This window comes from Luteolibacter yonseiensis (assembly GCF_016595465.1).
In the GTDB taxonomy this organism is placed as follows: domain Bacteria; phylum Verrucomicrobiota; class Verrucomicrobiia; order Verrucomicrobiales; family Akkermansiaceae; genus Luteolibacter; species Luteolibacter yonseiensis.
This window is the reverse complement of sequence record NZ_JAENIK010000011.1, coordinates 1,324,750-1,440,092: the sequence shown is the minus strand read 5'-3', so window position 1 is coordinate 1,440,092 and position 115,343 is coordinate 1,324,750. Positions and strand designations below refer to the sequence as shown.

Below are 115,343 nucleotides of genomic sequence, written 5' to 3'. Positions count from 1 at the left end.
CCCTCTTCACCGTTCACAATCTCCATGACGAGCGGGACTCTCTCGGCCACATCGAGGACCGTGGCATCGACGCCGCCCGCTTCTGGGAAAACCTCTATTTCCACCAGTATCCGGGAAGCTATGAAAACGCGAGAAACAACAACTCCGTGAGCATGCTCGCCTCCGGCATCCTGGCCGCCGACCACATGAACACCGTCAGCCGCAGCTTCCTTGGCGAGCTGGCCGGCGGCGACCACCCCACCTCGTGGGCGATCACCGATGCCGTCCGAGGAAAACTCGGAGCAGGTCGCGCGCACGGTATCGTGAATTCACTGCCGTCATCCATCTCACCCAAGCAGGATCCGCATCTTTCCCATCGCTACGACGCGTCCAATCATGTTTCGGGAAAGCTGGCCAACAAGCTCGCGCTCCAGCGCGCGCTGGGACTCGAAGAAGACGAGGAGGCTCCGATCCTCTTCTGGCCTTCCAGGCTTGATCCGGTCCAGAAGGGATGCCACCTCCTCGCGGACATGCTCTACCGGCTGGTCAGCGACTACTGGGGCCTCGGGCTCCAGGTCGTCTTCGTGGCGGACGGCCCCTATCGCGAGACCTTCGAGGGAATTGCGAAATTCCACAATCTCAAGCACCGCATCGCGGTCGCAGGGTTCAGTGAAAGCCTGTCGCGCCTCGGCTACGCGGGATCCGACTTCATGCTCATGCCCTCCGCCTACGAACCCTGCGGACTTTCGCAGATGATCGGCCTGCGCTATGGAAGCCTGCCGATCGTCCACTCCACAGGCGGCCTGCGGGATACGGTCACCCATTTTGATCCACAGCAGAACACCGGCAACGGATTCGTTTTCGAGCACTACAACCCCCAGGGCCTGCGCTGGGCCATTGATGAGGCCATGCGCTTCCACATGCGTCCCCAGGCGGAGCGGAAGGCACAGGTTTCCCGCATCATGACACAGGCGGCACATGACCACTCCCCAGCTTCGATGGTGGATCAATACATGGAGATCTATCGGAAATTGCTGCAACCGCAATCAGCGTGAAGCAGGTGGCGGGCACAGATGCCCGATCACCATTTTTCATTTCCACCGAACCCTGGCCGACAAGCCGCGGATCGGTGTTCTTTATCATCATCCTTGCAGCAGCGACTGCGCGCCATCCACATAAATTTCCGTTCCGCTCACGTGGCCGGATTGCGCGGAGGCCAGGAACAGGATCACGTCCGCCACATCATCCGCCACACCGGGTTTGCCCTGGGTGAGAGGCACGTCGCCAGCGGGAAACTCCACCGGCAGGTGCAGCGCTTCCATGTCCCGCCTTTCCGTCGAATCGTCGATGTTGGTGGTGATCGCGCCGGGGCAGATGACGTTCACCCGGATGTGGTCCTTGGCGAGTTCGAGCGCGGTCATCTTGGTGAACGCCACCTGCGCGGCCTTGGAACATGAGTATGCGGTCGCACCCGAATTGCTGAAGATACGGTTTCCGTTCACCGAGGAAACCACGATGACGGAGCCACCGTTCTTCTTCAGCAGGGGCAGGGCCAGCTTGACGGTCAGAAACGTGCCGCGCAGGTTGACGGCCAGCGTCTGATCCCACTCGTCCACCTCCAGTTGGTCGAGCGGCGCCCACACGCCGTTGATGCCGGCGTTCGCCACAACCGCATCCAGCGAGTCCCATTGTCCCGCGATGCTTGCATATGCGGCGATCATTTCCTTCTCGTCCGAGACATCCGCCACGGCGCAACGGTGCCCGTTTGCCTCACCGCCGATCTCCGCCAGCACCTCCTCCAATTCTTCCGCCGTGCGCCCTAGCAAGACGACGGAGGCTCCCGCGCCGGCGAGGGCGTGGGCGGCGGCCCGGCCGATTCCCGATCCCGCGCCGGTGACCAGCGCGCGTTTTCCTGACATGGATTTCATTGTGGATTTGGTCATAAATCATTCCTCCCACTGGTCCCGCCACTTGGCGGTCGCTTCCGGCGTCACCAGACGCAGCCTCACCATCCGGGACTCCCGGTGCGGCGGCTTGTCCGGTTCATGCGAAAAGATGACGAACTTGTATCCGATCGCCTTGCCGGAATTTTCGTTGAAAGGAAGTTCTCCGAACCATGTGTTCGCATTCACGCATTCCAGATCGAGCGCGCGGGACAGGTCCCATTCGCCCAATTCCGCGCAATCGCCGATGACCGCGAGCCGGTCGCCGGGCTGGGTGGGCGCGCCATTGACCTGCACACGGATCAACGTTTTCGCGACCACCCGCTTTCCCCGCGCGGACAGGACAATGGCTTCGTTCTCTTCCAGCAGGACGGTCGCACGGGCATCGTTGATTTCGATCGTCCGGCCGCTCAGCAGACACCTGTGACCTCCATCGGGAAATTCGAGATTCTCCACGGACAACTCGCGGCGCGGCCCCTTGTTGAGAAAGACGAGGCAGCGGGAATCGCGGTAGCGGCGCAGGAAGACATAGGATTGCTCGTCCACCCATTTCGGCCATTGCCCGCCCCACTGGACCGCGAAGTTGCGCTTCCGCTCGCGTGCCAGGATGCCGATGAGGCGCGTGGCCCCGGTGGGCTCCCAAGCCTCCATCATCGGCCGGTTGTATGGATCGTTTCCGCCATCCGTATCATCGTGCAGATACTGCTCGCACCCATAATATAAACAAGGAACGCCGCGGCTGCAGAGCAACAGGACAAGGGCGAGATCCATCGCCGCGTCCGAAACCCCCAGTGACTGGAGCCGGGGCATGTCATGATTCTCGAAGAATGTCACCAGTTCGGTGGCTCCATGGTAGTTTCCATCGAGGTCGAACAGATCCTGCAGCGCGTGGAATCCCGCCGGATCCGCACCGCTGAAGCAATTCCGCACGGCGATGCACCATCCGAAGTCCAGCAGGCTCATCCCCGCCTTGTTCGCGAAGTTCACCGATGCCTCGATCGCCGGGTGGTTGTAGATCCATTCGCCGAATCGGAAGAGGTTGGGATTCGCCACCCCGAGATCGAAATTGAACTCCTGCCAGAACCACAGCGGCATGTGCTTCACCGTATCGATGCGGATCGCATCCACCCCCTTGCCGATCCACAGCTTGATGGCCTCCTTGATATAGTTCCGGTAGAGGATGTTGTTTTCATTGAAGGTGGCGAGTCCGGCCAGTTCGCAGTTCTGCACCTGCCACTCGTCGCTCCAATCCTGCGTCACTCCATAATGATGATACCAATGCCGCGTGTCGTTGTCGAAGTCCGCGATGAGCGTTCCGTCGTCATAGAGCTTGCCTTTTCCAATGGTGGTTTCCGGCGAGCTGTGGTTGCACACGATATCGAGAACAAACTTCATGCGTTTGGAATGCATCGCCTCCAGGAGCCGGTCGAAGGTGGTGTCGTCACGGGTGAAGAGACGTTTCTCGGACGGATCGTTCACCCAGCGGGGGTTGATGCGTTTGAAATCGCTGGTCCAGTATCCGTGGATGGGAGCCTGCGGCTTGTCTCCCAGGCTCATCGACTCCACCTGCTCGAACAACGGCGTGGTCCAGATCGCGGAGATTCCGAAGGACCGGAGATAGGGCAACCGGTTGATGACGCCCTGCAGATCTCCCCCCCAGTATTTCGACCAGTCCGTGTGGGAAGAATCGAACATCGGGTCCGTTTCCCGGTCCTTGTCGGGATTGCCCACCGAGAACCGGTCCAGGACGAGGAAATAGATTGTTTCGGACCGGAATTCCACATCCGAGCCAGCCATGACACCAAGGTCGATTTCGTCTTCGCCGGTTGTTTCTAACATAGGTAAATATCAAGTGAGGAGGATCTGCATCAATCCACCGGATCCCGTTCCAGCAGACCGGATGCCCTTTTCCCGGATACGCCGGGCGTTGGTTTCAGGCAATTTGCGGTGAACGGGCGCGTCGGGCGGCATGCGATGCGCAAGAAGATCGTGCAGATCGCCATGGTGCGGTCATTTCGACATCGATTTCCCCAGCCATTTCCCGAGGAACGCCAGAAGCATCACCGCGGCGAGTCCGCCGTAGAGCCACAAGGGATTGACGGAGATCGCGGAGCTGCCCGCCCCGACGGGAACCACGCAGAAGATGATATAAACCGGCGCCCCCACCCATAGGTAAACCCGGAAGCTCACTTCCGTGAGGGCCAGCAGGTAGAGTTTGATCGCATAGGGTGGACCGTGCACCGACGCGAAGACAGCGGTGAACCAGACATGGTTTTTCGCGTCCGGGGTGGGGATGGAATAGCTGCTTCTCTCCAGACGTTCGCTCACCCGCCTCCTCAGCCCGCCATGCACCAGATGATAGGCGATGACATGGTGGATGAAAATTCCGGCCGCTGCGACGGCCATTCCCTGCCAAAACCCGAACTTCACTCCCGCCAGCACCAGCAGAGGACTGAGCGGAACCCCCGCCACAGGAAGCAGCGCGTAGGCGACGATGAACCAGAACGCGGGCAGGTTCCTCACCTGTTCGGTGAGCATTTCCCTGGTTTCTTTTCCTCCCTCCGTGAACAGCCAGCCACATGCCGCCGCCAGGACGAGGAATACCAGCAGCTTGCCCCAGTGGCGCCGTATCTCGCTCCAGAGCTTCATGACGGTTCCCGGAGTGAGAGTTCCACGCACAAGGGGAGGTGGTCGGAAGCAACCACCGCTGTCGGCGTCCTCGGGACCTCGATGGATTTCACGTCGAAGTGTTTGCTGACGAACACATGGTCGAGCCTGAGCACCGGATTCACCGAGGAGAAGGTGGGCCGCGGACGGAACCCATGGACCTGCGACTGGGCGTCACGCAGTCCTGTAAGCATCCGGAAGACCTTCGATCTAGGTCCCGAATTGAAGTCACCGCACAAGACAACGGGTTCTTCCTCGGGAATCGAGCCCAGCCATCCGGTGCCGATGAGAGCCCGCAGTTGTTGGAAACGTTCCTGTTTTCCCAAACCGAAATGGGTGTTGATGAGATGGATGTGCCCGCCCCCCTCTTGTTTCAACTTCACCCAGATGGCTCCGCGGGCTTCACGGTAACGGTTGGGGACGGCTTCGGTCAGCAACCCCGCCTTGACGATCTCGACCGGGTATTTCGAAAAAACCGCGATGCCATAGCGTTCCTCATTCTCGCCCAGCATCGTCTGGAACACATGGTTCATCCTCAGGTGATCCGCGATGAGCTGGGCCTGGTCGTGCCCGCCGCTGCGGGGACGATGGCAGTCCACCTCCTGCACCGCCACGATGTCCGGGTCGAAATGATTGATCACCCTGGCGATCCGCTCCGGGCGGATCTTGCTGTCGATGCCCACGCAACTGTGGATGTTGTAGGTCATCACGCGGAGTGTGCCGGTCGGCACCTCCCTCGCCATTTCCGGCACGAACTCCTCCCGCTTCCCGTCCCGGCCGAGGTAATGCATGACGATCTGCCTCAGATCCTCTCCCCTCACCCTCTGGCGGGTATTGGCAAGGTGGGAAACATGCCACCGCCGGATGCGGTCCGGAACCAGGAGGAATCCCCTCGTCTCCTCCGAACCCGGACCGCCATGGGCACCATTCTCCAAGGGAAATGTCAGCGGATCCTCGTGGGGGCTCCAGCCGCTGAACACGATGTCTCCCGCATCCGGTTGGGCGGCCAGGGCGAGCAGGTCATCCGCGGCCTCGTCCAGGAACGGATGATCCTTCCCCAGTATCTCCGCCCGGTCTTCCGGCAACTTCCACTCACCACTGCGGGTGAAAGCCCGGACAACACCACCATCACCCTTGGGCAGGATCACCAACGGAATCCGTGCCTTTTGAACAAGATCCCTGGCATAACCCACCATCGCCCCGTCCTCCGGAATGCGGGGAAAATACAGGTGTCCCACCGGCCCCATCGCCGTCACGACGATCTGGCTCCCCGGATCCGGCGCGGCTTCGGAAACCGGCGGCTTCCGGGAAGCACCGAACCACTGCCGGTAGCGGTCCACCGTGCTGCCAAGGAACTCGGACATCTTGCGGCTCCATATCTCCGTGCCGGCCAGCGGACCCGTCGCGAACACCTCGCGCAGGGCTTCGTCCAGCTCGCGGCCGTGCAGCTTCACATAGGGTGTGGATTTCTCCTGACCGTGGTCCGAGTAAACCATCAGTTCGTAATCCCGGTAGCGCGAGTCGGCGGCCGCCTTGTAGATGTCACGGATCGCGCTGTCGATGGCCTTCAAGGACCAGTGGGCGAAGGCGGAGTCCGGCCCGCGCCGGTGGGCCTGCTCGTCATAACCGAGGAAATTCGCATGAATGACCCTGACGCCCCGCTCGATGTCCAGCAGGACCCTGAAACGGATCGCCTCCCTGAGCACCACGCAAACGGCGATGCGTGCCGGGACGAAGGTGATCTCCTTGAAGACGTCTTCCCTGTCATACAACCCTCTGAGGGCATCCGCGATCGCAAGGCCGAACTCGATCACCGAAAGCACAACCATGCGCAGCAGCTTCGGCAGATAGATGATGCCGAACACCAGCAGCTTCAAGGGATGCAGCCGCCGGAACAGCTCGCTGGTGGCGAAGTCCCTGGAACAATAGCGCGTCTCCGCACCCGCGCGATAGATATTCGAATAGGCGTGCCCCCCGGCAAGCAGAGGGTCGGGGCATTTTTCCAACAACTCCTCCTCGATCGTGTTCGCGGAATCGGCTTCATACATCCGGAAATCCCTCCCCTCCGACCGGCGCAGGAACTGGAAGCTCGGAACCGCCGCGCGCACGCCGAAAAAGATCTCCCCTTGCACCGCCGGTGTCGTGGATGGCACACCCGCGTAAAAGGTCTCCAATGTGAAATGTTTCCGCCGGATCAGTTTACGAAGGAAGGGCAACTGCCCCGCCTCCAGCGCGCGCTCGAACTGCGTGCGGGCCAGACCGTCGATCTGGATCAGGATCAGCCCCGGTTCTCCGGCCTCGCCAGCGGGGGATTTCACGCCAAGAAGACGCGCGGAGAGCAGGTTGCGGCTGACCATGCGCCGCAACCAGCGCCAGCGAAGTGCGATGCGGCTAATCAAGGCGGGCCTCCGTCGCTGGGGTTTCGATCACCGCGGCGGTCGCGGCCGTCACTTTGGAAACAAGCAGATCCCACTCGATCTGGATGCCGCTCACCATGCGGTCCCACTGGGTCCTCTCCTCATCACCGTGGTTCGCGTAGAGGGAGACCAGCCTTTCGTAATTGCGCAGCATCTTGTCCACGCACGGCTCGGTATCGTATTCCATCGCCGTCTCGCGGGCCTTCGCGGCGCAGGATTTCGAGAACTCCTCCTCCCCCACGATCCATAGCAAGGCTTGGGAAAAGTCTTCGGCAGGAGCATCCCCATCCAGCAGGATTCCATTTTCGCCGTCTTTCATGATTTCCCGGACACCCGGCCCGTCGAGCGCGACGACGGGTGTTCCCGCCGCCATCGCCTCGGCGAGCACCATGCCCTGGGTTTCGCTCTGCGAGCTGAATGCGAAGCAGTCGATGGCCGCGTAGGCATCCGCGAGATCGTCGCCGGATTGCTTGCCGGGGTGGAAGATCCGCCCCTGATCCACGAAGGGGGCGAGGGTCTTGAGCATTCCCTCCAACACCTCTCCTTCCCCGACCAAAAGGAAAACCGCTTCCGGAGATTGCTCAAGACAACCGGCCACGGCCTCCGCGAGATAGGCCAGGTTCTTTTCCTCGGCCAGACGGCCCACATGCCCGATGACCACCGCCGACTTTGGAATCCCCACGCGTTTGCGGAAACGTTGGTTGCGGCCCCGGCCGAACGACTCCGTGTCGATCCCCGTGGGAATGATCTCCACCGGTGTGGTCACCTGGCGGTCCTCCAGCAGGTGGGCGATGCTTTCGCTGGGCGCGATCACGAGGTCGCAGAGATTGCAATACGCCGTCGCAAGCTGGATGGCAGCACGCTTGAGGCCATCAGAATCCAAGGGCACGTAATGCGTGTAACGTTCGTAAAGGGTGTGATGGGTGAAGACGATCGGAATGCGGGATTTCCAGGCCTCGCGCAACGCGGCGTCCCCCAGCAGGAACGGATGGTGGCTGTGGATGATGTCGGGCTGGAATTCCTCCATGAAGTCCCGCACGATCATCGGGATCGGCAGTCTCACCGCGAAGTCGCTGCCATTGAAGTTGCGGATCGCCGGCACCCGCAGGACATCCGGCATGGATTCGAGATCGTCCACCTGTGGCGCGATCACCCGCACTTCATGTCCTCGCGCGCGACAGGCTTCTTCCAGGGATTTCACCGAACGGGCGACCCCGCCGACATGCGGCAGGTAGGTGTTCGTAAACATCGCGATTTTCATAATCCTTGAAGTGTGAATTCCCGTTGCGCCGGGTCGGCCTCAATTGTGGCGAAGCCCGGCACCTTGAGAGTCAGCCTCGGTGGTTGGGTCCGCCATGTGGCGTTCAGGCGCAGGAGATCGCCTTGCAGGCTGACGGATACCGCCCCCCATGCCGTGAGTGTCGGACCGTATGAAATCTCTCCGCCCTCGGCCCACCATTCGGGAAGAATGCCCGAGCCGATGACGAGTCCGTCCTTCTCCTCCCTCACGAAGCAGTTCCGGATCATCATGATCCATTCGGCCGCGGCCCAGCCGTGCTGGCCGTCCCCCATGCAGCCGCCAAGCGTGCGGGGATGGATCGCCTCCGGCCATTGGCCGGTCGGCGACGCGAGTTCGGCGACACGGCGGATGAGATCCATGAACCGAGGATCGCCCGCACGCAGCAACGTCTGGGCGAGGTCCAGGGTCAGATAGGCGTTCACTCCCGAGTGGATCATCTGCTGGAGGAAGCCTCCGTTGGAAAAACACTGGTCCATGAGATACTCCGCTGTTTTCAACATCCTGCCGTCCCCCGCCGGATAAAGCTGCAATGGGTAATCGGCGACCATGCAGCCGATCGCACCGGCGTCCATCCGTCGTCCCGGAGCCGCGGGCACGCCGCCCTTTTTCCTACGTTCGGGAATGCCGTCGATGCTACCCGCGATGCTCGCCGCATACTGCCTCGCGAGCTTCGCGGTGCTGACGGAAAACTCGAATGGGCCGTTGTTCTTCCAATACTCCGCGGCGGCCTCCAAGCCTGCCCATGCCCAGTAGTCATCCCAGTAATAGTAATCATTGGGTCCCAGGTGTTCGGCGCTGAAACCGGCGGGCAGCAGGCCCTGCGTCCCTTCCGGACCTTTCGATCCGAGACGTTTCTTGTCCAGCCACCCGACGCCTTTGTACATGGCGTCCTGGATTTCCTCGCTCAACGGTTCCCCCGTCATTTCCGCATAGCGCGCCAGTATCCACAGCACCTGCCCGTTCGAGTCCCACTCGCCCTCCTGCGAGAGGAAGTAGCCGGCCCGGGTCTGACGGCCGGGAAAGCGCCCGATGATCCGCTTGGCCCGTTCTTTCAGACCGATCGCCAGCAGCGGATGAAGCATCAGGCACGCATCCCGGAACCAGAAACGCCGGTAGGTATAGGGGCCGGGCACCAGGTCGTCCGCGGACAGGAGCAGCACCGTCCGCAACGCGGCGTCATGGAGGAACTGCATCTTCTCATCCGCGATCTTCAGCTTGGCGACGGGCTCCAGCGCGTCCTTCCAAGGGGTGATGTGGGGCGTCAGCTTCGGAATATTTTTCAGATCGCGCTCCAACGTCACGGAAATGTCGAGCGCCCTGGCCACCCCCGCATCCAGACGGAACAGCGCCGCGGCGGTGGCCATGCCCACGCCGCAGGTGATCTCCCGTTGGGAGCTTCCCGCGGAGAGATCGAGGAAAACATCTCCATCCGCGTAATGCGCCATCCGCGTGATGTCGGGCGCGGCATCGATTTTAACTGTCGCTTCTCCGTTCACCCGGAATTCCTGGTTGGAGGCAGCCTGCTCGATCTTGTGGATGAACTGGACCCCCTCCGGATTGTAGGGGCGTATCGCGACCGCCAGCCATGCGTCCTCGTCGGACACGGCGCTCACGCGGGTTTTCAATTCAAGCGACCGGTCGAACCATGTGAGCGAATGCAACGCGAGTCCCTCCAGTCCGCAGCGGGTGTCCACCGCCAGATCCGGTTCGAAGAGCAACCGCTGTGTCACCCGTTCTTCTTCAAGCTTGCTCGGCAGCAGGCGTCTGCCGCTGTCGGTGATGATCCAGAAATCCAGCGACCAGCCGTCATACAAGGGCGTCACCAGACCCCGCGGATCAATGATCGGGTAAACCGGCAGGTCCGGCACTCCCACCGCCGTCCAGTTCCGGTGGGTGAGGTTGATATGGCTGAACGAAAACGCCCGGGGGATGAATGAGTTGTCCTGGGGGTTGAACTGGCGCTCGACCCAGTAGGGCCATACCCAGTCGAGGTTGTGCTGGATCGCCTTCGAGTTCACCAGCCCCCTCGCGTGGAAGATGATCCCCGCTCTCAGCAGTTCCAATGGCTCCGCCACTTCGGATGGCTGGGCGAAACCCCGCAGCTTGGCGAGAAACGTCGCGGGGTCCAGCACGCCATAATGACGTGCGGCGTGTTTCACCAGATAGCGCCAGGGTAGGAAGTTCAACATGTCTGAACGGGCGTTTTGCACGCGGCATGCCAGCGGCTTTTCCGCGGGATTGCGCCGATTTCCGGCACATCGCATTTCGCATGATGCACGAACAGCGTGCGGAATGCATCCGGTTCCGTCCAGATGTCCGGCGGGAACTTGTTCAATCCGGCGGTTCTCCCTGTTGGCATGGCACATGCGATCATGGATGGGTTATGAAATTACCGACCATTCTCATCGTGGCCGACTACCGCTATCTGTTCGCCTACATGATCCTGGCGGACGGACTGCCCGAAGTCGTTGAAAAGATCGACTACATCAACGATGGCCAGACGAGTGTCCCGCTTGTCGGGTGGGATGACGGACGTGACGGATACCAGGCCATCGCGGAGAACATCACCTTCATCCTGGAGAGATACCAGCCCGCGACATGGGCCCTCGCCTGCCCTCCCATGCTGGCGAAGAACATCGTGCGCTGGCTCCCCATGGAGCAACAGGCCTCGCTGGGCATCCTCCGCCAGACCAATGTGGAAAACGTGGAGATATCAAATGTCTGCCAGATCTTCGACGCCACGACCAGCGACTACGCCTCGCAAAAGGAACACTGTTAGAATGAAAACAGGCCCATGGCGGAATCGCCATGGGCCTGATGAGATCACCAGCCCGTCACTCGTTGATCTCGTGCATCGCCGAGACCTCGGGCGGTTCGTTATCGTCATCGGCGACGGTGAAATCGATGTCGTCGAGTTCTCCTTCGGGATCGTCGCTGAGCAGGGCGCTGGCTTCGTAGTCATCGGCCACTGCCTCACGGGTTTCATTTTCCGCTTCATTCAAGCCTTGCTCGACAAGGGCGAGATTCGGGTCTTCGTCCACATAGGGCGGAGCCATGGGCGAACGTGGATCCGCGCTGGCGATGGTTACTGGATCGATGGGTGTCATGGTTTTGTCAGGTTTATGGTTCACCCTTGTCTCGCACGTCCCGCGCCAGCGCGCGGGCTTTCCCCCTTCAGGAGCACTCCTTGCGGGATTTCTGAAGAATCCTGACCCGGAACTCTTTTCTTGAAAATCCATTCTGCCCCGGACCAACCGCCGGTCATGACGGATATTGCATCGCAGACTGATCCAGACGATGCATTCCGCAACCGCCTGAAGGACTGATCCGTTTTTTTACCGGCATCACACCAACCATGAGAGATGGCGCGGGAACTGCGAAGATCCCGGATCCTCCTCATGAAGCACGCCACACCACACAACATCAGTCGGGTAATCGCAGCTCTGGCGGTGGCCGGTGGCGTGTCTTCCTGTGCGCCCCATTATCCATCATCACTCATGGGAGAGACCGGGACAGGGTTCACGACCTATGCAACCTATCCCGAAACGATTCCGAGATGGGGTTCTGTAGATCCCCATAAAAATGGATTACCGGACTCCAGGGTCGAAGTTTCCTTCGATTCTTCAGATGACTGGGGACACCGTGTGTTGGCCCGGCCCAGCGAGTGAGCCTCCCTTCAGTTCAGACGGAAGAACGCCGGCGGTGGAAGGCGGACAGTACGAGCCCGCCGAGGAGAATGGCGCACGACGATGGCTCCGGCACGGTGGTAATGTTGAAATCCGCCACCTCAAAAGTGATCCTCTGGCCATTCAACAGCTGGATGTAGCTCTCCGTTCCCGGTGGGTAGGGCGTGAGGTCGTGAGTGCCCATGTAGGAGGAAAAATAATCCTCGATGGTGACGGGATCGGTTCCGTAGACGAAGGGAGAATCTTCCACCCTGCCTTGGGCGAGGATATAGGTCACGGGTTCAGTACCGATCGTGAGTCCGGTTTGCGCGCTTGCTTCGTCAAGGCCTGCGGACCAGAAGATATCGTCAGCAACATTGTCAAATACCCCCAGGCCACTCTCGGGAGCGGACGGACGGGTCCACACTCCGGAAGAACCGGTGAAACTCACATGGCTGAAGATCTCCGGCTCGGAGGTTTCCTCCTCACTCCACTGATAGTCGCCACCTGCCGGCGGCCACGTGTTTTCGATCGAGGAGTTCGCAACGAAAATGATCGAGATCGGATCGCTGGCAGCGTAACCACTTACAGTACTTTCGGTCACGACGCCGTTGATGGTGAATATGATCTGGGCCGCTTGGGCGACGGCACCGGAGACGACAAAACACGCGGCTAAAAGAATTGGACGGATCATTGTGTCGGGGATTTCTAACAGGGTCGAAAATGTTCGAAACCTCAGGCGGGTCAATCCAATTTTCCCTACTGCCTGCCGACATCCGCGTGTCCCGACCATGGTCCGCCGGTATTCCGTCGCGACCGGCTGGGATGATTTTCCGGCCGGAATCATCGTTTTTCCGGGGAAAATTTCCAAATCCCCTCCTTTGTTCCCCCTCCCGTGGCGCGCGGCTGATCTTTGTTTATGATAGCAAGTGACACAATTGTAACGTATGAGAGTCTTTGACAGGCCCAGTCAGCGTGTAATTTCACAGACGTATATGGTTGCTTACGCCGAATCCACCATCGACCTCGAAGAACCGTCATGCCCTCAAGGCGGGGTTGCCGAGGGAATGCCTCCGTTGCTTTACCGGGAGCTGCGGAACCTCGCGGCATCGCACATGTCCCGGGAACACGCGGGGCAGACCATCCAGGCCACGGAGCTCGTGCACGAGGCATGGATCCGCCTGTCCGGGAACGAATCCTGGAAGGACAAGGATCATTTCATCGTGGGTATGGCCCGCATCATGCGGCGCATCCTCATCGACCGGGCAAGGCGGAAGTCCCGCGTCAAACATGGGGGAAATCTCGTCCGCCTCCAGATCAGCGACCAACTGGACTGCGCGGGATGTCCGGAGGACCAGCTTTTGTTGGTCAACGACGCCTTGGACCGGCTTGAAAAAATCGACCCGGTCCGCGCTCGGGTCGTGGTGCTCAAGTTTTTCGGACAAATGTCGAACCAGGAGGTCGCCGCGGAACTCGGTGTGACGGAGCGCAGCGTCGAGCGCTACTGGGCCTTCGCCAAAACCTGGTTGTTCCGCGAGATCCAGCGTCAACAATGACCGGCCGTCTCTCCTCCCGGATGACTGAAACCTCCTACGAACTCGAACAACGCCTCTTCGACGAGGCACTTGATCACCCCGAGGGACCGGAGCGGGATGCTTTCATCAGATCCGCTTGCGAAGGGGACCGGGAGCTGGAGATGTCCCTCCGGCAGCTTCTCTCATCGGACGGCGATGCTTCGGCGTTTTTTGAAAGCGGCGCGGGAACGCTGACGGAATTGGTTTCGTCGGCTCCCATCAGCGCGACATCCGCAACCAATCCGGTCATCGGCACCGACATAGGACCCTACCGGGTGCTCGAACTCATCGGCGAAGGTGGCTGCGGCTCGGTCTTTCTGGCGGAGCAGCAATATCCGCTCCGCAGGCGCGTGGCGCTGAAAATCATCAAGCTCGGCATGGACACGGACGCCGTGATCGGCCGCTTCGAAGCCGAGCGGCAGGCGCTGGCGATGATGGAACATCCGAATATCGCGCACGTGCTGGACGCCGGATCCACCACCGGCGGGCTGCCGTATTTCGTAATGGAGTGGGTATCCGGCTCCTGCATCCTGGAATATTGCAGGGAACACCGGCTCACCACCGCCGCCCGGCTGGGACTTTTCGTCAAGGTCTGCCATGCCATCCAACACGCCCACCAGAAGGGAGTGATCCACCGCGATATCAAGCCGTCCAACATCCTCATCACCCTCAAGGACGGACAACCGGTTCCCAAGGTCATCGACTTCGGCATCGCGAAGGCCACCGACATCCCGCTCACGGATACGGCGCTTCTCACCCACAACCTCCAGATGATCGGGACGCCGGCCTACATGAGCCCGGAGCAGGTGGAGCGCAGTGATATGAAAATCGACACACGCAGCGACATTTACAGCCTGGGCGCGCTGCTTTACGAACTGCTTGTCGGCCAGCCGCCGTTCGATCCCCATCAACTCACCCGCTCGGGCTTGGGTGAAATGCTGCGGATCCTGCGGGAAACAGAGCCCCCCCTCCCTTCCTCCGTTCTCTCCGGCCTGCCTCAAACCGCGCTTGCCACAAGAGCGGCGGAAAGGAAAACGGACGCGACCGGCCTGCTTTCCGAAGTGCGTGGCGACCTCGACTGGATTGCTTCAAAAGCACTGGAGAAACACCGGTCGCGCCGCTACGAGTCCGCCCACGCCTTCGCGGAGGACATCGGCAGGCACCTCTCCTACAAACCTGTCGTCGCCCGTCCGCCAACCCGGCGGTATGTTCTGGAAAAGTGGATCCGCCGGAACCGCACGGTATTCGCCGCCGCCGTTTCCATCGCCACGATCCTGATCGCCGCCACCATCGTCTCCACCCGTCTTCACTGGAACGAACGCAAGGCCCTGAGCAAGCTCCGCTTGTCCGAGAAGATGCAGACCACCCTGCGGCATGAGGCGGATCTCCGGCGCGAGCAAGCGGAGCGGCTCCAATTGCTGTCCGAAGCCCGTGAGAAAATCACCCAGGCCGTCGTGCTGTTGAGGGACGGGGATTTCCCGGCTGCCGACGCCATTGTCGACGGTGTTCCTCTGATCCAACCCTCTCCCGAAGGCGCGGATGTCTTCCGCCGGCTCGCCGACTGGCATGCCTTCAACGGGCGGTGGAACGAGACGGTCGAGCGTTCGACCTATTTGTTCCAGATCAACCAACTGGATGCGAACAACGTTCCGGCCCTTGATTGCTACCGGGTGGTCGCCGCCGCTTTGGAAATGGGTGACAAGGAGGGTTATGACCGTTTCCGGAACGCCATGATCTCGCGCTTCTCCACCTCCACCGATGTGGTCTCGATGGAACGCATCGTGAAAATCGCCCTGCTCCTCCCTGCGGACGCAAACCAGATGCGGCAACTCGATCCGCTGATCGAGCGATGCATCGACTCTTTCCAGGATCCGGCCAGCATGGCGCGGGATTCGGCCAAGAATTTCCTGTGGCGGATGGTGTGCGTGTCCCTCGGCGAATACCGCCGCGGGCATTTCAAGCAGGCGGAGGAATGGGCTAGAAAAAGCCTCGAAGTCCCCACACCGAACCGGGAGCGCGTCGCCACCGCACGCATCTTGCTGGCCTGTTCGCTCTTCCATCAGAACCGCCCGGATGAGGCCAGGACCGAGCTGTCCCTCGCGAACGAGGTCGTGGCCACGAAGTTCAGCGAGGTTCCGAACTTCGTAAAAGGTGATTTCTGGCCGGACTGGATCATTTCGCGCCTGCTTTTGGGCGAGTCCGGGCAGCTTGTCCGTTAGCCGGACAAGGGAGGTTGAGGACGATTTATTCGGTCCGATCACACAGAAAGCGAAGGTCGGTGATTCCTCCCCGTGATTTTGGGGGGGATCGGTGCGCCATACGGAAATTCAGAGGAATTTTCAAAATCCGCTGTCGGGTTCCAGGGCGAAACCTCGCGTTCATGATGAGCCGGCCAAAACGCCCGCCATCCGTGCAAATCCCCACGGATACCATCCCTCACCCACCCCTACCCATCCGATGAAATCCAAGTTCAGGACATCCAGCACCCGTAACTTCGCCCTCACCAGTGCCATCGCCGCACTGCTTGCCGCGCCCCAGCTCCATGCCGCCACCCGCGTATGGGGCAATGCCGCCGGTGGAGACTGGTTCACCGCGGCGAACTGGACAGGCGGCATGCCCGTGGCGGCCGATACCGCGATGTTCAACACGGCCACCGGCAATGTGACCGTCGGCTCGGCCGGGGCGGCGACAGGATACATCACCTACGACTCGCTCAGCAGCGGATTCACCCTCGGAGCGGTTGGCGGCAATCCGATCACATTCAACAACACCGGAAACATCTCCTTTCTCAACACCCTCGTCGGCACGGGCAAGACCTTCACCATCGCCGCACCACTCGTCCTTCTTCCGGCGTCTTCCACCGCCGCTGGGACATTCACCATTCAAAACAATTCCGTCTCCACCAGCAACACGGCCCATTTTTCAGGAGGAATCTCAAGTGCCGCCACCACCGCGGCCCTTCAACTGAACCTCGCGGGAAACAACGGAATCAACCTCATCAGCGGCAACATCAGCAATGGTGGCGCGGCGGCCTTCAACATCATCAAGAGCGGGGCCGGCACCTGGAAACTGACCGGCACGAACACTTACACGGGCGCAACCTCCTCCACCGCCGGCACCCTGATTTTCGCGGGAGCACAAGCTTTGCCCGCCACCGGCTCGCTCGGCCTGGGCGCCGGCACGCTATCGATCCTCAACGATGGAGCGGGCAGCAACGGCACCATCTCCCTGGGTAAAAACATCGCCCTCAGCGCGGGCGGCACCTTGAACGTCGGCACCAACGGTTCCGCCAATTCCGGCAACACCGTTGCCTTCGGCACCATCAGCTCGCCTGTCGCCCCGACGAATACGACGACCACCTTCACCGCCGGTAACGGCTACCGGATGACATTCACCGGACTGGCTCTGCCGGGAGGCACGGGGAACAAGACGTTCCTGAATCCGACCACCACCTCCATCGCCATCAAAGGCGAGGTGACCAACCAGATGGCCGGTTTCGGCACGACCAACTATGACCCGCTGACGCTCACGGGGACCACCGACGGGAATTCCATCAGCGGCCCGATCAAGGATGCTGTCGGCGGTGCGGCGGCGAACGGAGGCACCCCGGCGGTCGGCGGATGGACCCAGATCATCAAGACGGGCACCGGCAGTTGGACACTCTCGGGTGCCAACACCTATACCGGCTCCACGGAAGTCTTCGAAGGGGGGCCGCTTGTTCTGGATTTCAGCGCGCCGGGAGCCCCCGCGGCGAACATCATCAATTCCTCGATCAACAGTTCCGCTCTCTATCTGGGCGGCACGCTGGAAATCAAGGGAGCCTCCGCCGCGACGAACAGCCAGCGTTTCAACGGTACCACGTTGACGGCGAACTCCGCCGCCTCGCTCAATTTCACCCAAAACGGAGCCGCTTCGTTGAGTGGCACGCTGGGTGCCATGGTGAGAAACGCCCAAAGCACCCTTGATGTCACCCTGCCGGTTTCCGGCAGCCTCACGACCACCTCAGCGGCCTTCGCGGCCAATGGCCTGCTGGCAAGCCCCACCGCCGCTTTCGCCACCGCGAACGGAGGACGGAGCTGGCTCGGCAACGTGGATGGAACATTGGCCGCGTACACCGGTTACGCATCCGGCGTTGCCAGCTACCTGCCTGAAAACAATGTGGATGTCACCAACGGCGATACCGTCGCCGATGTCACGGTCAACACCCTTCGTTTCAACTCCCCTTCCACCAAACTGACCTTGAGCGGCAGCAACGTGCTCGCCTCGGGAGGCATTCTTGTCACCCCCACCGCCACCTCCGCCAGCATCACCGGCGGCACGATCACGGGCAAGGGACTCATTGGCAGCGAAGTCATCCTGATCAACAACGGCTCGCTCAACCTCGGTTCTGAAATCACCAACAGCGGAGATGGGTTCGCCACCGCCCTGACCCTGGCAGGCGGCGGAACGACCACGCTGAGCGGAACCAGCAGCCACACCGGGACCACCAACCTTTCCTCAGGAACACTGGCGATCACCGGAACGGTCGCAGGCAGCGCCATCCGGGTGGGAAGCACGGCGGTCCTGACCCAAAGCGCGGCGGGAAGCATCACCGACGGCTCTTCCCTCACCTACGCCAGCAGCCGTTCGAGCGTCCTGGCGGGAACCAACACCTATTACGGCGGCACCAACGTCAACGCCGGCTCCCTGACGTTCGCCGGCCCCGCCGCGCTGCCCTACGGGAACCTCAGCATCGGCGCCGGCACCGCCTCGATTCTCAACGACGGCGAAGTCGGCTCCGACACCATCGAGCTTGGAAAATCGATTTACCTTTCAGCGATGGGCGGGACCTTCCATGTGGGAAACAACGGAGGGCCTTCCAATAACAAAACCGTGGTCCTCGGAGACCTGGTCGCACCGGGTGCCTCCACCCAGACATCCACCACCTTCACGGCGGGCAATGGATACCGTCTGAAATTCACCGGCATGTCCCTCGTCGGGGGTGCCGGACAGACCACCGCGATCAGCCCCATGACCACCTCCATCACGATCGACGGTCCCGTGTTCAATCCGATGACGGTGCTCTCCGGGAACAACAGGGACACCCTGGAGCTCGGAGGCACCAGCAGCGGCAATTCCATCACCGGGCCGATAAGCAATTCCTTCAGCTACAATCCCGCGACTCCGACCACCGGCATCACCGGCATCACCAAGACCGGCACCAGCATCTGGACGCTTTCCGGTGAAAACACCTATACCGGCAACACCAATGTGGCGGACGGCGTGTTGAAAAACGGAGGCGCGACGGTCTTTACCGACAAGGGACCGCTTCAAGTGTCGGGCACCGGCACCTTCGATCTCAACGGTTTCCCCGCCACCTTCACCAATCTCACCGGCAGCGCCGGAAGCGTCATCACCAACAACGGCGGCTCGGATGTGACCCTCCACATCTCCGCCCCTGCCAATGTCGGCGTCGCGAGCCAGATCCACGATGGTCCGACCCACAAGCTCGCCGTCACCATGACCAATAACAACAACAACGGTTCTCTGGTGGTATTCAGCATTCCCAGCACCTTCTCCGGCGGACTCACGCTGCTCGATGGGGCGGCCATCGGAAATGGCACACGACTCAAGATCTGGCAGAACCCCACCACCGTGGGCGCGGCAGGAAACCTCGTCAGCGGCCCTTTCGGCACCGGCCCGATCACCGTCGGCAAGGCCCCCACGGACAAGGCCGGCATCTGGCTCAGCGACGTGAACAACATCACGTTGCTCAACGATCTCGTGATCAACACCGCGCTCGGAACCGACTTCCGGGGTATCCGGGTGGTGGGGACCGGCCACGTCTTCGGAGGAACCATCACCGCCAACCTGGCGGACGCGACATTCATCACCACCAACAACCTGACCGCCTCCATTTCGCTCACCGGGAAAGTCACAGGAGCGTCCGGACTGACCCTCGACACCTTCCACGTCACCGGAGCGTCCAACCTCACCGTGACCCTCCAAAACCCGGCGGGCACGAATGACTACTCCGGCACGACCCGGATCATGAAGGCCGCCAGCAGCAACTTCATCCTCTCGCTGGGCGCCGCCGGGCAAATCCCCAACGGAACCGGCAAAGGTGACGTCGTCAACGACGGAACCATCGCCCTCAACGGCTTCAGCGAGACCATCAACGGACTCAGCGGAACGGGCATCATCGATGGCATGAGCGGAACCCCCACGCTGACCGTGGGCGACAACAATGCGACGGACCAGGTCTTCACCGGCACCATCAGAAACACCGCGGGGACCTTGTCCGTGACCAAGATCGGCAGCGGCACCCAAACCCTCTCCGGGACAAGCACCTACTCCGGCAACACCACCATCTCGGCCGGGAAGCTTGTGATCGCCGGCAACACCTCCGCCACCCTTGCGGACACCTCCACCGTCACCATCGCATCCGGTGCCGTGCTTGATCTGCCGAATCCGGAAACCGACACCGTTGCCAGACTCGTCATCAACGGCACGGCGCTTCCCGAAGGAATCTACGACTCCTCCACTCCCGCGACCAGCGGATACCTCACCGGCTCCGGCAGGATCCAGGTCGGGGGAACACCTGTCTCGGGTTATCAAACCTGGGCGGATGCGAACGCCGGTGGTGCCGCCGCCAACGCCGACACCGATCTGGACGGGGTGCGCAACGGAGTGGAATATTTCCTCAACGCGGCTTCCGGTTTCACCGCGAATCCCGCGGTGGTCACCAACGGAGCGGTCCGGACCATCACGTGGCCGAACGGTGGCAACATCCCCTCCTCCGCCTACGGGTCGGCGTTTGTCATCCAGACATCGTCCGACCTCAGGACCTGGGCGGACGTTCCAAGCAACGATCCCAAGTTGAACAACGCCACCGGATCCGTTTCCTACACCTTCCCGAGCGGTTCATCCAAGACCTTCGTCCGTCTCTCCGTGACACCGGACTGACACCTTCCTGGCCAGGGAAATGAATCGTCGCGGCGTATTGGGTTTCCGCCGCGGCGATTCGCAACCCGCCCTTCCGGCCGGTCTGCGGTCCTCCTTCCAAACCCTTTCCTTCCGGAGTGTCCCATCATCGTCAGCTTCCGGAAACTTTCCTGTCAAAAATCCGAAATCACCAAAAATCCATGAATGTCATATCCCATCTGTTCGGAAGTCTTCAGGACTTCCGCCACCTCAAATGTTCATTCGCCGGCGCACTGCTTCTTGTGATGGCCGGTTCGCAGGTCTCCTACGGCCAGTTGGCCGACGGAACCTATAAGATCATCAACCGGAACAGCGGCCAGGCCCTGTACGCCCTCGGCGGAGGAACCGCCAATGGCACCAAGGTCGTGCAATACCCTTACAACGGCACGACCTCCGCACAGTGGACGCTGACGAGCATCGGCAATGGCCAGTATAAACTGATCGGGGTGGCCAGCGGCCGTTCCATCAACGTGACGAACAACTCGTGGAATTCCGGAGTGGCCGTCCAGCTCTGGTCCTACCAGGACACCGCCAACGACCAGATCACCCTCGTCGATTCGGGCGACGGATATTATACCCCCGTCTTCGTCAAGTCGGGCCTTCCGATGCAGGTTTCGACCAGCACGTCGACATTCCCCAACGGGGCGCTGGCCTGGAACCAGCCGGTTCTCCAAAATTCCGCCACCACGCCTCCCACCAACTCACAGTGGAAGTTCCTGCCTCCCACGGAAGGATCCACCGCCGGTTCCGATTTTTCGATGGTCGTCATGCCGGACACGCAGAAGGAAATAGCCGGCGTGGTGGGCAGCACCCCGCAGATGTTTTATGACCAGATCAACTGGATCAACGCCAACCGCACCTCCTCCAACATCCAATATGTCGCCGGAGTGGGCGACATCGTGGACTATGGTGCCATCGCCTCCCAATGGACCACGGCCACGACCGGATACTACCAGCTCGACAACACCGTTCCTTACGGACTGGTCGCGGGAAACCATGATTTCGATTCGAGCTCCCCGGTCTTCACGCTGAACAACTACAACACCCACTTCGGAGTATCCCATTACATTGACAAGGCCTACTACGGCGGGCACTCCATCACGAGCCTGGGCGACGAGAACAACAACTTCTACCACCTCATCAGTTCCGGCGGACTGGACTTCGTCATCGTCCACATGAGGTATCATGCGCCGGGCGAGCAGAACTCCACCTCCACGATCGCCGAGGACCTCGCCTGGGTGAACAATGTGATGCAGGCGCATCCCAACCGACGGGCGATCTTCGTGACGCACGAGCTTATCGGCAATACAGGTCTGTGGAGCGGCTACGGACAGGCCACCTATGACGCCATCAAGGGCAACCCGAATCTATTCCTGATGCTCTGCGGCCACATCGCGCCCTGCAATGAGGCGATGCGCTCGGACACCTACAACGGCCGCACGATCCATACCCTGCTGGTCAACTATCAGAACGCCCAGGCCCCGAACTTCGGAGGCAATGGCATCCTGAGACTGCTGACCTTCAAACCCAAGGAGAACATCGTCACCACCCAGACCTACAGCCCCACGACCAATGTCTGGATGCACGCAGCCTCCTTCCCCTACCAGATGCATGGAGAGGCCGCCCCGCTGAACACCGCGTCACCCCATTACCTCATCTATAACAAGACATCCGGACTGGCGATGGAGCTCGCCGACGGCAACACCGCCAATGGAGCGACCATCTACCAGGGCGCGACCTCCACCAACAACCCCAACCAGCAATGGACGCTGGTTCCGACGGAGAACCTGAATCATTTCAAGATCATCTCGACCGTCTCCGGAAAGGCCCTCAGCGTGACGGGTGATTCGACGGCGAACAACGCGCTGGTCCAGTCCTGGACCTACTCGTCCAACAACCCCGGCCAGCAGTGGGATCTCACGGATGCGGGGAATGGCTGGTTCCGGATCCGCAACGTGAACAGCGGACTCTATCTCGACAACCAATGGGCCGGCACCACTCCGGGCACGCTGATCTGGCAGCGCAACGGAAACAGTTCGGACGCCCAAAAATGGCGGGTGCAACCGTGGGGGGACTACTACCTGAAGACTTCGTCGGGAGGCTATGTCTCCACATTGTCCGCAGGGACGACCAACGAGACTCCCATCGTTCAAAACACCGCCTCCACCGCGAACTCCTTCCGCTGGCTTTTCAACAGCGCGGGCGAAGGACTGCTGAAACTGGCGAGCCGGGCCAGGACCAGCGCGTCCATCGAAGTGAGCGGCGGCGCCTCCACCGCCGCGGCCGCCCCCTTGCAACTCATGTATCAGAGCCAGCAGTCCGTGAGAATCCTGCCCCAAACCGACGGACGGGTGAAATTTTATTGGACGCATGACGGCATGAGCTGGGAGGTGCCGGGAAACACCACAGCCCCGAACACGACGCTGATCCAGAATCCGAACGTGGCGGAGTCTCCTGAGCAGGAATTCCGGTTGCAACGGGTCCCCTGATACAAAATCCACTCCCATTCCCATGAAACCCTTCTTGCTCGGTTGCGCGGGGATCGCCGTCGTGGCGATCACAATTTCCGCCGTCATCCACCTTCCATCCTCGCAAGAGGATGGCGGGGGCATCGGACGGACTCCGCCCGACGACGGTTCGCCAGCGGTCCATCGTCATCATCGGGCCGGATCGCGTGACGGGAATGAGGAAGTGGCATTTGAAAAAATCCCCGCCGGAGCCAAAAGAGAGTCGGCCTTGCGCCAACTCGCCAACCGGCGGGCGACGGACGATCCTCAGAAGGCCGTCCGTTGGGCGGAATCACTCGTGTCGGAGCCGGAGCGGGAGGTGGCGCTGAACCTGATCGCGGTCGCTTGGGGGAAAAAGAATCCCCTCCTGGCAATCGGATTGGCCGAACGTCACCACCTTTCACAAGGAATCGTGGACGCGATTTCCGGACAATGGGGCAAGACCGACGTCCAGGCTGCCATGGAATGGGCGCTCCGCCTGCCTGCCCAAACGGAGCAGGAGAATGCCCTGCTGCAGATCCTCAGCGCGCGGGCCGAAATCGATCCGGCAACCGCCGCACGGCTCGTGACCGAACAACTTCCGCCAGGCCAAGCGCAGGACGAAGCGATCATGACCGTGCTCCACCACTGGCTGAGATCGGATGAATCCGCCGCCGTCGCATGGGTGGAAAACTTCCCCGACGGAGAATTGAAAACCCGTGCGGAGTCCGAGATCACCGGATTTCTTTCCTATCGTGCCGCAGCCAGCCGGTTGGAATGAGACCAGTTTCCGAAAATAAAGTGCCGATGGGAGCCGACGAAGCATTTCGGAATGCGCGCAGCCCGCTGCCGCTTTCTGTAGCCAGCTTGCTGACACGGCGGAACCACAGCTGATAATTGATTGCTCCGCAGGCTGTCGCACAAGGGGAGGCGCGCCCTATGAATTCGAACCTCCGTCCCGGCCAGCGAGCTGGCAGATGAAAGCGGCAGCGAGCCGCACGCAGTCCACGGAGCCGTGACAAGTCCCCTTATTATGAAAATGACCGGCTGGAGGAATGTAAAACCATTCCCTCCATCTTGGCTGTTACGGGCAAAGCGGATGGCGGACGTGACCCGGTTCGCATTCTGCACGATCAATCATGCGGCAACGCACCGGCAAGGTCATTTTTTGAAGACCAGATCGCGCTTTTTCCCTTAGAAAACAAGGCTCCGCGTTTAAACGGCCACTTCGGCATTCCAACTGCAATATGGATGCCATTCGTATGAATGCGTCTCTTGCCTCAGATCCAACCATCCCTTCCGCGCATGATCTCTTCCCCTCGAGCCAGGCCTTCCTCTGGCTTCCCGGTTTCGCGGGTGAGGAGCGTGCCTACTGCACTTACAACGAATTCCGCGACACTCCTTTGTCCGTGAATCAACGCAGGTTCCACCTGCTGCCGGAACAGGATGACAATGGCGCACCCTACGTCCCGCCGTTTCCCGTGAGCCGGGAAACGCACATCTGCTGGCACACCAATGTGAGGCCGCCCTATCCCTATCATCCGGTCCCCTTGGCTAGATCCCTTTCCCCGGAGGAATTCGCGGACCTGGGGCGCAAGGTGACCGAACTCGCAGGCGAGAACCCCGCCGCTTACCCCGACCCGGTGGCCGTGTTGCGGAACCAGAACAAGACCTACATTCTCGCCGCGTTGGCCGGAATGGGGCTGCTTTCCGACCGCACCGTGGCGTTCCACCGGGTGGCATGATGCCCTGTCAGGGCATGGACCTGTCGGACAAATGATGGCTATCACCCCTTGCCATCAAGATATTTCCACACACCCTTGTGGCGCTTGAAGCGGGACCGTTCATGAAGCTCGTGGGGTTGCCCGTCCTCAAAATATTCGGCGACGAACTCCACCTTCCCAACCTTGTCGTCCGGCCCGCCCTTGGAAGAGCTGAGGATGGTGAGGAACCGCCAGTTCGGTTCATGGATGGCCTCTTCCAGACGTGTTTTCAAATCCTTTTCCCTCGTATCCGGATGATGGGAGGAAACAAGATAATCGACCAAACGGAAGAAGAACGCGCTGTAGCGCGAACGCATGAGCTGCTCGGCGGTGTCCGGTTTCGCCCGGCCGAGGTGGAACGGCAGGCAGCAGTTGGCGTAGGTTTCCCGGCTTTTACAGGGACACAGTGAGGACTCTCTGGGTCCTGCCGGACGTTCGGTGGCTTCGTTCATGGACCGGAGTGTGTGGAACACCCGGACGGAATCAATGGAAATGACTTCCACCCTCACCTCTCCGTCGTGGAGAGCTGCAATCTCTGCCCGATCCTCAGGACGTCGGACTTCAGGTGGTTGATCGCCTTCAACTCCGCCACCGAAACCTTCCGGCTTTTTGCGATTTTCCCCAAGGTGTCTCCCTGCCGGACGATGTGGACGGAGTTTCTCGAAACCGCCGGGGCCGAAACCGGGGCCGGAGGGATATCCGAAGCGGCATCGTTCTTGACCGGACCTTCAGTGACAGGCGTGGCCACGGGCGCATCTCGAACCGCTGTCTCCGCGGCGGTTCCAATGTCGGGAGCGGTGGCAGAGGATGACAGGGGAGTGGCTTCCGGCGGTGATGGGTCTGGGATGGTTTCCGGGTCGGGGTTCTGTTGTGGTTCCCCGACGATCCGGTCCTGATCTCCGACAGATGTTTTCGGTTTCAGCCAAACGATCTGATGAACGGACTTTCCCGTTTGGTCGGCGAAGACCTGGGTGTCCTGGCGGAAAAAGCCGTTTGCCAAAAGATTCATCTCACACTTGAACAACTCCTCTTCATCGATTCCCCAGAACACCGCCCACTGTTCGTATTGCGCCCCGCCGAACGGCATGACCACCGCGCGGTATTCCAGACGGCCGGAACGGTTCCGCCCCTCGACATGGGCGAAGTATTGATCGGAAGGACTGGTGTTTTGGAAATGCTGCAGTTCGGCACGACTCATCCATGGGGTGAAATCCCCTTCATTCCACTGGGAATCAAGTGAAGGGAGGACGGCCTCCGGTGCGACCATCGCAGTGGTTTCCCGGTCTTTTTCACACGAGGTGAGCAAACAGACCGCTCCGGCGAAAAAAAGGGGGAGGGAGTATTTCATTTCGAAATGGTTCAGAACTTCCAGTCCAGTCCGACGCGATAGGTGTTTTCTTGGAAACTTTCCGAAAAACTCCCGAGATAGGAAGTTCCGACGGTCATGGAATCGTTGAGCTTCACGCCCACTCCGGCATCGATCGTTCCCATATCCCTGTCGATGGAGGCACCCCTGATGTTGAACGGAGTGCCACCGATGAACGAGTTGCTCACAGCCCCTCCCTCATCACCGAAGTTGTGCAGCCAACCGGCGCTGGCGTGGAACCACGCGGGAAGGGTCCGCAGCTCGAAATCCTGACGGAAACGAAGGCCCAGGGTGGTGTTGATCTGATCCCCACCCATGCCCCCGCCGCTGAGGGCGGTGACTCCGCCGCTCTCGCGGTAATCGTCTCCATCCACGGATGTATACCCCAGACCGAGGAACGGCTCGATGGAGCTTCTCCGCGCGAGGGTCATCTGATAGGCGACCTCCGCGAAAATCTGGGCGGTATCCACATCATAGTCCGCCGTGAGCGTTTCATTGAGATTTCCCACCGAGACATGGCGCTCGGAATCCACCCCGCTGCGTGTGTAGGCACCGCCGATGAAGAAGCTCACCACATCTTCGGCGACCTCCCATGACTTGCCGAGAGTGAGACCCAGCGTGTTGTTCGTGACATCCGCGCTGGAGTTGCGGCCGTTCACACTGATATCCGCTCCGGAATATCCATAAGCTCCTCCCGCTTCCCAACCACCGCCCAGCATCGCGTTGCCTCCCACGAAAATACCCGCGAGGTTCTGATCCGTGGCGGCGGCGTTGCCGTCACTCTTGAGCGAAAGCTCGTCCCCCACCGCCTCGGCCCAGAAATCGAACTGGGTTTGCCGGAAGGAGGAAGCGGATCCGCCGGCGGAAGATTTGCTGTCTCCATAATCGGCGACATAGGATTTTCTCACGCCGCTTTCGCGAGAATCGCGGACGGTGTCCCGGATGTTGTCAGCGAGGATTCCACGGGTGACCCGTTCCGACGCCAGAAACACGGACCCCACATCCGCATGGATTTCTCCGGAAAGCTGGTCGAGGGAATCTCCGATGTTCGCCTCACCGGCGAGGATGATGTTCCGATAGATCGCCCCATCCCGGGGAAGTCCGTCCAAGGCGACGGCGGTCGAGTGCTGGTTGTGGGTCCGGCCGGATATCACACCGAACTTGATGTCATTCCGGATCAGGTCGATGACCGCGGTATTGGAATTGTAGGTCGCCACGACATCGATGTTCGCATAATTGTCCGTGATCGTGCTGAATGTGCCGGTCACGCCGCCCGCCGCATCGACGATGACATGGGAGGTCCGCCAGGCGCTGTTGTCGACGGCGTTGACGTGGATGGCCCCTGCCAATGTCGCGGTGCCGCCGACGACCAGCCTGTCTGTTTCCAAGGTCGTCTGGTTGACATCGACCACCAGCGTTCCATTGACTCCTTGGACGTAGTCGCCGCCGATGGACATCCTGCCGATGCTGCCCGCGGGGAATCCCGCGGAGATGGTGCCGTTGTTGGCGAGATCTCCGTTGATTTTACCATAGCCGCCGAAGGTTCCGCCATGGTCGATGGAAACGCTTCCTCCGAGGAAGGCGTTCTTGCTGCCGATGGAATCCCCGAGGATGAAGGTGCCATCGCTGATCTTCGTCAAGCCGGTGTAGGTGTTGATCCCATTGAGGACCAGGGTGCCATCGCCGTATTTCGTCAGCCCTCCGGTGCCGGTGATGGATTGGCTGAGGGTGAAGGTATGCGAAGGATTGGCAATATCGAGACCCGCCCCTCCATCCGCCAGTGTGATCGTGCGACCGGTGGTGTCATAGGTGGTTCCGGTGATCCGCAGCGTGCCACCGTCAAAGGTCAGTCCACCCGCGGCATCGCCGAGATTCCCTTCCTCGGAAACCGACAGGATGCCTCCGGCGAGTTTCCAAGGAGTGACCTCGCCGGTCGTTCCGGTGAGCGTCCAAGTGCTGTCTCCCGTTTTTTCGAACTGGCTGAAATTGACGAATTGGTCGCCGATTTTTGAAATGTCGAAAGTATCGTTGATATCTCCGCCGAGGGCGAGTGTGTCTCCTCCAACGCCGCTCGCGGCACCGACCGCCGCAGGACCGGCATTCAATCCGGAACCGGTTTGAGAGGCGACCACCTTGCCGTTGATGAAAGAGACGGCGTGAATTTCCAAACGGTTCCCTCCTCCCGTGAATTCAATCGCATTCGCCCGGGTCAGGCCGTCGGCTGAAAGCCCGCCCGAAATGGTGCCGTCGTTGATGACGGTGGTGTTTCCGTTGGCGACGATACCCACACCGCCGAGACCGGTTCCGCCCGCCGTGCCGGATGCTCCGTTCGTTCCGGCAGCCCCCGCGTTTCCCGCAGTTCCGGATTGTCCGTTGGCGCCGTCGAGCCCCTTGGTACCGACGGCTCCGTTGCTACCCGAGCCGCCCGCCAGGCCTGTGGTTCCCGCACTGGCGGTCGCGCCCGCGAGTCCGTCGGCTCCGCTGTTTCCGGAAACACCTTGGCTACCCGCCATACCGGCCAGGCCATCCGCACCTTTGACTCCGTTGGCTCCATTCGTGCCTGACGTTCCATTGGTTCCCGCGGTACCGGCGTTGCCGGTTCCCCCTGAAATTCCATGACCGCCTTGAGTGCCTGCGGTTCCGCTCGTGCCGTTGGTTCCCGCCACTCCGTCCACGCCATCTTCCCCATCCTCTCCGGGATCATCTCCCGCTCCTCCCTTGCCTCCGGTTCCCGCGAGACCGCCCTTGCCTCCGGATCCGCCAGCACTGGTTCCTCCGGTGCCACCAAGGCCTCCGGCACCGCCACCGCCTGCGTTTCCTCCCGTGCCGCCGGTACCTCCGGTGCCCCCGGAACCGCCGGTTCCCCCGGAACCGCCCGTCCCCGCGAGACCGCCGCCGCCGCCGAGCCCTCCGGCTCCGCCCAGCCCACCGGAACCCGAACTTCCCGCGCTTCCTCCCAGACCACCGACGCCGCCGGCACCCGCGGTTCCTCCTATTCCACCCGCGCCTCCGGCTCCGAGAGCTCCGCCGATGCCACCCGCACCGCCAGCCCCCGCCTTGCCAGCCAAGCCACCACCCGCACCAAGTCCTGCGACACCACCGATGCCACCGGAGATCGTTCCGAAATTCCGCAATGTCGCCCCTTTGTCCAGAGCAACTCCCACGCCGCCATTCCCGCCATTCCCGCCATTTCCTCCGGCACCACCGTTGCCCGCGTCGCCTCCCGAGGCACCGTTTCCGGCGCGACCACCGATACCGCCCGCTCCGCCGGAGCCTCCGTTGGCCCCGCTGCCGCCGTTACCGCCATTCGCACCGTTTCCTCCGTTCCCGGCATTTCCGCCGTGACCGCCGATTCCTCCCGTTCCTCCGATGCCGCCGGCACCACCGATTCCGCCCTGGCCACCGATGCCTCCCGTTCCGCCCAAGCCGCCATTGCCCGCGTCCCCTCCCTTGCCGCCGTTGCCGCCAGTCCCGCCGACGCCTCCGGCACCACCGTTGCCAGCGACGCCACCTTTTCCGCCGTTACCCCCATTTCCACCATTTCCGCCGCTCGCACCATCCACACCACTTCCTCCTGATCCGGGGACCGCGTCATCGCCCGCATCACCACTCTTGCCGTTTCCTCCATTCCCCCCGTGTCCGCCAATGCTGTCACCTCCGGCACCGCCCACGCCACCCGTTCCTCCGGTGCCGCCGTTTCCGCCCGCGCTGCCGTTTCCGCCGGCTCCGCCGCCGCCGCCAGTACCGCCGGTGCCACCATCGCCGCCGGCTCCTCCGATTCCTCCGACCCCGCCCGTTCCTCCGGTGCCGCCATTTCCGCCGTTCCCCCCTGTGCCGCCATTACCACCCGCCTCGCCAGCCGAACCATTGCCGCCGGTTCCACCGACACCGCCGGTGCCGCCAACACCTCCGGCACCACCCGCACCTCCAGCTCCGCCGTCGCCACCGGCACCGCCGGTACCACCATTCGCGCCGACGGATCCCGCACCGCCGACAATGGCACCCTGATTTGTTAAAACCGCATTTTTACCAACCAAGTAGCCAGCTCCGCCGTTTCCTCCATTCCCGCCATCCGCGCCCTTGGTTCCGGCGCTGCCAGCGGCCCCCTTCGTTCCGTCGGCCCCGGCAAGGCCGTTCGCCCCGGCGGTCCCATCGGCTCCGACAAGTCCACCCGCGCCGTCGGCACCCCGAACGCCATTGCCGCCAGCGGCTCCGTTCTCACCCGCTTCACCGGCGCTTCCCGTGCCGCCTGTGGAACCGGTCACTCCGGTTCCGCCAACCGATCCGGCAAATCCCGTGCCACCGAGCGAACCTCCCGTGCCCGCATTCCCGACCAATCCGTCCGTCCCACCGGATCCGGATCCACCCGCCGCACCGTTTCCTCCAGTGGCGGCCAAACCACCGTTGGTCCCCTTCGTACCGTTCGGACCATTCGCTCCGGTCAGACCGTTCGCTCCCACAGCTGACAGACCGGCGGTTCCCGTCGTTCCCACGGAGCCGTTGGTTCCATGCCCTGTGACACCGAGCGACGCTCCATCCAATCCAACGACACCTGTGGTACCGGTCGTCCCGGTCGCACCGCTCTCGCCCTTGGTCCCGGCCGAACCCGCCGTGCCCGTGGCTCCGGCGCTTCCATTCTTCCCGGTGGTGCCATTCGCACCGTTCTGCGCTTGGGAAATGGTGACGCCGTTTGCTCCCGTCGTGCCATTGCTCCCATTCGCTCCCGCCGCACCATCATTTCCTTTCGCCCCGGCTCCTCCAATACCGCCGGCCAGCCCCGAAACTCCGGTATTGCCAGCTCCTCCCACTCCACCGGTCACGACTCCGGCATTCAGCCCGGTCTGTCCTTGAGCCAACACATTTCCAGAAGTTCCGGCGGAGCCATTCTGGGCCATGCCGGTCGGCATGAGACAGCCTCCGCCGATGGTTAAGGCTGATAAAATATTGGCGGCGAATATGTTGTGTCGATAAAGTTTCATGGGGAGGTGAAAACGTTGGAGAACTCGGAAAGACATCCGGACCGTGCCGGTGTCATGCGGACAGGAAAATCGGGAAAGAGAGAGGGAGAGTGAAGTGATCTGGGGGAGAAACGGACAAGGAGACTTAAAATCTTGTCTTAGTTGAATTTCAGCGTTTCCTAAATTCTCACGAAACTCAAGCATTTTTGTTAGAAATCTGTTAGAACTCAAATAAAAACCTGCTTAATTTGCAGGATTTTTGCGCAATTTTTTTAGGAATGACTGACATCATCGTGCAAAAAGCCCGCTTCTCGATTTCTTTCAAAAAACTAAAAATAAATGCCTTATGAAAACATCCTGTCTCCAAGTCCGGATTCCACCAACCGATCCCACCGCACCGCCCGGTCAGGGTGATGGAGACGGATTCATCCCTCCTCCTTCTATCCAAAAACAGGGATTCCAATCCTCAGGACCATTACCCACACCGCCTTTTTTTAGTCCGATCCATGGGACCTGATGAACAGGTCCGGCCCTGCTGGCAACGGAAAAGCTCAGGTAGTTATCTCCGGGTATCCAGTCGCAGGGAAAACTTCGTGATTCCGCGTCAAAAGGTCCTCCGGATCCTCATCATCCCCCACAATCCTCGCATCAAGACAGCCGATCTCTCACTCACAGGCGGCCAGATTGGCGGAAATCTCCCGCAGCAACGCATCCAGACGACCCACCTGCACCGGTTTCACCAGATGGTGGCTGAAACCGTTTTCCTTGCTAGCCTGGATGTCATGATCCATTCCGAAGCCGCTGAGCGCGATACCAATGGTGCCGTAACGGCTGGCCACCACCTGCAGCACCTCCTTCGCCTCGCCATCCGGCAGGCCGAGATCGCTGAGGAGGACGTCGAATTCCTCTTCGTTGGCGATTTCAACGGCGGAGCGCACGTTCATGGCGGAAACCACGGAATAGCCGCGCAACTTCAACAACATGGTGAGGGTTTCGTTCGTGTCGGCATGATCCTCCACCAGCAGCACGCGCAGCGGAGTCACGGATCCCTGAGACGGTGAGGCCGAAGCCGGGTCCTTTTCCGTAGGAGCCGCCACGATGGGGAAACTCACCGAGAAGGTGGAACCCGTTCCCGGGCCCCCGCTTGTCACGGAAATCTCGCCCTCGTGAATATCCACGAGCGAGCTGGTGATAGTCAGTCCCAGACCCAGCCCCCCATAACGGCCGTTTTCCCCCTGCTCGAAGGGTTTGAAAATCCGCTCGATGAGCTCGCTTTCCATACCGATTCCGGTATCGCTGATCTGGATGTGGAAACGTCCGTCCTGGTTGTGGGTTTGGACGGAAATGCCACCCTGGTGGGTGAACTTCATCGCATTCCGGATGAGGTTCCAGAAAATCTGCTGCATCCTCGCCGGATCCCCCTCGACATGGGAATCCTCCGCCTGCAGGCGCAAGGTGAGGGAGAGCGACTTGGAAGCAATGTCCGGCCGGCAGATCTCCACCGCGTTTTCCAACAGGGACTGGGCGTCCACGGTTTCGATGTTGAGATGGATCTTGCCGCTGCCCACCCGTGTCAGATCCAGCAGGTCATCGATGAGCCGTGATTCCAGCTCCACGTTCCGCCGCATGACCTGGAGCGCCTGCCTCACCTGTGGCTGGACGGATTCGTCCGCCTCCAGATTGAGAATGGAAGTGATGACGGGCGTCAGAGGCGTGCGGAGCTCATGGCTGAGCATCGCGAGGAAGCGGTCCTTCGCCCGGTTCGCGGCTTCAGCTTCCTCCTTGGCGCGGTGCGCGGCCAGATAGAGCGACGCGTTGTCGAGAGCGAAGGCGATCCGCTGGGCGAGCACGGTGGCGAGGGAGATTTCAGCAGGGGAATACGAGGCATCATCCCCGGTCCGGACCATAGTGATGGACCCGATGATGTTGTCCCGGGCCATGATCGGGAGTGCGATGTAGGCGCGTGGCGCGAGCTCCTTCACCGCGTTCCGGTAAACACCCGCAAAAAGCGAGTCGATCATTCCCTCGTCCAGATCGTTCTGATATTCGAGCTGGCGCGACTCGATGACGCGCAGGGCGGCGTGGAGGGTCTCGCCCCGTTTCGGATATTCCAGGTCAAGCAGGAGCCGTTCCTTTTCGGGATCGCGATGCGCCGCGGCGATCTGTTTCAGTTCGCCGTCCTCATCCAACTGGTTGACGATGCAGAAATGTCCCAGCCGTGGAACCACGAGCCGGGCGAGGTTTTCCAAAGTGACCTGCATGTCCAGCGAACCAGCCAGGACGATGCCCGCCTCCGCGAGGAAGGCGAAGCGTTCCTGCCCGGCCTCCGCCTCCAGGCGTGCCGCCTGCTCCTGCAGGAACTTCGCGTGCTCCTCCGCCTGGTGCTTCACCTGCTCGGTCTTGCGGAAGAGATCCACGAACACGGCGATCTTCGCCCTCAGGATCTCCGGCACGACCGGGGTGAGGATGTAGTCCACGGCTCCGAGCGAGTAGCCGCGCGATACGTGGGTTTCCGCGTCGTTCACCGCGCTGATGAAGATGATGGGCGTGGTTTCCGAGCGCTGGCGCTTGCGGATCAGTGCGGCGGTCTCGAAGCCGTCCATGATCGGCATGTTCACATCCAGCAGGATCACCGCGAAATCCCTCTTCAGGATTTCCCGCAGCGCCTCGTTCCCGGATCTCACACAGACAAGATTCTCCTCCCACTGGCCCAACATCGACCTGAGGGCGAGCAGCTTGTCCGGGCGGTCGTCCACCACCAGGATGCGGACCTTGTCTGAGAATTCTTCCATGAATGATGCGGAGGTGAATGTCCGGGATATTCAGCGGAAAAGCCAGGTCCGCAACAACAAGAGGAGACGGTCCGTGTCCACGGGCTTGGAAATGTAGTCGGAGGCTCCGGCCTCGATGCATTTCTCGCGGTCGCCCTTCATGGCCTTCGCCGTGAGGGCGATGATCGGAAGTTCCTTGAATCCATAGAGATTCCGGATGGCGCTCATGATCTCGTAGCCGTCCATTTCCGGCATCATGATGTCCATGAGCACCACGTCGATGTCCTCCACCTCCTGCAGGATCTCCAGCGCGTGCTGGCCGCGCTCCGCGGAGAGGATCACCATCTTCTGGCGTTCCAGCAGGCTGGTCATCGCGAAGATGTTGCGGATGTCGTCATCCACGATGAGCACCTTCTTCCCTTCCAGAAGCGAGTTCGGGTCATTCAGGCGCTGGATGATCTCGCGCCCGGCGGCGGGGAGTTGCGAAACCTCGCGGTGGAGCCAGAGCGCGACCTGGTCGTAGAGACGGTCCGGGCTGCGAACGTCCTTGACGATGATGGTCTGCGCCATGTGGTTGAGACGCCGTTCCTCCTCCGCATCGAGAACCTTCGCCGTGTAAACGATGATGGAAAGCTGCGGGTAGAGCTTGCGGACCTGCTCGATGAGATCGAAACCGGAAACGTCGGGCAGGAGGAGGTCGATGACAACACAGTCGAACCGCTGGTCGGCGAGGGCTTCCAGCGCCTGCTCGCCGGTCTCCACCAGCGTGAGCTTGGCGGTGCCGTTTCCGATGAGTTCGCGGATCTGGTCACGCTGGAGTTCGTCGTCCTCCACCACCAGGAGCGTCCCGTGCGGAGTCTTTTGGAAATCCCGGATGCGTTCGAACACGGAGACGATCTCGTCCTGTTCCAGCGGCTTGTGATAGTAGGAAAACGCTCCCTGCTTGAGGGCGTTTTCGGGTTCCCTGTCCGCGGATACCACGAGCACGGGAATGTGGCGGGTGGCCAGATCGCTCTTCAGACGGTTCAGCACGCGCCAGCCGCTGACATCCGGCAGGGTGACATCCAGGGTGATGCCGATGGGGCTGAACTCGCGGGCATAGGCGAGCGCCTTGTAGCCGCGGGATGTCACGATACCCTTCAGTCCCTGCGCGCGGGCCGTGTCCAGCAGCAGCTGCGCGAAAGGAAGATCATCCTCCACGATCAGCACCACGCTGTCTCCGGGGGTGAGGTTCTGGCGGTCGTCGGAGAAGGTGGTTTCCTGAACGGTGTGATCGTTGCGCAGGTCTTCGTCCGAGATCTGCCCGAGGAGGTTCCGCTGGGCGTTGATGGACTCGTCCGTCGCGCCCGCCGGACGGTAGGGCAGGTAGAGAGTGAACGAACTCCCCTTGCCCTCCTGGCTTTCCACACGGATCTCCCCACCCAGCAGACGGGAAAGCTCGCGGCTGATGGCGAGGCCGAGGCCGGTGCCGCCATAGCGGCGGCTGGTGCTGCCGTCCGCCTGCTGGAAGGCTTCGAAAATGACCATCTGCTTGTCCTCCGGGATTCCGATCCCCGAGTCCGTGATGGTGAAAGCCAGCACCTGGGAAGCCCCCGAGAGCAGCGTGCGATCCGTGCTCCAGCCGGAATTCACCGCGGCGACCTTGAAGGTGACGCGGCCACGGTCCGTGAACTTGAGCGCATTCGAAACGAGGTTCTTGAGAACCTGGTCGAGCCGCTGTTCGTCCGTGAAAATCGTGTCCGGCAGGTTGGCGGCGACGTCGAAGATGAAATCGATCCCCTTCTCCTGCGCGACGTGGCGGAAGGTGCGGTCGATGTTTTCGTAGAGATCCTTCAATTTCACCTCCGCCACGGAAACCGTGAAGTTTCCGGACTCGATCTTCGAGAGGTCGAGGATGTCATTGATGAGGCGCAGCAGGTCGCGGCCGGAGCCGAGGATGGTGCGGGCGAACTCGACCTGCTTGGGCGTGAGGTTTCCTTCGTAGTTCGAGCCGAGCTGGTCCGCCAGGATGAGCAGGCTGTTGAGCGGCGTGCGGAGCTCGTGCGACATGTTCGCGAGGAACTCGGACTTGTAGCGGGAGGTGAGGGAGAGCTGCTTCGCTTTTCCTTCCAACGCCATCCGCGCCTGTTCCACCTCGCTGTTCTTGCGTTCCACCTCGGCGTTTTGTTCCGCGAGCTGGGCGGCTTTCTCCTGAAGCTCCTCGTTGGTCTGTTCCAGCTCCTCCTGACGGCTCTGCAGTTCGCCGGCGAGGGACTGCGACTGCTTGAGAAGATCCTCCGTAAGCGTGCTGGCCTTGATGGTGTTGAGCACGATGCCGATACTCTCCGCGAGCTGGCCGAGGAACGCCTCGTGCGTGGCGCTGAACCGCTCGAACGACGCCAGCTCGATGACGGCCTTGACGTTTCCTTCGAAAACGATCGGCAGCACCATTATGTTGAGCGGCGGGGCCTGCCCCAGACCGGAGCTGATATGAATGTAGTCGCTCGGGACGTTCGTCAGCAGGATCGGCTGCTTTTCCAGCGCGGCCTGGCCGACAAGGCTTTCTCCCAATTGGTAGCGGTTGCTGACGTTCTTCCGCTCGCTGTAGGCGTAGCTGGCGAGCAGGCGGAGCTCGGGTTCGCTCGCCTCGCTGTCCATGATGTAGAAGATCCCGTGCTGGGCGGAAACGACCGGCGCGAGTTCCGAAAGGATGAGCTGGCCGACGGTGAGGAAATCCTTCTGGCCCTGGAGCATCCGGGTGAACTTCGCGAGGTTGGTTTTCAGCCAGTCCTGCTCCTCGTTCCGCGAGGTCGTGTCCTTCAGGTTGCGGATCATCTCGTTGATGTTGTCCTTTACGAAGGCGACCTCGCCGCTGGCGGCGACCTGGATACTCTGGGTGAGATCACCCTTCGTCACCGCCGTCGCCACATCCGCGATGGCACGGAGCTGGGTCGTGAGATTCGCGGCGAGCTGGTTCACGTTGTCGGTGAGGTCCAGCCAGGTTCCGGAGGCACCCGGCACGTGTGCCTGGCCTCCGAGTTTTCCTTCCACACCCACTTCGCGCGCCACGCTGGTGACCTGCTCGGCGAAGGTGGCGAGCGTGCTGGTCATGCTGTTGATGGTGTCCGCGAGCTCGGCGATCTCGCCCTTCGCCTCCACCATGAGTTTCTGGTTCAGCTCGCCTTTCGCGACCGCGGTAACGACCTTGGCCACGCTTCGCACCTGGTTGGTGAGGTTGCCCGCCATCGAGTTCACGGAGTCGGTGAGGTCCTTCCACGTTCCCGCCACGCCTTTCACCTCGGCCTGTCCGCCGAGTTTCCCTTCGGTGCCCACCTCGCGGGCCACCCGGGTCACTTCCGATGCGAAGGAGTTGAGCTGGTCCACCATGGTGTTGACCGTGTCCTTGAGTTCGAGGATCTCGCCTTTGACATCCACGGTGATTTTCTTGGAAAGGTCGCCATTGGCAACCGCAGTGGTCACCGCCGCGATGTTCCGCACCTGGGTGGTGAGGTTCGAGGCCATGAAGTTCACGGAGTCGGTGAGGTCCTTCCACGTTCCCGAGACGCCTTCCACCCGCGCCTGACCGCCGAGAGCCCCTTCCGAGCCCACCTCGCGGGCCACCCGCGTCACTTCCGATGCGAATGACCGGAGCTGGTCCACCATGGTGTTGATGGTGTCCTTGAGTTCGAGAATTTCCCCGCGCACGTCCACCGTGATCTTCTTGGAAAGGTTTCCGGCGGCGACCGCCTTTGTGACGTTCGCGATGTTACGCACCTGGTCGGTGAGGTTGCCCGCCATCGAGTTCACGGAGTCCGTCAGGTCCTTCCACGTTCCCGCCACGCCCTTCACCTCGGCCTGGCCGCCGAGGTTTCCTTCGGTGCCCACCTCGCGGGCCACCCGGGTGACTTCCGCCGCGAACGATCCGAGCTGGTCCACCATGGTGTTGATGGTGTTCTTCAGCTCGAGGATCTCGCCTTTGACATCCACGGTGATCTTCTTGGAAAGGTCGCCACGGGCCACCGCCGTGGTCACGTCCGCGATGTTCCGCACCTGGTTGGTGAGGTTGCCCGCCATCGAGTTCACGGAGTCCGTCAGATCCTTCCACGTTCCCGCCACGTCGCGCACTTCTGCCTGGCCGCCGAGTTTTCCTTCGGTTCCCACCTCGCGGGCCACCCGCGTCACTTCCGATGCGAAGGAGTTGAGCTGATCCACCATGGTGTTCACCGTGTCCTTGAGCTGGAGAATCTCGCCACGGACAAGCACGGTGACTTTCTTGGAAAGGTCGCCGTTCGCCACCGCCGTCGTCACGTCCGCGATGTTCCGCACCTGGTCGGTGAGGTTGCCCGCCATCGAGTTAACGGAGTCCGTCAGGTCCTTCCACGTTCCCGCCACACCGGACACCTCGGCCTGACCGCCGAGTTTTCCTTCGGTTCCCACCTCGCGGGCCACCCGCGTCACTTCCGATGCGAACGATCCGAGCTGGTCCACCATGGTGTTGATGGTATTCTTCAGTTCGAGGATCTCACCTTTGACATCCACGGTGATCTTCTTGGAAAGGTCGCCACGGGCCACCGCCGTGGTCACCTCGGCGATGTTCCGCACCTGTGCGGTGAGGTTGCCTCCCATGAAGTTCACGGAGTCGGTGAGGTCCTTCCACGTTCCCGCGACGCCGCGCACGTCCGCCTGGCCGCCGAGCTTTCCTTCCGATCCCACCTCGCGGGCCACCCGCGTCACTTCGTCCGCGAACGAGCTGAGCTGGTCCACCATGGTGTTGATGGTGTTTTTCATCTGAAGGATCTCGCCCTTCACATCCACGGTGATCTTCTTGGAAAGGTCGCCTTTCGCGATGGCGGTGGTCACGTCCGCGATGTTCCGCACCTGGTCGGTGAGGTTGCCCGCCATCATGTTCACGTTGTCGGTGAGGTCCTTCCACGTTCCTGCCACACCGGACACTTCCGCCTGGCCGCCGAGTTTTCCCTCGGTGCCCACCTCGCGGGCCACCCGGGTCACTTCCGACGCGAACGACCGGAGCTGGTCCACCATGGTGTTGATGGTGTCCTTCAGTTCGAGGATCTCGCCCTTCACATCCACGGTGATCTTCTTGGAAAGGTCGCCGTTCGCAACGGCGGTGGTCACGTTCGCGATGTTCCGCACCTGCGCGGTGAGGTTGCCCGCCATGGAATTCACGGAATCGGTGAGGTCCTTCCACGTTCCCGCCACACCGGACACCTTCGCCTGGCCTCCGAGTTTTCCTTCGGTTCCCACCTCGCGGGCCACCCGCGTCACTTCCGATGCGAACGATCCGAGCTGGTCCACCATGGTGTTGATGGTGTTCTTCAGCTCGAGGATCTCGCCTTTGACGTCCACGGTGATCTTCTTGGACAGGTCGCCATTGGCAACCGCAGTGGTCACCGCGGCGATGTTCCGCACCTGCGAGGTGAGGTTGCCCGCCATCGAGTTCACGGAATCGGTGAGGTCCTTCCACGTTCCGGAAACCCCTTCCACCCGCGCCTGTCCGCCGAGCGCCCCCTCGGTTCCCACCTCGCGGGCCACCCGGGTCACTTCCGATGCGAACGAGCGGAGCTGGCCGACCATGGTGTTGACCGTGTCCTTCAGTTCGAGGAATTCCCCGCGGACATCGACGGTGATCTTCTTGGTCAGGTCTCCGTTCGCCACCGCCGTCGTGACGGTCGCGATGTTCCGCACCTGTGCGGTCAGGTTTCCAGCCATGAGGTTCACGTTGTCGGTGAGGTCCTTCCACGTTCCCGCCACTCCCTTCACCTTCGCCTGTCCGCCGAGTTTACCCTCGGTGCCCACCTCGCGGGCCACCCGCGTCACTTCCGATGCGAATCCGCCAAGTTGTTCGACCATCGTGTTCACCGTGCGGGCGGTGCGGAGGAATTCCCCCTTGAGCGGACGACCGTCGATCTCTGTGGAAATGGTTTGGGACAAGTCCCCTTTCGCGACCGCGCCGATGACGCGGGCCATCTCGCTGGTCGGCTGGACGAGGTTCGCCACAAGGCTGTTCACCGAGCCGATGGCGGCGCTCCACGACCCCTGGACCTCGCCCAAGGAAGCCCGCTGGCCGATCCGGCCATCCACACCGACGACCTCGCCGATGCGGGCCAGTTCGTTCGCCATCTCCTGGTTGCGGGTGATGACCTCGTTGAACGTATCCGCGACCTTTCCGGCCACACCGGTCCAGTCTTCGGGCAGACGGACGGTGAAATCTCCGCGTTTGAACGAAGTGAGGGCTGCGAGAAGAACCTTGTAATCCCCTTCCTCCTGCAGCTCCGCAACAGGGGCGGCCACTGATGGAGAACGACGTGGGGAAGATGAAGATGCGGTTTTTTTCATGATTTTTTCACCCAAAATTTCATTGAAGCTACCGGGATCCACTTCAACGTCAAGGGTGAGGGCCGCAATCTTCGGTGACGACAGCTTCAGAAAATTCCTCTTTCTCTTCTTCACAATGCTCAGGAAACCTCCCCATCAGGTGTCCTCGCAGATGTTCGTCATCCCACCTTCTCCAATGCCCGGGTGCGGCGGTCGATGTCCGGCAGCGCGTCCCTCGCGGCTTCGATACGCCAGAATTCGACTCCGTCCCGTTGTTTGATGGCTTCCAGCTCGAGTTCCCGGAAATCCACATCGCTCCATTCCGGGTACCATGCCGAGATTTCCTGCAGCGCGAGCCACAACAGACGCTTTCCCTGGACCCCCAGTGCCAGCATTTCCAACCCTTCGAACAAGCCGAGCTTGCCCGGTTCGAATCCCTCCCACATCAGCTTGAGAAAACCCACCCTGGCGGTCAGATCACCCGCGACATTCAAAACCGTGCTGGATCGCATCCCGGCGGTTTCGAGCAGGCGCTTGAGCAGCTCGCGATCGTTTTCGACATCCTGCTTGAGCTTGATGAAGAAATCCCGTGCTTCGGGATGCTCCACGGTTTCGGCAAAATTTTGGATCATCAGGATGGCTCCGGAAGAGCCTGCGAGATGATCGTTCAGATAGCGTTCGAGTTGTTGGTCCATGGGGTTATGCGATTTTGACAGCGAGATAGGATTGGTCGGCTTGGGAAAGCCATTGATGGATCGCTTCGGCGGCCTTGACGCCTTCCGCTGCGGAAATGATGGCCATTTCCGCCGGGCGGGAAGGATTTCCGACGATGAACAAGCCTTGGACCGCCGTGCCGCAGCCGGTTTGTGAATGGCTGTTCCGTCCCGAATGGCCGGGGTGGCAACCAAGACGGGCCGCCAGATCCGAATGTGGCATGGCGGGCGTCGGGTAAAAAAGCGCCTCGCAGTCGACGGCTCCGTCGTCCGCCATCCGCACTTGCTTGAGAATGCCTCCCTCGCCCTCGAGAGCGCGGACCGGCCGGGTTTCGACGCGGATCCTTTTTTCAGCCAGATGCTGGCGCGACGAATTGCAGATGCTTTCACCGTTCGTGAAGAGCGTCACCTGATCGCTCCAGGTAAGGAGTTTCAGTGCCAGCACAACCGCGTGGTTGCCGCCACCCAGCACGGCCAGCTTCTGGCCCCGGTGGTCCCAGCCGTCACAATGCGGGTATTGGTGGAAGGTCGTCCCGTGGAATTCCTTGGCACCGGTGATGTCCGGCAGACTGGTGATCAGGTCGGAGGCGATCAGCATGCTACGGGTTTCAACAACCATTCCATCGGTGAAATGGACCCTGAACCCGGTGATGCTGCGCTCCACATTTCCGATGCTTGAATCCACGTGCGCCACCGTATCGAACTTCTTGCATTGCTCGCGGCCGACACGGATCAGATCGATGGGGTTGCAGCCGTCCAGCCCGAGAAATCCGCCGGTGGAAGGGAACGTCCCGGGTTCCGCATTCCCGCCGTCGCACAGGATCACATCCCGCATGCAACGGCCCAGCAGCAGCGCGGCGCTGAGTCCGGCGGGACCTCCTCCCGCGATGACGACGTCATGAATCCTTGGTTTTCCCATCGGGATGAGGGCGGGACGGGGAGAAGCGGAGGAATGTGGAGTATCCATTTTCTATGGGTGCTGTGCCGGTTTGCTCCCCACCCCTCGCAGACCGGGTGCCATTCCGGCGGCGAGCCGGAACCATTGGTAACACAGGGTTCTCCGGAACTCCGGTGCCCACCACAATTGCAAGTTGCGGGATAGGGATTGCACTTTGCCATGGGTCTCCCGACGCGGGAAAACGAGATAAAAGAACCTTGGCAGCGGTCCGCTCCAAAACTACATTTTCCGGGATCTAACAGACCACCCGCCGGCCCGGCCTTCGGTCCGCCAGCCGAAAAACAACCTCCAGCACCCATCCTGACAAACACATGCTGCTCCGCCCCCTTCTCATCTGCCTTTCCACCTTCGTGTGCTTCGCCGCCTCCGCCGCCGAGACCTTCGTCAACCCGATCAGCGAGGGCGCGGACCCGTGGGTCACGAAATACGGCGACAAATACATCTGGTGCCATTCCGAAAGCAACCAGGGCGTCGCCTTGTGGATTTCCGACCGCCTGACCTCCATCGGCACCCGGCACGTCGTCTGGACGGCACCTGAGAAAGGCCCTTATTCCAAGGAAGTGTGGGCGCCTGAGATCCATTTCCTCGACGGTCACTGGCACATCTACGTGGCCGCCTCCGATGGCAAGAACGCCAACCACCTGGCCTACGTCCTTCGCTCGCGCGACGCCGATCCCCTCAGCCCCTATACCGTCCACGGCCCGCTGCCGACCGGCGACGGCAAGGACGGCAAAAGCCCGAACGTCTGGGCCATCGACATGACCGTGCTGGAACAAGGCGGCAAGCGCTACGCGATCTGGTCCGGCTGGGACGCCCCCGGCACCGACCAACAGTTCCTCTACATCGCCCCGATGAAGTCGCCCACCGAGCTCGCCGGCCCCCGTGTCCTGCTTGCCAAGAACGACACCTACCTTTGGGAGCGCACCGAGGAGAAACAGGAATCCCGCGGACTCGCCGAGGGCCCGCAGATCCTCCAGAACGGCGGCCGCACCTTCGTGACCTACTCCACCGCCGCCTCCTGGCTGCCCACCTACAAGCTGGGTCTGCTGGAGCTCACCGGCCAGGACCCGCTGGACCCCGCCTCATGGACCAAGCACCCCGAACCGGTTTTCAAGGGGAACGACTCGACCTATGGCGTCGGCCACAGCTGCTTCGTAAAAAGCCCGGATGGCAAGGAATGGTGGCACGTCTTCCACTCGAAAAGGGACCGCAACAGCGGCTGGCGACGTTCGGTTTCCATCCAGCCGTTCACCTTCGATGACAAGGGTTTCCCGAACTTCGGCAACCCCGTGGCCCCGGGTGTCGAACAACCCCGTCCGTCCGGCGAGGTCGTTCCGAAGCCGGTCCTGCCTTTGTCACTTGATTTCACCAAAGGCCAGCCGAAGGAGCTGTCCTACTACGGACACCTCCAATTCATGAATTTCGACAAGGACGGCCTGCAGCTCGGCAGACCTCCGGCGGATCCCGTTAACACCTATCGCAGCGGCGAAAAACTCGTGCTCGACGGCGGCAATTTCACCGACTTCGAAGCCACCACCACTTTCAGCTTCGTCAAGGGTGACCGCGACGCCGGCCTGTTATTCCGCACGACCTTCCCATCCGTGGGTTTCGACGCCCAGAAAGGCTACTTCGCCGGACTGATCCCCCGTGACAAGGTGGTGGTCCTCGGCAAGACCGATGGCAGCAAGTGGACGGAGATTTCCCGTGCCCCGGTAAGCATCGACACAAAGGCGGACCTGAAACTCTCCGTCTCCGCATCCGGTCCCGAGATCAAAATCTCGCTCGATGGCAAAGCCGTGCTCACCGCAAAAGACGACACCTACACCAGCGGCAGCGTCGGCGTGCGGGTGGTCGATACCCACGTCCGCTTCACCAATCTTGAAATCAAGGCTGCGAACTGAAGTTTTGTAAGCCACGACAACGAATTCTCAAAGGAGCGGTGATTCCCGGAATCGCCGCTCCTTTTTCATGTGTTTCGAATCAAAGCAACGTTGCGAGCGCCCGGACCCCCCGTCGAATTTCCTCCTGGCCCACGGCGGCGAATCCCACCTGGATGCCGGACCGCTGCTTCCATCGCAACGCCCATGCGGACAACGGCAGGACGGCCACTCCACATCCTTGGGCGGCACGGCAGAACTCCACATCATCCCGGCCGTCCGCCAGCCAGCCGATCGTCTGAAGCCCGGCCTGTGCGGGCTGGAGCACCAGACGATCCCCCCATTCCCGGCCTGACTCCGTCATCAGCACATCCAGGTTCTCGCCGTAGATCTGCCGCATCCGCCTCAGGTAACGGCCGAAATGCCCTTCCGAGATGAAATCGCTCAGGACAGCCTGTTCGATCATGGGACCGAACCGGTCGGTGAGCGACCGCGCGCCGCGCATCGGCTCCACCAGATGCGGGGGCAGCACGAGGTAGCCCATCCGGAGCGAGGGGAAGAGCATCTTGCTGAAACTGCCGGAAAAGATCACGTTTCCATCAGGAGCCAGCCCCTGCATCGCGGTGAGCGGACGTCCGTCAAAACGGAACTCGGTGTCGTAATCATCTTCAAAAATCCATGCTCCGGTGTTCCGGGACCACTCCAACAGCTTGAGCCTGCGCTCCAGCGGCAGCGTGACGCAGAGCGGAAACTGGTTGGCCGGGGTGACGTAGGCGAGCTTCGCGGCGGGCGCGCGCCTCAGCCCTTCCGCCACCTTCATGCCGTTCCTGTCCACCGGCACGGGGACCAGCTTCGCACCCGCCGCCCGGAAAACACCGGTCGCCCCCGGGTAGCCCGGATCTTCCATCCAGACCTCGTCGCCCGGATCGAGGGTGATCCTCGCGACCAGGTCCAGCGCCTGCTGCGTGCCGGAAACAATCATCACCTGGTCCACATCACACACCACCCCACGGGTCGAGCCGAGATGCGCCGCGATGGCCTCGCGCAACGGACGGTAGCCCAGCACGTCCCCGGCCAGAAGCATCTCGCGCGAGGCGAGCCTCATCCGCCGGGCGCCCAGACGGCTCCAGAGATCAGGGGGAAAATGCGACACCGACGGCTGGCTGGCGGAGAACGCACGCACGGTGCGGATTTCCCCGGGATTCAGGAAGGGCGACCGGGACATCCCGACGCCACGTGAGGAAAGCCTTCCTTTCACCGCGGATACCGCGGGAGTCTCCGCCTTTGCCGCAGCGTTGAAATAATCGTCCGGCAGCTTGTGGTTCACGGTCGTCCCCGCCCCGACCCTGCTCTCGAGATAGGACTCCGAAAGCAGTTGCTCGAAAACACGGATCACCGTGCCACGCGCGATCCCCCATTGTCTGGCAAGAGTCCGGGTCGGAGGCAACTGGGTTCCGGGCTTGAGGCGGCCACTCAGGATCGCCGTCCGCAGTTCCCGGTAAAGCCAGGCGAAAAGTGTTTCGCCGCCCTGCGGCGGTCTCATCGGCAATTCGATCTGATGGGGCGTCCTGCTCATGCGCCCCGATTATAGTGGTCCCACCCATTTGTCGAAACCGGATCTCACACCAAACCAGAATTCCAGCCATCATGCGTGCGTCCCCGGAACAGTCCGGACAACCACCCACTGAAAAACATCACCATGAACACACGACTCGACTATCTGAAATACGGTCCTGGAGCCATCAAGGCCCTCCACGGCGTGGAACATTACCTTCAGAACTGCGGCTTGGAAAAAAGCCTGCGGCATCTCATCCAGCTCCGTGCCTCACAGATCAACGGCTGCGCCTTCTGCATCGACATGCACGTGGAGGATGCTCTTGCCGACGGAGAACACCCCACCCGCCTTCACCTCCTCAGCGTGTGGGAGGAAACCCCGGTCTTCAGCGAGCGCGAGCAGGTCGCCATCGCATGGACCGAGGCGGTCACCCAGCTCACCGAAGGCGGCCCGTCTGACGAACTCTTCGCCCGCGCCCAGCAACAGTTCACTGAAGAAGAACTCGTGAACCTCAACCTCGCGGTGGGGATGATCAACATGTGGAACCGCTTTGCGAAAACCTTCCATACCCAACCGGCGTTGAAGGGTTTCAAGACGAGCACGGCGGCGAACTCCCACTAATCATTGGCGGAGGGGTTGACCGGTGTCAGACGCCTTTCGCATTGATTTCCACCCGGCATCCCCGCTCACCGCATCGCGGCGATTTCCTCCGAGGAAAGGGCCCGGGTGAAGAGCGCGAACTCATCCATCCGGCCGTTGAAGTTCCGCACCGGCTGCGTGTTCCACCAGGTGGAATCGATGTTGCCGAGGTTCGCCGTGCCGAGCTTGACGGGTGTCCGCCGGCCGAGAGGACCGTCCGCCACCTGGCGGCCGTTGACGTAGTGGCGCATCTCAGCATGTTCCGAGTCGATCACGGTCGCCAGATGCATCCAGCGACCGAAGTCGTTCGGCGTGACCACCTGGGGGCTTTCGAGGCGCTCCCATGACTGATACTCCTGCCTGTCGTCCGCCCTCAGGCCGACGAGCATGCGTCCGGAACGGTCGAGCTTCCAGTGTACTTCCCCCACCTCGCCAGGGGCCATGGAGAGCAGCGCGTTGTGGTCCAGCGGCAGGCTGTCCACCCGCACCCACGCCATGAGCGTGAGGGACGGGCTGGCGCCATGCACACGAAATCTCACCCGGTCGCTGGTTTTCGCGAAACCGAGGGCCGCCTTGCGATCCCAGCGTCCCGAAAGCGGTTCGCAGCCGATCACCGAGCCGTTGGAGTCCGCGCTCGCCCCCGAGGCCCTGTTCGGCAGGGTCATGGTCGGGAGGTCCAGTTCCTCGAAATCAAAATAAGCCAGCAGCCCGGATGCCTTGCGCAGGACTTCGGATTGCTCCCGCCACTTTTCCATGCGGGCATCGGATTCCCTCGATGCGGCCTGGAGGATGCCCGCCGGATCCGCGAACGAACGACGGTCCGCGCTGATGGGCGTGGACTTCCCGGCGTTGATCAAGACCGCCTCACCTTCGAACAAATTCCGCGCTGTGGCCTCCGGCACCTCGCCCTGGAGCTCCACCTCCCCGTCGAACACATGCACCGTGCAGTTTTCCGTACCGTTCACGCTCATACCGAACTGGGTGCCCCGGTCCACCACCCGCAGGTTGCCGTTCAGCACCGTGAATCCCTGCGCCGGTGGCGGGACCTTGGCGGTGAGCTTGCCCTCATCCAGCCTGGCAAGATCCGCCGTCAGCAACTCCAGCCTGGCAGGCCCCTCCAGCACCACCCTGACGCCGCTGTAGAAATCCAGCCGCAGCGTCCCCTTGCTGATGCTCAGCAGTCCCTTCGGCAGGGCCTCCCCTTGGGAAAAGGATCTTCCGTTCCATTCGACATCCACGGCCATCGACAGAAGAGCCACCCCATCATCGGCTGGATGGGTGATCCGGGCCGTCTCAGGCGGCGTTGCCGGCTTCGGCAGAAACCACCACCCGACCGCCACGCACGCGGCGAGTCCGGCTGCCAGCCATGCGGGGTTCCTGAAAAGGGAAGGCGTCCGACGCGGCTCCGCCTTCTTTTCCAACCACCTCACACCGCCCGCCTGCATCGCCTGGTCGCGCAGCAGTCCGTGGAAGTCCGCGTGATCGAGGAAAATCCGCCGCGCCTTCGAGGACGAAAGCAGCATGGACTCCAGTTCGGCACGCTCCTCCGCCGTCAGCACACCATCGAAATGGGCCGAGATCAATCGTTCGAGTCTGTCTCCGTCAAACATGGCTTAGGTTGGGGTTGGAGGCCATCCTGCGCTGGACGCACTCCCGAAGGAAAGTCCTCGCACGGGAAAGCGTGACATTCACCGATTGCACCGTACACCCCATAAGGCTCGCGATCTGGGGTGGAAGGTTTTCATTCTGATAGCGATAGTCGATGGACCGGCGGGCCTGCGGAGCCAGTTGGTCAAGGCAGCCGCGCAGCAGGACGAGCCGCTCGTCGGTATCTCCGGCAAACTCGTGGGGCTCCGACCCGAGCGCCTCGAGCACCTCTTCCGAAAGCGTGTCAAACTTCCTCGCCCGGATCGCCTCAAGCGCCTTGTAGCGCGCGATCGTCTTCACCCAGGCCGCAAAGCTCGTGCCGATTTCAAACGATGCCGCCTTCTTCGTCACGATCAGGAACGTCTCCTGCATCACGTCGTCCGCGAGCGAAAAATTCGGGATCATCGCCAGCACGAAGCCGCGGATCTCCGGCTGGTGCTGGATGAACAGCCCCTGCACCTTGGTGGTGTGGTCGTTTTCGTCGATGGATGATGGAGTAGGCATGAAATCCGTCACATTCAAATGCATTCACCGCGTGGAAAATTAGCACCGGGACGGAAAAAATGTCCGGAGGAATGCTAAGTTGCATCGTGAGAGCCGCATTTGTCCCTGTCACCCGGATCAACCCGACTCCGGGCGAAAATCCAAAACTCATGAAAACCCTCCATTCCACCCTCTTGTCCATCGTCGTTTGGACCTCCCAGTCCGTATCCGCGGCGAGCCTGATGCTCGACTTCGGCAATCCTGCCATCAACACCGGCGTTCCCGAATCCAACACCGCCGCGAGCCCCGGCCCCGTCGCCACGGGAAGTTATCTCACCCTGAGTCCCGGTCATGCCACAAACGCAGTGGGATCGGGAGAGACAATCTGGAACACGATCACCACCTCCGCTCCGAACTCCGCCCTCAGCTATTCCGATGGCACCACCGCGACAGGCGTCACCCTGACGCTCGGCCAGGAGGCCGCTGCGGGTAGCAACACCATCGACTACTCGACCGCCGTTTCCACCCTCACCCTGCCCGGCAGCGGAGGAGGAACAAGCGGACGTAAAAGCCTGCTCACTCCCGGATCCATCTATGGAGACAGCAGGCTCGGCTCCACCGCCGTGGGAAGGGACGCCTTTTTCGGCGGAACGGCCTCGGCGATCGGCTTCCGCGTCGATGGTCTGACTGCCGGTGACTACATCGTTTACCTCATGGGGCGGAACACCAGCTCGAACGCCATCACTCTCGGAGGAATGACGTTCTATGCAACGACCGGATCGTCGGCCGGAACCTTTGCCAGCTTCAACACGGCGGCCTCGGAATTCCAGGCCAACACGACCTACACCAACGCCGCCTACACGAACCAATACGAGAGCTTTGCCGATGGGCAGAACTACGTCGCTTTCAATATTTCGCTCGCTGCGAATCAATCGTTGTTCGTGGCCGTGGACGGCACCGAGACAGAAACGCGGGGCTTCCTGAACATGGCCCAGATCGTCGCGGTACCCGAGCCTTCCGCGGCGCTCCTCGGCGGTGTCGGACTGCTGGGCCTCCTGCGCCGCCGTCGCGGTTGAGCGGCTGTTTCCCTGATCCAGCCCTGAGAACCACCCCAAGATCCGGCCCATGAAACCCTTGGGCCAGACCTGGTTTTTTCAGATTTTCCCATGCAACCCGTCTCCCTGCCCCGCTCCGTATTTTTTCTCACTCTCGCGCTTTCCACCGCATTCGCATCCGCCCACCCGGAGGAGTTCGATGTCGTCGTTTACGGCGGCACCTCCGGCGGAGTGACCGCCGCGGTGGCCGGCGCGAAAATGGGAAAGAAAGTTGCTTTGGTCTCTCCCACCACCCACCTCGGCGGTCTCACCACGAGCGGACTGGGTTGGACGGACATGGGAAAAAATCTGGGCAAAAACCTGATCATCGGAGGACTCAGCAGGGAGTTCTACCACCGCGTTTATCTCCACTATGCGGCACAGCCGAACTGGAACTCGGTGAAGTCGATGGCAGGCCAGCACATGGCGGCCTTCGATCAAACGAACCAGCTTGGCTACATCTTCGAGCCGAAGGTGGCGACGAAGATCTACGATGACATGCTTGCGGAGACCACCGTGAAGATCTTCACCGGTCTGCTCGACCTCACCGGCGGAGTGACGATGAACGGCCGGCGGATCACCTCGATCAAACTCGAGGATGGCCGCGCGTTCAGGGGGAAGATGTTCATTGATGCCAGCTATGAAGGCGATGTAATGGCCGGAGCCGGAGTGGGTTTCCACGTCGGGCGCGAGGCGAATTCGGTTTATGGCGAAACCATCAACGGGGTGTATAACGCGGCGGGTAACGAAGTGGTCGCCGGCCTCGATTCTTACAAGGTGAAAGGAAATCCCGCGAGCGGCCTGCTCCCCGGCATCAGGGCGGGTGTCGCGGCGAACGGCACGGCGGACGGGAACCTCCAGGCTTACTGCTACCGGATGTGTCTCACCAACAACGCCGCGAACCGTGTCATGATCGCGAAACCCGCGAACTATAGGGACGAGGATTTCGAACTGGTGCTGCGAGCCGTGGAAACCGGCCAAACCCAGTTCCTGAAAATGGACGCCATGCCGAATGGCAAGACGGACTCCAACAATTCAGGCGGCATTTCCCTCGACTACATCGGAAAAAACTGGGGCCCCGGCTGGGACTGGACCACACTCAACCATGCGGAACGGGCCGCGCTCGCCGAAGAACACGCCTATTGGCAGCTCGGTCTCATCTGGACCATCCAGAACCACCCACGGGTGCTGGCGAAGGTAGGAGCTAAGGGACTCTACTCCGGCTGGGGACTGCCCTTGGACGAATTCACCGATACCGGAAACTTCCCGCCGCAACTCTACGTCCGCGAAGCCCGGAGGATGGTGTCCGACTACGTGATGACCACGAAGAACTGCGCGGGCACGGTGGTCGCCCCGGATTCCGTGGGCATGGCCGCCTACACGATGGACTCCCATAACACCCAACTCTTCAACAACAACGGGACGGTGAAAAACGAAGGCGGCGTGGGAGCGGCCGTGCCCGCCCCTTATCCCATCTCCTACCGCTCGCTGATCCCCAAGACGGGCCAATGCGAGAACCTCCTCGTCCCCTGGTGTCTCTCGACCTCCCACATGGCCTTCGGCTCGGCAAGGATGGAACCGGTCTTCATGACGATGGGACAGTCCGCGGCCACCGCCGCCGCGCTGGCGATCAATGAAGGCACCAGCGTGCAGCAGGTCTCTTACGAAAAACTTGCCTCGGCACTCCGGGCCGACGGTCAGGTGCTCGATCTCGCGGCGGCTTCCGGCACCATCGTGGATACCGAGGATGCCACCGGGGTCGTCATCACGGGCAGCTGGACAGCTTCCTCCACGACCCCCGGTTTCAACGCCACCAACTACCTTCACGACGGCGGCGAAGGACGTGGCCAGAAATCCGTCCGCTTCACCCCCGTCATCCCCTCAAGCGGGAACTACCGGGTCTCACTGCGGTGGAACTCGAACGCGAACCGCGCCACCAACGTCCCCATCACCCTCACGCACGGCAATGGCGTGGCCAACAGCACGGTGAACCAGCAGGCGAACGGCGGCGTCTGGTTCGATATCGGTGTCTTCTCCTTCAACGCGGGAACCGGCGGCAACCTTTTGCTGTCGAACACCGGCGTGAACGGCCACGTCATCGCCGACGCCGCCATGTGGACACGCGTGGACCAGTTGCCTACGGTGGGGATTTCCACCCCTGTTCCGAGCACCATTCGCGGCGGCACGATTCCGGCGGCGGTCATCTTCACCCGCGAGGGCGACACCGCCGCTCCGTTGCAGGTTTTCTACGAAATTTCAGGCAATGCCGATCCCTCCGGACTGAAACCGCAACCCGCCGGATCGGTCACCATCGCTGCGGGCAGGCGTGAGTTCAAGCTGCCGCTTGCCGCCATTTCCCCGGCCCTGCCACAGGGGGAGAAGACCCTCGTTCTCCGGCTTTCCACCCGCGACTCCTATCTGTTGGCGGAGGAAAACCGTTCCGCAACCATCGTCGTGCGGGACAATCCTTTTGATTCCTGGCGTTTGAACCGCTTCAACCCCACCCAGCTTTCGACCCCTTCCATATCGGGGCCGTTCGCCGATCCGGATGGCAGCGGTGTCGTCAATCTCCTCCGTTTTTTCAGCGGCAGGGAGAGCGGGCCGCGCACGTCCATCATCCACACGCAGGGAGCCCCTCTGTATTTCCAGTTCGAGCGGCAAACTGCCGCCGCCGGGCTCGGGTATTCCGTCCAGGAGTCTGAAGACCTCCTTCACTGGAGCGATACTCCGGTGCTCCCCCGGCACGCTCCTGTCGAAGAACACGAAGGAGTCCAGCTGATCCAACTGCCGGTCGGCTACGTCGCCCCGCTGGCGGAGGGAAGGAAGTTCTTCCGCCTGAATGTCGTGCCCTGACCACTTCCCGCTCCAGGCCCATCCCGATTCCCGGGAGACCCGCCCTTCAATGAACTAAAGAGATCCAAACCCAATGAAATCAAAAACAAACCCATTCCTCGCACTGCTCGTTTTCACCACCGGCGTCCACGCCGCCCCCAAGATCTGGGATGTCACCCCGGGTGACGGGGCCTCAGTCACCGCCGGCAGCGGCACATGGCTCACCGATGGCCCGAACTGGAACACCGGGACCGCCGACTCCACATGGGCGGCGGGAGACACCGCGACCTTCCAAGCGGCGGATGATCTTGGAACCCACGTGGTCACGGTCGGTGGTCCGATCGCCACCGGCCAGACTGTGGGGGTATCATCCATTACTTTCAGCAATTCCGGATTCATCCTACAGGCGGCCAACGCCCGGACGATCACGATGGGAACCGCCAACACCGACGGATTCATCACCATCGCAGCCGGCAAAACCGCCACCCTGGGCGACCACCTCACCCTCAAGAAGGGCGGCACCTCCGGAACGACGGGCCTCTTCGGCGGCGGCACCCTAAACCTGGGATCAGGCACCCCCAACGGCGGGGCCGTCCTGCAAAACGCCGGCACCGGCATCTTCGAGATGCGCAACGGCACGACACTCGATGTGAAACCCGGCGGCTTGTTGTCATGTTCGAGAAGTTTCGTGGTCGGATCCACCGTAGCCGACACCAGCACCCATCGATTGAAAGTTTCAGGAGGCACCGTCAACTTCGCCAACGGCGACTCGGCCGTTTGCAACATCGTAATCGGCAACAACACCGCGGGCCAGCTCTCAACCGCCAGCGTCGACATCACCAGCGGTGACATCAACAACCAGACCGCCGGCGGAGCCCTGCGCTTCGGCCCGGCCGCCGCAACCGCGAACACCAACTGCACCGCCAGCGTGAACCTCGACGGCGGTACCCTGACACTCGGCCGTGTTTTCCAAGGAACCGAATCCGCGGGCGGCGCGATCAACTCGACATTCAATTTCAACGGAGGAACCCTCAAAGTGCTGGCCACCACCACGAATGCGGCCCAGTTCATGGCGGGCCTGGATTCCGCCTATATCAAAGCCGGCGGCGCGATCATCGACACCAACGGAGTCACCGGAAACAACGCGAACGTCGTCCTCGCCCAGGCATTGCTGGACGGAACCGGCGGCGGAGGACTCACCAAGGAAGGAGCGGGCACCCTCACGCTCACCGGCGCGAACACCTACACCGGGCCCACCATCGTCAACGCGGGAAAACTCGCCATCACCGCCCCCTACAGCGCCATCACGGCCACGACGGTCAACAGCACCGCCCGTCTCAAGGTCGGTTCGTCAGGCGCCGCCCCATCCTCGCTCGGCTCCGTCTCGCTCAACACCGGCGCGGGACTCGAGTTCGACCTCGGAGCATTCAACGCGGCCAACCAACCCGCGCTTGCCATCGGCACCCTCAATGCGAATGCCAACTACGCCATCGACCTCGGTGAAACCAACATCCCGGGAAACACCACCATCACCCTGCTGACCTACACCACGAAAACCGGCGGCGGCACGCCGGTCATCGGCAATCTCCCTTTGGGGGTCACGCTCAGCGGGCTTCCCGTCGATACCGGATCATCCATCCAGATCACCGTGAACACCGGCTCCCCCACCTCCTTCACCTGGTCGAGAGGTGATGGCGACTGGGACACGACCGCTCTCAACTGGAACACCAACGGCACCGCTTATTCCGAACCCGCCGTGGTGGCATTCCCGAGTCTCGTTGATGCGGTGGATGGGATCAACACCGTCAATCTCACCGCGAACCGCTCTCCATTCTCGCTGTCCATCAGCAACACCGGAGACTTCGACACCAACGCCTATGCCTTCATCGGTGCGGGTGGCATCACGGGCAATGCCAGCATCACCAAAAGCGGCGCGGGTATCGCGAAATTCTCCAACACCGGCAACACCTATGCCGGCACCCTCTCCATCGCCGCCGGAGCGGTGATCAAGGATGTGGCGGACGACACCACCGGCGGCATCACCGTCGCGAACGACGCCACCTTCGTGCTCTCGGGCGGCATCACCGATGGCAGCGGCCAGACCATCACCGTCGCAGGCCCGGGCCACATCAACCTCAATTATTTCTACAGCGGATCCTTCAACCAGCGCGGCGCGCTGCAGGCCCATGGAACCGACAACACCTGGGCGGGCGACATCGTCCTCTCGGGAACCCCTGGCACCTCCGGCACCACCCGCATCGGCGTGCAGAACGCCTCCAGTCTGACTCTAACCGGAACCATTACCGAAGCCGTTCCCGGCATGAGCCCGTATTTCCGCGCCGGAGATGGTTTCTTCGATTCCATCACCATCGCGGGAACCTGCTTGTGGACCGGTCCGACCCGCATCTACTCGAACGGTGGAAGCGTCGTGATCTCCGGCAATGACAAGTTGCCGACCACCGTGGACCTGATCGTCGGAAACACCGCCGGTGCGAGCGGTTCCCCCACCTTCGACCTCGCCGGATTCAATCAAACGGTGGCGGGTCTCGGCGGTGTGGGTGGAAACCATCCTCCGATCGTCAGGAATTCCGGAGGAACAAGATCCACCCTGACGCTCAATCCCACCACGGCGAGCAGCTTCCCCGGAAAAATCCAGGACGACGTGAAACTTGTCATCGGTGGGACCGCTCCCCAGACGCTCACCGGTGACAACATCCATACCGCCGACACCATCATCAACACGGGAGCCAGTCTCATCATCGGTGAGGCGGGAGAACTCCAGCTCTACCCGTTGGAGAACGGTGTGACGAACTCCGTGGGCGGGACAGGCAGCCTTCAATATGATGGAACCCTCCGGATCGATGTTTCCGGAGCCAATCCTGCTCCCGGCAACTCGTGGACGTTGGTGAAAGCCGGCGGACTGGCGGGCCTCACCTACGGCCCCACCTTCTCCGTGACCAGTTGGGCGGCCCCATTCGCGGAAACCGCCACCAATTCGGGGATTTGGAAAATGATACTCGGCGACATCGAGTGGACGTTCACCGAGGCCACCGGAAAACTCTCGACCGCCGTTTACGTTGCGGAACCTTTTGAGACATGGATCGGCGGCTTTTTCCCCGGTGAAATCAATGCCGCCATCATCGGGAAAAATGCGGATCCGGATGGCGACGGCGTCAGCAACCTGGTGGAGTTCGCCCTGAACGGCTCGCCCGACAACGGCACGGACAAAGGCTATCATGCGATCGCCATCCAGGACACCGACACGGACACGCAGAAGGAACTGACACTCACCATCGCGGTGCGCAAGGCCGGTGGATCCCCCGTGTTTTCCGGTTCGCCATTGTCAGCCGTCTCGGACGGCGTGCGGTACACGATCGAGGGTTCTCTTGACCTTGCGTTTGCCACGAGCGCCTCCAGCGAGGCCCCTCCGGCCACCGGTCCGTCGGGACTGCCCGCAGCCTACGAATACCGCCGCTTCCGGCTTGATGCTTCCGAAGGTCTTCCGGGCAAAGGTTTCCTCCGGGTGAAGATCGAAGAGGCCCAGTGATTCCAATCACCCGCCGCCCCGCCGACGAGACAGCTCCGGTCATGCCACCGGAGCTGTTCCTTGCGAGCATCCCCTCCTGTCATCTGGCGTGACAAGGATCAGGTGGCGGGAGGGTTATTTTCCGAAACGATGCTAAGTCGGTCCTGTCAAACCGCATAAACCCGTGTTCCCCGTCGCGTCGGAGTCCGTTGAAAACCACACCCCTCATTCCCCTCTCCACCGCCGATCCAGTCTTATGAAAAACCCGTTTTTATGGCTGGCAGCAGCCACCCTCCCATTATGCTGCAACGCCGCGCCGATCGCCCAGGAGTCGTTCGCCTATACGGCGGCCTCGTCACTCACCACCCAGGCGGGAGGGAGCGGTTGGGCGGATGCCTGGTATCAGGATGGGAATCCGGTCATCACCGGCACGACGGGACTGGGCTTCACGGACTCCAAGGGAAACATCCTGGAGGCAGGCGGCCTTTCCGCCGACACCACCGGCACCGCCACCACCCGCAACCTGCGGGTGCTCGCCGGCGGCTCCCGCAACAATGTCTGGATCTCATTCCTCTACAACCTTCCTTCGGCGAACACCAAGTTCGAGGGCGTCTCGTTCTACCGCCAGACCCAGCAGACGTTCTCCATCAGCAGTCCCACCACGACGACCACGGCGAACATTTATCTTACCAATAACCTTAATGGAACGAACGTGAACACCCAGCGCGGGGTATTCGGAACGACCCATCTGATCGTCCTCAAGCTCACGAAAGCCGGAGGGGTGAACGGCACGGACCGCGTGGAGACATTCGTCGATCCTCTCCTTTCCGGCACTCCCACGACGGCCGCAGCGACCACCGATGGAGCGAACTTCGACTTCGACCGCATACGCATCGCGGGGCAGGACGGCAGCACGCTGCGGGTGGACGAGCTGAGGGTTGGAGAGACTTTCGCCGATGTGACACCCCACATCGCGGTGCCGGACGACGACATCGACAAGGACGGCCTGACGGATGCCCAGGAGGCGGTCCTCGGACTGGACCCGTCCGTGTCGGACGCCGCGTTGATCTCCGGTATCCAGGCGCATCCGGACTGGTTCGGCCTTTACACGGCTTCCGGCATCCTCGGACTGGGAAACGGCGGTGTGGTCCTCGAAGGCACCGCCGGTACCCCGGTGAACCTCATCTTCGAAATCCAGCAAAGCGAGGACCTCGCCGGGTGGGGAATGCTTGAAACGATCAACCGCCAGATCGAACTGCCGGTTGGGAAAAACTTCCTCCGTGTGACGCTCCCGGACAACCATCCCTGAAACCCCATCCTTGGCTTGCCGGGCGGATTCGTGTCATCTGCGACCGCTTTGGTAATCCGACAGAATATTTCCACCATCCCTTGCCCCCGCCTCACCGGCGTTTCCCGAGATTCAAAATCGCAATACCTTGAAATACTTCCTTTTACTCACAGCAATGGCCGCCCACGCCGCGGCCGCGCCGGTGTCCTATGACATCGTCGTCTATGGCGGCACATCCGGCGGCGTGATCGCCGCGGTCCAAGCGGCGAAGTCCGGACGCTCCGTCGTCCTCATTTCACCGACGCCCCACCTCGGCGGGCTCACCACCAGCGGCCTCGGCTGGACCGACCTCGGGGAAAGCTCCATCCTCGGCGGCCTCAGCCGCGAGTTCTACCACCGCGTCTACCAGCACTACCAGAATGACGCCGCATGGAACTGGCAGTCCCGCTCGGCTTACGGAAACGCCGGGCAGGGCGGGCCCGCGTTCAACGCCACCACGCAGGTCGCCTCGGTTTTCGAGCCGAAGGTCGCGGAGTCTATTTTCCTCACGATGATCCAGGAGCGGAACGTTCCGGTCGTCACCGGTCGGCTGGATCTCGGCAACGGTGTCGTTTCCAGCAGCGGGAAAATCGACCACATCCGGCTGGAGGATGGCCGTGAGTTCGCCGGGAAAATCTTCATCGACGCCAGCTACGAGGGCGATCTGCTCCCCGGCGCGGGAGTCTCCTTCACGGTCGGTCGCGAGGCGAACGCCACCTACGGCGAGGACTACAGCGGGATCCAATCCGCGAGGGCCACCAAGAACCAGCTTCCCAACGGCATCGATCCCTATGTCACCGCCGGGAATGCCGCCAGCGGCCTGCTTCCGGGGGTGAACGCCACCGCGGGTGGTGCCGACGGAGCCGGCGATGACAAGCTCCAGGCCTATTGTTTCCGCATGGCCCTCACCGACGTGCCCGCGAACCGGGTGGCGATCCCCAAACCACCGGGCTACAACGAGGCGGACTACGAACTTCTCTTCCGCGCCATCGAGGCGGGACAGACGTCGGGATTCTTCAAATTCGACCTGATGCCGAACCGCAAGACCGACTCGAACAACAACGGCGGCATCTCCACCGACTACATCGGGAAAAATTACGGCCCCGGCTGGAACTGGACCACCCTGAACCACGACCAGCGGCTCGCCCTCGCCAAGCAGCATGAAAACTGGCAGCGCGGCCTGATCTGGACGCTTCAGAACCACGCTCGCGTACCGTCCAACATCCGCACCAATTATTCCCAATGGGGCCTTCCCGCCGACGAATTCACCGACAACGGCAACTGGCCGTGGCAGCTCTATGTGCGCGAGGCGCGCCGCATGGTTTCCGACTACGTGATGAACCAGCGCCATTGCAGCGGCGAGTCGGTCGCGGCGGATTCCATCGGCCTGGCGGCCTACGCCATGGACTCCCACCACACGCAGCGCCATGTGAAGAACGGTGTGGTGAAAAACGAGGGGGACGTGCAGATGGCGGTGGGGAATCCTTATCCCGTTTCCTACCGGTCGATCGTTCCGAAAGCCGGCCAGTGCCGGAACCTGCTCGTGCCATGGAGCCTCTCCGCGAGCCACATGGCGTTCGGGTCCATCCGCATGGAGCCGGTCTTCATGATCCTCTCGCAATCCGCCGCGCTTGGAGCGGACCTCGCGATCCGTGACAACCTGGACGTGCAGCAGGTTCCTTATTCGAAACTCCGCCCCGTGCTGGTCGCCGCCGGCCAGGCTCTGGGAGAACCCTCCGCCGGATCTCCCGAGATCGTTGTGGACAATACGGACACCCCGCGCGTCACCGTCACCGGCACATGGACCTCCGGGACCAGCACCACGGGATACATCGGGAGCGACTACATCCATGATGGAAACACCGGCCAGGGCGCGAACCAGGTGGCCTACACACCGCCCGCATCGGTGACCGGCGTCCAGCGCGTCTATCTCCGCTGGACCTCCCACACCAACCGCGCCTCGAACGTGCCCGTCCGCGTCGTCGATGCCAAGGGCACCCGCACCATCCTGGTGGACCAGAAAAGCAACGGCGGAAAATGGAATCTCCTCGGCCTCTTCAAGGGCGTCCAGAGCGTGACCATCATGACCACGGCGGCGAACGGCTATGTCATCGCGGACGCCGTCGGCTTCGCCCCCGTCTCCGCCGATGACGACACCGATGACGATGGCGTGAGCGATATCCGGGAGGTGGAAGTGGGACTGAATCCCCTGGTGTCGAACTCCACGTTTTTCGATGCCATCCGGAGCCACCCGGATTATTTCAACCTGCATTCGGACGGCGAGATTTTCGACCTGCATATCCACCAGCCGGTCTACACCCCCTCCCTCCTGCGGTTCGGCATCACCATGGGACCAGCCTCGGATGTTTTTGAAAACTTCCAGCTCGTCGCACCCCAGCAGCCGGGCAAGCGGTTCTTCCGGATCGCCCTTCACTCGGATCCCGCCGCCTTCGTCACCGCTCTCGCCGCCGGACAGAACCGCACCATCGTCGTTTACGGCACCAGCCTCACCGCCAGCGGCGCATGGGTCAGCCAGATGAGCGCCTGGCTTTCCGCGAAATATCCCAACAAGTTCACCATCGTGAACAGCGGCCTCAGCGGCAAGAACTCCGCCGAGGGACTGGCCCAGCTTCAAACCAAAGTCCTCAACCGCAATCCGGACACCGTCTTCATCGAGTTCGCGATGAACGACGCATTTCTCTACAGCGACGGCACTCCTTCCCTCAGCGTCCAGCAGGCGAAGACGAATCTGGAAACCATGATCCAGGCCATCCAACAGCAGAACCCGCAGGTGGAAATCATCCTTCAAACCATGAACACCGTGTGGAACTCGCCTACGGGCAGCAACCAGTCCGCCTCCCTCCGCCCCAACCTCGCCGCCTACTACGAGATGTATCGCGACGTCGCCGCCGGGCGCGGACTCCTTCTCATCGACCACCAGGCGAACTGGGCCGCCCTGCAAGGCAGATCGCCCGCGACCTTCCAATCCTACGTCCAGGATGGAGTCCACCCGAACGCGGAAGGTTGCGCGAAGGTGACGCTTCCGCTTCTGCAGTGGAAGCTGTCCGGTGGCAGAGAGCTTCCTTGATGGATTTCACCACCGGAAACGGGGAATTACTTCCGCACTTCCGGTGGCCCGTTAGAAAAACCCCTCTTATCTCGACAATGCCGTGGCGCTCCACAAGAGGGCAGCCTGTCCATGCATGTCGCCGAACACACGGGGACGTTTCAGGTAGTATTCGCGGCTGTTTTTCTTGTCCGTTCCCACGCACACCTCGCAGATGTCGCCATTCCCATGGACATAGCCTGCCAAGGCGATCCAGGCGTTTCTGGCAACCGGCCCATAGACATCCGCGTCCAGCCAGCCCTTCTTCACTCCGGTGACCATCGCGAAGGTGAACATCCCGGTGCACGACGTCTCGGGCCATGATTTCGGATCGTCCACAAGCTGCCGCCACATGCCATCCTTGCCCTGGGTGTCCTTGAGCGTGGCCATCAGCTTGCGATATCCTTCGAGGATGCGTGCGCGGTCCGGATTGTCCTCCGGCAGCGAGGTCAGGAGTTCCGCCATCCCCGCCGCCATCCAGCCAATCCCGCGTCCCCAGAAAAACGGCACGTCCGGAGCGTGGTAGAAGAGTCCGTTCGGCTCCTGCAGCTTGTCCAGATAAGCGACCATTTCCTTCGCAGCGCGATCGATGTATTTCCTGTCTCCCGTCGCACGGAACACCTGCCCTTGGGCCATGGTGATCATGTACATGTCATCGATCCAGAACCGGGTCTGCCAGGTGAGTCCCTGTTCCATGTATTTCTTCGCATCCTCATCAAACCGCCAGCTCAATCCTCCCTGTGGCTTGCCAGCTTCGGCGGCTCCCTTGCTGATGATCTCCCCGGTGGGCAGCCACTGGATGTCCGCATAGTTCTTCGCGATCTCCAGGGCGCGCTGGCTTCCGGATTGCAGGAAAATCTCCGCCGCCAGCGAGCCGAGGACGTTCCGGTCCACATGATTCGGAGGAGGCATCACATGGGTTTCCTCCTTGAAAAGAGGATCAGCCGCCTCGATCAACGCCTTGGCCCTGTCCTCAAGTCCGTTGGCCTTCGCGAAGGTCAGCGCGCCATACCAGTTGATCACCTCAGGATAACGGATCTCCCCCTTCTTGCCGGACTCCGCCCTGGCCTTTAGCTTGGCGATGAAACGGTCGGTCGCGCGGGTTCCGACCAGCTTCGGCGAGAAACCCTCGGGCCAGTCGGTGAAATGGTCCGCTGCAAAACCGGGCAGGGAGGTCAAGGCCAGGCAGACGGCTCCGGCAATGGCCGCGAAATTGGGGATTGGCAGGTTTTTTGTCAGATGCATACGGATTACATGCATGTCCGGAGGCGGAACTTAACAATAAATTTCATACCGGAGGCCGCAGGAATGATGCGGGTGCAATTCGCCCCCTGTGTGGGACGGAGTTGTTGCATTCCGCCCCCTCCCATACTGAGTATCCCGCGCCGTTGCGGCGACGGTGGCTTGGAATGGGAAATGCAAGACATCCCCCACCATGCCACGCTCGATCTGGAAAGGAGCCATCGCCTTCGGCCTCGTCAACATCCCCGTCTCGCTGACAAGCGCGGAGGCGAGGCCGGACATCCAGTTCCACATGGTGGACAGCAAGAACCACGCGCGCATCCGCTATGAAAGGGTGAACGCCGACACAGGGGAGGAGGTTCCGTGGGACAGGCTGGTGAAGGGTTATGAACATGACGACGGGCAGTTCATCCTTCTTTCCGATGAAGATCTGGAGGCCGTCCAGCCGGAGCTGACGAAAACCATCGAGATCACCGACTTCGTGTCCCTGGCGGACATTGATCCCCTTCTTTTTGACAAGCCCTACTACCTGGAGCCTGAAAAGCGTGGCCGCAAGGCGTATGCCTTGCTAAGGGAGGCATTGCGCAAAAGTGGCAAGGCAGGCATATCCCGCGTCGTCATCCGCACCCGGGAATACCTTTCCGCCATGTTCGTGAGAGATGATGTGCTGATATTGATGCTCCTGCGATTCCCGCAGGAAATCCGCAGCTCCGCCAAACTGGAACTGCCCTCGTCTTCCGACGGCGCATGGAAACCCGCCACCAAGGAAATGAGCCTCGCCACCAAGCTGATCGATGAAATGACGGCCAAATGGAAGCCGGATGAATATCATGACGAATACCGGGATGCCTTGATGGAATTCATCGAGAAAAAGATCTCAGGCGGTGAAACTGTGGACGACGTGAAACAACCGGACGCGGAAGACGATGAGGATTCAAAAGGAAAGGTGCTCGATCTTGCGGGCTACCTGGAGCGGAGTTTCAAAAAAACCGCGGCGACATCCGCCAAATCCCCACCCAAAGCGAAGAAGGCGGCGAAGAAACCCGCGGCTAAAAAAACCGCCGCAAAGAGGGCCCGCCGCTCCGCTTGAAGATATATCCCCACCGGCACTCTTGCATAACGCGGGGAGTCAAACGGCCTCGCGCTGTCTCAGTTCCAACAGATCTCCCGGAGTATCCAGATCGCATGCGGCGGCCGGACACGGCACCCATGACAAGAGAGGTGCGGCATGAAGCAGCGAGCGAGCTCCCTGATTCCCCCGCAGTGTCCGGAGCTGGACGAAAAATGACGAAGGAAACAATACCGGCGGGCCATTCACTCCGGCGGATCGTGTGGCGACGATGCCGTAACCGGTGCGCCGCGATTCCTCTTCCAGATTCCTCAGGTGGTCCGCGCTGATCAACGGCTGGTCACAGAGCATCACGATGATATCGGACAGTTTGCTTTCCATCAGGGAAGTCACGCCCATGGCAATGGAGCCGCCCATCCCCGACGCCCAGTCAGGGTTCCGGACAACACGGACCGGAAGCCCCTGAAGAGCGGATCTGCACTCTTCGTCGACCGCTCCCAATACAACGGTCACAGGACCGAGGGATGCTTCGAGAGCGACGCGTGCGACGTGGCGGATCAAGGGTATGCTTTTCCACAACACAAGTTGTTTCGGCTGGCCCAACCTCCGGGACTCTCCTGCGGCGATGATAACGATTCCGGTCATGCTTCTTTTCCTCTCAAGGTGGATTGATGAATGGGTGAGGTCCTCTCGCGCAGGAAACCGCCGTTCCGCTGGGAGAGGACGGCGGAAACCTCCGACAGGATGGACAACGCGATCTCCTCGGGAGACTCGCTTCCGATATCAAGACCCGCCGGCGCGTGGATTGCCGCAAGCGAATCCGTAATGAAATTCGGTAGGTCGCAAAGATGCCCCAGCAGCTCCGCCTGCCGCCGCCGCGGTCCCAAAAGTCCCACATAGGGCAAGGCCAGCGGCAGGACACGTTCCAGCGAGGCAAGATCCCGACCGAAGTGGTGGTTCATGATCAGGGCGACGGTCTGCCCGTCTCCCCGGATGTCCTCGGGAAAATGCCCCGGCTGCGCGTAAGGGTGGATCTGCCAGCCGAGGCCGGTGGCGAACCAACGCAGCGGAGCAACCTCCGGCCCCTGGCCGAACAGCAGCAGCCTCACCGGGAGCGGGATGGTTTGCACGAACGTATCATCGCGCTCCACCACCAGTGCGGCGTCCGGAAGAATCTCCGAATGCCCTTCCCCTTCTCCGAACCATGTCCGGGTGCGGCAGATCTCGCGGGCGCGGAATTTTTCGTCCATGCGGGTGAGGAAGTTTCCCTGCCCTTCGTCGGCAGGAATCCTCTCGATGAAGATATCCACCGATCCATCGCAACCGTAGAGCCTGCGTGTGTCAAATGTGACGAGACGGGACCGGCCGCTTGAAATCACACCAAGGGCGAGTCTTCCCACTTCCTCCTCCAGGCAACCGCCGCTCAACACACCCCGGACGGTCCCCTCCGGAAGAACCAGCATGCGCGCGCCGGGCTTGCGGTAGGTCGAGCCGCTCGACCCCACAAGGGTGGCGAGGGCGCAGGGTTTGCCGCGATTCGCACAGGCGATTCCCAGTATTTCCAGAAGCGACTTCATGACCGTTGGTAGATGAGTTTGTCAGGTGTGATGGGAAGGTCCCGGACCCGGATGCCCGTGGCATGGTAAACCGCATTCGCGATGGCGGCCGGGATTCCCACGAGTCCCAGCTCTCCCATGCCCTTCACACCGAGCGGATTCACGATCCTGTCATCCTCTTCCACGAAGATGGTTTCGATCTGATGGACGTCGGCATTCACCGGCACATGATAGTCGGCCAGCGACGCGTTCATGATGCGGCCGTAACGATGGTCGATTTCGGTCGCCTCCTGGAGGGCCATGCCGATCCCCCATACCACCCCGCCGATCTCCTGGCTGTGGGAGGTCGTCGGACTCATGATTTTCCCGCAAGCGGTGACCTCGATCACCCGGCTGACCTTCACCGTGCCGAGATCCGGATCGACCAATACTTCGACAAACTGCGCGCCGTGGGCATAGCAGGTGTATTTATCCCGTTCGGGCGAAGGCGTGGCTTCATGGGTTTCACTGATCTCCTTGAGATCGTTGGCCTCCATCAATTCCGATATGGCCACCCCCTTGGAAACATCCGAAGACAGGTGGAGCCGGCCATCCAACATCGCAACCTGGGAGACTCCGGCATCAGCAAGCGGGGAGCCCTCTTGTTTTTTCGCCAGATCCAGCAGGCGTGATTTGATTTTTTCCGCCGCGCCATGGATGGCGGAGCCGACGCTTGCCGTGGTCCACGAGCCTCCCTGTGCCGGGGATTTGGGAAATTTCGATTCTCCCAGTTCGAACTTCACCTTGCTTGCCTCGATGCCCAGGTGTTCGGCGGCAATGATGGTCATTACCGTATAGGTTCCCGGGCCGATGTCCGTGGTGGCGCTGCGGACATTGGCTGTGCCGTCGGCATGGAGGGTGATGGCCGCGCTGGCCTTCATCTGCAGCGCGGGCCAGACTCCGGTCGCGACTCCCCAGCCGACGAGCATGCCGTCGCGGGTCATCGAGCGAGGTTCCGGCTTCCGGTCTTTCCACCCGAACTTTTCAGCGCCGAGCCGGTAGCACTCGCGAAGCGCCTTGCTTGAGTAGGGCTTGCCGGTTTCGGGATCCTTTTCCGCGTAGTTGATCAGCCGCAGTTCAAGCGGATCGATTCTCAAGGCGTAGGAGAGTTCGTCCATCGCGCATTCGAGAGCGAACATTTGGGAGACCGCCCCCGGCGCACGCATGGGAGCCGGGGTTTGCAAATCGGTGACCACGTTCTGAAAGAGCGTCTTCACATTGGGACATGCATACACCAGCCGCGCGACGACTGCGAAGTCCTCCGAGTAATCGCTGTAGCGGGAGGTATTCACGACCACCCGGTGCGAGAGCGCTGTGAGCCGTCCCTCCGCCCCTGCCGCAAGCGAAATCCTCTGCCACGTATCAGGACGATAGCCGTGGCCGTTGAACATCTGCCGACGGGTGTAGGAAAGCCGCACGGGCCTGCCCGCCTCACGTGCGGCCAGCACCACCAGAGGGGTGTAGTAATGCACGGCAAGACAGGAACCAAACGCCCCTCCTACAAAAAGCGCGGTGATCTCCACATCTTCGGCGGGAATCTTGAATAGCCCAGCAAGGTAGTCCCGGAGCTGGTGGACGTTCTGGGTCTTGTCGAAAACCCTCAGCTTGCCATCCTTCCAGAAAGCGGTTGCTCCATGTGGCTCGATCGGGTTGTGATGTTCGACGGGGATGTGATACTCCGCCTCCACCTTGACGGGAGCATCCTTGAAAGCCTTGCCGAAGTTGCCACGTTCCGGCGGTGCCTTGTCGGGATTCGTGGGCCTGGCGGTCTCCAGCTTCTTCGTGATGTCGGTTTCGGGCCTGTCCTCCTCATATTTTGCCCGGATCAGCAAGGATGCGGCGCGCGCCTGTTCGAACGTTTCCGCCACGACGAGGGCGATGGGCTGTCCGTTGAAAAAGATCTCCGGACTGCGGAAGGCGGAAAAACCCACTCCTTCCTTTTTCTCCTGGTTTTCCGGCTGGGGCAGGAGATCTCGCAGGTTGAGATGGGAGATGACCTTCAAAACCCCCGGAGCGGATTCGGCAGCGGATACATCAAGACTCGCGATACGCCCCCGGCCGACCGAAGACTCGCATAGATAGCCATAAGCGAGGTTCGGCAGCTCGAACTCGGCAGCGTAGCGGGCGCGGCCGGTGACCTTGGCCACCCCTTCGACGCGTTTCATTTCTTTTCCGATGTATCGCATGGCTTGTTTCAAATATCAGTGGTTCATGCGACGGCGGCGGCTTCCCGCAAGGCGCGGACGATGGCACGCCGCCCGAGCTCCACCTTGTAGGCGTTGTGGGCAAGCGGCCGCGCGCCCTCCATTTCCGCAGCGGCGGCTTTTTCAAACAATTCCGGTGTCACGGGATTGCCCCGCAGGACATCCTGAGCCCTCGTGGCGAGCCATGGCTTGTGGGCGACTCCCCCCATCGCGACACGCGCGGCCTTGATCACGTCTCCGTCCAACTCCATCGCCACGGCAACGGACACCAGCGCGAAGGCATAACTCGTGCGGTCACGCACTTTCAGATAATACACGTGTTTGGTGAAAACAGGCGGAGGCAGCTCGATCGAGACGATCAATTCGCCTTTCCTCAGGTTGTTGTCCTGCTCCGGATTTTCACCCGGCAGGCGGTGGAACTCGGCAAAAGGTATCGAGCGGGCCTGGCCATCGGAAGCGAGCACCGTGACCGTCGCATCCAAAGCGGCGAGAGCGACGGCCATGTCGGACGGATGCACCGCGACACATGAATCGCCGGCCCCGAAGATCGCGTGGGTCCTGTTCAATCCTTCGAGAGCGCCACAGCCACTGCCGGGCTTCCTCTTGTTGCATGGCATCGCCATGTCGTAATAATAAGGGCACCGGGTCCGCTGCAGGATGTTTCCTCCGTTGGTGGCCATGTTCCGGATCTGCATGGTCGCTCCTGCGAGGATCGCGCGGGACAACAATGGATATCCGCTGCGGACCAACGGATGATTCGCGGTATCCGCATTGGTCACCAGTGCGCCGATGGAAAGACCGTCTTTGCTTTTTCCAATCTCCGTCATCCCGGCGCGGGTCAGATCGACCAGATCGCTGGCGTCCCGGATTCCATCCTTCATCAGGTCCAGCAGGTTGGTCCCTCCGGCGAGAAAGCGGACTTCCGGGCGGTCGTTCACAAGCCTGACCGCGTCCTCGGCAGAAACGGCGCGATGGTATTCAAACAGTTTCATGTGAACCCTCCCTTCCGATTCCGGCCAGTTGTTCCTCCGTGGCGAATCCCCAGGTTTGCGAGATTTTCCTTCCGGACTGGACCTCGCGGATCGCTGCCAGGATCTGCGGATAAGCGGCACAGCGGCAGATGTTCCCGCTCATCCGTTCCCGGATTTCATCATCCGTCAGCTCATGTGGTGGCTGTTGGAGATCCTTTGTGACAAAGCTCGCCTCCCCGCGTTTCGCCTCATCCAACAGGGCGACCGCCGAACAGAGTTGGCCGGGAGTGCAATATCCACACTGGAATCCGTCATGACGGATGAACGCATCCTGCATGGGGTGGAGTTCCTCACCATTGGCAAGGCCCTCTACCGTAGTGACCAGTTTCCCTTCGGCCTGGGCCGCCAGAGTGAGGCAGGACAGGACCCGCCTGCCGTCCACCATCACGGTACAGGCTCCGCACTGTCCATGATCACATCCCTTCTTGGTACCCGTCAGGGCAAGTGTTTCGCGGAGGGCGTCCAGAAGTGTGGTCCGAGGGTCAAGCTTCAGATCATGGATCGCCTTGTTGACATGCAGGCGGACCGGGATGGAGGAGGTGGAAGCCTCGGCAATGCCCGCCGTTTCGGATGCGATCGACGCCGCTTCGGCATAGGCTTTCCGTTCCGCCAGAAGTTGGATTCCCATCACTCCGGCTCCGGTATAGGAAACCAGTTTGAGGAATTCCCTGCGTGGAAGTCCTGAGCTTTGGAGCTCTCCCAAGATCGCCTTCTCGTCCTCGGACAAGCCGCCGTCATCAGGAACGTCATGGGGTAACTGGGAAACATCCATAAGCAAAGTCAGCGTAAGATCGCACGTTCCCCATCACGCGACGTGCCACACCATGTACGGGACCGCCGGAAGCACTGAAACCCAATGCCATGTCTATATCACAAGCTAAATATGTTAGATCGAACAGCGGGGAAAGCAGGGAGTTCTGCACTTTTTCAGCGGTCGTTGATTGCAAACCGCACTGTAAACCCGGACCCATTTTTCCTCTGGAGCAATGACGGGAGTGCGCTTCATTCCCCAAATGAAATCTCCCGCCCTCGCCCGCTCCGCCCTTCTTCTCATCGACGTGATCAACGACTTCGACTTCGTCGGAAGCGACAACCTCCTCCGCCATGCCTTGCCCGCCGCGCGAAAACTGGCCAAACTGAAGCAGCGTTTTCAGGCGGTCGGCCTGCCCGTCATTTATGTCAATGACAACTTCGGCCGGTGTCAGACCGATTTTCGCGAGCAGATCGAACTTTTTTCCGGCAACGCTCCTCCTGCCCTCCCGCGCCGACTATTTCGTATTGAAACCCAAGCATTCCGGATTCTACTCCACATCGGTCGATGTATTGCTCGGATACCTGGGTGTGGACACTCTCGTATTGTCCGGAGTCGCGGGAGACATATGCGTTCTCTATACCGCCAATGGCGCCTACATGCGCGACTATCGGCTCATCATCCCCCATGATTGCATCGCTTCTGAAAGCGATGCGGCGAACCGTGCCGCGCTGCAACACATGCGGACCCTGCTGAAGGCACGTGTGGTGGCCTCCAACCGGGTCCGCTGACCGCATCCGCGAACCGGAACTGTCGAATCCGGTTTCATAAGATCCATAATCAAGGAGCGTCGTTGTCGGAGCCGTCCTCTCCCTGCCGGATGCAAAGCTTCCGGTTTTCTCAGGTGGGCAGCGCCTCCAGCAGAGCGACATGCTTTTGCAGCCGTGGAATATGAATGTCACGGAAGACGATCTTCATCTCTGTCATCACCCCCGGATCATTGAGAGCCTCTTCATATTCATCGATTCCGTGCTCCTCACCTTGAATGAGGACCGCTACGGCAGGTGACTTGCCTAGAAGCGTGGCCACGCCCTCGACGGCCTGGGCGAACTTGCCCCATGCGCCTGATTCCGAATCGGGCGTCGCCCCCATTTCGGACAGATGGCTGCGGAGCGTGTCCGCGCTTCTCTGATGGTCTTCCTTTATTTGCTGTAATATCGAGCGGGAGTTCGAGTTGTCGAATTTACCCAGAGCCTGGGTATAGGTTTCAACGGCGGAGATTTCCCCGCGAAGGAGTTTGTTGCATGCTTCGATGCAGGATTGGGTATTGTTCATGGTGGAATTTTGGTTGTCGCAATTCATCCAGCAATCGATGTTCCCAACGCAGCTATAAGGAATCCAACGAGCCAGCGGCCTGAATATCATGCATTTCCCTCCCAAGGTCATGTCTTTTGCACCCTCCGATCATGATCTTGTCGAGGGATTCGATCGCACCTCCGCTCCTTTGATACAAATACGTTTCCAGAGTTGGAAAGACGAGCCGCTCTTTCTGTTCCCCGCCACCCGCGGGTCCACATGCAGCGGACACCGGATCCGCTCTTTGCGGGCGAAACCTCGCCAGACCCGCGCGGGCTCCGCCCCAAATAAAAACCGATCAGGCTTGAACATCGCACCGGATATCCCGATTAGCTTCGTGCGGTATATTTTGTTTTTCACCCGACCCCTTCGCGTAAAGCGCCGGCATTCCCCCTCCACCCCTCATGCCAGCCACGAACTCCGTCCGCGATTCCGCCTTCGATCTCTGGAAGCATCTCACAGGATATCCCGCGAGCCAGACCGATGCCGCCCTGACGGATCTCCAGGAATGGATTTCGAAAGCCATCGACGCCGACAACGTGATCTGGATCGGCGCCGTGCGCGTGCTGCATGGCAAGGAAGGAAAAAAGGACGCGTTCCTGGGCTGGCGCCTGCGTGACCGCGTCGCCCTGAAACCCGATCCGGAGCCATACAGGAAGCAGCTCGCCCAATACTACGATACGGAACATTATGGCAAGCTGACCCCGACCTACTACGAACGTTCGCACGAGGAGAAGAAGGAGGATCATGTCGGCATGGACAGCCGGGCATCCATGTCCGGCTGCGGCCATTTCCGGGTGTTCCGGATCCGGGACAAGAGATTCCTCGACTTCGCGGAGTTCAAGAAAACCCCGCATTACAAACGCTATTATGAGGACGGCGGCATCACCGACCGGATATTGGTCGGTTTTCCCGTAGGCCCGGATCACGAGTCCCTTTTCTTGATCGACCGCTTCCACGCGAAGCCCCCCGCCCGGCTGTTCACTCTCCGCGAGGCCACCCTGGCCGGTGATGCGGTGCGCGGCGTGCCCGAGCTGCACCGCCGTCTGTTTCTGGGAAACGGGCTCATGATGGGCGACAAGCTGCTGAGCCCGATGGAGCGGCAGATCCTGCGGGGACTGCTGAACGGTCTGGCTGAAAAGGAAATCGCGATGTCCACCGGCCAGCAGGTGACCACCCTTCACAAATATGTGACAGCTCTTTACACACGCTTCGGCGTGAAGAGCCGTCCCGGCCTGATGGCCCTGTGGCTGGGTGTGAAATAGCGGATTACAGACGTGGGGTTCCTCTCCCTCTATTTAGAGGACTATTCGTTGCGGATGATCCCGAGCAGCATCCGCGATCCTTCCGTCGATGAGTCTACAACCCGCCCTAGCCCGCCGCGTCCCGCGCTGCGTATCTGTGTTTGTCTTGCTGTTCCTGGCATTTGTTGCAACGCAAGCCGCCTCGGCCCTGCAGATCGTCCATGTCGATTCCGACGCGCCAGCCGGGGGCAACGGCGGTTCGTGGGACTCGGCGTATGCCGACCTTCCGACGGCGCTGTCCCGGGTCAATCCCACCCCGGCGAATCCGGTTGAAATCTGGATCAAGCGGGGTACTTACAAGCCGACCACCGGTACCGACCGCAACGCCACCTTTTTACTGAAAAGCTTCCTCACCCTGCGTGGGGGTTTCCTGGGAATCGAGGGATCGGCGGCCCAACGCGTCCGCGCGTCCGGCAGCGAGACCGTGCTCAGCGGTGACATCGGCACGCCCGACCCGGACGCGGTCACCACGGATTCGCTCGCGGACTCCACCACCCTGCTGCCGGTGAATCCATCCCAGGACGCGGTCAAAGACAACAGCTACAATGTCGTCCGTGCCGTCGGTCTCAGCAGCATCACGCTTGACCAGGTTGTCATCACAGGAGGAGCCGCGCTCGACGAGGATATGGATTCGGTAAAGATCGAATCATCGGTCCAACTGGGTTCGGAGACCGGGTTCATGGTGGATCTGGAATCCAAAGTCGCGGGAGCAGGTCTTTTCTCCGTCAACTCCACCCTCGACATCACGGATTGCCTCTTCGTTCGGAACACCGCGCGTGGCCTCGGTGGCGCCATCGCCGCCCGCAACGGGGCGGTCAGCATCACGGAAAGTTCGTTCGCCCGCAACAGTTCGGCGCTGGCGGGCGGCGCGGTTTCCCTGCAGGACATCGGCACCACCGTGGTTTCGGGAAACAAGCTCTACGCCAACAGTTCCGGCCATCTGGCGGGAGCTCTCTGGGTCCAGAGTTCCGCAGGCTCGCCCACGGTCCGCGGCTATCTGAACCAACTGCTGATGGGTTTGATCACATCGACCGACCTGGCCCGCCTGAAAGAAGGTTTGATACCCGGTTTGGATCCGAAAAAACCTCTGACCATCCTGCAGCTCGGCAAGGAAGGATATGGGATCGGCAAAAGTATATATGATTTATATCAAAAGGTCCAGAACCAGGCTGTCGGCAAAGCGGAGAAAATCCTCGGCGCGCAGATCGGAGGCGCCGTCGCCAGCCTCGGGAACGTCTATGCCGGGGTAAGCATCGCGGTGGCTCTCATCGATTTCGGCGTCGAAATCGCCAAAGCCTTCGGTGTCAGCGCCAATGACCCGTTCATCCTCGGATGGACCCAGTTCAGCAATTTCTTCAATACCTACCTCTCACCCACCGGTTGGGCGAAACTGCTGTTGAACGCCATCCTCGGCGAGCCCGCCGTGGATCACAACAAGCTGGCGCAGCAGATCCGCAACCAGGACTACAAGGACAACCATAACAAGGTCGCGAGCAAGACCTTCGCCGACAACCGTTTCGAACTCAATTCCTCCACAGGCATGGGAGGCGCTGTCGTGATCATCCGCGCGAACATCAATCTGATCCGGTCCCATTTCATCAACAACGAGGCGATCGCAGGCGGCGGGGCGGTGGCGGCCTTCGGCTACAACAACGTCACCATCGAGAACAGCGCCCTCACCGGGAACCATAGCGTTCTCGGACACAGCGCCGTCTCCGCGGGCTCGCGGACGATCCTGCGCTGCGTGAACGACGCCTTCGTCGACAACCATTCCGATTCTCCGTTCGGTCGCGCGGTTTCGATCGAAACCGGAGCGGAGGGCGCCATCGGAAACAGCGTGCTCTGGAACAACACTTCGGGTCCGAACAAAACGGTGGGCTCGGACGTGTTCGCGGCACGCCGCGATGATCTGGATGACACCAAGGGCAAGATGAGCGTTATGGAACCCTACGCTGGCAATTTCTACACCGGGGAGCCGGCCGGGATGAGGGAGGTATTCTACGACACACCAAGCATCCGGGATTACTGCGACAGTGCCGGAGACGCGCGCGGTGCCTACTTCGGCACCTGCATCATCCACAACTGCGATATCCAGGGGCTGGACTCACTCACGCTGGGCAGCGAGTACTTCGGCAATTTCAAGAGCGGCCTCGAATATCTCACCCAAATGAAGGAACCCAATGTGGGTGAAGGCATCGCCCCCTATGCCGTGACATCCGGGACGAATTTCGCTCGAGACCCGATGTTCCTCAATGGAGTGCAGCCCCATCCCCTCTCCCCTCTTGTCGATGCCGCCACCACCAGCATCCTCTTCAGCACCTTTGTCAACGGTCTCTACGATCTCAACGGAAACCGGCGCGACACCCATCCGCCGATCGACATCGGTCCCATCGAGAATGACGGCGGGTTCCCTGCCGATACGGTCTTTTATGTAAACTCCGCGCGCACCACCCCGGCCCCCGAAACCGGACTGACCTGGGAAACGTCTTTCAAGACGCTCGGCGCGGCGCTGCGGCAGCCGCTCACGCCCGGCGGCCAGATCTGGGTGGCGAAGGGCACCTACCGCGTCGCGGGCGGCGATACCACCTTCACGCTGAAGCCCGGCATCTCGCTCATCGGCGGATTCAAGGAAGGTGATGATGACATCACGCAGAGCCAGCCTCTCGTCAACCACACCATCATCAGCGGAGAAACCGGCAACAGCGGGAGGGAGGATAACACCACCACGCTTCTTACCGGCATGGAGTTCCTGCAGCGCGACCCGGGTGGGGACGTCTATTCCATCTACGCCCGCCGGGCCGCACTGCCAAGGCTGATCCAAGGCTTTGAATTCACCGCGGCGGAAGGTGGCCCCGCCGTGAAAGTCATCGCGCCGGTGGTGATCAGGAACTGCAGCTTTTACGACAACCACGGCCCGGACCGCGCGCTCGCGATCCACCGTCTCGACGACCACAACCGCTACGCAGCCCAGGTCATCGACTCATCCTTCACCGGAAACAGCGGTGGTGCGATCGACTCCGATGTCTTCAACCTGGATCTGGTCCGTTCCGAGTTCAAATACAACACCGCTCCGCTCGGAGCCGGCCTGTATCTCCATACCACCGATCACGCGCGTCGCGGGTCCACCCGCATCGAGCGCTGCGTTTTCGTGGGCAATGCCGCCACGGCAGGCCGCGGCGGTGCGATCCACGCGGAGTATGACGACATCCAGTCCGGCCGCACCCTGCGGATCGCCCACTGCGTCATCGCCTACAACAGCGCGACCCCCGCCGCTGGCGACAGCTCCAATCTTGGCGGCGCCGGTCTCTGGTTACCCACCGATCCCTCCCCGCGCGGCAAAAGCGGGGTTTCCATCACGAACTCGATCCTCTGGGGCAACCGGCTCGCGGGCACCTTCCCCGCGACCACCTTGGAGCGCCAGCAGCTCGCCGTTCCCATTTATCCCGCCTATTACAACATGCTCGCACCTCTCCTGTTGAACAACGACATCGAAGGACTCGACCAATACACCACCCTCGCCGGAGCTACGGGGAACATCGACTTCGATCCGGTGTTCAACTCCGACTACACCGTCGCGGCGGATTCCATGGTCCTCAACCGTGGCGCGGAATACAGTTCCGCTCTCGATACGACCGCGGCGTTCGGACTCGCCGCCGATATGGGTGCCTTTGAAAACCCAACCGTCGAGCTTCCGCGACTGTTCATTCCGCTCCATTTCGAGACCCAGGCTCCCACGGAAAACGGGCGTATCTACAAGCTCAGCCTATTCAATGGAGCCTTGACCAGGACAAATTTCGTCTGGGAAGTGAAGCGTCCGGGCGGCGGTGGATACGTCCCGGTGGTCGCGGATGCCTTCACCTCCTGGTCTGGCGACGCCACCCTCACCTTGACCAATCCTCCTTATAACTGGAACGGAAGCTTTTATCGCCTGAGAATGGTGAACGTGGATGGGAAACGCAGTTCCAGCACCGAGGTCAGAATAGACATCCAGCCATCCATCCTCTATGTGAAGGCAGGCGGCTCCGGCACCCGGGATGGCAGCTCATGGGACAATGCCATGGCAACACCTGCTCCCGCACTTGCCATTTCCCCGGCCTATACCCGCATCTTCGTCGCCGCCGGAGACTACACCATGCTCCCTTCCGGTGCCCAACCCGGCGTGCGCCTCTACGGCGGCTTCACCGGAACGGAAAGCAGCGCCAGCCAGCGCGTCCGGGGCGCCAACGAGACAATTCTCCGCTGCACCACGCCGGACGTTCCCATGATCGGCATCGAGGGCACCGCCCCTCTTGGCAATCTCATCGATGGCTTCACCGTCAAGGGAGCCGCCACCGTCGGCACCCCCAAGTCCTCTTGCATCAGCGTCGTGGGAACGAACACCACTTTCTCCGATGTCCGCTTCGCCTTCGCGGGGATCCGCCAGACGGCGATCCTCTCCATCCGCGGCACCACCGTGATCTCGGATTGCTCGTTCACGGATGGCCGGGCAACCCCGGTCCTGGCCAGCAGCGGCACCCTGCGGGTGGACCACTCCACCTTCACGGACAACGGCATTACCCGCGTGGGGGGCCTGCGCGCCGGTGCCATCCTCGCGGAAGGCGGTGGTGGCCTCACGGTCACCGATTCCACCTTCACCAACAACTCCGGACACGTCGCGGGAGCGATCAATCACGAGCACACCGGCCCCTTCGGTCCGGCCGGCGGGCTCGCGTCCATCGAGAGATGCCGTTTTATCGGAAACTCCGGTGGCGCGGGAGCTGTCCACCTGCAATGCCCGGGCAACCATCTCATCCGGAACTCGGTCTTTTCCGACAACCGGGCGATCCCGACAGACAGCTCCAGCGGCTGGGGTGGCGCGATCAGGGTCGCGCGCGACGCCGTTCTCACCGTCAGCCAGAGCACGCTGGTGGGGAACTCCGCTTTCACCAACGGAGGAGCCATCGACGGCACCTATCTCACCACCGGATCCTGCACCCTGATCCATTCCATCGTCTGGGGCAACTCGGGACCTGCTACCGGGACAGCTCTCGTAGGAGTCAAAACCATCACCAACAGCCACGTGCAGGGACTCACCTCCTACGATCCGCTGCTGGATCCCGCCGGAGGTTCCGACCATCCTCTTGCTTTGGGCTCGCCGCTGATCAACTCGGCCGGCACGAATGCCACCATCTCCGGAACCACCGATCTCCAAGGAGGCACACGCTTCTACAACACGGAAGCCGATCTCGGCTCCAGCGAATTTTCCGCCCCATCCCCCGCCAAGGTTTACCTCCGGATCCGGCCCACAGACCAGGAGCTCTTCGAAGAACGTCCGGCCAGTTTCTCCGCCAGCGCCAGCATCGGCAGCAATACCGGCAGCACCCCGGTCGAATGGAAATACTTCGACGGCACCTCTTATGTTCCGGTATCCGGACTCCCCGGATTCACCGTCTCCATGGCCAATGGTGTCAGCACCCTCGCCCATCCCGCGGTGACCCTGGCGATGAGCGGAAGGAAATTCATGGCCACCTTCCCCGCCGCTCCAGGGGTGGAAATCCCCTTCACCCTTACCGTGAAGCCGCGGCTCGTTTTGTATGTCGATGGCCGCATCGATCCTTCCGGAGACGGGAAATCATGGGCCACCGCCTTTAAAACCATTTCCCAAGCCTTCGCCGCCGCGACCGCCGACACCAATATCTGGGTCGCCACCGGCGATTACGTCGAGGCCAACCTCACCCCGCCATCCGGCGCCCGCCTCCTTGTCGGCTTTGCCGGAAATGAAACCGAGGAAGGCCAGCGGAATCCGACCGCGAACCCGATCCGTCTCGGCACTCCTCTGGCCGATCGCTCGCTGGTGGTGGATGACACCACCACCTTCCTCCCGCCCACCCCTCTCAATCCGGGCCAGGAGGGCCGCTGGCAGGTTGACCGCGGCGACGGGGTCTTTGTCGATCTCACCCCGGACGCCTGGCACACGCTCACCCTCATCAACGGTGTTCCCGGTCTCACGATCCTCGGCAATCCCGCATTCGTCGGCTACCGCTACCGGCTCGTGGCTTCGGAAAACGGTGCCGAAGTTTTCACCTCCCTCCCGGCAACGGTCACCGTCATTCCGAGATATCTCGTTTACGTCGATGCCGGGGTCACCGGTGGCAGCCATGATGGCAAGGACTGGGAGAACGCCTTCAGCGATCTCTCCACCGCTCTCGCGGCCTACCCCGCCTTCGCCGATTTCAAGGTGGCGGAGGGAACCTATGTCGCCCCGGCGGATGGCGGCTTCGCGCTGCGCCGCAGCCTCACCCTTACCGGTGGCTATCTCGCGGGCACGGAAACACGCGATCCCGCCGTCCACCGCACCATCCTCCGGTCACCCGGCTCAGCCACCTCCCGCGCGACCACCCTCTACTCAACCGCGGATCGTGGCATGGTCGATTCACTTTCCATCATCGATGGCTTCGTCTTCCGCAATGCCGGGCTGGGCATCGGTCTCAAGGCCGCGTCGCCGGTGATCCGCAACTGCCGCTTCGAGGCGCTCGTCAGCGCCATCGACATCGCCGATGGAAACCCGGTCGTCGAAAACAGCATCTTCACCGACCAGTTCGACACGGCGATCAATAACAAAGGGACATCCCTGCTGACCGTCTCCGGCTGCCACTTCGAGCGCAACGGCGCCGGAATCCCCGGCCGCACCGTGGTCTACGGCAGCGCGATCGTCGTCGGCACCTACGCGACCTCCGGTGCGAACAATACCCGGGCGAAGGCGGTGATCTCCGACAGCACTTTTTCCAACAACCTGGCCCCCACCTCCGGCCCCGCCGTAGCGGTGTCCTCCGCCGCGGTGCTGGATGTCACCCGCTGCCGCTTCACCACCAACGCGCGGGGAGGCATCACGGCCGGACCGGCTTCGACGGTGGATGTCAGGCAGTCGCTCTTCGACCACAACGGCCAAGGCGCCATCAATGCCAATGGCTCCCTGCGGGTATCTTTCTCGACGCTCGCCCTTAACAGCGGCGGAGCGGCCATCGATACCTACGGCAATACCGAGGTCCGCGACAGCATCCTCTGGGGCAACAGCTACAACGGCGCATCCGACAGGGAGGAATATCAGTTCAGGCAATCCCAAGGAACCTCCACGCTCTCCCACAACATCATCCAGGGCCTGAAGAAACTGGCCGGCACCAGCCTGCTTCCGTTCGATCCCCGCTTCGCCGATGCCCCCAATGGCGACTTCCGCCTCGCCCCGGACTCCCCCGCCATCGACAGCGGTCTCGGCGCGGATCTCCTCGAAGGAGAAACCGATCTCTCCAATGCCAGCCGCCTCTCCGGCGCGGCTCCGGATCTCGGTGCCTTCGAGGCCGCCACCGGCACCACTCCGGAATATGGCTTCGTCCTGCCCGCCTCCTTGTCAGGCCCGGTCGGCAGCACCCTCACCGTCGCCCACACCGCACCTCCCGGCAGCTCGGTGGTTTGGCAGTATTCCAGCGATGGCATCGCCTGGAGCTCCATCAACCCGACCGGTGGTTCCGCTTCCAGCCCTCCGGGAGCCTCGGCTTCCGTGAAATCCCTCAGCCAGCTCACGCTCGCGTCCATCAAGCCGCCGCTCGACGGCATCTCGCTTCGTCTGGTGCTCGATATCAGCGGCATCTCCTACATCTCGCAGACGATTTCCGTCTCCGTGGTGCCGTTCAAGACTCTTTACGTCGATGCCAACGCCGCCTCTCCCGGCGACGGCAGAACCTGGGACACCGCCTTCAAGAACCTTTCCGACGCGCTGAATTCGGCGGATCAGGTCCATCGTAAAATCGAAATCGCCAGGGGCACCTACCACGCACCCGCCGCTTCGTTCCAGCTTTCGGGCTTCGAAGTCCGTGGCGGCTGGCCCACCGGTGGCATAGGTCCCCGCGATCCCGCCGCGAATGAAACGATCCTCACCGGCGTACCCGCCGGAGGCGGCACCCGTGCCCCGATCGTCGTGACCATCGCTCCCGGCGGACTGATCCCGGCCCTGCTGGAGGGCGTGACCATCGAGAACGGCGGCACCGGCATCCGGGTGGGCAACACCCTGCCCGACCTGCGCGACCTCATCGTGCGCGGCAACAGCAACACCGGCCTCGTGGTCGAGTCGAATCCCCCGCTTTCCGGCGGGCGTGTCGAAAATTCAATCTTCGAGAACAACACCGGTGTCCAAGGCGGCGGCATCCGCCTCGATGGCAGCGTTCCCACCTTGGAACGCGTCATCGTCCGTGGCAACACGGCGGCCGAAGGCGGCGGCATCCATGTCAGTTCCCAAGGCCCGGTCTTCACCTCCCTGCTGGTCACAGGAAACGTGGCGGATACCGGCGGCGGCGTGTATGCCGCGGCCGCTGCCCGCTTTGACCAGGCCACCATCGCCGGAAACCGCTCCCGCGTGAGCGCGGGCATTCACGGCAGGACCACGGTGTCGCTCCGCGACAGCATCGTCTGGGGCAATCGCGCGACGGAAGCGGGAAGCGATCCGCAACTCGGCGGCAACCATCCTCCTTCCGTTTACACCAACCTCAGCCGCACCATCGTCGAGCAGACCTCCGTTTCCAGCGGAGTAATGTTCCACGATCCAATCTTCGTATCGCCCGTGGACGCGGCATCCGCCCCCACCACCGCCGGAGATTACCGGCTCCGCGCCGTGTCCCCCGCCATCGATGCCGGGGATGACGCCGTGGTCACCGGCCGCTCCCTCGATATCGCAGGGAACCCGCGCGTCGTCGCTAACGTCGATCTCGGGGCCTACGAGTCCCCGTTCACCGCACCAGCCGCCCCGCTGGCCGTCACCCGCCAGCCGGAAAATCTCCAGTATCGCATCGGCGGCACGAACAACACCTTCACCGTGGCCGGAACCGGAGCGGAGTCGATCCGCTGGGAGTACGCGCTGCCCGGTGGAGAATGGCTCACGCTGGTCGGAGTTTCCGGCTTCAGCGGCGCGGACTCCGCCACACTCGTCCTTTCCTCGTTGGGAGCGGACATCAGCAGCGCGCGCATCCGCGCCGTGCTCACCTCCGCGGATGGCAGCAAGGTTTACTCAGAGGAAAGAACACTCACCGTTTACTCGCCGCGCTACTATGTGAATGCCAACCGCAACGGGTCCGAACCTGAAAACGGTCTCACCTGGGCGACCGCCTATCGCTCGCTGGATGCGGTGCTCGCTCTTCCGTATGATTCCGAAGGCACGGAAATCTGGATCGCCGCCGGGACCTATAGGCCCGCCACCTCGTTCGTGCTGCGACCCGGCACCAGCGTTTACGGCGGCTTCGCCGGAACGGAAACCCAGCTGTCCGACCGCGATCTGGCGGCACATGTCACCGCATTCGCCGGTTCCGCAGGTTCGTCGCCCATCGTCAGCATTCCGTTCGTGAATGTCACCATGCAGCCGGTCCGGATCACTGACGTGACCTTCCGCGACTCCGGCAGCTACGGCATCAGCTATGGTGCGAATTTCCCGCTGAACCTGGACCGCGTCCATTTCACCCGTCTCGGCACCGGTCTCTACCAGACCAGCGGCACCGCCAACATCACCCGCAGCAGCTTCACCAGCAACCAATCCGCGATCTACTCCAAGGTAAGCGCCCTCGACGTCCGTCTCACCGAATTCCGAGGGAACGGCGGCGGCAACGGTACGCCGGTGGTCCACATTCCACAAGGCGGCCAGAGCCAGCTATTTGAAAACTGCCTCTTCGCCGGGAACAGCACCACATCGGTATATACGCGTGGCCTCACCACCCTGCGTCATGTCTCCCTTGTCAACAACCTCGGAGGCACCGCGCTGGATGCTGGTTCCAACGTCACCTTGAACAACTCCATCATCTGGGGCAACCGCACCGCAGGTTCCACCACCGTGCCGGCACAGGCGGCGGGTTCCATTTCAGGTGCTTCAAACGTGATCGAACTCGCCACCTCGCTTGAACCTATCTTTGTCGGTCCGGTCCCTGCGGCGGCCGCACCCACCTTGCTCGGCGACTATCAGCTCGATGGAGCCAGCCATGTGATCGAAAGCGGCACGAACGCCGAATCCAACACCTCCGGAACCGACCTCGCCGGAGCTCCCCGGCTGCACGGCGCGCAGGTCGATCCGGGCGCCTACGAGTATCAGTCCGATCCGTATTTCATCACCCCGCCTGCCAACGCGGTCGCCACCATCGGTGGCACGGTGCGCTACACCGTATCCGCCACCGCGGTCGTGGAAAGTTACACATGGCAGGAAAGCGTGGACGGCACAACCTGGACACCGCTCACCGACGGAGCGGTCTTCGCCGGCAGCAACACCGCCGCCCTTTCCGTCACCGGGGACAAGACCCTCGCCGGTCATCGCTACCGCGCCGTCCTCCGGTTTCCGGATGGACCGGAACTCCCGTCCGAAGCCGCCCGCTACGATTTCGTCAGCCTCGATTCGGTCACCACCGCAGGCTTCGCCACACCGGCGGTCTTCACCTCCACCGCCAGTGGCAATGTCACCAGCTATCAATGGCAGGTCAGCGTGAACGGCGGTCCCTTCGCCAATGTGGCGAATGATCCGGCTCACTCGGGTGCGACCACTCCCGTTCTCACGATCGCCGGTAACAGCGCCTTCACCAACCGGACCTATCGCGTCAGGGTCACCTTCTCCGGCAGTCCCACCACGAATTCCAACAGCCTCGCCTACCTCTATGCGGAATTCACCGCCACCCCTTCCGGCGTCGTCCGCAATGGCACGCTCGCTTATGGCGGCAGTGGGTTCGGTTTCGAGCTTCCCGGCATCGACACCGCCACTTTGAACCCCGCTTCCGTTTCCGCACAGACCCGGTTCAGCGGTCGTGCGGGCCTAACTGCGCCGGTTGTCACCGGCAGCCGCATCGCCTTCGAATTCCTCAAGGATCTCCACGCCGGTGAACACGTCACCGTCACCACCTCCGCGGCCCTCACGGCCGGTGGCATCACCGCCCGCCCGCAGGTCTGGGAATTCGTCAAAGGCGTCCGCAGCGGTGCCGGTGTCTTCGATCACACGGCACCCGTTTCCGGCGCACCTGCGGCCGCCACCACTTTCGCCCTCGCCGATCTCGATGGAGACGCGAATGCCAGCATCGACGCGGTGGTCGCCGGTCCCGCTGGAAACCAGGTCTATCTCAATGACGGGTCCGGCAACTTCAGTGCCAGCGGCCCGGCTTTTGGAGCGGCGGATGCCACATCCATCGTCCTCGGCAGCTTCACCTCCGCAGGCAGGCTTGATGCCGCAATCGCCAATGCCGATGGTTCGATCGGAATCTGGAGCAACAATGGGTCCGGTGTTTTCGTCCTTCTCCAGACCATCCCGGCAGGGTCCGCCAGAACACTCGCCCTTGGTGATCTCGATGCCGATGGCGATCTGGATCTGTTCGTGGCCCTCTCGGGCGGCAACCGCGTCTGTCTCAACAACGGCTCCGGCGGTTTCTCCGCCACCGGCTCCGTCTTCGGTGGAAACTCCGGCACCTCCGTCGCCATTGGTGACGTGGACAATGATGGACGCCTTGACGCCCTTGTCGGCGCGGGCACCACCAGTTCGCTCTGGATCAACCAGGGCAACGGCACTTTCAACGCCGCTTCCCAATCCTTCGCCAACCGCCCCGCCGACCGTGTGGCGATCGCCGACTTTGATCGCGACGGTTTCCCTGACCTGGTCTTCACCCGCACGAACGCCGCCACCCAGATCTGGCAAAATCAGAAAAATGGAACATTCGCTCCCTCCTCCACCTCCCTCGGCGGTGGAAACGCGGCACTCGCGACCGGCGACACCAATGGCGACGACATTCCCGACATCATCCTCACCGATGCGACCGGAGCCATCCGCACCTGGTCCGGCGGCGGTTTCTCCCGCACGGAAAACCAGCCGCAGCTCGCGTTCGACGACCGCATCCAACTGGCGGATCTCAATGGCGATGGCGCTCTCGATCTCTTCGGACTCGATGTCTCCGGCCAACCTGCGGGCTCGCTCTACCGCGTTGTCACCAGCACGGGAGACGAGGACACCGCCATTCCGCTGACCTCCACCGGCTTCACCCGCGAGACCGCTGCTCCTGTCACCCACGTCCGCATCGCTTCCCTACCCTCTCTCGGCAGCCTCAGCGACGGCGCGGCCACCGTCGGTATCGGCCGGACATTCACCTTGGCCGAAGCCGCGGCCCTCACCTTCCAACCCGGCGCGGATCTCCATGGTTTCGATTCCTTCACCTGGCTTGCCTCCACCGATGGCACCAACTTCGATCCCGCACCCGTTTCCTATTGGCTGATCATCGTTCCACAGGCTGACGCGGTGGTTCCCGGCACTGATTCCATCATCCTCGCCCAAGGCGGCACCGCCACCACGCTCGACGGCGGCGGAACCAGCGTCCTTGCGAATGATGCCAACGTCGATCCAGGGACCACGCTCTCCGCGTCCCTCGTCGGCCGTCCCGCCCACGGCACCCTCTCCCTGAATACGGACGGCACCTTCAGCTACCATCATGACGGCGGTGAGACACGGTCCGATCAATTCACCTACCGTGCGAGGAACAACACCAGCGGCCGTTTTGACGATGCGGTGGTCACCATCGCCATCGGCAACATCAACGACGCGCCGGTCTCCATCGACTTCGCGGAGGGAGGCACCCTCTACACCGGCCAGCCTGCCGGAACCACCGCCGGTTCGTTGGCCGCCATCGATCCGGATCCCGAGGATGAGGGACTGCTGACCTTCAGCGTCACTTCCGGTGACGGCTTCACCATCGAGGGAGATGTCTTGAAAACGTCAGCCACCCTCGACGCCTCCGCCGGTCTCAGCCGTGAGGTCGTCATCCGTGCCACCGATCCTGCAGGACTCTTCGTGGAGAAGGCCGTCACCATTTCCCTCACCCGGCCGCCCACAGCCCTGGCAGCCGGATTCACGACGGATGAGGACAGCTCCACCGCCACGCCGCTTGGCGGGACTGATGGCGCGGCGGCCCTCGCCTATGAAATCGTCGACGCACCCGCACACGGGTCCCTCACCGGCTCCGGTGCGGACATTTCCTACCAACCGGACCTCGACTTCAACGGCACGGACATCTTCACCTTCCGCGTCACGGATGGGGTGATCGTTTCCGCACCGGCCACCGTGATCATCACCGTCGATCCGGTGAATGACGCACCGGTCCTCGCGGGAGCGGAGCTTCCGGACACCACCGACGAGCTGCCAACCAGCGTGACCCTGACAGGTGCCGATGTGGATGGCGGCGCGCCGCAATATTGGATCGAAACCCAAGGCAATCACGGCACCTCGGTCATCGATGGCACCACACTCACCTACACCCCCACCCGCGACACCGTCATCCTGCCGACGTATGACTGGGTGATCATTTATGCCTACGACAACGGCGGGCTCCGTTCGATGACCCAGAGCGTCCGCGTCCTGGTCACTCCGGTCAACGATGCGCCGGTCCTGGCCGTCACGCCGACCTCCAGCCAGACCGACGTTCCCAAGGGAACGCCGATCACATTCAAGGCTACCGTCACCGATCACGACAGCACCTCCACACTCGCATTGACCACCCCGCCCGCCAGTGGCTCCTTGGAAATCCAGACCGATGGCACGGTCATCTACACCAACAATCCGGGCTTCACCGGCACGGATTCCTTCACCCTCACCGCCACCGATGGCGAACTGGATTCGGTCCCTGTCACGCTGGTGGTTTCCATCATCGATCCGGCACCCGTCGCCAGCGATACCTCCGTCACCGGAGATCAGCGCACCACCCTCCGAACCTTCCTCAACGGCTACGACATCCAGGGGGATGGACTCACCGCGGCGATCGTCAGCGGCCCCGCGCACGGCACCGTCTCGCTCGCTCCGCTGCACGTCCCGGGCCACGCCCTCGCCAGCTATGAAGCGGCCTACACGCCGGATGCGGACTTCTCCGGCACCGACTCGCTCACCTTCACCATGACGGATGCGGGAGGAAATGTCTCCGAACCGGCGACCGCCACCTTCATCGTCAGGGAAGTGAATGCCGCTCCGGTCGCCCTGCCGGTCACGAAATCCCAATCCGGACTTCTGCCGGTGATGGAACTGATCCTCTCCGGCACCGATACGGAGAACTCTCCGCTCAACTACCGCATCGTGACTCCGCCTCAGGCTGGCACGCTGAGCGGTTCCGGCCCGGACTTCACCTATACCCCGGCCACATCCCCGTTCGAGGGAGGAGATTCCTTCACCTACGTCGTCAATGATGGCGCGCGGGATTCCGCGGCGGCCACCGTCACCCTCACCTTCACCAACGAGCATCCGGATCCGACCACCGCACCGGACACCGCCACCGTCTATCGCGGCCTCAATGCGGAGATCGATGTCCTCGCCAACGATTCCGATCCATGGGGGAATCCATTGTTCATCGCCGCGGTCACCCCCGCCGCCCACGGCACCGTGACCCGTACCGGCAGCGGAGCCACCGCCCGCATCATTTACCAGCACGACGGTGGCGATGCGACCGAGGATTCCTTCACCTATACCCTCTCGAACTTCGAGACGACCATCGAGCAGGAGGTCTACGTCACCATCAAGGATCGCACCATCATCGTGGACAACAGCGCGGACTCCGGCCCGGGAACACTGCGTGAAGCCTTCGATACCGTGAACCGCCTCGCCACCACCCCGGCGGCTCCGGACAATGCCTTCCCTGTCTGGACCATCGAGGTGCATCCTTACCAGACGCCCGGCGAGCCCGGCCTCAGGTTCAACTACGATCTCCAGACCGCGGGCGAAGCCGATGAACTTCTCGGAGATTCCGCGCTTTTCCTCAGGGGCAAGGCCACCATCGAGGCATCCTCCGCCTACCCCATCGTCATCCGGCGCTCCGCCTACGCGGATGCCATGCGTGTCCTGCACATCACTCCGAGCGCGGAAGCGACCTTGAAAAACATCACCTTCGCGGGTGGCAAGGCCCATGAGGGCGCGGGCATCTACAACGAAGGAAAGCTCACGCTGGAGAACGTGGAACTCAGGGAGAACACCGCCACTTCCCTTGACGGCGACCCGGGTGCGGGCGGCGGTCTCTTCAACCGCAACGCCCCGGTCACGCTTGCCGGTGTCCGCTTCAACGCGAACCTCGCGGATGACGCCGCCGGTCTCCACAACCTCGCGGACGGCCCGTTCAAATCCGCCGTCATCACCGCCACCGAGGCCAGCTTCTCCGGCCAGGCACCCGTCACCGATTTCCGCTCCGTCGCCCTCAATGGAGGCAGCGCCTCGATTCTCGCCGGAGACCTGACGGCGCAGACACCCACCGCCCCTTGGTTCGGCCCGATCGGCGACACCACCATCCGCAAGCGTTTCTCCACCCTTCTGCCCGTCGTTCTCGGTAGCGGCCACACGCTCGCCTTCTCCGCCGATGACATCCCCGCCTACCAACGCAGTGTCACCATTGGTGGAAGCGGTGCCAGCCGGACACTCACCGCGATTTTCGCCGATACCCTCGCGGAAGGTTTCTATCCCGCCAGTGTCACCGCCAGCGGAAGCGGTGTGACGTTCACCCGCCAATTCGACCTCACCCTCGCTTCCGGATCGGATCAGACGCCCGTCCTGCGTGACGATTATCTCGCCGCCAGATATCAGGAGGACATCGACCTCACCAGCCTCGCGCTTGCCAACGACGAGGACCCCGATGGCACACCGCTGACCAACATCTCGATCGTCAACGGCCCTGGCTCCGGCACCCTCTACTACCAGCAGGGAATGCCGAGGCTCTATGTGAACGGCGACACCACGGTGAAGTACACCGTCTCCGGCACAACCTCATCCGCGGTGATCCACGTCAGGTCCAACCAGCCCCGCAATCCCGGCGTCACCACCGGCGATGACTCGGGCCCGGGCTCGCTGCGCGAGGGCATCGATCTATCCAACACCTACACCGCCCAATCCTGGTCGTTCAAGCCCTCCGGCCTTGCCAGACCATTGGTCGAAGCAAGCGGCATCGGCGACAATGATCCCGACACCGGCGCGTCCGCCTATCTCATCAAGGGAAATGTGGTCATCGACGGAACGAACCAACCTGGTTTCCTCATCCGCCGCACCGACGGCGCCCCCGCGATGCGGCTCTTCCACATCGCTCCGGGTGCCACTCTGACCCTGAAAAACCTCACCGTGGAAAACGGACTCTCGACCGCCGGCGGAGCCATCTACAACGAAGGCACCCTCATCCTTGAAGGGGCCATCCTACAGAACAACACCGCCTCCGCCACGGAAACCACCGCGGGTCTTGGCGGCGCGATCTACAACGCCGGAGGCACCGTCACCACCACCGGCTCCAGCCTTCTCTCCAATACCGCCGAATCCGTAACCGATCCCGTCCTGCCGGGACTCGGCGCGGCGATTTTCACGTTCAACGGCACGGTCACCCTCAACGGCACATCGATCATGGAGAACACCGCCGGTGAAGGCGCGGCGCTCTTCGCGGAGGGCAATGCGGGGCACGCCCGGGTTTACCTGACGAACAGCCGCCTTGGAAAATCCTTCGCCGCCTCCGACCTGAATTCCAGAACCAGCGCAGGCGGGCAGGTCTCCTTCCAGAACCGGACCAGCAGCATCGACCGCATCACCGGCCCATGGATCAGCCCGATCCCCGATCTCGTGATGGACTCCGCCAGCAGGCTGGACTTTTTCGCCAATGACCTGATCCCCGGCATGTCGATCCACGCCACCTCGGGTTACCAGGCCGTTGTTCCGGATTCCGGGCTGGTCATCACCGGCACCGGCCTCAACCGCCGGTTGGCGGTGAACGGCGCTCTTTCGGGTCTGAGCAACATCCACATCACCGCCACGGACGGCGGCGTCAGCTACGACCAGACGTTCATCGTTGCCGCGGACACCGGCGTGGTCACCAATCCGACGGCCAATCCGGACGTGGCGGAAATTTATCCCACCCAGAGCGCGGTCATCGACGTGGTGGCGAACGACACGGATCCCCTCGGCCTGCGCCTGCTGGTGACCTCCGTCACCGCCCCCGCCCACGGCACGGCCACCATCATGGAGGACGGAAGGATTTCCTACACCCACACCGGCACGGCGAGCCCCGGCACCGACGAATTCTTCTACACGGTCAGCAACGGCTTCGGCGGCACCGCCACCATCGGAGTCCAGATCCGGTTCAAGGTATCCACCCGCACCGTCACGACCATCTACGAACTCGCCACCGCGATCAACGAGATCAATGCCACCCCGGCGCTGCCGTGGACCATCGTCATCAACGCTGGGGTGATGCCCCTGCCATGGAACACCTTCAACGCCGTCAGCGACGGTGAATACTACACCGCCTTCCGCATCGCCGGAAACATCACCATCGACGCGTCTTCCTCTCCCGGGTTCACCTTGTTCTCACCACCGGGCGGTGGCGGCGGGCCTCCGAGCCGCGCCTTTTCGGTCAATCCGGGTGCGAGCCTCACCTTGAAAAATCTCAGCCTCTCCGGCGGCAATGTGCAGACGTTCGGCAGTGGCGGCGTGGGCGGTGCGGTGCGGAATCGCGGCACCTTCAACGCGGATCACGTCACCTTCCTTTCCAACAACGCCACCTCCGGCGATGCCCGCGGCGGAGCCCTCTACAATGATGGCGGCACCGCCGTCCTCACCGACTGCGTCTTCACCAGCAACACCGCCACCGGCACCACGGGCAGGGGTGGCGCGATCGTCTCCAAAAACGGATCGCTGGCCTTGACCCGTGTCACCTTCAGTGGAAACAAGGCCACCACCAGCGCCGATGATCTCTACCTCTTCGCGGATGGGAACGGCACGACGGCGAGCCTCCTGGTCACGGAGACGACGGTACCAGCCTTTGAAACGGCGACCTTCAACGGCGGCACCCTCTCCCTCACCGGGATCACGGCGAATGCCGCACCGGTCTTCGCGGGTTATGCCGTCAGCACCGCTTACCAAACCCCGACCACCATCTCCCTGTCCAAGCTGCTGGCCAAAACCACCGACACCGATCCGGTCTCCGTCCTCAGCGTCGGGTCTCCAACCAATGGAGGAAGCGTCAGCCTGCAATCCACCGGCATCCTCTACACTCCGCGCGGTGGATTCTCCGGCACCGCGACCTTCGCGGTGGTTCTTGCGGATTCGCGCGGTGCGAGGGTCGCCGGCACGGTTGCCGTGACGGTCCGCCCCGCCTCCGAAGGCGGTGGCGTGGGTGCCAATACTCCTGAACTGAGCTTCATGCCCGGCGGAAACGTGTCCCTCACCTTCCATGCCATCCCGGGGCGCGGTTACCTGCTCCAGCGCTCCACGGACATGATCAACTGGGACACCATCGCCACCCTCACCGCCGATGGCACCGGAAACATGGAATTCACCGACGAAGATCCCCCGAAACCCAACGGCTTCTACCGCCTGAAGCGCCCATGAACCACCATCGTCCCGCGCGAACCACTTCCATGAAGCCTCTTCTGCTCATCGCCCTGTTCGTTCCGCTCTGCACGGCCGCCCGTGCCGCGGTAACCTTCACCACCACGCTCAACGCCACCACGACCATTCCTGACAATGACGACACGGGCACCGTCAGCCACATGACCATCACTCCGGATACCGGAGACGTTCCCTCCGCCCGGCAAATCGAAATCATCACCAACGTCAGCGTCGGTCTCAATTTCAGCGACGGCTGGAACGGAGATCTCTTCGTCTATCTGGTCCATGACTCCGGCTTCGCGATCCTCCTCAACCGCATCGGCCGCGAGGAGGGAAACCCCGACGGCAACGGCACGTCGGGAATGGCCGTCACTCTCGACGACAGCGCGTCCGGCAACATCCACCAGCCTCTTTCCAACAGCGGCATCCTCACCGGAACCCATCAACCGGACGGTCGCAACACCGATCCCGATTCCGTCCTCGCCAGCGATCCCCGCACCGCGCTCCTTTCCAGTTTCAACGGTCTGAACGCCGCGGGCCAATGGACCCTCTTCGTGGCGGATCTCAATCCGGGCGACCAAAGCACCCTCCAAAGCTGGACCCTCACCATCACCGCCGTCCCGGAGCCATGCAGCGCCGCGCTGCTTCTCGGCGCATGCCTTCTGGCAGTCCGTCGCGGACGCCCGGCACCGCATGTCGGGAGCGAGGGTCGTCTGGGGTGAAAAGATCCGGGAATCGCACCTCCTCCCGCCATCCAGACGGTTGTCTCATCTGAATCCTTCAGTCCGAGAAGCCTTCCCAATTCAAGAGGAAAAACGTGGAAATCACCATCGAGATTGATAGAGTCGTCGATTTTTTTCCGTGAGATTCTCGCACCATTCCTAGTGCTGAACTCGGCTATAAACTCCTGCATTCGATGACTGCCACGTCACATTCATCGACAATTCAAGAATATCAGTTATTAAACATATGTGTGGGTGGTGAACGCGGAAGTTGTCTGCCCTGCGTCGCGATTTTTCCGGAACGACCATCAACGCAATCCATTACCATCTGACAGACAGGTGGGGGTTCGTTCTGACTCAGGAGATCTTTTGCCAAATTTTCCATTTTCACAAATTTCACCCCCTTCCTGTTGAATTTTTCCAACAACTCGGCGAAAAGCGGACGCTTCATCATGCCTTCGATTTCGGCATGGATGGTCATGACATTGGGCCGATCATGACTCAGAAGATTCATGTAATGCTGTACGATCTCCGTATCCGGATACTCCCGGCGTCCCAGAAGCTCGTCAAAGGTTGGCAGAGTCGTCGGAATCTCCAGAGTTTTATACACCCGGTTGTCAATCAGCGGGAAGTATGGGTGGCTTCCCCGCGAATCGCTGGCATAGAGCAGCGCGGCGTCGTCATAAACCTGCCGGCTGTTGCCATTCGCCTGCCACCCCGGAGCCCCGGCGGAGAGAGCGGATCGACCGAAAATACGCCGGAATTCGTCCAATGCCCGTCCGAATTCCAAACGGGTATCCCCGACTGACATTCCCAGCAGATGATCCTGCCACCGGAAATGGTCGTAGCAGTGAATCCCTGTTTCAAATCCCGCGTCCTCCACTTCGCGCATCACTTCCGCGTGGCGCTTTCCAATATGCGGAGCTGGAAGAAGAGTTCCGTTCAAAAGTGTGCGGATCCCGTACATTTTCACGACGCTTGTCCGGCTGACCTTTTTGAAAAAACCCGGCCGGAACACCCGCCGGATGGCCTTCCCCGTATTATCCGGACCAAGAGAAAACAGAAAAGTCCCGGTAGCGGAATACTCCTCAAGGAGAGAAACCAGCGACGGTACGCCTTCACGCGTCCCTCTCTCCGTGTCGACATCGATCTTGAGCGCCACAACCGGATTCATATGGCCGCGTGCTCAAGGGTCAGATCATGGCTCTCCTGCTTCAGATGGTAGTCCAAGGTCAGTCGGATTGCCGTTTGGAGATCTACCTTCGGTAGCCAACCGAGAGCTTCCTCCGCTGCTGAGATGGAGGGGACCCGGGTATGTATGTCCTGATAATACTTTCCAAAGTAATCCATTGACGAAACCGACACCACCTCGGTCTGTTCGGCACGCTCCCGGTATTCCGGATACCCCCTGAACGTCTCCAGGATGATCGCGGCCAGATCCGCGACCGAAACATTGTTGGTTGGGTTGCCGATGTTGAAAATCTTTCTGGAAGCAGCTCCATCCTTGTTTTCGATGATGCGAAGCAAACAATCCACCCCGTCATCGATGAAAGTGAATGATCTGCTCTGCAATCCCCCATCCACCAGCTGGATCGGTTTGGAGAAAATCACATTGCTGATGAACTGGGTGAAGAGGCGCGAGCTCCCCTCCTTCGGCTCCATGACATTGTCGAGCTTCGGTCCGATCCAGTTGAAGGGCCGGAACAAGGTATAGTCCAGATCATCACGGACGCCGTAGGCGTAGATCACCCTGTCCAGCAACTGCTTGGAGGCGGCGTAGATCCACCGCTGTTTGTCGATGGGCCCGTAGACCATGTTGCTTGTGGCCTCGTCCAGCACCGCCTCAGGCGACATGCCGTAGACTTCGGAGGTCGAGGGGAAAATCAGACGTTTTTTATATTTCACGCATTTTCTCGCGACATCGAGATTGGCTTCGAAATCCAGTTCGAAAACTCCCAGCGGATTCTTCACATACTGTGCGGGATTGGCGATGGCGACCAATGGAATCACCACGTCGCATTTTTTAATGTGATACTCGATCCATTCGCAGTTGATGGTTATATCCCCTTCCACAAAGGTGAACCGGTCGTGACCGAGGAGGTGGGTGAGCTTGTTGTCTCCCACATCCATCCCGAAGACTTCCCAGTCCTTCTGGCTCAGGATCGCGTCGATCAGGCTGCTGCCGATGAAGCCGTTCGCGCCGAGAATCAATATTTTAAGTGGTGTCTTCTTCATTTGAGAAATTGTGATTGAAATTGAAATCCCTTCGTTGGCGCGTGTAGGGGAGCGGCTCGCCAATCGATCTCGGTGAGTTCGACCGCACCGTCCCCGGTTGCGACGATGAAGGGTTCGACGGAGAGCACCTCGCCAGGTCTGCCGCTGTGATCCTGGGCAAGCTCCACCCACCAGACCATGAGACGCAGATCGCCGGCATCCGTGAACGCTCCCGGATAGGGACGGGTGACCGCACGGACGAGATTGAAGATCTCCGACGACGGGCGGGTCCAATCGATCCTGCCGTCCTCAGGTTTCCGGCCACCGAAATAAGATGCTTTGGATTCGTCCTGCTCGGTTTCGACGGCGGTGGCATTCAGGAGCCTGTCAATCTGGCGTTCCAGAATGGAGACCGCGCACGGCATGACCTTCCGGAAAGCTTGTTCCGCGGTGTCGCGCGGCGAAATCTCCACTCCTTCCTGATCCACCACAGCTCCTGCGTCAGGTTTTTTCACCATGCGGTGGAGAGACATTCCAATGCGCCGTTCGCCGTGAAGCACCGCCCAGTTGATCGGCGCCCGTCCACGGTATGCGGGTAAAAGCGAACCATGGATGTTGAACGCCCCCAGGCGGGCGAATGAAAGAATCTCGGGAGAAATCATCTGCCGGTAATACACCGAGAGGATGAGATCCGGGGCCATCCGCCTGATAATGGCTTTCCACTCGCCGGTGTTCGGCGAAGCCGGCGTATAGATGGAGACACCATGCTCCAGCGCCACCGCCGCGGGAGTTTTGAACCAGATCGTTTCATCCGGATTATCCTCATGCGTAATGAGACCTATGACGTTGTCACCACGGCGCAGAAGCAAATCGAGACATTCGAATCCAACTTCGCTATAGCCAAAAAAAAGAATGCGGGGTTTACTCATGATTCTGTGATTCGAGGATATGACTGATGTGGTAGCGGGTGTTCCCCCTGACAACCTGATAGGTTCTCCCCATGTATTCGCCGATCAGACCGATGCCGACCATGCACACGCTGATGAGAAAAAACAGTATGCCGAAGAGAGTGAATATTCCACCTTCTTCCGGTCCTATCACGAGGCGGCGTGTTCCCAATACGACGACCAGCAGGAAGGAACATGCCGAGCATGCCATCGCGAAAATCGTGAACAGCTGGAGCGGGGCCGTGGTGAAATAGGTGATCAGATCAAAATTGAGCCTGATCAATTTATATAAGGAATAGTTGGAAGTTCCCGCATGCCGCTCCTCGTGGGCGACCGGAATCTCCGTAGGCTTCCGAGCGAGGCTGTAGGCCAGGGCGGGTATGAAGGTATTGGTCGCTCCGCTTCTGACGATGCCGTCCACGACGTTGCGGGAATAGGCGCGCAACATGCACCCCTGGTCGGTCATCCGGATGCTGGTGAGGCTCGCGCGGACCAGATTGACCGCTTGCGATACACGGCGGCGGAAAAGCGAATCCTGCCGGTCCTGCCGCATTCCGCCCACACAATCGTATCCCTCCTCGATTTTCGCGAGCAGGTTCGGGATTTCTTCGGGAGGGTTCTGAAGGTCCGCGTCCAAGGTGACGACCACCTCTCCTCTCACCCTCTCGAAGCCGGCCATGACCGCCATGTGCTGCCCATAGTTGGCGTTGAATTCGATCACCCGCGTGACGTCCGGCCGCAAGGCATGCTGACCCGCGAGAATCTCCCGCGTTCCATCCGCACTTCCATCGTTTGTGAAAATGATTTCATAGCTCCGACGGAGTCCGTCGAGCACCGGATAGAGTCTGGCGAACAGGGCCGGGAGGTTTCCCTGTTCATTGTAAACCGGCACCACCACCGAAATATCAATTCTTGATCGGGTCATGGTTTGAGAGCGTTGATGAGGCTGTCCACAACCCGCTTCACATCGGAGGTTGTCATGCTTGGGAACAAGGGCAGGGTCAGGATGTTTCTTCCCGCGTGCTCTGCGTGTGGGAAATCGCCCTCCCTCCAGCCAGCCCTCCGATAAAGCGAGAAAAGATGGATCGCGGGATAGTGCACACCCGTGGAGATTCCCGTTTCGGCCATGCGCTTCATCACATCGCCCCTTCCTGCCGCGTCTGGGTCTCCAGAGAGAATCACTTGAAACATGTGCCAGTTGCTTCTCTCGAAATCCATCACCGGCAGGGCTATTTTGAAATCCGGGATTTCCTGCCGATCAAGCTGCCGGAAATATTCCCGTACCAGCTCGCGGCGGCGCATGTTGAATTCGTCGATCCTCGCAAGCTGGTTGATGCCGACCGCGGCGGCCACGTCCGTCAGATTGAATTTCCCCCCCGGCACCTTGACATCCATTTCGTCGACTCCAGACCGCAAGACGCCTTGCAACCGGTATTGCTCGGCCAACTTCGCCTCGGTCTCATCATTCATCACCAGACACCCTCCTTCGATGGATGTGGCGTTCTTGTTCGGATGAAAGCTGAATGACACCAGATCTCCGATCGAGCCGATCCTGCTCCCGTTCCATACGCTCCCCAGTGATTGGGCGGCGTCCTCGATCACCCGCAGGTTGTGGGAAACCGCCAGCTCATACAGCCGGTCGCGGTTCACAGGGAGACCGGCGAGATCCACAGGCATGATCGCCTTTGTCGATGGGGTGATGGCCGGGGAGATGGCATCAAGGTCGATGTTGCGGGTGACGGGATCGATATCGACAAACACGGGCTTTGCTCCAACGGCGAGGATCACATTGCTTGTGGCGACCCAGGTAAGAGGAGTGGTGATGACTTCGTCACCCGGTCCGACGCCTGCCAACCGGAGCGCGATCTCCAACGAGGCAGTGCCCGAATTGAAAACGCGGACAGGACGGCCACCGAAATAATCCGACAGCCTGGCTTCGAATTCCTTCACTTTGGGGCCGGAAGTGATCCAGCCGGAACGCAATACTTTCGCGACTTCTGCGATTGTTTCCTCGTCAATCGTCGGACGGGTTAATGGAAGATGATCGACCATGGTTACGGCTGTGGTTGGACTGGGTCGACAGATTTGGAGACGAGAACGAAACGGGCGGATCGGGCGATGACCCGATGGTTGGGAATCTTGGGCAGGAACCACCTTTCGTAAGCTTTTGGCCGCACAACGGCATAGGCATCTCCCGGACGGTTCCAGTCATCCGGAAAATCTTCACGGTTCAGGAAACGGGCGGATGTCATTTCCGGTTCGGCATCGATGCCGTAAGCAAGCTCCCCCCGGTAATCCACCACATGGATAAGCCTGTTCAGATAGACCGGCAGATCCTGGGTGTATGTTCCGACACTGTACACCCGATCCTCCGGTTTCAAAATCGGTTTGATCATGGTCGCGAACTTCCTGGTGGAGGTCTTTTCAAAAGTCGCGGCACCGATCGACACCGTGACCAGCACCGCTACAAACGTTCCGACGATCGAGCCAATCACAAGTCGGGGCAGTTTCCTGCGTAGTCCCATAATGGTTCCCGCCATGCCGGCGACGAGAACAAAACCCGCCGCGGCGCGGAAATAGGGCAGACGGGCCGCCAGGTCCGGTTGGTCGCCCGGAGCAGGCACGATGACGACGGCCACCGCCAGCAGGAACGAAAAACAGATGAACCCGCGTCCCGCGAGAAAGAATCCGCCTTCCGGCTGATTGCGCCACGCGTGTGCCAGGGCCCGTCCGATCAGGACCGCCGCCGGTGGGAAAACCGGCAGAATGTAAGGTATCAGTTTCGACTGAGATATCGAAAAAAACCCGACAATGAACACGATCCAGATCAGAAAAAACCATGCCTCGGAATTGAGCGTGCGGGATTTCCAGGAGCCGACCGATGTTCTCCAGGTTTCAGAGATGAAGACCGACCACGGGAAAAGTCCTCCGAAAAACATGGGTAGGAAGAACCACCAGGGTTCATAACGGCCGTGGACCCTTGTGGTGAAACGCAGCCAGTGCTCGTGGACGAAGTAAAAATTCAGGAAATCCGGGTGGGTTCGCGCCGCCAGAATGTGCCATGGAGCGGCGATCGCCAGCAGCAGGATCGTACCCGCTATCGGATGAAAAGGCATTAACTTATGCCATTGATTCAGCAGCAGCAGCCAGAAGAACATCACCGCGCCGGGAATGGCGATTCCTATCAAACCCTTCGATAGTGTGGCCAGGGCCATGAACACATAACAGCCCATGAACAACCAGAACCTCCGGCGTCCCCGAGGTTCCCTGACTGCGAGAATAAATGACAGCAGGCACCCCGTGATGGTCACCGCCACCGCCATGTCCAACAGGATGATCTGGCTGAGGACGTAATAAAATATATTCGTGGAAAGAACAATGGCCGCCCACACGCCGCTCAGCCGCCCATACAGCGCGCGTCCTGCGGCATAGGCAAGCAATACTCCCAGCACCGCGAATATCCCGCCCCAAAGCCGCGCGGTGAATTCGCTCACTCCGAACTGGCGGAATGTCAGAGCGGAAAGCCAGTAAACGAGTGGCGGCTTTTCAAAATATTGAACTCCATTCAACCGGGGAGTGACAAAATCACCGGTCGCCGCCATCTCTCGTGGAATTTCGGAATAGCGCCCTTCGTCGGGATTGCCAAGAGGTCTCAGTCCCAAAAGCGCACAAAACCATAGTCCACACACGACGGAAAGGATAGCGATGTCACGGACCCAGGAGGCCGATTGAGGGGCAGGCTCGGCAAGTGGTGCGCCGGAATGGAACGAAGTTGTCAGTGCTGGCATGTCGTGATGCCCGGGACGTTGCCAGAAACAGTATTAGAGTTTGATGAGACACGGAATTTTCTCTGAAAATTCGTATTTCCACCGTCCTGGAAATCGTTGGTTGTATGACCCCCGCCGCACGGATACGGCACCATGCGATATTTAAAGATCTCACAATCAACGAAAAGCGATGATCCAATTGTATTTGAGAAGGTGGCGTTCAACCGTTCCCCCCGAGGTTTGAACAGCCAGGTCCACACAAATTCCCGCTTTCTCATCAAATCCTAATATTTGATTCGATAGGGTGCGGGCGCTGAGCATCCGGGACGAAACATCTCCACTTGCCGGTTCGGAATAAACCATGCGCTGCTTACTTGTAGAGGACTATCTGCCACTGAGAAAAAACATCAACGAACGTCTTGTTGAAGAAGGCTTCGTTGTGGATGTGAGCGCCACCGGAGACGTGGGGCTGTGGTTTGCGGAAAACCATGCTTACGATTGTATCGTCCTGGACATCATGCTCCCCGAAGTGAACGGATTGGATCTTCTCCATAAAATCCGGAAATCGCAGAACAAGACGCCTGTGATCATGATCAGCGCGCGGGATTCCGTCGAGCAGCGGATTGAAGGCCTGAACATGGGCGCGGATGATTATTTGGTGAAGCCTTTCGCACTCGGGGAACTTGTCGCGCGCATCCGTGCGCTGATCCGCCGGTCCTATCGCCAGGAATCACCGACCCTGAACATAGGCGATCTCATGATCGACTGCCTTACCAAAAAGGTCACGAGGGCGGGTCAGGACGTATTTCTCACCCCCCGCGAGTACCGGCTTCTGGAATATCTGGCCTTCAGGGCCGGCGAGCCGGTAAGTCGAACGGATATCTGGGAACACGTATACGAGGACCAGACCGGCGGAAACAGCAACGCCGTGGACGTATACATCAGCTACCTTCGTAAAAAACTCAATTCGGGCGGAGGACCAGACCTGATCCGGACCCGGCGGGGGCAGGGCTACATCATTGAACGACCACTCCCGTGAATCATCCCTCAATCCGCCGCCGGCTTCTTTTTGGTACGGGACTGATGGTGTCCATCGTGCTACTTCTCGCCAATTTGCTGACATACCAGGAATTCCAGCGGACACTCTATCAGACTGTCGACGACCATCTCATGCTGAGCGTGTCGCTTCTGGCCAAGTCCACGGAACTGGAGGCGTCCGGGGTCGATTACGAATGGCAGGAAGCAATGAAATCCGCCGGTGCGTCCGACGTCGCCGGCGTTTTCGCTTTCTGGGACCTTACTTCCGGAAAAGTAACGAAGTCTCCGGAACTCGGCGGCGACGATCTTCCGCTGATATACGGAAAACTCAATGAACCGGTTAAAGATACCATCACATTGACCGACGGCAGACGAGCGCGGGTCGTCGGACTTCTTCATCACCCGTTCGCCGATCAGGAGGGCATCGATCTGGCAGCGAGCCAGGGCCTGAAGCTGATCCCCGGCGAGCATCCCCAGGTAGTCGTCTGCGCGCTCGAAATGGAGTCGCTGGTCGCCCGGCTTTCAGAACTCAAGGAACATCTCTTCTGGGGAGCTGTGGCGACGCTCGCCGTCATCTGGGTTTCAATTTTTGGAATCTCCAACTGGTGCCTCCGTCCCCTCAAGGAGTTCAGCGCCGGACTTCTGGAACGGTCCGAAAACGAGTCCCCGGGACATACCAACATTCCGCGAAGCCTTCCTTCGGAACTGGTCGGTCTGGCGAATACCTTCAACATTGTTCTGGATAAGGTCGAGAGATCGAGAATGCGGGAAAAGGAGTTCGCACTGAGGGCCGCCCATGAACTCAGAACTCCGGTGGCGGGAATCTACGCGACCCTGGAACAATCCGTCAGCCGGGACCGTCCGGTGCAGGATCTCCAGGCGAGGATACGTGAAGCGTTGAATATCGCGGACGGGATGCGGACGGTATTGGACAGTCTGATGCGTCTTGCGAGGATTAGGGGTGGATTTGAACTCTCCATCAAAACAATGTTCTCGCCCGCTTCCGTGGTGCGGGAAATTCTGGATTCCAATTCTTCCGTCATGCGGAGTCGGGATCTCAGGTTGATAGCGGATATCCCGGAACATCTTCCTGCCATTCAGAATGACGTCGGGCTTTTCAAAGTGGTGGCCGCGAACCTGATCGAGAACTCGGTCAGTCACAGCCCTCCTGGGTCGGAAATCCATGTGGGTCTGGTAGCGACCGCCACGGAACTTTCCCTCGTCTGCATGAACCCTACCAAGGTGGAACTCGAAGAATCCAGCATCGAACAATGGTTTTTGCCGTTCCACCGCGGGTCGGTTGCCATGGATGATGCGAGCGGACATGCGGGCCTCGGTCTCAGCCTCGCCAGAGAAGCTGCGGATCTTCTCGGTGGCAAACTGCAGGCGGAAGCCGTGGATCGTGAGAACATCCTCTTCAAATTTCTTCTTTCTGTCTCGGGATCGGGACATGACAGGCGGACCAGGCAACCATGAAGCCGCCCATCGTCCGTCACCGGCACAAGCTCGCGGTCCTCTTGATTTCCGGGTTCCTGCTTATCGGCCTGCTCTGGATTCTTCTTCCCCAGGAACTCGCCGATCTCGCTCACGAACATTTCGACATCATGATGGGAAATGTCCGCGCCACTCCGTTTCCCGTCTTCATCCTGCTGCTTGGAATCCTGCCGCTGGCCGGAGTGCCCGTGACCGCCCTCTATCTCGCCGCCGGAGCGGTCTATGCCCCGGTTTACGGCATGCCCGTCACTTTCGCGGGCATCGGAGCCGGATTGTTGATAAATCTTCTTCTGAGCTATGCCTATGCCAAAGCGTTCCGACGACCGGTGAACCGGATTTTAAGCCGTTTCTCCGCGACCTTGCCGGATTACTCGGGACAACCGGCATGGAAGTTGATTCTCATTATCCGCTTCGCGCCGGGCCTGCCCCAGTTGGTTCAGAATTTCCTGCTCGGGATACTGGGGGTTCCGGTCGGGTTATATCTCGTCCTTTCCTTCTCCGCGGAAATGGTCATCGCCTACGGCTACATGACCGCAGGCAGTTCGTTCGCTACCGGACGGTTCAATCTGTTCATCTGTGGCGCAGGGGTGATCGTCATCGTTCTCGCGGCCACAAGCCTCTTCAACCACCGGAGGGCATGAATATCAGAATCACGCGCCGGGAAATCGCGGATCGATTCCACCGATACCTCCGTAAGATTCGGGACAGGCCTTCAACACCAGCGTTCATTCTTTTGATCGCGTGCAACCTGCTCCTTTTTTCACTCATCTCCGAGGACGTCATGGAGGGAGAACAACAGGATTTCGACCGGACTCTGTTGCTGGCGCTTCGCGAACCGGGAGACCTTTCGGATCCGATCGGTTCCGACGGGTGGGAGGAGATGGCCCGGGACATCACGGCTTTGGGCGGTGTTACCGTCCTCACCGGCATGACGGTTTCCGTCATCGGCCTCACGCTCATCCTGCGCAAACCGAGACTTGGAAGTTTCATCGCTGTCGCAGTGACGAGTGGGGTCCTGATCAGCAATCTACTGAAAAGCTGTTTTGACCGGCCCCGACCGGATCTGGTCCCACACGACATGCTCGTGACCAGCGCCAGTTTCCCCAGCGGCCACGCCATGATGTCCGCGGTGGTTTACCTGACCTTGGGAACCATTGTCGCCAGCATGCAGCGGAAGCTCGCGGTGCGTCTCTATCTGATCGGACTGGCGATCTCGATTTCGGTGCTGGTGGGAGCGAGCCGGGTCTATCTCGGCGTCCACTGGCCAACCGACATCCTTGCCGGGTGGTCGCTGGGCGGGGCGTGGGCGATGTCATGCCGGCTCATCGCGACGAAGCTCGGGTATGCGGTGGAAAGGTCGGACTAGGTGGCATCCGGATGCTCCGATCAAATCCACTCTATTTTGGTCGTGCTCATTAAATTCTCATCTTGAGTCTGCTAATTGAGGATCAGTTGATGACTCCCCTATCCGTCACTGCTGGCACCATTGAATCTGGATCAGGCGGACCGCTTCCGAGGAGACGGCTGCTCCATTCACCCTTGGTGAAGCGGGCGGTGATCGTGACCGTCGGGATCGTCACCATTCCCTTCATCCGGATCCAACCCCTGTTCGAAACGCCTTCCGGTTGCCGGAAGTCTTGAGTCCCGCTTCCGACCATCCATTTTTCTCATGTTCCAACTATTCCGTCCCGCCTCATTTCGCCTGCCGTCTGTCGCATTCTGTCTCTTCGTCGGGTTTTCAATGATATCCCGCCTCGCCCTCTTTCTGCAAGCGGGACATCAACTGACGCCGGATTCATCCCTCCTCGGAGCGTTCGCGTGCGGCTTGTTTTTCGATGCGATCTCCGGCCTGTTCGCCGCCATTCCATGGGTCCTGTATGGCGCGGTCATGCCGGAGCGGTTTTTGAAATCGATCTGGGGCAAATGGACAACGGCTTCCCTGATGGTGGCGTTCTCCGGTCTCCTGATTTTCATCACTGTTTCCGAATGGTTCTTTTGGAATGAATTCGGCGCGCGATTCAACTTCATCGCGGTAGATTACCTGATCTGGACGCAGGAAGTGCTTGGCAACATCACGGAATCCTACCCCATGGGTCCCATTCTGTGCGGCATCGCCCTGCTGTCTTGCGGCCTGGTCTGGCTGATCCACGGCAAAGGGATAATGACGTGGGCCGTCACCGGAAGCGCGCGCTGGGAAGCGAGTGCCGGCTGGCTGGCAGCGGGTCTGGGATTGTCCACATTGGCGGCGCACTTGGTCAGTCAGTCATCGCTGCCCGCCTTCTCCAATCAATACCACGGAGAACTGGCGAAAAACGGCTGCTGGTCATTTTTCGCGGCATTCAAGCAGATGGAGCTGAACTACGACCAGTGGTATCCCAGATTGTCGCAAAAGAACGCGCTGATGTCGGCGAAAAAACTGCTCGTCACGGAAAACGAACAAGCGGGCGGCGCCTCCACCGAGGATCTCCATCGTGTGATCCAGGGACGCGGCGACGAACACCAATGGAATGTGATGCTGATCTGCATGGAAAGCATGAGCGGCAGCTACATGGCCTATGCGGGCGGAGAAAAAGGCATCACGCCGAATCTGGACCGTCTTGCGAAGGAGTCGCTCTTTTTCAACAACCTTTTCGCGACCGGAACGCGTACGGTCAGGGGAATGGAAGCCCTGACACTCAATCTGCCGCCCACTCCCGGGCAGTCGATCATCTACCGTCCTGAGGGGACGAATCTGACGACGACCTTCAGTCCGTTTCTCAAACGCGGCTACGACTGCGCCTTTTTCTACGGTGGTGACGGTAGATTCGACTACATGAACCGCTATTTCTCCACCTCCGGATGCCGCATCATGGACGTGAAGGAGTGGGACAAAAAGGACGTCACCTTCAAAACCTCATGGGGTGCCTGCGATGAAGATCTTTTCAACAAGGCGATTGCCGAGGCGGACAAGGACCACGCGCGCAACAAGCCGTTCCACTACTTTTGCATGACCACGAGCAATCACCGGCCCTATGATTTCCCGGATGGACGGATCGACCTGAAATCCCACACCGGGCGGGACGCTGCGGTGAAGTATGCGGACTGGGCGGTGGGAAAATTGATCGAAGACGCGAGCAAAAAGCCCTGGTTCAAGGAGACCTTGTTTGTCATCTGCTCCGACCATTGCGCGGGCAGCGCGGGCAAGTCCGACCTGGACGTTACGAAATTCCACATCCCGGCAATGATCTACAATCCCGGTCTGGTACCGGCGAGGCAATATTCCAAGCTCTGCAGCCAGATCGACGTCATACCAACCGTGTTCGGGCTCTTGAACTGGAATTATGAAACCCTCAGCTATGGACACGATCTGCTTTCCTCAGAGACCGATCCGACCACAGAGAGGGCGTTCATCAGCAACTATCAAAAAATCGCGCTCTTGAGAAAAGAGCATCTCGTCATCCTCAAACCCAAGCGACAAAGCTCGTTGTATTCCTGCGACATCGCGACGGGCGACCTCATCCCGCTGAAAGACGAGGGCGAGGAAATCACCCGCGACGCCATTTCCTACTACCAGAGCGCATCCTGGCTGTTCGGCAGCGGTGGCCTCAAAGCTCAAAATCGCAAGGCAGGCAAACCATGACGGAACCAAATCGTCCTTCGATGGGTGAGGCGCGGCGTTGCAAGGATCAAACAACACCATTCCAGGAGGATTCTTTCGCCATACCGGTTATTTCCACCGGGCAGGACCGGCACTCGGTTTGGATTTGAAGCGACACACCATCCGTCCTGAATCCCAGATCGCCCGCCTTGCCAGCGAGGGCATCGAGACAATGGTCGTATATAGAAACGATTTTCCGGCATTTTTTGCAGACAATATAAATATTAGCGGAACCGGCGGATATGACGAATGAACGAAGCCCTCCTGCTCCATGAATCTCGGTGAGAAAACCGGCGTCCAGCAGGTCTGCGAGCGCTCGATACACTCCGGAAATGGAAATATCGAGACCATGCTTTCGGACCTCACTCCATAATTTTTCAGCATCGAAAGCACACTTTTGGTCCGCTATGACAGCACAGAGCCTTTCCCGGACGGGAGTGAGGCGGCGCCCCCTCCTCCTCCAGATATGCCGTGCCTGTTGGACGAAATCATTGGTGATCATGTCAGTTCCATTCTCCATGATAAAATATTGTCATACTCCCGCCGTTGCTGATGATCTCAAGAGATTGATTCCGGATCCGGAATCAGGCTGCTCATGTCGGACAAACAAGATCCTGCTTCCGGCGGCAGCACTTGAAACAATGAAGATAATGTCTCCAGTTGCGGCGCATCGCAAAAATTCGGCACTAGGTTCACACGAAAATGACTCATATTCAATCAGACAGGCGAATCCGTTCGCGAAGCGGTTCGAAATCAAAACCTGAGGCGGGAAAGCTGGAAAGATTCAATATGAATCGGAGCAGGTTTTCTACAATAAAATGCGACGATACGAAAACCGATTTCTCATCAAATTCTAATAATTCATATGCCACTCTCAGGAGATAGGCCCATTCGAACGTTCCTTCTGAGCCGGAACGCGTTGATGCGGTCGTCCGAGGGAAAGCACTCCTTGAAATCATGAAACTCCTTCCGTTGTTTTCACTTCTCAACACCATCACACTTGCCGCGAACCCAAGAGGTTCTATCGGATTCTGATTCCCGCCTCGCCATGAGTTTTCCGCGCCGGCTTCCCTTGGTCCGGGTATCTTCCTGCGGAGGCCGCGATATCAGTGAGCGGACTCACGGACAATCCGACCATCAACATCGATGTTTGTGAAAACTCGGTAAGGATCAGATGAAGGATCGGCCGGCGAAAAAATCGATGTCATGGACGGGGGCTGGTGAGCGAAACGTAGTCCCCGGTGACGGGAAAGAAGCATTGTGGCAGCACCCTCCCTTCCGCGCTTCGGCGACCACCCTTGTTAAAAAATTCATCCATCCAACAAAAATCCAGGTCCCGATACGGGACCTGGACAAATGTTACATTCTGCGGGCCGTTCAAGGCGGACCCCGTCTGCTCAGAATTTATAGGTAAGGCCGAGGCGGAATGCGATCGGCGAACCCGGGGTGATGTTATCGTTGCTGTGAGCGGTGCTGTAATACTCTTCGTTGAAGAGGTTTTCCACGTTCAGCTGCGCGCTCAGATGATCGTCGTGACGATAGAACAGGCCGGCGTCAAAACGGACGAAGTCAGGAAGGGTGACGGCATTGTCAGCCGCCGCGTAAATTTCGTCGCGATAGATGGCTCCGATGCCCACTCCCCAATGCTCGTTGAAGTCGTAGCGGTTCCATAGGGAGAACGAGTTCTTTGGCAGTTGTTGGATAGGTGTTCCGGATGCGATGAGCCCGTTGGAGCTCTGGGTCTCGCCTTCCTGATAAGCATAGCCCGCGGAGATGCTCCAACGGTCGGTGATCAGGCCGGTGGCGCCAAGCTCGATGCCCTTGACCTCCTGGCCGTCCACAAGGATGAGCTTGGTGGAATCGGTGGGATCCACAACCGCCTGGTTGGTCCGGTTGAGCTGGAAGGCGGCGACGGTGAAGGAGAGGCGCTGGGTCGCATCCCACTTGGCGCCGATTTCGTAGTTCTCAAACTCCTCGGGGTCGAGCGAGGCGTTGGTGGCGGAGAGGGAGGCGAGCTGTTCTCCCGCACGCGGCACGTTGGAACGGGCGTAGCTGGTGTAGAGCGCCAGATTTTCGATTGGTTTGTACACGAGGCCCAGACGGGGGGAGAAGAGATCGTCGGAAGTCTCGATGTCCTCGCCCGTGCGGTTGTTGTGGAAATCCACATCCAGGAAATCAACGCGCAAACCGGCGATCAACTGCAGTTGGGGCAGGAGCTGCACCTGATCCTGAACATACAAGGCCACCCCTTCCGCCACGCTATTGTTGTCGGCATCGGTGGCACTCTGGCGGAAAAACAGCGGCCCATGATAAAGTGGATCCTTTGCCGAGACCATACCGGTGCCACCACTGCCAAGAGCGATGGTGCCTGCCGGGTCGACATAGCCGGTTTCGCGGTAGTTGTCGGTTTCCTGGCGACTGAGTTCCATCCCGGTCAGCAGCGTGTGGCCGATGGAACCGGTGTCGAACTTGAATGTCACATCCGTCTGGTTGAGGAAATTCTCGCGCTCGGTGGCATTGTTGTAGGCGGCGACGGAAAGCATGCCCGGTGTTGTGGCCCCCACGGCGCTGCTCGCGAAGACGTTCTGGTAGAACTTGTCATAGGACGCGTAGCGGGTGGAGTTGCGAAGAGTGATGTTCTCGGTGAACTTATGGTCGAGGGACGCGGTGAAGGCGAGCACTTCGACATCGGTGGGGCTGCGGTCCGGATCGCCGAAGAAAGTGGATTCGTCGGTATTGTACGGCTTACCGTTGAAGGAAGGAATACCGCGGTCGGCGGTGCGCTCGTCGGTAAAATATTCGAAGGCCAGACGCAGTGTGGTTTGATCGGAGATCGCCCACCCGAAGGTCGGGTTCACGCCCACGCGCTCGTTGTAAACACCGTCGCGATAGGAGTCCGAGTTTTCATAGAGCCCGTTCAGACGAAGCGCCTTCTCATCATCCAATGACTGGTTGACATCGAAAGTGGTGCGATACTGGTCCCAGGAACCGGCAAGGCCCGAGACTTCATAAGAGGATCCCTCTCCGATCACCGCTTGTTTGGTGACGCGGTTGAGCACGCCGCCAGGACCGCCACGGCCGAAGATCATGCCGCTGGGGCCTTTGAGGACATCGACCTGTTCGATGTTGTAGAAGTCGCGATAATACTGCACGTCGTCCCGGAGCCCGTCCACGAAGTAGTCGCCTGTGGAACTGCTGCCACGGAAAACCACGGTGTCGCGGTTGCCTTCGCCTTGGGCGGTGCCCACTCCGGGGACATAACGGACGGCATCGCCGATGCTGTTGACGGCGGTGTCCTTGAGGAATTGTTCGCTGAGGACCGTGACCGACTGCGGAGTGTCGATGAGCGGAGTGTCTGTCTTGGTGGCCGTGGTGGTTTTCTTCACGGCGTAGGGTGACCCGGCCTTGGCTTTCACCACGAGAGTGGGGAGCGTGCCGGTTTCACCACTCTGATTCGGGTTGCTTTGGGCTTGGGCGTTGACCAGTGCGGGCGCTGCGGAAAATGCAAGTAGACCGGTCGCCAGGGCTTTCGAAGTGCGATTGATGTGCATGTGGCCGTGGTTTTGTATAGATTAACTTTTCCCGTCAATTACTATTGAGATTCAATTTCAACATAATTGAAAAATCATCCTTTTATTATAGAAAGATTATAAACAAACCGGCAAATCATTATAAAATGATTAGAAAAACATTATAAAATGATTATAAGAATCCTTTTAGCATCCTCACGCGTCGGAATTCGCCCAAGCTTCCGGACGGTTCACTACGGAGACGCGTCCGGGAGAACGAGGATGCCGTTCATTTTCGTGCGGAGGCCGAGCTGATAGCCGTGGGCGACGAGAAGATTCTCGAGTGGTCCTCCTCCCGGTCCCACGATTTCACCGATAATCAAACGCGGCCATAGCTGGCGCGGCGCGGTGTTGAAAAACGCTTCAAGAACGGGAACCTCCAAGCCTTCGATGTCGATTTTCATCGCGGCTACTTCCACAACAGCTGCCTCTTGCAAAAGATCCAACAACGGTCTGCCCGGAACACGTCGGCCTCCCCCCTCCTGACGCACGGTTGTCTGGCCCGCATTGCCTTCATGCCGTTCGACGATGACCTCACACGGCGCCGCCGTGACGGCGCAAGGGAAAAGCGTGACGGAGCCGGTGAAGCCGTTCACGGCCAGATTGTGACGCATGCGCTCGAGCATGACTTCGGAAGGCTCCACCGCGATGACGCGCAGGCCGGGCTGTTTTTGGGCAAGCGCCCAGAAGGTGTAAAACCCGGCGTTCGCACCGATATCAACAAACACCGCTCCGGGATGCAGGACGGAGGCCAGAGCCTCCCGCTCTGGAGCATCGTGAAAGTTGGTCATGGTCAGCCAGCGCTGCTCGGTGAGATTTCCACGCGCGCCGAGACGGAGGTACAGATCCCAGATCCGGCGGTCATAGATTCCCTGCGTGCCGGTCTTGATCAGCTTGCGAAGCAGGAAGGCGAGCTTGCGGGTAATGCGGTTCGCCGGCAGAAGGTCGATCAATTCCAGGCAGAACGCGGCAGCCCCCCGTGGTTTCCAGGCGCCCCACGGTGAGGAAGTGTCGAAATGCACGGCTGCTTGGGGATCGTGAATTTCATTCGCGCCGATGCCCGGCGACATGGGCGGATGGCAGGGAAAAACGCGAAGGATGCCCGCACCGCTTTTTTGTTGATTTGCCATTCGCAGGTCGGATGGAGGAAGCGGGGTGTCGGTCATGGCATTATCATGTGAGGTCCGCGCCCGAAGTATCCGAATTTCAACGCCAGCGCGGGCAGAAGAAGGAGATTCAACAGGGTGGAGGAAATCAGGCCACCGAGGATGACGATCGCCATCGGTCCCTCGATTTCCTGACCGGCGGCCTCCGGCCTGAGAGCGATGGGCAGAAGGGCGAGCGCGGTGACCGTCGCCGTCATCAGGACCGGGACCATCCGCTCCCCCGCTCCGCGTATTGCGGTTTCGAGATTCCATGGCGAACCATCCACATGGACGAGATGTTCGTAATGGGATAGCATCATGATCGCGTTGCGGGTGCTGACACCGAACAAGGTCACCATCCCGACCAGCGCTCCGAGGGAAACCGGCAGACCGCTGATCCACAGCGCCACCACTCCGCCGACAATCGCGAAGGGCAGGTTCACCATTACCAGCGTGACATTTCTGCCGGAGCGGAAAACGGCCCATAACAGCAGCACCACCAGCATCAGGGCGAGCGACGAGGAAACCACCAGATTCCGGTGCGCCTCGGCCTGGGCTTCCGCCGCACCGGTGAAAACGAGTTGCATGCCTTTTCCCAGATCCACTTGTTTTGCGATGTCCTTCCGGGCGTCCGCCACCACCTCGGCCACACTGCGCCCCTGCGTGTTGCAAGTGATGACCTGTCTGCGGCGTCCCCCTTCGTGCCGGATTGTTGAACGCCCTGCGGCGGAAAACACGTCCGCCACCTCCCGCAGTTGCACGATGGCCCCGCTGGTGGTGACGAGCGGTGTCCTGGCGAGCCCCCCCACATCGCCCTCTTCTCCGCCGGTGACGACCAGCGGCACAAGCTGGCTGCCTTGATAGAGTTGCGCCACCTCCGTCCCCTGGTAGACGGTTTGCAAAACATCAAGAACCTCGGTGGAACGGATGCCAAGGCGTTCCAACATCCCCGGCTTGAGACGGACCACCAGACGGGGTGACTCGGAGGCGGACTGGACCATCACATCGGACGCGCCACTCACTTTGCCAAGAACGACCGCCACCTCCGCGGCGCTTTTTTCCAGTGCGTCAAGATCATCACCATAAAGACTGAGGACGATTTCCGAGGTCTCGCCGCTGATCGTCTCGCTGATGCGGTCGCCGAGAAAGGTGAGAACCTCCGATTGCAAGCCCGGGTATTTCTCTGCCAGCGCCCGGATGTCTTCCTGCGTCCGCACCTCGTCGGTGCCCGGTCCCGGCTTGAGTTCGATATGGAATTCCGAGCGCTCCGGTCCCCAGGTATCCACGCCCGCCTCCGAACGACCGGCCTGTTCCTGCACGCTGAGGATGCGCGGATCCTCCAGAAGCTCCTTCGAGATCGAGGCTCCGATCCTGCTCATTTCCGGCAGCGATGTTCCGGATACGGCGGAAAGCTGCATCACGAAATGCCCCTCGCGGAAATCCGGCAGAAAGCTGGTTTTCAAACCGGGCACCAGCAACGCCACCCCACCGAGGACCAGCAGCGCGATGAGAAATATCGTTTTGGGAAAACGGGCGACACCACGCAGGCAGCGCGAGTGCAGCCACTTCATCCCACGCAGATAGAACGGCTCGCGCTCCTCCTTCAGTTTTCCCAGCATCAACGAACACAGCGCCGGGGTCACCGTGACCGCGACAAGCAGCGAGGCGATGGTGGCCATCACGAAGGCGAGCCCGAGCGGCAGGAAAAACCGGCCTTGGATTCCTCCCAACATGAATACCGGTATAAATGCTGCCATGACGATCAGCGTGGCGTAGACAATCGCTCCCCTGACCTCCACGGATGCGTCGAGGATGACGCTGGCGTATGGCTTGGGAACCGCGAGCGTGGCGTTTTCGCGCAAGCGCCGGACGATGTTCTCAACGTCGATGATCGCATCATCCACCACCACGCCGATGGCCACCGCGAAGCCGCCGAGCGTCATGGTGTTCAGAGTCACGCCGAACGCGCGGAAAACGATCACCGCCGCCAACAGCGAAAGCGGTATCGACAGGAAGGAGATGAAGGCCGTGCGCGGGCTACGCAGGAAAACCAACAGCACGATCACCACAAGCACCGCACCGATGGCCAGCGAATGACCGATGTGGCCCAGTGCGATCTCAATGAAATTCGCGGGCCGGTGCAGCGCGCCGTGGAGGGTGATGTTTTGCTTGTCCAAGGCGGGTTGGAAATCGGCGAGCGCCGCCTCGACGCGGCGGGTCACATCAAGCGTGTTCGTACCGTATTGGCTGGTCATCGCCAGCAGGATGCCCGGCTTTCCTTGGATCAGCGCGTCGCCGGATTTCGGAGCTGCCGCCTTCTTGATTTCCGCCACATCCCTCAACCTCACGGCGTCTCCACCAGCGCCCTTGATGACGGTCGATCCGATGCCCGCCGGGTCTGAAAGCTGTCCGTCCGTCGCAATGAGCAGGCGTTGGTTCGTCGTCTCGATATAACCGGCGCCACGGATGCCACCCGCTTCCCCAGCCGCCTTGATGACTTCCGCAAGGGTGATTTTATATTCCAACAGCTTCGCGGGATTCACCTGGATTTGCATCTGCTCGACCTCTCCACCGACCACGCTGACATCCGCAACGCCCGGCACCGCCAGCAGCAGGGGCTTGAGCTGCCAGTCCGCCAGCGTCCGCATTTCCATGGGAGTGGCCTGCCCGGATGTCAGGCCGATTTTCAAAAGATCCATCGTCGAGGAAACCAGTGGCGAGAGTGTCGGCGCCTTTGATTCCTTCGGCAGATGTCCTGCCACCTCTGTCATGCGCTCGGCCAGAAGTTGCCGGTCCATCAGCACGTCCGACGTTTCCGAGAACGACACCGTCACCACGGACAGGCCTTGGATGGATTCCGAGCGGACGGTGTCCAGATTCGCAATACCGCTGACGGCGGACTCAATCGGATAAGTCACCAGTTTCTCCACCTGTTCGGGAGCGAGGCCGGGGACTTCCGTCTGGATCGTCACCTGCGGCGGGACGAAATCCGGGAATACATCGAGCGATGACTGCGATGTCTGATAAATGCCGTAGCCCATGACGAGAGCCGCCGTCACAACGACCACGCCACGGAAACGCAGGGAATGTCGGATGATCGAACTTAACATGGCGTCGTATTATTCCTCGGCGGGACCTGCCGTTTCCTTGGATAGGATGGACTGTGCTCCCTTCGTGACCACTGGATGGGGCGGGATCACGCCGTTGGAGAGAAACCAACCGTCGTCGACAGGCTCGTCCGTGGGTATCTCCACCCGCTTGAATGTCCCATCCCCACCTCCTTGATAAACCCACGCCTTTCCCAAATAGAACACCACAGCCGCCTGCGGAATCTTGATGCCGGAGCGCGGCTCGCCTCTGATTTCCAAGCTTCCGGTGAGCGTCAATCCGATCGCAAGCGGAGTGTCCGGCGTCTCCATCACCCCGAAAAATCCCTGTGACAGGAAGGCCGGATCCATCGTGGTGGCGGGCGAGATCGACGTGCAGCGGATCGGTTTCATTTCCCGGCCGAACACATGCAGGTTCGCTGCCAGCGGTATTCCGGTGACGGTCTCGGAGCGGGCCACCGAGAGCCGGGCGATAGCCATGCGCCCTTCCAACAAGTCTCCCAGCAACGTCGCACGATCCGTAGCTGCCAGCTTGGAAAAACGCGGTCCCCATTCCAGAACGAGCCGATCTTCCAGTGTCCGCATCGAGGCCCGATCCCTCACCAACTGCGCCTGAGCGGCCTCCACATCCTTGCGGGCGACCAGCTCTCCCGAAGCGAACAATTTTTCCACCCTGTCGGAAGTCTGTTGGGAAATCTCCAACGCCGCCTTGGCCGCATCGATCTGACGGAAGAGATCGATCAATGGAGCGGGAGACAGCACCGTGCCATATGCCGCCACTTCCGGTGGCAGCGACCTCGCGGCTGGCTCGGCGGTTTCCAGCCCGATGAGGTGCTGGGCCTCGGCATCGATCTCGGTCGCACAGGCGGGCGGTCCGGTGAGCAGGACGAAAAAAGATGTTAGAATTTTAGTTTTCATCGAAGGAAATGCGGGCGCTGTCTTCCAACCGGCCAAGCGACTGCTGTGCCTGACCGAGGGCGTCGATGCGGGCGAGCTTGGCTTGAAGAACGAGAGAACGGGCCGCATTTGCCGTCAGCCGGTCGCCTTCGCCTGCTTTGGAAAGACGTTCCGCGTCTTCGAACTGCTGGTTCTGGGAGGTGACCAGATTTTCGACCTCGCGCAGCCGTTGGCGTTCGGCGTTGTAGGCGGCCAGCGCCTGATCGAGTTCGCCACGGATACCGATCTGCAAGCGCTCGAATACGGCGGCGGATTCGTCGCGCTTGGCGGCGGCCTCACGGATCGGTCCTGCGTTGCGATCGATGGGAAGGGTGAAACCGATACCGAGGGCCCATTTGGACTGACCTTGGTCAAAGGTGTAGCCGGGATTCAGATGAATGTCCGGAGTTTGTTTCGCGATTTCCAAACGCAGGGCGGCGTCACTCGCCGCATAATCTTCCAGCGCCCCGAGGATGTCGCTTCGCTGGATCAGCGCGGACTTGCGGAGCGAGCTTTCCGCCGGTGCTGCGGGAAAATGATCCAAGGCACCGAACGAGACGGCTGTATTGCGGATCGAAATAGCCGGAACGCCGAGCGCGGTGGCGAGCTTCACACGGGCGGCGTCGAGTTTGCTGCGGCCGTCGGCGAGATCGAGCAGATCGCGGCCCTGTTGTGTCTGATAGACTCCGAGGTCCGTCTTGGGTGCTTCGCCCGCTTTCACCCGCTCGGACACCATCGAGACGAGATCCGCGTCGTTCCCACGCTGTTCTTCCAGAAGGTCGAGACGCCGGATACAGATCTCCAGTTCCAGCAATGCCGCGCGGACACCGGAAGAGACCGTCCACGCAGTGTCCGCGGCGGACAGCGCGGCGGAGTTCGAAGCTGCGATCGCCTGCGCCGTTCTCTCGCCCCGTTTGTTGGCGGTTTCCAGCGGCACATCAAGAGAGAAACCGATCACCCATGGCGAGACACCGGCGCCCGCCTTGTTTCCATACTCGGGACCGATGGACAATGTCGGATTCGGGCGGGTGCCAGCCGTTTCGATCCCGGCGCGCATGGTGGCTCCCCTGGCCTTCGCCACAGCGATTTCCGGATGATGGTATAGCGCCGCCCCTTGCAATTCGCGGAGCCTCCAGGGAGAAGGCGGCCAACCACGCCCCCTGCTCCAATGGCCTGAGGAAATAATCGCGTCCCGCAACTGCGGATCATCCAGCCTGCGCTTCCCGAAACTGATGGCGGTCGTACCGGGGTCAAGGGCCTTCGGCTGATAGATCTGACAACCGACGGATGATAGCAACGAAATGATTGCCGAAGCTCCGCCAAGCAGGAGAGCAAGGGATATCGGGGATTTTTTGAATTTCACGATCAACACGCGATGATTAGCGAAACCACCATGAGAAACCCATGAGAACAGCCTACAAATTTCGAGTTAAATCGACAACCATGCGGGCATCTCCATCCGCATTCATTTTATTCCGATCGATAATCCTGTCCTCATCTTGGACGCTTACAGTCACCACTATCGCCGTTCGGAACTCACCCGGCTGCGACGACAATCAAACAAACAACAATCATTAACAAATCATGAGAAACAAACAAACCATCAGAACCCTTGTCATCGCGCTCGCTCTCGGTGCAGGCACCACATTCGCCGAAGAGGAGAAGGATGAAAAGATCCCCTTCGCCTCCCTGCCCGCGGCGGTTCAAAAAACCATCCAGGCGGAAGCCGATGCCAAGAGCGCCACCATCGGCGATGTGGAAAAGGAGACCGAAAAAGGCAAGACCGAATACGAAGCCGAGATCACCCGGAAGGACGGGAAGAAGTTCGAAGTCGTCGTCGCCGAGGACGGCAGCCTGATCAAGACCAAGGCGGACGATGACAAGAAGGAAGAAAAAGAGCATGAGAAGGGCGCCAAGGAGGAGGAAGAGGAAGAAGACGGCGAGTGATTCCAACCGCGCTTGACGCCACCAATTCCACGACCGGAACATGGCACGAGCCACCCGGTGGTGGACCATTCGTCGCATCATCCATCACCCTCTCCCATGCGTTTGCTTTTTGTCGAAGATTCGAAACGGTTGCAACAGACCGTCGGCACCGCCCTGCGCCGCGCCGGCTTTGCGGTGGATGTAACCGGAAACGGTCAGGAAGGTCTGTGGCTCGCGGAGGCGAACGAATATGACGTCATCGTGCTCGACATCATGCTCCCCGGTCTGGATGGGCTTGGGCTGTTGAAACAACTGCGCGACCAGGGACGCAACACTCACGTCCTCCTGCTGACAGCACGCGACACCGTGGCGGACCGCGTGCGGGGTCTGCATGCCGGGGCTGACGATTATCTGGTGAAACCCTTCGCGCTGGAAGAACTCCTCGCCCGCGTGCAGGCCCTCTGCCGGAGGGCCTACGATAGCAAGCAAAACAAGATCATCATCGGCGACATGCATATCGATACCGCCGCCCGCACCGTGAGCCGTGCGGGACATGTGATCATGCTGCAGGCACGCGAATACGCGCTGGTCGAATATCTCGCGCGCCGCGCCGGTCAGGTGGTTTCGCGTACGGAAATCGAATCCCATATTTACGACGGGGATACGGGGCTCATGAGCAATGTTGTCGATTCCGCGGTCTGCGCCGTTCGACGCAAGCTTCATGTGGCGAACCCCGAGCCGATCATCCACACCCGGCGGGGCCAGGGGTATGTCATGAACCCTGTCTCACCATGAAATCCATCCGTCACCAGCTCACCCGACAGCTTGTGGCGGGTACGCTCGTCATCGCAGGATGCGGCGGCGCGGCAACCTACCTCACCATGCGGGCGGCGGTCCTGAATCAGTTTGACGAAGCGTTGCTTGGCAAGGCCCGGGCGATCTCCGCGCTCACGCAGCAGGGGCGCGGAGGCAAACCCCGTCTTGAGCTCGACGACGTCCGTTCGCTGGGATTCACCGAGTCCGGATCGGAGGACTTTTTCCAACTCCGGCTGCTTGATGGAAAAAGCGTGGCCCGCTTTCCAGCCTTCGTCTCATTGCCGAGACCGGAAAACTCCACCGATTCACCCGTTTTCCAAAACATCGAACTCCCAGGGGATATTGATGGGCGGGCCGTTTCATTCGCCTTCACGCCCGACAGGGAAGACGACGACGACAACGATGGTGACGAAAAGCGCCGCCGGAAACCTGTCGCGGCCACCATCGTTGTGGCGTCCTCACGACACTCACTGGACACAACCCTGCACATGATGCTCGCCGCCCTGGGCATGGGAACCACGGTGCTGCTGGCAAGTGCGTGGATCATCGTCCCACGGGTTCTACGCCGTGGCATGCTCCCCCTTGATGAGTTCGCCAGCCGCGTGTCGGGCATCAACACGGATTCACTTTCCACTCGTCTTCCTGAAACGGGAACCCCCTCCGAAATCGCGCCCATCGCCCGCTGCCTGAACGACCTGCTGATCCGCATCGGAGCATCGTTCGAACGTGAACGTCGGTTCAGCGCGGATCTCGCCCATGAGTTGCGCACGCCGCTTGCCGAATTGCGCAGCCAAGCGGAACTCTCGCTCAAATGGCCTGACACACGCGCCGCCGGAGCCGACGCCGACACTCTCGCCATCGCCCTTCGGATGGAGCATCTCGTCACCCGCCTGCTTGCCTTGGCCCGTGCCGAAGGCGGCCACTCGGGTATGGTGCGGGAAAAGGTGCCCATCCAATCCGCAGTCCTCACGGCATGGCGGCCTTTTGCCAATCAAGCCGATGCCAAAGGACTGCGTGTGACTTTCAATCTCCCGTCCGACCAGACAATCGAAAGCGATCCCGCGCTGCTGCGTGAAATTCTCTCGAACCTGTTCTCCAACGCGGTGGACTACACTCCCGCGGACGGAGAAGTGGATGTCGCGGGAAGTCCGGCTTCCAGCCCGTTCCGCCTGACCGTGAGCA

Annotated in this window: 65 protein-coding genes (2 of these 65 only partly in view); 28 read left to right on the top strand and 37 right to left on the bottom strand. The window is 60.8% G+C overall.

Features of this window, described 5'->3' with window-relative positions:
* Positions 1-1,034 carry the 3' portion of a glycogen synthase gene (locus tag JIN84_RS15575; RefSeq protein WP_200351966.1) on the top strand. The gene continues 505 nt to the left of window position 1, outside the view, so 1,034 of the gene's 1,539 nt are visible here — the last part of the coding sequence; its start codon lies beyond the left edge, outside the window; it ends in the stop codon at positions 1,032-1,034.
* An 87-nt stretch (positions 1,035-1,121) separates the two neighbouring features.
* Here the strand turns inward: JIN84_RS15575 and JIN84_RS15570 are convergent, their stop codons facing one another.
* The 6 genes from JIN84_RS15570 to JIN84_RS15545 all read right to left on the bottom strand — a co-directional run bounded on the left by JIN84_RS15570 (position 1,122) and on the right by JIN84_RS15545 (position 10,495).
* A complete protein-coding gene (locus JIN84_RS15570; protein ID WP_200351965.1) occupies positions 1,122-1,898 on the bottom strand; it encodes an SDR family oxidoreductase in 777 nt (258 codons plus the stop codon).
* 27 nt (positions 1,899-1,925) lie between these two features.
* Entirely contained in the window at positions 1,926-3,761 is a 1,836-nt protein-coding gene (locus tag JIN84_RS15565; RefSeq protein ID WP_200351964.1) for an alpha-amylase family glycosyl hydrolase, read from the bottom strand.
* Between the two features lie 171 nt (positions 3,762-3,932).
* Positions 3,933-4,571, bottom strand: a complete 639-nt coding sequence (locus JIN84_RS15560; RefSeq protein WP_200351963.1) for a TVP38/TMEM64 family protein — start codon at positions 4,569-4,571, stop codon at positions 3,933-3,935.
* Positions 4,568-6,907: an endonuclease/exonuclease/phosphatase family protein gene (locus tag JIN84_RS15555; protein WP_200351962.1), complete on the bottom strand. Its 2,340-nt coding sequence runs from the start codon at positions 6,905-6,907 to the stop codon at positions 4,568-4,570. Before JIN84_RS15555 ends, JIN84_RS15560 begins: the two co-directional genes overlap by 4 nt.
* Positions 6,908-6,980: 73 nt before the next feature.
* On the bottom strand, positions 6,981-8,267 hold the full coding sequence (locus JIN84_RS15550) for a glycosyltransferase (protein ID WP_200351961.1): 1,287 nt from the start codon (positions 8,265-8,267) through the stop codon (positions 6,981-6,983).
* Positions 8,264-10,495, bottom strand: coding sequence for a hypothetical protein (locus tag JIN84_RS15545; protein WP_200351960.1), 2,232 nt, complete (start codon positions 10,493-10,495; stop codon positions 8,264-8,266). The genes JIN84_RS15550 and JIN84_RS15545 overlap by 4 nt, the downstream gene beginning before the upstream one ends.
* 194 nt (positions 10,496-10,689) lie before the next feature.
* Here JIN84_RS15545 and JIN84_RS15540 point away from each other — a divergent pair, with 194 nt between their 5' ends.
* Entirely contained in the window at positions 10,690-11,085 is a 396-nt protein-coding gene (locus tag JIN84_RS15540; RefSeq protein WP_200351959.1) for a hypothetical protein, read from the top strand.
* A gap of 55 nt (positions 11,086-11,140) precedes the next feature.
* Here JIN84_RS15540 and JIN84_RS15535 read toward each other — a convergent pair whose 3' ends face one another.
* Positions 11,141-11,413, bottom strand: a complete 273-nt coding sequence (locus JIN84_RS15535; RefSeq protein WP_200351958.1) for a hypothetical protein — start codon at positions 11,411-11,413, stop codon at positions 11,141-11,143.
* Between the two features lie 574 nt (positions 11,414-11,987).
* A complete protein-coding gene (locus tag JIN84_RS15530; protein WP_200351957.1) occupies positions 11,988-12,665 on the bottom strand; it encodes a PEP-CTERM sorting domain-containing protein in 678 nt (225 codons plus the stop codon).
* 301 nt (positions 12,666-12,966) lie between these two features.
* On the opposite strand from JIN84_RS15530, the gene JIN84_RS15525 reads away from it, so the two are divergent.
* From JIN84_RS15525 to JIN84_RS15500, 6 genes are all read left to right on the top strand, one after another.
* Positions 12,967-13,527 (top strand): ECF-type sigma factor, encoded by a 561-nt coding sequence (locus JIN84_RS15525; RefSeq protein ID WP_200351956.1) that lies wholly within the window; start codon positions 12,967-12,969, stop codon positions 13,525-13,527.
* A 20-nt stretch (positions 13,528-13,547) separates the two neighbouring features.
* Positions 13,548-15,764, top strand: a complete 2,217-nt coding sequence (locus tag JIN84_RS15520) for a serine/threonine protein kinase (RefSeq protein WP_200351955.1) — start codon at positions 13,548-13,550, stop codon at positions 15,762-15,764.
* A gap of 238 nt (positions 15,765-16,002) precedes the next feature.
* Positions 16,003-20,490 (top strand): beta strand repeat-containing protein, encoded by a 4,488-nt coding sequence (locus JIN84_RS15515; RefSeq protein ID WP_200351954.1) that lies wholly within the window; start codon positions 16,003-16,005, stop codon positions 20,488-20,490.
* A 179-nt stretch (positions 20,491-20,669) separates the two neighbouring features.
* Positions 20,670-22,997, top strand: a complete 2,328-nt coding sequence (locus tag JIN84_RS15510; protein WP_200351953.1) for an RICIN domain-containing protein — start codon at positions 20,670-20,672, stop codon at positions 22,995-22,997.
* Between the two features lie 22 nt (positions 22,998-23,019).
* Positions 23,020-23,775, top strand: a complete 756-nt coding sequence (locus tag JIN84_RS15505) for a hypothetical protein (RefSeq protein WP_200351952.1) — start codon at positions 23,020-23,022, stop codon at positions 23,773-23,775.
* Between the two features lie 481 nt (positions 23,776-24,256).
* Positions 24,257-24,739 carry a hypothetical protein gene (locus JIN84_RS15500; RefSeq protein WP_200351951.1) on the top strand — a complete coding sequence of 161 codons (483 nt, stop codon included), beginning with the start codon at positions 24,257-24,259 and terminating at the stop codon, positions 24,737-24,739.
* 41 nt (positions 24,740-24,780) lie between these two features.
* Here the strand turns inward: JIN84_RS15500 and JIN84_RS15495 are convergent, their stop codons facing one another.
* The 7 genes from JIN84_RS15495 to JIN84_RS15465 all read right to left on the bottom strand — a co-directional run bounded on the left by JIN84_RS15495 (position 24,781) and on the right by JIN84_RS15465 (position 41,847).
* Entirely contained in the window at positions 24,781-25,209 is a 429-nt protein-coding gene (locus JIN84_RS15495; RefSeq protein WP_200351950.1) for a YchJ family protein, read from the bottom strand.
* Between the two features lie 53 nt (positions 25,210-25,262).
* Positions 25,263-26,105, bottom strand: coding sequence for a LysM peptidoglycan-binding domain-containing protein (locus JIN84_RS15490; RefSeq protein ID WP_200351949.1), 843 nt, complete (start codon positions 26,103-26,105; stop codon positions 25,263-25,265).
* Positions 26,106-26,116: 11 nt separating this feature from the next.
* A complete protein-coding gene (locus JIN84_RS15485) occupies positions 26,117-31,102 on the bottom strand; it encodes an autotransporter outer membrane beta-barrel domain-containing protein (protein WP_200351948.1) in 4,986 nt (1,661 codons plus the stop codon).
* Between the two features lie 644 nt (positions 31,103-31,746).
* Entirely contained in the window at positions 31,747-33,873 is a 2,127-nt protein-coding gene (locus JIN84_RS15480; RefSeq protein WP_200351947.1) for a response regulator, read from the bottom strand.
* Between the two features lie 30 nt (positions 33,874-33,903).
* Positions 33,904-40,188, bottom strand: a complete 6,285-nt coding sequence (locus tag JIN84_RS15475; protein WP_200351946.1) for a HAMP domain-containing protein — start codon at positions 40,186-40,188, stop codon at positions 33,904-33,906.
* 158 nt (positions 40,189-40,346) lie between these two features.
* The gene (locus JIN84_RS15470) at positions 40,347-40,862 is read right to left on the bottom strand and encodes a hypothetical protein (protein WP_200351945.1); all 516 of its coding nucleotides are present in this window, start codon (positions 40,860-40,862) and stop codon (positions 40,347-40,349) included.
* Positions 40,863-40,866: 4 nt separating this feature from the next.
* The gene (locus tag JIN84_RS15465) at positions 40,867-41,847 is read right to left on the bottom strand and encodes an NAD(P)/FAD-dependent oxidoreductase (RefSeq protein ID WP_200351944.1); all 981 of its coding nucleotides are present in this window, start codon (positions 41,845-41,847) and stop codon (positions 40,867-40,869) included.
* A 302-nt stretch (positions 41,848-42,149) separates the two neighbouring features.
* Here JIN84_RS15465 and JIN84_RS15460 point away from each other — a divergent pair, with 302 nt between their 5' ends.
* Positions 42,150-43,739, top strand: a complete 1,590-nt coding sequence (locus tag JIN84_RS15460; protein ID WP_200351943.1) for a family 43 glycosylhydrolase — start codon at positions 42,150-42,152, stop codon at positions 43,737-43,739.
* 79 nt (positions 43,740-43,818) lie between these two features.
* Here the strand turns inward: JIN84_RS15460 and pdxR are convergent, their stop codons facing one another.
* Positions 43,819-45,291 carry a MocR-like pyridoxine biosynthesis transcription factor PdxR gene (gene pdxR, locus JIN84_RS15455; protein ID WP_200351942.1) on the bottom strand — a complete coding sequence of 491 codons (1,473 nt, stop codon included), beginning with the start codon at positions 45,289-45,291 and terminating at the stop codon, positions 43,819-43,821.
* Between the two features lie 123 nt (positions 45,292-45,414).
* Here pdxR and JIN84_RS15450 point away from each other — a divergent pair, with 123 nt between their 5' ends.
* Complete coding sequence (locus JIN84_RS15450; RefSeq protein ID WP_200351941.1) at positions 45,415-45,891, top strand: carboxymuconolactone decarboxylase family protein; 477 nt, start codon at positions 45,415-45,417, stop codon at positions 45,889-45,891.
* A 65-nt stretch (positions 45,892-45,956) separates the two neighbouring features.
* On the opposite strand, the gene JIN84_RS15445 is transcribed toward JIN84_RS15450, so the two are convergent.
* Positions 45,957-47,519, bottom strand: coding sequence for a LamG-like jellyroll fold domain-containing protein (locus tag JIN84_RS15445; protein WP_200351940.1), 1,563 nt, complete (start codon positions 47,517-47,519; stop codon positions 45,957-45,959).
* On the bottom strand, positions 47,512-48,060 hold the full coding sequence (locus tag JIN84_RS15440; RefSeq protein WP_200351939.1) for a sigma-70 family RNA polymerase sigma factor: 549 nt from the start codon (positions 48,058-48,060) through the stop codon (positions 47,512-47,514). The genes JIN84_RS15445 and JIN84_RS15440 overlap by 8 nt, the downstream gene beginning before the upstream one ends.
* Before the next feature lie 149 nt (positions 48,061-48,209).
* On the opposite strand from JIN84_RS15440, the gene JIN84_RS15435 reads away from it, so the two are divergent.
* The 5 genes from JIN84_RS15435 (at position 48,210) to JIN84_RS15415 (ending at position 59,906) form a co-directional block, all read left to right on the top strand.
* Positions 48,210-49,115: a PEP-CTERM sorting domain-containing protein gene (locus JIN84_RS15435; protein WP_200351938.1), complete on the top strand. Its 906-nt coding sequence runs from the start codon at positions 48,210-48,212 to the stop codon at positions 49,113-49,115.
* A 90-nt stretch (positions 49,116-49,205) separates the two neighbouring features.
* Positions 49,206-51,986 carry an FAD-dependent oxidoreductase gene (locus JIN84_RS15430; RefSeq protein ID WP_200351937.1) on the top strand — a complete coding sequence of 927 codons (2,781 nt, stop codon included), beginning with the start codon at positions 49,206-49,208 and terminating at the stop codon, positions 51,984-51,986.
* Between the two features lie 73 nt (positions 51,987-52,059).
* The gene (locus JIN84_RS15425) at positions 52,060-55,512 is read left to right on the top strand and encodes a beta strand repeat-containing protein (RefSeq protein ID WP_200351936.1); all 3,453 of its coding nucleotides are present in this window, start codon (positions 52,060-52,062) and stop codon (positions 55,510-55,512) included.
* A 235-nt stretch (positions 55,513-55,747) separates the two neighbouring features.
* Positions 55,748-56,800 carry a hypothetical protein gene (locus JIN84_RS15420; RefSeq protein WP_200351935.1) on the top strand — a complete coding sequence of 351 codons (1,053 nt, stop codon included), beginning with the start codon at positions 55,748-55,750 and terminating at the stop codon, positions 56,798-56,800.
* Between the two features lie 127 nt (positions 56,801-56,927).
* Complete coding sequence (locus JIN84_RS15415) at positions 56,928-59,906, top strand: FAD-dependent oxidoreductase (protein ID WP_234043481.1); 2,979 nt, start codon at positions 56,928-56,930, stop codon at positions 59,904-59,906.
* A gap of 66 nt (positions 59,907-59,972) precedes the next feature.
* Here JIN84_RS15415 and JIN84_RS15410 read toward each other — a convergent pair whose 3' ends face one another.
* Positions 59,973-61,169 (bottom strand): glycoside hydrolase family 88/105 protein, encoded by a 1,197-nt coding sequence (locus tag JIN84_RS15410; protein WP_200351933.1) that lies wholly within the window; start codon positions 61,167-61,169, stop codon positions 59,973-59,975.
* 190 nt (positions 61,170-61,359) lie between these two features.
* Here JIN84_RS15410 and ku point away from each other — a divergent pair, with 190 nt between their 5' ends.
* Complete coding sequence (gene ku / locus JIN84_RS15405; RefSeq protein ID WP_200351932.1) at positions 61,360-62,256, top strand: non-homologous end joining protein Ku; 897 nt, start codon at positions 61,360-61,362, stop codon at positions 62,254-62,256.
* Between the two features lie 39 nt (positions 62,257-62,295).
* On the opposite strand, the gene JIN84_RS15400 is transcribed toward ku, so the two are convergent.
* The 5 genes from JIN84_RS15400 to JIN84_RS15380 are packed head-to-tail and all read right to left on the bottom strand — an operon-like array spanning position 62,296 to position 67,837.
* Positions 62,296-62,880, bottom strand: coding sequence for a nucleotidyltransferase family protein (locus tag JIN84_RS15400; protein ID WP_200351931.1), 585 nt, complete (start codon positions 62,878-62,880; stop codon positions 62,296-62,298).
* The gene (locus tag JIN84_RS15395; protein WP_200351930.1) at positions 62,877-63,812 is read right to left on the bottom strand and encodes an XdhC family protein; all 936 of its coding nucleotides are present in this window, start codon (positions 63,810-63,812) and stop codon (positions 62,877-62,879) included. Before JIN84_RS15395 ends, JIN84_RS15400 begins: the two co-directional genes overlap by 4 nt.
* Positions 63,809-65,995: a xanthine dehydrogenase family protein molybdopterin-binding subunit gene (locus JIN84_RS15390; RefSeq protein ID WP_200351929.1), complete on the bottom strand. Its 2,187-nt coding sequence runs from the start codon at positions 65,993-65,995 to the stop codon at positions 63,809-63,811. Before JIN84_RS15390 ends, JIN84_RS15395 begins: the two co-directional genes overlap by 4 nt.
* A gap of 44 nt (positions 65,996-66,039) precedes the next feature.
* Positions 66,040-67,026, bottom strand: coding sequence for an FAD binding domain-containing protein (locus JIN84_RS15385; RefSeq protein ID WP_200351928.1), 987 nt, complete (start codon positions 67,024-67,026; stop codon positions 66,040-66,042).
* On the bottom strand, positions 67,013-67,837 hold the full coding sequence (locus JIN84_RS15380) for a 2Fe-2S iron-sulfur cluster-binding protein (RefSeq protein WP_234043480.1): 825 nt from the start codon (positions 67,835-67,837) through the stop codon (positions 67,013-67,015). The genes JIN84_RS15385 and JIN84_RS15380 overlap by 14 nt, the downstream gene beginning before the upstream one ends.
* Positions 67,838-68,343: 506 nt before the next feature.
* Here JIN84_RS15380 and JIN84_RS15375 point away from each other — a divergent pair.
* Positions 68,344-68,607 carry an isochorismatase family protein gene (locus JIN84_RS15375; RefSeq protein ID WP_200351927.1) on the top strand — a complete coding sequence of 88 codons (264 nt, stop codon included), beginning with the start codon at positions 68,344-68,346 and terminating at the stop codon, positions 68,605-68,607.
* Positions 68,608-68,716: 109 nt separating this feature from the next.
* On the opposite strand, the gene JIN84_RS15370 is transcribed toward JIN84_RS15375, so the two are convergent.
* Complete coding sequence (locus JIN84_RS15370) at positions 68,717-69,151, bottom strand: DUF2383 domain-containing protein (RefSeq protein WP_200351926.1); 435 nt, start codon at positions 69,149-69,151, stop codon at positions 68,717-68,719.
* A 425-nt stretch (positions 69,152-69,576) separates the two neighbouring features.
* Between JIN84_RS15370 and JIN84_RS15365 the strand changes: the two genes are divergently transcribed.
* The 3 genes from JIN84_RS15365 to JIN84_RS15355 all read left to right on the top strand — a co-directional run bounded on the left by JIN84_RS15365 (position 69,577) and on the right by JIN84_RS15355 (position 89,565).
* A complete protein-coding gene (locus JIN84_RS15365; RefSeq protein ID WP_200351925.1) occupies positions 69,577-70,437 on the top strand; it encodes a response regulator transcription factor in 861 nt (286 codons plus the stop codon).
* Between the two features lie 88 nt (positions 70,438-70,525).
* Positions 70,526-88,843, top strand: coding sequence for an Ig-like domain-containing protein (locus JIN84_RS15360; RefSeq protein WP_200351924.1), 18,318 nt, complete (start codon positions 70,526-70,528; stop codon positions 88,841-88,843).
* A gap of 29 nt (positions 88,844-88,872) precedes the next feature.
* Positions 88,873-89,565 (top strand): proprotein convertase P-domain-containing protein, encoded by a 693-nt coding sequence (locus JIN84_RS15355; RefSeq protein ID WP_200351923.1) that lies wholly within the window; start codon positions 88,873-88,875, stop codon positions 89,563-89,565.
* Positions 89,566-89,797: 232 nt separating this feature from the next.
* Here JIN84_RS15355 and JIN84_RS15350 read toward each other — a convergent pair whose 3' ends face one another.
* The 6 genes from JIN84_RS15350 to JIN84_RS15325 are packed head-to-tail and all read right to left on the bottom strand — an operon-like array spanning position 89,798 to position 96,514.
* Positions 89,798-90,727 (bottom strand): polysaccharide deacetylase family protein, encoded by a 930-nt coding sequence (locus tag JIN84_RS15350; protein WP_200351922.1) that lies wholly within the window; start codon positions 90,725-90,727, stop codon positions 89,798-89,800.
* Between the two features lie 8 nt (positions 90,728-90,735).
* Entirely contained in the window at positions 90,736-91,800 is a 1,065-nt protein-coding gene (locus JIN84_RS15345) for a bifunctional UDP-4-keto-pentose/UDP-xylose synthase (RefSeq protein ID WP_200351921.1), read from the bottom strand.
* A complete protein-coding gene (locus JIN84_RS15340) occupies positions 91,797-92,708 on the bottom strand; it encodes a formyltransferase (RefSeq protein WP_200351920.1) in 912 nt (303 codons plus the stop codon). The genes JIN84_RS15345 and JIN84_RS15340 overlap by 4 nt, the downstream gene beginning before the upstream one ends.
* Entirely contained in the window at positions 92,701-93,651 is a 951-nt protein-coding gene (locus JIN84_RS15335) for a glycosyltransferase (RefSeq protein ID WP_200351919.1), read from the bottom strand. The genes JIN84_RS15340 and JIN84_RS15335 overlap by 8 nt, the downstream gene beginning before the upstream one ends.
* Complete coding sequence (locus JIN84_RS15330; RefSeq protein ID WP_200351918.1) at positions 93,648-94,778, bottom strand: DegT/DnrJ/EryC1/StrS family aminotransferase; 1,131 nt, start codon at positions 94,776-94,778, stop codon at positions 93,648-93,650. Before JIN84_RS15330 ends, JIN84_RS15335 begins: the two co-directional genes overlap by 4 nt.
* A gap of 2 nt (positions 94,779-94,780) precedes the next feature.
* Positions 94,781-96,514: a phospholipid carrier-dependent glycosyltransferase gene (locus JIN84_RS15325; RefSeq protein WP_267908244.1), complete on the bottom strand. Its 1,734-nt coding sequence runs from the start codon at positions 96,512-96,514 to the stop codon at positions 94,781-94,783.
* 340 nt (positions 96,515-96,854) lie between these two features.
* Here JIN84_RS15325 and JIN84_RS15320 point away from each other — a divergent pair, with 340 nt between their 5' ends.
* The 5 genes from JIN84_RS15320 (at position 96,855) to JIN84_RS15300 (ending at position 102,644) form a co-directional block, all read left to right on the top strand.
* Positions 96,855-97,532 carry a response regulator transcription factor gene (locus JIN84_RS15320; protein WP_200351916.1) on the top strand — a complete coding sequence of 226 codons (678 nt, stop codon included), beginning with the start codon at positions 96,855-96,857 and terminating at the stop codon, positions 97,530-97,532.
* The gene (locus JIN84_RS23440) at positions 97,529-99,007 is read left to right on the top strand and encodes a sensor histidine kinase (RefSeq protein ID WP_200351915.1); all 1,479 of its coding nucleotides are present in this window, start codon (positions 97,529-97,531) and stop codon (positions 99,005-99,007) included. The genes JIN84_RS15320 and JIN84_RS23440 overlap by 4 nt, the downstream gene beginning before the upstream one ends.
* Positions 99,004-99,666, top strand: a complete 663-nt coding sequence (locus JIN84_RS15310; RefSeq protein ID WP_200351914.1) for a TVP38/TMEM64 family protein — start codon at positions 99,004-99,006, stop codon at positions 99,664-99,666. The genes JIN84_RS23440 and JIN84_RS15310 overlap by 4 nt, the downstream gene beginning before the upstream one ends.
* A gap of 140 nt (positions 99,667-99,806) precedes the next feature.
* On the top strand, positions 99,807-100,391 hold the full coding sequence (locus tag JIN84_RS15305; protein WP_200351913.1) for a phosphatase PAP2 family protein: 585 nt from the start codon (positions 99,807-99,809) through the stop codon (positions 100,389-100,391).
* A gap of 375 nt (positions 100,392-100,766) precedes the next feature.
* Entirely contained in the window at positions 100,767-102,644 is a 1,878-nt protein-coding gene (locus tag JIN84_RS15300; RefSeq protein WP_200351912.1) for an LTA synthase family protein, read from the top strand.
* 46 nt (positions 102,645-102,690) lie between these two features.
* Here the strand turns inward: JIN84_RS15300 and JIN84_RS15295 are convergent, their stop codons facing one another.
* The 6 genes from JIN84_RS15295 to JIN84_RS15270 form a co-directional block, all read right to left on the bottom strand.
* On the bottom strand, positions 102,691-103,182 hold the full coding sequence (locus JIN84_RS15295; RefSeq protein ID WP_200351911.1) for a Fur family transcriptional regulator: 492 nt from the start codon (positions 103,180-103,182) through the stop codon (positions 102,691-102,693).
* An 877-nt stretch (positions 103,183-104,059) separates the two neighbouring features.
* Positions 104,060-106,213, bottom strand: a complete 2,154-nt coding sequence (locus JIN84_RS15290) for a TonB-dependent receptor (RefSeq protein ID WP_200351910.1) — start codon at positions 106,211-106,213, stop codon at positions 104,060-104,062.
* 212 nt (positions 106,214-106,425) lie between these two features.
* Entirely contained in the window at positions 106,426-107,301 is an 876-nt protein-coding gene (locus JIN84_RS15285) for an FkbM family methyltransferase (RefSeq protein ID WP_200351909.1), read from the bottom strand.
* A 92-nt stretch (positions 107,302-107,393) separates the two neighbouring features.
* The gene (locus JIN84_RS15280; protein ID WP_200351908.1) at positions 107,394-110,486 is read right to left on the bottom strand and encodes an efflux RND transporter permease subunit; all 3,093 of its coding nucleotides are present in this window, start codon (positions 110,484-110,486) and stop codon (positions 107,394-107,396) included.
* Between the two features lie 9 nt (positions 110,487-110,495).
* Positions 110,496-111,401 (bottom strand): efflux RND transporter periplasmic adaptor subunit, encoded by a 906-nt coding sequence (locus JIN84_RS15275; protein WP_200351907.1) that lies wholly within the window; start codon positions 111,399-111,401, stop codon positions 110,496-110,498.
* Positions 111,391-112,782 carry a TolC family protein gene (locus JIN84_RS15270; RefSeq protein WP_200351906.1) on the bottom strand — a complete coding sequence of 464 codons (1,392 nt, stop codon included), beginning with the start codon at positions 112,780-112,782 and terminating at the stop codon, positions 111,391-111,393. The genes JIN84_RS15275 and JIN84_RS15270 overlap by 11 nt, the downstream gene beginning before the upstream one ends.
* Positions 112,783-113,003: 221 nt before the next feature.
* Between JIN84_RS15270 and JIN84_RS15265 the strand changes: the two genes are divergently transcribed.
* The 3 genes from JIN84_RS15265 to JIN84_RS15255 all read left to right on the top strand — a co-directional run.
* Positions 113,004-113,366, top strand: a complete 363-nt coding sequence (locus JIN84_RS15265; RefSeq protein ID WP_200351905.1) for a hypothetical protein — start codon at positions 113,004-113,006, stop codon at positions 113,364-113,366.
* A 96-nt stretch (positions 113,367-113,462) separates the two neighbouring features.
* Positions 113,463-114,140: a response regulator gene (locus JIN84_RS15260; RefSeq protein WP_200351904.1), complete on the top strand. Its 678-nt coding sequence runs from the start codon at positions 113,463-113,465 to the stop codon at positions 114,138-114,140.
* Positions 114,137-115,343: the 5' portion of an ATP-binding protein gene (locus tag JIN84_RS15255; protein ID WP_200351903.1), read on the top strand. It continues 206 nt past the right edge of the window; the window shows 1,207 of its 1,413 coding nt (coding positions 1-1,207); it begins with the start codon at positions 114,137-114,139; its stop codon lies beyond the right edge, outside the window. The genes JIN84_RS15260 and JIN84_RS15255 overlap by 4 nt, the downstream gene beginning before the upstream one ends.

What these genes read in the sequence shown, in the direction of transcription:
- JIN84_RS15570 (WP_200351965.1), bottom strand. Translation starts at nt 1,898, where the DNA reads ATGTCAGGAAAACGCGCGCTGGTCACCGGCGCGGGATCGGGAATCGGC.
- JIN84_RS15565 (WP_200351964.1), bottom strand. Translation starts at nt 3,761, where the DNA reads ATGTTAGAAACAACCGGCGAAGACGAAATCGACCTTGGTGTCATGGCT.
- JIN84_RS15560 (WP_200351963.1), bottom strand. Translation starts at nt 4,571, where the DNA reads ATGAAGCTCTGGAGCGAGATACGGCGCCACTGGGGCAAGCTGCTGGTA.
- JIN84_RS15550 (WP_200351961.1), bottom strand. Translation starts at nt 8,267, where the DNA reads ATGAAAATCGCGATGTTTACGAACACCTACCTGCCGCATGTCGGCGGG.
- JIN84_RS15545 (WP_200351960.1), bottom strand. Translation starts at nt 10,495, where the DNA reads ATGTTGAACTTCCTACCCTGGCGCTATCTGGTGAAACACGCCGCACGT.
- JIN84_RS15540 (WP_200351959.1), top strand. Translation starts at nt 10,690, where the DNA reads ATGAAATTACCGACCATTCTCATCGTGGCCGACTACCGCTATCTGTTC.
- JIN84_RS15535 (WP_200351958.1), bottom strand. Translation starts at nt 11,413, where the DNA reads ATGACACCCATCGATCCAGTAACCATCGCCAGCGCGGATCCACGTTCG.
- JIN84_RS15530 (WP_200351957.1), bottom strand. Translation starts at nt 12,665, where the DNA reads ATGATCCGTCCAATTCTTTTAGCCGCGTGTTTTGTCGTCTCCGGTGCC.
- JIN84_RS15525 (WP_200351956.1), top strand. Translation starts at nt 12,967, where the DNA reads ATGGTTGCTTACGCCGAATCCACCATCGACCTCGAAGAACCGTCATGC.
- JIN84_RS15520 (WP_200351955.1), top strand. Translation starts at nt 13,548, where the DNA reads ATGACTGAAACCTCCTACGAACTCGAACAACGCCTCTTCGACGAGGCA.
- JIN84_RS15515 (WP_200351954.1), top strand. Translation starts at nt 16,003, where the DNA reads ATGAAATCCAAGTTCAGGACATCCAGCACCCGTAACTTCGCCCTCACC.
- JIN84_RS15510 (WP_200351953.1), top strand. Translation starts at nt 20,670, where the DNA reads ATGAATGTCATATCCCATCTGTTCGGAAGTCTTCAGGACTTCCGCCAC.
- JIN84_RS15505 (WP_200351952.1), top strand. Translation starts at nt 23,020, where the DNA reads ATGAAACCCTTCTTGCTCGGTTGCGCGGGGATCGCCGTCGTGGCGATC.
- JIN84_RS15500 (WP_200351951.1), top strand. Translation starts at nt 24,257, where the DNA reads ATGAATGCGTCTCTTGCCTCAGATCCAACCATCCCTTCCGCGCATGAT.
- JIN84_RS15495 (WP_200351950.1), bottom strand. Translation starts at nt 25,209, where the DNA reads ATGAACGAAGCCACCGAACGTCCGGCAGGACCCAGAGAGTCCTCACTG.
- JIN84_RS15490 (WP_200351949.1), bottom strand. Translation starts at nt 26,105, where the DNA reads ATGAAATACTCCCTCCCCCTTTTTTTCGCCGGAGCGGTCTGTTTGCTC.
- JIN84_RS15485 (WP_200351948.1), bottom strand. Translation starts at nt 31,102, where the DNA reads ATGAAACTTTATCGACACAACATATTCGCCGCCAATATTTTATCAGCC.
- JIN84_RS15480 (WP_200351947.1), bottom strand. Translation starts at nt 33,873, where the DNA reads ATGGAAGAATTCTCAGACAAGGTCCGCATCCTGGTGGTGGACGACCGC.
- JIN84_RS15475 (WP_200351946.1), bottom strand. Translation starts at nt 40,188, where the DNA reads ATGAAAAAAACCGCATCTTCATCTTCCCCACGTCGTTCTCCATCAGTG.
- JIN84_RS15470 (WP_200351945.1), bottom strand. Translation starts at nt 40,862, where the DNA reads ATGGACCAACAACTCGAACGCTATCTGAACGATCATCTCGCAGGCTCT.
- JIN84_RS15465 (WP_200351944.1), bottom strand. Translation starts at nt 41,847, where the DNA reads ATGGATACTCCACATTCCTCCGCTTCTCCCCGTCCCGCCCTCATCCCG.
- JIN84_RS15460 (WP_200351943.1), top strand. Translation starts at nt 42,150, where the DNA reads ATGCTGCTCCGCCCCCTTCTCATCTGCCTTTCCACCTTCGTGTGCTTC.
- pdxR (WP_200351942.1), bottom strand. Translation starts at nt 45,291, where the DNA reads ATGAGCAGGACGCCCCATCAGATCGAATTGCCGATGAGACCGCCGCAG.
- JIN84_RS15450 (WP_200351941.1), top strand. Translation starts at nt 45,415, where the DNA reads ATGAACACACGACTCGACTATCTGAAATACGGTCCTGGAGCCATCAAG.
- JIN84_RS15445 (WP_200351940.1), bottom strand. Translation starts at nt 47,519, where the DNA reads ATGTTTGACGGAGACAGACTCGAACGATTGATCTCGGCCCATTTCGAT.
- JIN84_RS15440 (WP_200351939.1), bottom strand. Translation starts at nt 48,060, where the DNA reads ATGCCTACTCCATCATCCATCGACGAAAACGACCACACCACCAAGGTG.
- JIN84_RS15435 (WP_200351938.1), top strand. Translation starts at nt 48,210, where the DNA reads ATGAAAACCCTCCATTCCACCCTCTTGTCCATCGTCGTTTGGACCTCC.
- JIN84_RS15430 (WP_200351937.1), top strand. Translation starts at nt 49,206, where the DNA reads ATGCAACCCGTCTCCCTGCCCCGCTCCGTATTTTTTCTCACTCTCGCG.
- JIN84_RS15425 (WP_200351936.1), top strand. Translation starts at nt 52,060, where the DNA reads ATGAAATCAAAAACAAACCCATTCCTCGCACTGCTCGTTTTCACCACC.
- JIN84_RS15420 (WP_200351935.1), top strand. Translation starts at nt 55,748, where the DNA reads ATGAAAAACCCGTTTTTATGGCTGGCAGCAGCCACCCTCCCATTATGC.
- JIN84_RS15410 (WP_200351933.1), bottom strand. Translation starts at nt 61,169, where the DNA reads ATGCATCTGACAAAAAACCTGCCAATCCCCAATTTCGCGGCCATTGCC.
- ku (WP_200351932.1), top strand. Translation starts at nt 61,360, where the DNA reads ATGCCACGCTCGATCTGGAAAGGAGCCATCGCCTTCGGCCTCGTCAAC.
- JIN84_RS15400 (WP_200351931.1), bottom strand. Translation starts at nt 62,880, where the DNA reads ATGACCGGAATCGTTATCATCGCCGCAGGAGAGTCCCGGAGGTTGGGC.
- JIN84_RS15395 (WP_200351930.1), bottom strand. Translation starts at nt 63,812, where the DNA reads ATGAAGTCGCTTCTGGAAATACTGGGAATCGCCTGTGCGAATCGCGGC.
- JIN84_RS15390 (WP_200351929.1), bottom strand. Translation starts at nt 65,995, where the DNA reads ATGAAACGCGTCGAAGGGGTGGCCAAGGTCACCGGCCGCGCCCGCTAC.
- JIN84_RS15385 (WP_200351928.1), bottom strand. Translation starts at nt 67,026, where the DNA reads ATGAAACTGTTTGAATACCATCGCGCCGTTTCTGCCGAGGACGCGGTC.
- JIN84_RS15380 (WP_234043480.1), bottom strand. Translation starts at nt 67,837, where the DNA reads ATGGATGTTTCCCAGTTACCCCATGACGTTCCTGATGACGGCGGCTTG.
- JIN84_RS15370 (WP_200351926.1), bottom strand. Translation starts at nt 69,151, where the DNA reads ATGAACAATACCCAATCCTGCATCGAAGCATGCAACAAACTCCTTCGC.
- JIN84_RS15365 (WP_200351925.1), top strand. Translation starts at nt 69,577, where the DNA reads ATGCCAGCCACGAACTCCGTCCGCGATTCCGCCTTCGATCTCTGGAAG.
- JIN84_RS15360 (WP_200351924.1), top strand. Translation starts at nt 70,526, where the DNA reads ATGAGTCTACAACCCGCCCTAGCCCGCCGCGTCCCGCGCTGCGTATCT.
- JIN84_RS15355 (WP_200351923.1), top strand. Translation starts at nt 88,873, where the DNA reads ATGAAGCCTCTTCTGCTCATCGCCCTGTTCGTTCCGCTCTGCACGGCC.
- JIN84_RS15345 (WP_200351921.1), bottom strand. Translation starts at nt 91,800, where the DNA reads ATGAAGAAGACACCACTTAAAATATTGATTCTCGGCGCGAACGGCTTC.
- JIN84_RS15340 (WP_200351920.1), bottom strand. Translation starts at nt 92,708, where the DNA reads ATGAGTAAACCCCGCATTCTTTTTTTTGGCTATAGCGAAGTTGGATTC.
- JIN84_RS15335 (WP_200351919.1), bottom strand. Translation starts at nt 93,651, where the DNA reads ATGACCCGATCAAGAATTGATATTTCGGTGGTGGTGCCGGTTTACAAT.
- JIN84_RS15330 (WP_200351918.1), bottom strand. Translation starts at nt 94,778, where the DNA reads ATGGTCGATCATCTTCCATTAACCCGTCCGACGATTGACGAGGAAACA.
- JIN84_RS15325 (WP_267908244.1), bottom strand. Translation starts at nt 96,514, where the DNA reads ATGCCAGCACTGACAACTTCGTTCCATTCCGGCGCACCACTTGCCGAG.
- JIN84_RS15320 (WP_200351916.1), top strand. Translation starts at nt 96,855, where the DNA reads ATGCGCTGCTTACTTGTAGAGGACTATCTGCCACTGAGAAAAAACATC.
- JIN84_RS15310 (WP_200351914.1), top strand. Translation starts at nt 99,004, where the DNA reads ATGAAGCCGCCCATCGTCCGTCACCGGCACAAGCTCGCGGTCCTCTTG.
- JIN84_RS15305 (WP_200351913.1), top strand. Translation starts at nt 99,807, where the DNA reads ATGGAGGGAGAACAACAGGATTTCGACCGGACTCTGTTGCTGGCGCTT.
- JIN84_RS15300 (WP_200351912.1), top strand. Translation starts at nt 100,767, where the DNA reads ATGATATCCCGCCTCGCCCTCTTTCTGCAAGCGGGACATCAACTGACG.
- JIN84_RS15295 (WP_200351911.1), bottom strand. Translation starts at nt 103,182, where the DNA reads ATGGAGAATGGAACTGACATGATCACCAATGATTTCGTCCAACAGGCA.
- JIN84_RS15290 (WP_200351910.1), bottom strand. Translation starts at nt 106,213, where the DNA reads ATGCACATCAATCGCACTTCGAAAGCCCTGGCGACCGGTCTACTTGCA.
- JIN84_RS15285 (WP_200351909.1), bottom strand. Translation starts at nt 107,301, where the DNA reads ATGTCGCCGGGCATCGGCGCGAATGAAATTCACGATCCCCAAGCAGCC.
- JIN84_RS15280 (WP_200351908.1), bottom strand. Translation starts at nt 110,486, where the DNA reads ATGTTAAGTTCGATCATCCGACATTCCCTGCGTTTCCGTGGCGTGGTC.
- JIN84_RS15275 (WP_200351907.1), bottom strand. Translation starts at nt 111,401, where the DNA reads ATGAAAACTAAAATTCTAACATCTTTTTTCGTCCTGCTCACCGGACCG.
- JIN84_RS15265 (WP_200351905.1), top strand. Translation starts at nt 113,004, where the DNA reads ATGAGAAACAAACAAACCATCAGAACCCTTGTCATCGCGCTCGCTCTC.
- JIN84_RS15260 (WP_200351904.1), top strand. Translation starts at nt 113,463, where the DNA reads ATGCGTTTGCTTTTTGTCGAAGATTCGAAACGGTTGCAACAGACCGTC.